This is a genomic window from Streptomyces sp. NPDC005808, assembly GCF_042871385.1.
Classification (GTDB): domain Bacteria; phylum Actinomycetota; class Actinomycetes; order Streptomycetales; family Streptomycetaceae; genus Streptomyces.
Genome location: NZ_JBIAIK010000002.1, coordinates 625,958 through 741,300 on the forward strand (window position 1 = coordinate 625,958; position 115,343 = coordinate 741,300).

Genomic DNA, 115,343 nt, shown 5'->3' on the forward strand with positions numbered 1-115,343 from the left:
CCGGCGAGTACATCGGCGTCACCCTGATCGAGGGCGCGGCCGCCGACGAGCTGGCCGACGCCCTGAAGACGGTGTGGGAGACCGACCCGCAGCAGTTCTACGAGCACGGCTACCAGGAGCTCGTCAACCGCGGCTTCCAGATCGACGTCGCGCCGATCGGGGACGTCCCGTGGGTCGAGATCGACAACCACGACGACCTCGCCAAGGGACGGGAGATCGCGTGCCAGTACTGACGAGGCTCATCCCCTCGCCGGTCGTCGTCGACATCCGTTCCGGTGCCCTGGACGACCTGGCGGGCGTACTGTCCGACGAGCGGATCTCGCACTCGGGGAAGCTTGCCGTCGCGGTGAGCGGCGGCTCAGGGGCCAAGCTGCGCGAACGGATCGCCCCGGATCTGCCCGGCGCCACCTGGTACGAGGTCGGCGGCGGCACCCTCGACGACGCGATCGAGCTGGCCGGCGCCATGAAGGCCGGGCACTACGACGCGGTCGTGGGCCTGGGCGGCGGCAAGATCATCGACTGCGCGAAGTTCGCCGCCGCACGCGTCGGCCTCCCCCTGGTCGCGGTGCCCACGAACCTGGCGCACGACGGCCTGTGCTCGCCCGTCGCGACGCTCGACAACGACGCCGGGCGCGGCTCGTACGGTGTGCCGAACCCCATCGCGGTCGTCATCGACCTCGATGTGATCCGGGAGGCACCTGCCCGCTTCGTGCGCTCCGGTATCGGCGACGCCGTCTCCAACATCTCCGCGATCGCGGACTGGGAACTGGCGAATCGTGTCAACGGCGAGAGGATCGACGGCCTCGCCGCAGCGATGGCACGCCAGGCCGGTGAGGCCGTGCTGCGCCACCCCGGGGGCATCGGCGACAACAGCTTCCTCCAGGTGCTCGCCGAGGCCCTGGTCCTCAGCGGTGTCGCCATGTCGGTGTCGGGCGACTCACGCCCCTCCTCCGGCGCCTGTCACGAGATCAACCACGCCTTCGACCTCCTCTTCCCCAAGCGGGCGGCGAGCCACGGCGAGCAGTGCGGCCTCGGCGCGGCCTTCGCGATGTATCTGCGCGGGGCGCACGAGGAGTCGGCGTACATGGGCGAGGTGCTCCACCGGCACGGGCTGCCGGTGACACCGGAGGAGATCGGCTTCACCGTCGACGAGTTCTGCCAGGTCGTGGAGTTCGCTCCGCAGACCAGGCCCGGCCGCTACACGATCCTCGAACACCTAGACCTGAAAACCCACCAGATCAAGGACATCTACGCCGACTATGCCAAGGCCATCAGTAGCTGAACTCCGCCCCGTCGTTCACCCCGAAGGGGTGAAGGACCGGCGCAGCGGTGAGCACTGGGCGGGACGCCTGTACATGCGAGAGATCTCGCTGCGGGTGGACCCGTTCCTGGTCAACTCCAGGATCACGCCCAACCAGCTCACCCATCTGATGGTCGTCGCCGGTGTCCTCGCCGGTGCCGCGCTGCTCGTGCCGGGCCTGACCGGGGCCCTGCTCGGCGCGATCCTGATCCAGCTCTACCTGCTGCTCGACTGCGTCGACGGCGAGATAGCCCGCTGGCGCAGGCAGACCTCGATCACCGGCGTCTACCTGGACCGCATCGGCCACTACCTGTCGGAGGCGGCCCTCCTCGTGGGCTTCGGCCTGCGCGGCGCGGACCTGTGGGACGGCTCCGAGAGCCCCGAGTGGCTGTGGGCCTTCGTGGGCACTTTGGCCGCGCTCGGCGCGATCCTGATCAAGGCCGAGACCGACCTGGTCGACGTGGCGCGGGCCCGCAGCGGCCTGCCGTCGGTCAAGGACGAGGCGTCCACGCCGCGCTCCCCGGGACTCGCCCTGGCCCGCCGGGCGGCCGCGGCCCTGAAGTTCCACCGGCTGGTCGGCGGAGTCGAGGCCAGCCTCTTCATCCTCTTCGTCGCGGTCCTCGACCTGGTGGGCGGCGACCTCTTCTGGACCCGCCTCGGCATCGCACTGCTGGCCGGCATCGCGATCCTGCAGACCCTGCTGCACCTCGTGTCCGTCCTCGCCTCCAGCAGGCTGAAGTGAGCGCGGCGATGGAGGAGGGCGAGGTGACGCAGGCACGCGCGGCGATGAGTGTCGGCGCGGTCGTCATCACCATGGGCAACCGTCCCGAGGAACTCCGGGCCCTGCTCGACTCGGTCGCCAAGCAGGACGGCGACGAGGTCCAGGTGGTCGTGGTCGGCAACGGCTCGCCCCTGCCCGTCGTCCCCGAAGGCATACGTACGGTCGAACTGCCCGAGAACCTCGGCATACCCGGCGGCCGAAACGTCGGCATAGAGGCGTTCGGCCCCGGCGGCAGCGACGTCGACATACTCCTCTTCCTGGACGACGACGGCCTCCTCGCCCGCCACGACACCGCCGAAATGTGCCGCCAGGCCTTCACGGCCGACCCGCGGCTCGGCATCATCAGCTTCCGCATCGCCGACCCGAAGACGGGCGTGACCCAGCGCCGCCACGTCCCGCGGCTGCGGGCCTCCGACCCGATGCGCAACTCCCGGGTCACCACTTTCCTCGGCGGCGCCAACGCCATCCGTACGAAGGTCTTCGCCGAAGTCGGCGAACTCCCGGACGAGTTCTTCTACGCACATGAGGAGACCGACCTGGCATGGCGGGCTCTCGACGCGGGCTGGATGATCGACTACCGGTCCGACATGGTGCTGAGCCACCCCACGACCGAGCCCTCGCGGCACGCGGTCTACCACCGCATGGTGGCCCGCAACCGCGTCTGGCTCGCGCGCCGCAACCTCCCCGCCCCCCTCGTCCCGGTCTACCTGGGCGTGTGGATGCTCCTGACCCTGGCCCGCCGCCCGTCGAGGCCCGCCCTGCGGGCCTGGTTCGGCGGGTTCCGCGAAGGCTGGACAAGCCCGTGCGGTCCCAGGCGTCCCATGAAGTGGCGTACGGTGTGGCGGCTGACCCGACTGGGCCGACCTCCTGTCATCTGACAAGCTCATTTCTGAGAGCATTCGTGGCCGTACCCAGGTCCCTGGCTCATGCCTACGCCCGACCAGGCTGTGCGCATCTTGAAGACGAAAGTTTCCACTTGTGAGTGAGACAACGCATGACGGCGGAGTCGCGGTGAGCGAACGACCGTCGCCCGATGACGGGCTCTCCGCGACCGAGTTGGCCGCCAAGTACGGGCTCGCGGTCAGCGGTGCCCGGCCGGGGCTCGCCGAGTACGTGCGGCAGCTGTGGGGCAGACGCCACTTCATCATCGCTTTTTCGCAGGCGAGACTGACCGCCCAGTACAGCCAGGCGAAGCTGGGCCAGCTCTGGCAGGTCGTGACGCCGCTGCTCAACGCGTTCGTGTACTTCCTGATCTTCGGCCTGATCCTGCAGGCCGACCGCGGCATGTCGATCGACGTGTACATCCCCTTCCTGGTGACGGGTGTCTTCACCTTCACCTTCACCCAGAGCTCGGTGATGTCGGGCGTCAGGGCGATCTCCGGCAACCTCGGGCTGGTCCGCGCGCTGCACTTCCCACGCGCCGCGCTGCCCATCTCGTTCTCGCTGCAGCAGCTCCAACAGCTGCTGTTCTCGATGATCGTGCTGTTCGCCGTGGCGATCGGCTTCGGCAGCTACCCGAGCCCCTCGTGGCTGCTGATCCTCCCGGTCCTCGCACTGCAGTTCCTCTTCAACATGGGCCTCGCGCTGATCATGGCGCGGCTGGGTTCCAAGACCCCGGACCTGGCGCAGCTCATGCCGTTCGTCATGCGTACCTGGATGTACGCGTCCGGCGTCATGTACTCCATCCCCGTGATGCTCGCCGACAAGCCGCGCTGGATCGCCGACATCCTGCAGTGGAACCCCGCCGCGATCTACATGGACCTGATGCGCTTCGCACTCATCGACTCCTACGGCTCCGAGAACCTGCCCCCGCACGTCTGGGCGGTCGCGGGCGGCTGGGCCGTCCTCGTCGCGCTCGGCGGGTTCGTGTACTTCTGGAAGGCGGAAGAGAGGTACGGACGTGGCTGAGCAGCGCACCGACTCCCACATCCCCACCGTCATCGCCGACGAGCTGCACATCGTCTACCGCGTCAACGGCGCCAAGACCGGAAAGGGCAGCGCCACCTCCGCGCTCAGCCGCATCCTCAAGCGCGGCGAGGAACGCGGCGTACGCAAGGTGCACGCCGTCCGGGGCGTCTCCTTCACCGCCTACCGGGGCGAGGCGGTCGGCCTGATCGGCTCGAACGGCTCCGGCAAGTCCACTCTCCTGCGCGCCATCGCCGGACTGCTGCCCGCGGAGCAGGGCAAGGTCTACACCGACGGCCAGCCCTCCCTGCTCGGCGTCAACGCCGCCCTCATGAACGACCTGACGGGTGAGCGGAACGTCATTCTGGGCGGACTCGCGATGGGCATGACCCGCGAGCAGATCAAGGAGCGCTACGAGGAGATCGTCGACTTCTCGGGCATCAACGAGAAGGGTGACTTCATCACCCTCCCGATGCGCACCTACTCGTCCGGCATGGCGGCCCGCCTGCGCTTCTCCATCGCGGCCGCCAAGGACCACGACGTCCTGATGATCGACGAGGCCCTGGCCACCGGTGACCGCAAGTTCCAGAAGCGCTCCGAGCAGCGCATCAGGGAGCTGCGCCAGAGCGCCGGCACGGTGTTTCTGGTCAGTCACAACAACAAGTCGATCCGCGACACCTGCGACCGCGTGCTCTGGCTGGAGCGCGGTGAGCTGCGGATGGACGGCCCCACCGAAGAGGTCCTCAAGGAATACGAGAAGTTCACCGGCAAGTAGCCCATTTCGCCCAGTGCCCCGCCGGAACCCTTCGGCGGGGCACTGCGTCTGCAAAGGAAACGCCAACTCCTGGCGTGCTTAGGAATCTTGACGCCAATCGGTGTGTTGTTGTGATGTGCAGGACACCCAGACGGACTGTGCCGCGTTGTACAACGTAAGCTGTACCGGTGCTGATTCGCGGCAAGTAGGGCGATAATGCGCGCACCCGGCACGGCTGCGCCGCGCGGACGTATGCGCGGCGTGTCCGAAATGGGCACCATTGGGTGAGCAGTGTAGAACGGGAGATGTGACGGCAATGGCTACGGAAACTCTCCAGCTCCGCCAAGCGTGGGCCGTTGCCGCGCCGGGCGGCGAGCGGTGACCGAAGCCGGGACGGCGCGCACCGGTGACCCGGAGCGCGACACCCTCGACAAGGCCGCGGACGAGAACTTCCCCGTGGCACCCTTCTTCCTGCCCAAGGCATGGCGCGACGACCTGATGGCCGTGTACGGCTTCGCCCGCCTCGTCGACGACATCGGTGACGGCGACCTGGCCCCGGGCGGCGCTGACGCCCGCCTGCTGGGCGTGCCGCCCACCCAGGCCGAGGACCGACCGGCCCTCCTCGACGCCTTCGAGGCCGACCTGCACCGCGTGTTCGGCTCGACCCCGCGCCACCCGCTGCTGCGTCGCCTCCAGCCCACCGTCCGGCGCGCCGGCCTCACTCCCGAGCCCTTTCTCGGCCTGATCGCGGCGAACCGCCAGGACCAGTTGGTCACGCGGTACGAGACCTACGACGATCTCCTCGCCTACTGCGAGCTCTCCGCCAATCCCGTCGGCCGACTCGTCCTGGCCGTCACGGGCACCGAGACCCCCGAGCGCGTCCGCCGCTCCGACGCGGTGTGCACGGCGCTGCAGATCGTCGAACACCTCCAGGACGTCGCCGAGGATCTCGGCCGCGACCGTATCTATCTCCCCGCCGAGGACATGAAGCGCTTCCATGTCCAGGAAGCGGATCTGGCCCTGCCCACGGCAGGCGCATCGGTGCGTGCACTGGTTGCATACGAAGCAGAACGCGCCCGGAACCTCCTGAATGAAGGCACCCCCCTCGTGGGTAGCGTCCACGGCAGGCTGAAGCTGCTGCTCGCGGGGTTCGTCGCGGGGGGAAGGGCGGCGATCCGTGCGATCGCCGCCGCCGAATACGACGTACTTCCCGGCCCGCCGAAGCCCGGCAAGCTCCAATTGCTGCGCGAGGTGGGAGTGACCCTGCGAGGAAAGGGGTGATCCGGACCGTGGAGTCGGACCAGCACGTGCCCGCACCGGTACTCGCCGCTTACAGCTACTGCGAAGCAGTGACGAGTCAGCAGGCGCGTAACTTCGCGTACGGCATCAGACTTCTGCCGACATCAAAGCGCCGCGCGATGTCGGCGCTCTACGCGTTCTCACGGCGCGTGGACGACATCGGCGACGGAGCGCTCCCGACCGACGTGAAGACGTCCAGGCTGGAGGACACCCGGGCACTGCTCGCCCGGGTCCGCGACGGATCCGTCGGCGAGGACGACACCGACCCGGTCGCGGTCGCCCTCAGCCATACCGCCGAGCACTTCCCGGTCCCCCTCGGAGGCCTCGACGAACTCATCGACGGCGTCCTCATGGACGTACGCGGTGAGACGTACGAAACGTGGGACGACCTGAAGGTCTACTGCCGGTGTGTGGCCGGCGCGATCGGGCGGCTCTCGCTCGGCGTGTTCGGTACGGAGCCTGGGGCGCGCGGAGCCGAGCGCGCGCCGGAGTATGCCGACACACTCGGGCTCGCACTCCAGCTCACCAACATCCTGCGGGACGTGCGTGAGGACGCCGAGGGCGGGAGGACCTATCTCCCCGCGGACGACCTCGCCAAGTTCGGCTGCTCGGCCGGGTTCAACGGGCCGACGCCGCCGCCCGGCTCCGACTTCGCGGGCCTCGTGCACTTCGAAGTGCGTCGGGCCCGCGCTCTGTTCGCCGAGGGCTACGGACTGCTGCCCATGCTTGACCGGCGCAGCGGCGCCTGCGTCGCGGCCATGGCCGGCATCTACCGGCGCCTCCTCGACCGCATCGAGCGCGAGCCGGAGGCCGTGCTGCGCGGCCGCGTCTCGCTGCCGGGCCGCGAGAAGGCGTACGTCGCCGTGCGCGGCCTCTCGGGACTCGACGCCAGGCACGTATCCCGCCGGACCGTCAGGAGGCGCGCCTGATGGACAATTTGGGCCAAGGTGATTCCAATGGCGAAAAGTGGCACGCAACCCTCCGCAGCCGCGGGGCGTCCCTGACTTCAATGGCCTGCCGCGCACCGTTCGATCTTCGCGTTACGGCCCAGGGGGAGAGTGCACGATGAGTGATGTCACGCAGCCCGCGGACACCGCGGACCGCCCGGGCACGGCAGCCGCAGTGGTGGTCGGCGGAGGGCTCGCCGGGATCACCGCCGCGCTGGCACTCGCCGACGCCGGGGTGCGCGTGACGCTGCTCGAAGGCCGGCCGAGGCTCGGCGGGCTCGCCTTCTCCTTCCAGCGCGGCGACCTCACCGTGGACAACGGTCAGCATGTGTATCTGCGGTGCTGCACCGCCTACCGATGGTTCCTCGACCGCGTCGAGGGAGCCTCGCTGGCCCCGCTGCAGGATCGTCTCGACGTGCCCGTTCTCGACGCCGAGGCGAAACCGGGGCGGCGGCTCGGCAGAATCGGCCGCACCGCGTTGCCCGTACCACTACATCTGGCGAAAAGCCTCGCCACGTATCCACATCTGTCGCTCGCCGAACGCGCCAAAGTCGGGCGTGCCGCCTTGGCGCTCAAGGGGCTCGATCTCGCCGATCCGGCGCTCGACGCGCAGAACTTCGGCAGCTGGCTGGCCGCGCACGGTCAGTCGGAGCGTGCCGTCGAGGCACTGTGGGACCTGGTGGGGGTCGCCACCCTCAACGCGGTGGCCAAAGACTCCTCGCTCGGGCTCGCCGCGATGGTGTTCAAGACCGGTCTGCTGTCCGACCCGGGCGCGGCCGACATCGGCTGGGCGCGCGTCCCCCTGGGCGAACTGCACGACACTCTGGCCCGCAAGGCGCTCGACTCCGCGGGCGTGCGTACCGAAGTCCGGACACGCGTCACCTCCATCTCCCCCAATGGGAACGGACGCTGGAGGGTTCAGGTTCCCGGCGAGACGCTGGAGGCCGACACGGTCGTCCTCGCCGTACCGCATCGCGAAGCGCACGATCTGCTGCCCGCGGGTGCGCTCGACGCCCCGGAGCGGCTTCTCGACATCGGCACGGCGCCGATCCTCAACGTCCATGTCGTCTACGACCGCAAAGTGCTCACGCGGCCGTTCTTCGCGGCGCTCGGCTCCCCGGTGCAGTGGGTCTTCGACCGCACCGAGGCCTCCGGGCTGAGGGAGGGGCAGTACCTGGCCCTCTCGCAGTCGGCCGCGCAGGACGAGATCGACGAGCCGGTGTCCGTACTGCGCGAGCGCTATCTGCCGGAGCTGGAGCGGCTGTTGCCCGGTGCGCGCGGTGCGCGGGTGACGGACTTCTTCGTGACCCGGGAGCGTACGGCGACGTTCGCTCCCACCCCAGGCGTCGGGCGGCTGCGGCCCGGCGCTCGCACCAAGGCTCCCGGTCTGTATCTGGCCGGAGCGTGGACCGCCACAGGGTGGCCCGCGACCATGGAGAGTGCGGTCCGCAGCGGTGTCAGTGCGGCGCAAGCCGCGCTGGGCGCCCTGGGCCGGCCTCGCGATCACCTCTTCGAAGCAGAGGAGGCAGCCTGATGCTCGATCAGCGCGCGGCCGACCCCCGCACCCCCGGTACCGCAACAAGAGGAGAGACTGTGCCCACTGTGCCCCCGGCCGAAACGGCTGCCGACGCGGTGGACGTGACCGCGCTCCTGGAGCGCGGCCGGACCCTGGCCACACCGGTGCTGCGGGCGGCCGTGGACCGCCTGGCGCCGCCCATGGACACTGTCGCGGCCTACCACTTCGGCTGGATCGACGCCGAGGGAAACCCCGCGGACGGCGACGGCGGCAAGGCCGTGCGCCCCGCGCTCGCCGTCCTGTCCGCGCAGGCCGCCGGTGCAGCTCCCGAAGTAGGCGTGCCGGGCGCGGTCTCCGTCGAACTGGTCCACAACTTCTCGCTGTTGCACGACGACCTGATGGACGGCGACGAACAGCGCCGGCACCGCGACACCGTCTGGAAGGTGCACGGCCCCGCCCAGGCGATCCTCGTCGGCGACGCCCTGTTCGCACTGGCCAACGAGGTGCTGCTGGAGCTCGGCACGCCCGAGGCGGGCCGCGCCACCCGGCGCCTGACCGCCGCCACCCGCGCCCTCATCGATGGCCAGGCCCAGGACATCTCCTACGAGCACCGCGAGCGGGTCACCGTCGAGGAGTGCCTGGAGATGGAGGGCAACAAGACGGGCGCTCTGCTCGCCTGCGCCTGTTCCATCGGCGCGGTGCTCGGCGGCGCGGACGACCACATGGCCGACACCCTGGAGAAGTACGGCTACCACCTCGGCCTCGCCTTCCAGGCCGTCGACGACCTCCTCGGCATCTGGGGCGACCCGGAGTCCACCGGGAAGCAGACCTGGAGCGATCTGCGCCAGCGCAAGAAGTCCCTGCCGGTGGTGGCCGCGCTCGCCGCGGGCGGCCCGGCCTCCGAGCGGCTCGGTGAACTGCTCGCCGCCGACGCCAAGGCCAGTGACTTCCAGAACTTCTCCGAGGAGGAGTTCGCCGTGCGAGCCGCGCTCATCGAGGAGGCCGGCGGCCGCGACTGGACCGCCGAGGAGGCGCGTCGCCAGCACGCGATCGCCGTCCAGGCCCTCGACACGATCCACATGCCGGAACAGGTGCGGGCCCAGTTCGTGGAGCTCGCCGACTTCGTCGTCGTACGGAAGAGATGATCAGTATCGGTCGAATAAACCTCGCGTAGTCGCCGGCCGGTGCCGCGGGAGAACGCGCACCGGCCGACGGCGGACCCACAGCAGAGACATGCCACTGCACGAAGGGGAAGCCATGACAGCGACGACCGACGGAAGTACCGGGGCCATGCCGCCCCGCACTGCCTCGGCCAGCGAAACCGCAGAGACGACAACTCCCGGGGCGGCCGGGACAGTCGAGACCCGAGACGCCGCCACGCGCGCGATAGAGCGTGCCACCGACTTCCTGCTCTCCCGGCAGGACGCCCAGGGCTGGTGGAAGGGCGACCTCGAGACGAACGTCACGATGGACGCCGAAGACCTGCTCCTGCGGCAGTTCCTGGGCATCCTCGACGAGACGACCACCCGCGCCGCCGGCCTCTTCATCCGCGGCGAGCAGCGCGACGACGGCACTTGGGCCACGTTCTACGGCGGCCCCGGTGAACTCTCCACCACCATCGAGGCGTACGTCGCCCTGCGGCTGGCCGGGGACGGCCCGGGCGAGCCGCACATGGCGAAGGCCTCCGCGTGGATCCGCGAGCGGGGCGGTATCGCCTCGGCCCGTGTCTTCACCCGGATCTGGCTCGCCCTGTTCGGCTGGTGGAAGTGGGACGACCTGCCCGAACTCCCGCCCGAGCTCATCTACTTCCCGAAGTGGATGCCGCTCAACATCTACGACTTCGGGTGCTGGGCGCGGCAGACGATCGTGCCCCTCACCATCGTCTCGGCGAAGCGTCCGGTGCGGCCCGCACCGTTCCCGCTCGACGAGCTGCACACCGACGCCCGCAATCCCAACCCGGTCAAGCCCCTTGCGCCGGTGGCGAGTTGGGACGGCCTTTTCGAACGCCTCGACAAGGCTCTGCACCAGTACCGCAAGGTCGCGCCGAGGCGGCTGCGCAGAGCAGCGATGAACACGGCAGGGCGCTGGATCATCGAGCGGCAGGAGAACGACGGCTGCTGGGGAGGCATCCAGCCGCCGGCCGTGTACTCGGTCATCGCACTCCACCTGCTCGGCTACGACCTCCAACACCCGGTCATTCGCGCCGGCTTGGAGTCGCTGGACCGTTTCGCCATCTGGCGGGAGGACGGCGCCCGGATGATCGAGGCCTGCCAGTCACCGGTGTGGGACACCTGTCTGGCCACGATCGCGCTCGCCGACGCGGGCGTACCCGCCGACCATCCGCAGCTGGTGAAGGCCGCCGACTGGATGCTGGGGGAGGAGATCGTCCGGCCCGGCGACTGGTCGGTCAAACGGCCCCATCTTCCGCCGGGCGGCTGGGCGTTCGAGTTCCACAACGACAACTACCCCGACATCGACGACACCGCCGAGGTCGTCCTCGCGCTGCGCCGGGTCAAGCACCACGACCCGGAGCGCCTGGAGAACGCCATCGGGCGCGGCGTGCGCTGGAACCTCGGTATGCAGTCGAAGAACGGTGCCTGGGGCGCCTTCGACGTCGACAACACCAGTGCCTTCCCCAACCGGCTGCCGTTCTGCGACTTCGGCGAGGTCATCGACCCGCCGTCCGCCGACGTCACCGCGCATGTCGTCGAGATGCTCGCCTTCGAGGGGCTCTCGAACGATCCGCGCACCCGCCGGGGAATCGAGTGGCTGCTCGCCGAACAGGAGGCGAACGGCTCCTGGTTCGGGCGCTGGGGCGTCAACTACGTATACGGCACAGGGTCGGTGGTGCCCGCGCTGGTCGCCGCCGGACTGCCCGGCTCGCACCCGGCGATCCGCCGGGCCGTGGCCTGGCTGGAGACCGTACAGAACGACGACGGGGGCTGGGGCGAGGATCTGCGCTCCTACCACGACGTCCCCGAGTGGAGCGGCCGCGGTGCTTCGACGGCCTCCCAGACCGGTTGGGCGCTGCTCGCACTGCTCGCGGCGGGGGAGCGCGACTCCAAGGCCGCCGAGCGCGGAGTCGCCTGGCTCGCGGAGACCCAGCTGCCGGACGGCTCCTGGGACGAGCCGTACTTCACCGGCACCGGGTTCCCGTGGGACTTCTCGATCAACTACCACCTCTACCGCCAGGTCTTCCCCCTCACCGCGCTCGGCCGGTACGTCCACGGCGAGCCCTTCGCCGCGGTCAAGGGGGGTCGATGAGTACGAAGCCCGAACCGGCCTCGCTGCTCATCGCCTGCGCGCTCGGCATCGAGCGCCTCGCGCTGCGCAGCGGCGACCGGGGCGGCGCCGACGGACCCGTCACCGTGCTGCGTACGGGCATGGGTCCCAAGGCCGCCGAGCGGGCGGTCACCCGGATCCTCGCGGACCCGGAGCTGCGCGAGGCGGCCGTCCTGGCCACGGGGTTCTGTGCGGGGCTCGCCCCTGGCATGCACCCCGGGGACCTGGTCGTCGCCGAGGAAACCCGGGACGCGCACGGCAGCACGCCGTGCGTGGGCACCGAACTACTGGTCAAGGAACTGGTGCGTGCCGTGCCCGGCCGCACCGTCCACACGGGGCCGCTCGCGGGCTCCGATCACGTCGTCCGCGGTCATGAACGGTCGGCTCTGCTCGCGACCGGCGCGGTCGCGGTCGACATGGAATCGGCGTCCACGCTCCAGAGCGCCGTGCGCACGGGCGTGCGCCCGGTTGCGGCCGTACGGGTGGTCGTGGACGCTCCAGAACATGAACTCGTCCGAATCGGTACGGTGCGCGGTGGAATATCGGCTTTCCGTGTTCTTCGTGCCGTCCTTCCCGCTTTTTATGAATGGCACCGTTCTTTGCTGCTCCCCCGGAGGTGAGCCAGATGGCCATGCCGCTTCGGCAGTCCATGAAGGTCGCTGCATACCTGTTTGAACAGAAGCTCAGGAAGCGGGACAAGTTCGCGCTGATCGTCGAGCTGGAACCGCTCTTCGCGTGCAACCTCGCATGTGAGGGCTGCGGCAAGATCCAGCACCCCGCCGGGGTGCTGAAGCAGCGGATGCCCGTGGCGCAGGCCGTGGGCGCGGTGCTCGAGTCGGGTGCGCCGATGGTGTCCATCGCCGGCGGTGAGCCGCTGATGCATCCTCAGATCGACGAGATCGTGCGGCAGTTGGTGGCCAAGAAGAAGTTCGTCTTCCTGTGCACCAACGCGATGCTGCTGCGCAAGAAGTTGGACAAGTTCAAGCCCTCGCCGTACTTCGCGTGGGCCGTGCACATCGACGGGCTGCGTGAGCGGCACGACGAGTCCGTCGCCAAGGAAGGCGTCTTCGACGAGGCCGTCGAGGCCATCAAGGAGGCCAAGCGCCGCGGCTTCCGGGTCACCACCAACTCGACGTTCTTCAACACCGACACCCCGCAGACCATCATCGAGGTCCTCAACTTCCTCAACGACGACCTCAAGGTCGACGAGATGATGCTCTCGCCCGCCTACGCCTACGAGAAGGCCCCCGACCAGGAGCACTTCCTCGGCGTCCAGCAGACCCGGGAGCTCTTCAAGAAGGCCTTCGCGGGCGGCAACCGGCGCCGCTGGCGCCTCAACCACAGCCCGCTCTTCCTGGACTTCCTGGAAGGCAAGGTCGACTTCCCGTGCACGGCCTGGGCGATCCCGAGCTACTCGCTCTTCGGCTGGCAGAAACCCTGCTATCTGATGAGCGACGGGTACGTACAGACGTACAAGCAGCTGCTGGAGGAGACCGACTGGGACTCCTACGGCCGCGGCAAGGACGACCGGTGTGCCAACTGCATGGCGCACTGCGGCTACGAGCCGACGGCCGTCCTCGCCACCATGAGCTCCCTCAAGGAGTCCATCCGCGCCTCCCGTGAGACGTTCACGGAAAGCCGCGTGTGACGACATGACCGCCATTTCCTTGGGCCTCCCCGAGGTGCCGGTCCGACCGATCGCGGAGCGCCGCCTCTCGCGGCAGATCCAGGTCGGACCGGTGGCGGTCGGGGGCGGAGCGCCGGTGTCGGTGCAGTCGATGACGACGACGCGTACGTCGGACATCGGCGCCACCCTGCAGCAGATCGCGGAACTCACCGCGTCCGGCTGCCAGATCGTCCGCGTCGCCTGTCCCACACAGGACGACGCGGACGCCCTCGCGACCATCGCCAGGAAGTCGCAGATCCCGGTGATCGCGGACATCCACTTCCAGCCGAAGTACGTGTTCGCGGCCATCGACGCCGGGTGCGCGGCGGTCCGGGTGAACCCGGGCAACATCAAGCAGTTCGACGACAAGGTGCGGGAGATCGCGCGGGCGGCCTCCGCCGCGGGCACCCCGATCCGAATCGGCGTCAACGCCGGGTCGCTCGACCAGCGACTGCTGAAGAAATACGGCAAGGCGACGCCCGAGGCGCTCGTCGAGTCGGCTCTGTGGGAGGCGTCGCTCTTCGAGGAGCACGGGTTCCGGGACATCAAGATCTCGGTGAAGCACAACGACCCCGTGGTCATGGTCAACGCGTACCGGCAGCTGGCCGCACAGTGCGACTACCCGCTGCATCTCGGGGTGACGGAGGCAGGGCCGGCGTTCCAGGGGACCATCAAGTCGGCTGTCGCCTTCGGGGCGTTGCTCAGCGAGGGTATCGGGGACACCATCCGGGTGTCCCTGAGCGCGCCGCCCGCCGAGGAGTGCAAGGTCGGCATGCAGATCCTGGAGTCGCTCGGGCTGCGGGAGCGGCGCCTGGAGATCGTCTCGTGCCCGTCCTGCGGTCGCGCCCAGGTCGACGTGTACAAGCTGGCCGACGAGGTCACGGCCGGCCTGGAGGGGATGGAGGTCCCGTTGCGCGTCGCGGTCATGGGCTGCGTCGTCAACGGCCCCGGAGAGGCGCGGGAGGCGGACCTGGGGGTCGCCTCCGGCAACGGCAAGGGACAGATCTTCGTCAAGGGCGAGGTCATCAAGACCGTGCCCGAGTCGAAGATCGTGGAGACCCTCATCGAAGAGGCGATGAAGATCGCCGAGCAGATGGAGAACGACGGCGTCGCCTCCGGCGAACCGGCCGTCACCGTGAGTTGATCAGCACGGACCGAGAGGGGGCCCGAGCGTGACGATTCTGGAGAACATCCGGGGACCACGCGACCTGAAGGCGCTGTCCGAGGCGGAGGTCGGTGAACTGGCCGACGAGATCCGGGAGTTCCTGGTGCACGCGGTCGCGAGGACCGGCGGTCATCTCGGGCCCAATCTGGGGGTGGTGGAACTCTCCATCGCGCTCCACCGGGCCTTCGAGTCGCCCGTCGACCGCATCCTGTGGGACACCGGCCATCAGAGTTACGTACACAAACTGCTGACGGGACGTCAGGACTTCTCCAAGCTGCGCGGAAAGGGCGGCCTGTCCGGCTACCCCTCGCGTGAGGAGTCCGAGCACGACATCATCGAGAACAGCCACGCCTCCACGGCGCTCGGCTGGGCGGACGGTCTTGCCAAGGCCCGCCAGGTGCAGGGCGAGAAGGGGCACGTCGTCGCGGTCATCGGCGACGGCGCGCTCACCGGGGGCATGGCGTGGGAGGCACTGAACAACATCGCCGCCGCCAAGGACCGGCCGCTGATCATCGTCGTCAACGACAACGAGCGCTCGTACTCGCCGACCATCGGCGGTCTCGCCAATCACCTGGCGACCCTGCGGACGACGGACAGCTATGAGCAGATCCTCGCCTGGGGCAAGGAGGTGCTCCTGCGCACGCCGGTCATCGGGAACACCGTCTACGAGTCGCTGCACGGGGCGAAGAAGGGGTTCAAGGACGCCTTCGCGCCGCAGGGCATGTTCGAGGATCTCGGGCTCAAGTACGTCGGGCCGATCGACGGGCACGACGTGGGGGCCGTGGAGTCCGCGCTGCGGCGTGCGAAACGCTTCCACGGGCCGGTGCTGATCCACTGCCTGACCGAGAAGGGGCGCGGTTATGAGCCCGCGATCGCGCACGAGGAGGACCACTTCCACACCGTCGGCGTGATGGACCCGCTCACCTGCGAGCCCCTCGCCCCCTCCAACGGGCCCTCCTGGACCTCGGTGTTCGGCGACGAGATCGTCAGGATCGGGGCGGAACGCGAGGACGTCGTGGCGATCACGGCGGCCATGCTGCATCCGGTGGGGCTCGGCAAGTTCGCCGAGAAGTTCCCCGACCGGGTGTGGGACGTCGGCATCGCCGAGCAGCACGCCGCGGTGTCCGCGGCCGGGCTCGCCACCGGCGGACTGCATCCCGTCGTCGCCGTCTACGCCACCTTCCTCAACCGCGCGTTCGACCAGCTCCTGATGGATGTGGCCCTGCACCGCTGCGGTGTCACCTTCGTGCTTGACCGGGCCGGCGTCACCGGCGTGGACGGCGCCTCGCACAACGGCATGTGGGACATGTCCATCCTCCAGGTCGTGCCGGGGCTCAGGATCGCCGCGCCGCGCGACGCCGACCAGTTGCGGGCACAGCTGCGGGAGGCGGTCGCCGTCGACGACGCACCGACGGTGATCCGGTTCCCGAAGGAGTCGGTGGGGCCGGCGATCCCCGCGGTCGACCACGTGGGCGGGATGGACGTCCTGCACCGGGGGGACCGGCCGTCGGTGCTCCTGGTGGCCGTCGGTGTCATGGCGCCGGTCTGCCTCCAGGCCGCCGAACTGCTTGAAGCCCGCGGTATCGGCTGCACCGTCGTGGACCCGCGCTGGGTCAAGCCGGTCGACCCCTCCATGCCGGGGCTCGCCGCCGAGCACCGGATGGTGGCCGTCGTCGAGGACAACAGCCGGGCGTCCGGGGTCGGCGCGGCGGTAGCGCTGGCGTTCGGGGACGCGGAAGTCGACGTACCCGTACGGCGATTCGGCATTCCGGAGCAGTTCCTCGCGCACGCCAAGCGCGGTGAGGTGCTGGCCGACATAGGTCTCACACCGGTGGAGATCGCCGGGCGGATCAGCGCCGGTCTGGCAGTCAAGGACGAACTGTCCAAGGAGAAACAGGAATGACCATGCCTTCAAAGAAGGCGCCTTCCGAGGAGACCTCCTCCTCGGGGAAGCCCCCTTTCGCGCAGTCTTCTTCCGAAGAGCCTTCTTCCGGAGAGCCTTCATCCGGGAAGTCGTTGTCCGGGAAGTCGAACTCGGAGAAGTCGCTCTCCGCCGAGCCTGAATTCGACCTCGGCGCGCTGCTCGCCGAACGCGGGGCCGAGCGCTACGAGCTGCACACCAAATACCTCAACCACCAGCTCCCGCGCATGCTGCACACCATCGGCTTCGACAAGGTGTACGAGCGGGCCGAGGGTGCGCACTTCTGGGACGCGGACGGGGCGGACTACCTGGACATGCTCGCCGGGTTCGGGGTGATGGGCCTGGGCCGCCACCACCCCGTGGTCCGCAAGGCACTGCACGACGTCCTCGACGCCTCGCTCGCCGACCTCACACGCTTCGACTGCCAACCGCTGCCCGGGCTGCTCGCGGAGCGACTGCTCGTCCACAGCCCGCACCTGGACAGGGTGTTCTTCGGCAACAGCGGTACGGAGGCTGTCGAGACGGCGCTGAAGTTCGCCCGGTACGCGACCGGAAAACCGCGGATCCTCTACTGCCCGCACGCCTTCCACGGGCTGACCACCGGGTCGCTGTCCGTGAACGGCGAGGACGGTTTCCGCGACGGCTTCGCGCCCCTGCTCCCCGACACGGCCGTCCCGCTCGGTGATCTCGACGCCCTGGCAAGGGAGTTGAAGAAGGGCGACGTCGCCGCACTCATCGTCGAACCCATCCAGGGCAAGGGGGTGCACGAGACACCGCCCGGATACCTGCGTGCCGCCCAGGAGTTGCTGCACAAGCACAAGGCACTGCTCATCGTCGACGAGGTGCAGACGGGCCTTGGGCGGACCGGGGACTTCTACGCCTATCAGCACGAGGAGGGTGTGGAGCCGGACCTGGTGTGTGTGGCCAAGGCGCTGTCCGGCGGCTATGTGCCGGTCGGCGCCACGCTGGGCAAGGACTGGATCTTCAAGAAGGTCTACTCGTCGATCGACCGCGTACTTGTGCACTCGGCGAGCTTCGGGTCGAACGCGCAGGCCATGGCGGCGGGCCTTGCCGTGCTCTCGGTCATGGAGAACGAGCAGATCGTCGCCAACGCCCGTGCCACGGGGGAGCAGTTGAAGTCCCGGCTCGCGGCGCTCGTGGACAAGTACGAGCTGCTGAGTGACGTACGCGGCCGGGGGCTGATGATCGGCATCGAGTTCGGGCGGCCCAAGTCGCTGAAGCTGCGCGGTCGTTGGACGATGTTGCAGGCCGCCCGCAAGGGGTTGTTCGCGCAGATGGTGGTCGTGCCGCTGTTGCAACGGCACCGAATCCTCACCCAGGTCTCCGGCGATCACCTGGAGGTGATCAAGCTGATCCCGCCGTTGGTCATCGACGAGCGGGACGTGGACCGCTTCGTGGATGCCTTCACAGCCGTGATGGACGACGCGCACGGCGGAGGCGGGCTGATGTGGGACTTCGGAAAGACCCTGGTGAAGCAGGCGGTGGCGAACCGCTGAAAGAGCCGGCGGTGGTGAACCGGTGAGGGGGGTCGGCGGTGGTGAACTGGTGAGGGTGTGGACGTGCCGAGCCGCCGAGACTGGGGAGAGCCGGGCTCTTGGGGTTTTGCCTCTGGGGCAAGAAGGTTGCCTCAGAGGTAAAGCTCGGGCTCAATGGAGGCATGAGCACCGCCGAGGGTATGAATCCTTCCCCGCAGGGAACCGCTGACGATCTGCACGTCGTCGCGCCTCAGCTCCGTGCGCTGCGCCGTCGTGAATCCCTCACGCTGGAGGCCGCGGCCCGTGCCGCCGGGCTCTCGCCCGCCCACCTCTCGCGCCTGGAGACCGGGCAGCGCCAACCCTCACTGCCGATGCTGCTCGCACTCGCGCGTATCTACGGTACGACTGTCTCCGGGCTGCTCGGCGAGACGGTACCCGGGCGGGACGCCGTGGTACACGCCGCCGACATGGAGCCGACCGCGGCGGGCGGCTGGACCTACTGGCAGGCCGGCGGCTCGGGCCGCGGGATGCAGGCCCTGCGCGTGCACGTCCCGTACGGCTCGCAGGGCGACATCGTGCGCGTCCACCCCGGTGAGGAGTGGCTCCACGTCCTGAGGGGGCGACTGCGGCTGCGCCTCGGTGACAGCGCACATGTGCTCGCCCCGGGCGACAGCGCGCACTTCGACTCGCTGACCCCGCACCGCATCGCCGCCGCCGACCGGGACGGCGCCGAGCTGCTCTTCGTACACACCCTGCTGCAGAGCCCCACCGCCGCGCTGTGCCTCGGCCCGGCGACGCAGCACCCGCCCCTGGGAGAGACACCATGACCGAACCCACGGAATCCGGCCGGCGCCGGTCCATGGACGACAAGCTTCCCCGTGCGCTCTGGGTACGGCTGATCATCTACGTCGCCGTCGGCCACCTCTTCGCGGCCTTCGTCTACCTGCTGTTCACGCTGGGCGCGCAGAACCAGTAGGCGCTCGTCGGCCGGAACAGGGTGACCTGTGGGTGTCAGTCGAGGAGCCGCTCGCGCAGTCTGTTCCGCAGCTCCGGGGTGACCCCCAGCCCCTTCTCCAGGTAGGCGTCGACGCTGCCCCAGGTCTCCTCGATCGTCTCGAAGGCCGCGGTCAGGTACTCGGCGCGCGCGTCGAACAGCGGGCTGAGCAGCTCCATGACCTCCGGGGAGTACGCCGACGCGGAGGAGCTGCTGCGGTGGACCTTGTAGCGACGGTGCGTGGCGTTCGACTCCAGGTAGTCGGCCACGATGGCCTCGCGCTCGACGCCGACGGCGAGGAGTGTCACGGCTATGGAGAGGCCGGCGCGGTCCTTGCCGGCGGCGCAGTGCATCAGCGCGGGCACACTGTCCTCGGCGAGCGAGTGCAGCACCTTGGAGTGCTCGGCGGTGCGCTCCTTGATGATGGCGCGGTAGGAGTTGATCATCCGATTCGCCGCCTTGCCGTCCGCGAGGAGCGCGCGCAGCTGCTCAAGATCGCCGTCGCGGACCATCTTCCAGAACTCGGAGCCGTCGGCCGGGTCGGTCAGCGGCAGATTCACGTTCCGCACGCCCGGCAGCTCGACGTCCGGCCCCTCCAGCTCCTGGTCCGCGGCGTTGCGGAAGTCGAAGATCGTGTGGAGGCCGAGGGAGGCGAGGAAAGCGGCGTCGTCCGCTGTGGCATGCGCGAGATGTCCGCTGCGGAACAGCACCCCGTACTTCACCCGGCGGCCGTCCACGGTGGGCAGGCCGCCCACGTCCCGGAAGTTGCGCACAGCGGTCAGCTCGGGTTCGGTCGACGGGACCTGCTGCGTCACGGGGGCTCCTCCCGGTCAGCCGTCGGCGCTGCTCGGCGTCGCCCGCCGACGGACGTTGCGCTCTCGACGATACGACATGGATTCCTGGGGCAATGAGTTGTCCACAGGCGTTGTCTTCGCAGGTGCGGGGCCGTCACCTCCGGGCTGCCGGGCGCGCCACGGTGTCAGTGTTTACTCACGTCTGTCCGTATCTGCGGAGGATTGATGGCGGCGGCCGGGGTGGACGGCGATGCGGTAGTTATCCAACCGCGTCACATCTGGCTGTTCTGTCCGAATTAGCTGTTTAATTACAACTGGCCCTGGAATGAGGCGTCCTGGGCGGGCGTGCGTGAGCAGCGTCATATCCGTGACGATGTGTTGCCGCACCTCTTTGTCAACCCACCGGAATTCCCTGGTGATTTGACAGGCGGGAAAAGTCCTCTGTCGACAGAGGGTGACGGTAATTCCGGCGTGGATCAAGGGCGGCGCATCCACAGAAAACCCACATGCTTGTCGATGCGGTCTCATCTCGCTTACGTTCGCCCTCAATCCGGACGGACGCCCAATCCTGCCGCCGCCCGGAATCCGCACACTCACCCGTATGTGGCAGGAGCGGGGGACCCACAGGTACGACGCCTGTTCCGGTCTCCGGAACGGCTAGGGGTATAGCCGCGCAGCAGCGCGGCCGGGCATCTCCAGTCCGCACCCGACAGCTCACCTCGCAGGCGCCGGAGAGGAATTCGTCATGCCCGCGAAGGGTAAGCACCGCCGTCCCAAGTCCCAGCGTTTCACGCGCTCGATTGCCGTGGCCGGAACGGGTGGCGCCGCGCTCGCGCTGCCGCTCATGGGAGCCACCGGGGCCCATGCCGCGACCTCGGCTTCCACGCCTTCCACTGTTTCCGCGGCTTCGGGAAAGGTTGCCACCGCTGCCACGGCTTCGGCCTCAGCTTCGGGAAAGGCCGCCACTTCGGCTTCCGCCGCTGCCGGGAAGACCGCGGCGAAGACCTACTCGGTAAGAGCAGGTGACTCCCTCTCGAAGATCGCCGACGAACAGAGCGTCAGCGGCGGCTGGAAGAAGCTGTACTCGGACAACCGCGAGGCCGTCGGCAAGGACCCCGCGCTGATCCATCCGGGACTGAAGCTGACGATCGGCAAGAAGGCCGCCACGTCGAGCGGCACGACCAAGTCGTCCGGCGAGGCGTCCAAGTCGTCGAAGTCCTCGAAGGCGTCCGACTCGTCCGCCAAGACGGCGGCAGAGCCCACGGCCAAGGCTGACGACACCGCGGCCTCGAGCAGCAGTTCCGGCTACACGCTTCCGGTCGAGGGCGCGACCATCGGCACCGGCTACAAGGTCGCCGGCAGCATGTGGTCCAGCGGCTACCACACGGGCGTGGACTTCGTGGTCCCGACCGGTACCACCATCAAGTCCGTCGCCGCGGGCACCGTCGTCTCCGCGGGCTGGGGCGGCGCCTACGGCAACCAGGTCGTCATCCAGCACGCCGACGGCCAGTACTCGCAGTACGCCCACCTCTCGTCCCTCTCCGTCTCGGCCGGCCAGACCGTGACCGAGGGGCAGCAGCTCGGTCTCTCCGGGGCGACCGGCAACGTCACCGGACCGCACCTGCACTTCGAGATCCGCACCACGCCGGACTACGGCTCGGACGTGGACCCGGTCGCGTACCTGCGCTCGCACGGTGTCACCGTCGGCTGACGAAACTCGCTCGAGCCGAAGGCCGGACCCCACGATCCCCGGGGTCCGGCCTTCGGCGTTCCGTCATCAGGATGCCGCGTTCTCGGGCGCCCGCGTCCAGCCGTGGCGGCTGTTCAACTCCCCCTGGTGGGCCCTTATTCCGAGCTTGACCCAGACTTTATGAGTGGCTTATGTCACCACCCGTCAACCCTAAAATACGGTCGCGTAGGTCACACTCGAAGGTGAATCATGGGTCGATGTGGCAGACGATTCGAAGAGTGGCAACAGATCAGTGATCGGGTCGTACGTAGCGGTGGGGGACAGCTTCACCGAGGGCGTCGGCGACCCCGGGCCTGACGGGGCCTTTGTCGGTTGGGCGGACCGGTTCGCGGTACTGCTCGCGGACCGGCGCCCCGAGGGCGACTTCACCTACACCAATCTCGCCGTCCGCGGCAAACTGCTCGACCAGATCGTCGAGCACCAGCTCTCGCGGGCGAAGGAGCTCGCACCGGACCTGGTCTCCTTCTGTGCGGGCGGCAACGACATCATCCGGCCCGGCGTCGACCCCGACGAAGTCGCGGAGCGCTTCGAGCGCGCGGTCGCCGGCCTCACCTCCGCCGTCGGCACCGTCCTGGTGACGACCGGCTTCGACACCCGTGGCGTGCCTGTGCTGAAACACATGCGCGGCAAGATCGCCACGTACAACGGACACATCCGGGCCATCGCCGACCGGTACGGCTGCCCCGTCCTGGACCTGTGGTCCCTGAAGACGATTCAGGACCGCCGCGCCTGGGACGGCGACCGCCTCCACCTGTCACCCGAGGGCCATACCCGCGTCGCGCTCCGGGCCGGCCAGGTCCTCGGCCTCGAAGTACCGGCCGACCCGGACCAGCCGTGGCCGCCGCTCCCGCCGCGCGGCACGCTCGAGGTCCGGCGCGACAACATCCACTGGGCGCGCGAATACCTGGTCCCGTGGATCGGGCGGCGGTTGCGCGGCGAGTCCTCCGGGGATCATGTGGCGGCCAAGGGGACGCTCTCGCCGGACGACATCAGGACATGGATCGACGCGGTGGCCTGAGCGGGCTGAGGCGCCGCGGTTCCACAGAGGGGTGACTCGGCGTCGGTGAGGGGTGGTTCGCGGTGCCGCGAACCACCCCTCGTTCACGCCTCTCAGCGCACCGCCCCCGTCAACGCCTCCCGCTCGAGGCCGAGTTCGCGCGCGAGTGCGTCGTCCACCCACTCGTGGGTCCGAGCCCGCGACACCGCACCCTCGTAGGCGGTCATCTGCACGGCGAGCCCGTCGAGCAGTGCTGTCAGCCGAAGGGCCGTGCCAGTGGGATCCGGGCAGCGGAACTCGCCCGCGGCCACTCCCTCCGCGATCACCTCGATGATCGCGGCCTTCCACTGCTTGTCGAGATGGCAGGTGACCTCTCTGAGCGCGGGTTCGCGCAGGGCGGCCGCCCAGCCCTCGATCCACAGCCGCCACCCCTTGGCCTGCCCGGTCGGCGCGTACCAGCGCACCGCGGCCCGCAGTCGGCGCAGCGCCGAGGTGCGACGGCCGAGCAGCTTGCGCAGATGGGAGAGGTCGTCCTCGGCGGCGTAGGTGAACGCCTCGGCGAGCAGCTTCTCCTTGGTCGAGAAGTGGTACAGAACCAGTGCGTTGCTCACCCCGAGCGCCGAGGCCACATCGGCGATCCGCACCGCCGCCACACCCCGCGCCTCGATCTGCTCGACCGTGGCGCGCAGCAGCTCCTCACGCCGTTCCGCCACGTTCAACCGCACCCTTGCCACGCGGCAACCCTAATCCCTCGCCACAGGGGTGCCGGCCGGTCTTCGAGGTCGCGCCGGGGACGCGGACGGCCCGCCGCGGTCATCCGTACCAGCCGAACCGCTCGGCGATCACCGGCAGTCGGTCGGCGACGATGGCGTGCGCGGCGGCCCGCGGTGTGCTCCCGTCGGCGTCCGCGCGGGCCAGCATCTGGTCGATGAGGGCTCGCATGGAGTGCCGGATGTGGGCCAGGGCCATGTCCGGGTCCGCGCCGATGTCGCCGAACAGCGTCCACCACCACCAGGCGTTCGCGGCGGAGTTGACCACGACGTCCGGCAGGACGGTCACCCCGCGCGCGGCCAGCAGTTCCTCCGCCTCGGCCAGAACGGGCATGTTGGCCGCCTCGACGATCCAGCGTGCGCTGATCAACCGCTGGTTCACGGTGTCGATCGCGTACGAGACCGCCGCGGGTACCAGCACCTCGGCCTCGGCCGACAGCCAGGCGTCACCCGGCAGTTCACGGTCGGCCGGGCGCAGCGCCGAGCGGTCGACGGTCCCGTACGCGTCCCGTGCCGCGAGCAGCGCGTCGACGTCGAGGCCCGCAGGGTTGCCGATCGTGCCCTTGATGTCGGCGACGGCCACTACCGTGAATCCCGCGCGCGTGAGGAAGCGTGCCGTGGCGCCGCCCATGGTGCCGAGCCCCTGCACGGCGACGCGCGTCCCCGCGTACGGCATCCCGGCGCGGTCCAGGGCCGCGAGCACCGACTCGGCGACACCGCAGCCGCCGACCAGCTCGTCGAGCCCGATTCCGTCCACCTCGACGGCGAACGCCTCCGCGAGCCGCCGTCTCGCGGCCTCCTCGTCGTCGAGCAGTGGGTACACGGCCTGGATCGAGGAGACGAGGCCCGCCTCCTCGGCGGCCCGGTCGACCAGGTCCTGGGTGAGACCGAGGTCCTCGCCCGTGGTCCAGAAGCTCTCGATGTACGGGCGCATGGCGCGCAGATAGCGCACCAGAAGTCCGTACGCCGCAGGGTCCTGGGGATCGCAGTCGATGCCGCCCTTGGCGCCGCCGAGCGGGATGTAGCGGCCCTCCGGGTGGTAGTGCAGGGCTTCCTTCATGGTCATGCCGCGGGCGAGCCCGGCCACCTCGTCGAGCGTGCAGCCCTCCCGCATCCGCAGTCCGCCGCTGGCGACACCTCGTACGAGCCGGTCGACCACGAGGAAGCCCTGGTGGCCGGTGACGTGGTCGGTCCAGGTGAGTGTCATGAGGGGGGCGGTCACGGGGTCTCCTCGGGATACGGGATCAGGGGGCCGGCCGACCGGTGCGAGGCCCACCGCCGTGGGGGTGTCGGAGTCCTCGGTACATGGTGTCCCCGAAGGATGCCGGGCGGACGGCGCCGGACGCTCACATTACGTGTACTGAACCACCAGTCAGTACCTGAGCTCCTGGCGACGGAAGCGGACACACCTCCGCCCCAGACCCAGGAAGAAGGGGGCGCTCCGTGGGGTTGAGGAGGTACAGGCCGTACGGTCGCGGACACCGTGCTGTGACATGACCACCCCGGCGCAGTCGGAGGCGGCGACCATAATGGAAGCCTGACTGACTCCACCTGGAGGTACTGTGACCGGTTTCCGTCCCCTGAGCTCCGGGCTCCGCACACTGCGGCCCGCCGCCTTCGGCGCGGATCCGGCGGGTGAACGCCTGGAGCGCATCCGCAGATCGCCGAACTTCGCGGACGGTGTCTTCAAGAACCCGGAGGGTATCCCTCGGCCCGACGGCGCGATGCGCGAGTTCGCGAAGACCTTCTTCAGCAAGGAAGGGCGCACCCAGCGGGCCCCGGCCGGCACTGTACCGGTGCACGCCACGACGCTCGCCGACCTCGCCCGCCCCGCGCCGAGCGGACTGCGGCTCACCTGGATGGGGCACTCCAGTGTGCTCGCCGAGATCGACGGACACCGGGTGCTCTTCGACCCGGTCTGGGGCGAGCGATGCTCCCCGTTCGGCTTCGCCGGACCCAAGAGGCTGCACCCCGTACCGCTGCCGCTGGCCGCGCTCGGACCCGTCGACGTCGTCGTCATCTCGCACGACCACTACGACCACCTCGACCTGCCGACGATCAAGGCCCTGGCCGGCACGGACACGGTGTTCGCGGTGCCGCTCGGTGTCGGCGCCCACCTGGAGCACTGGGGCGTGTCGCCGGACCGGCTGCGCGAGCTGGACTGGAACGAGTCGACGAAGGTCGGCGGCATCTCCCTGACCGCCACCCCCGCCCGCCACTTCTGCGGGCGGGGTCTGCGCAACACCCAGCACACGCTCTGGGCGTCCTGGGCGGTGGCCGGTGTCGAACACCGGATCTACCACAGCGGTGACACGGGCTATTTCGAGGGCTTCAAGGACATCGGCGCCGAGCACGGCCCGTTCGACGCCACGATGATCCAGATCGGCGCGTACAGCGAGTTCTGGCCCGACATCCACATGACGCCCGAGGAGGGCATGCGCGCCCATCTCGATCTTCAGGGTGGGCGACGGGGGCTTGAGGGCGGTCGGCCCGGCGGCGTCATGATGCCGATCCACTGGGCGACGTTCAACCTGGCGGCCCACCCGTGGGCGGAACCCGGCGAGGGGACGGTGTCCGCCGCCGACGCGGTCGGTGCGCGCGTCGCGCTGCCCCGCCCCGGCGAGCCCTTCGAACCGACGGCCGAGACCGTCCCGTCCGAGTCCTGGTGGCGCGCCGTCGCGGTCACACCGGCAGCCGGATGGCCCGCGGTGCAGAAGACCGCGGCCGACACACCGGGTGACGTCATCGCTGGAGCCACGGAGGGCACCGGGGAGCCTGAAACGGTACCCGCGGGCTGAATTCCGCATCACCAGGACTGCGTTTCACATCTACGGCGAGGGCCGGGGAGCACATTGCTCCCCGGCCCTCGCCGCTTGTCGCTGACCGCTTCTGACCAGCTCTGATCGAATCCGAGCTCTGCGGGAACGTGTGTCCGAGGCTGTTATCGGTCTGTCGTACGACGGCTCATACCAGAGCGGGACCCTGCCCGTGGGACTTTGTCAACTGCCCGCCGCACATGATGCGTTGCCGACTACTGTCAGTTGCCGTCGGGCGACGAGGGGTCGAATTCTTCGGCTCTTCTCGACCGGCAACCGCGATGACGCCCGACCGACGCGATGACGCCCGACCGAGTCGAGCAGACCCGCGGGAGCCCCAGTGGATGTCCGACCCGTCTCCGACCCGTCTCCGACCGATCTCCGACCCACCTGCCACCCGTCGCCGACCCGAGTCCCCTACCTCCGACGTACCAGTACAAGGACGCCGATGTCTCACCTTCGTGCACCGGCCGCACGCGCAGACCGCCGTGAGGGCGGACGGCACGGACGGCCGGTCGCCCACACAGCCCCCTCGCTGCCCGAGACCCGCCTACGGCCCCAGCTGCTGCGCCTGGCTGTGCTGCCGCCGACCGCGGTGGCCCTCAGCGCCTGCGCGGCCGTGCTGTTCACCGTCCGCTCCACCGGCGCGCGGCCCGGCCTCGCGCTGTGGGCGGTGCTCGCGGGAGCGCTGGGCGTGGCGCTCGCGGGCATCGTGATCGCCGCTGTGGCCGCCGACCGCGCCGCCACGTCCGTACGGGACCGGATAGGCGCCCTGCGCCGCACCACCGCCCGTACCGAGGGCGACCTGCGCGCCCTCGTCGAGGCACTGCGCCGTGGCGAGAGTCCGCCCGCCCGTAAGGCGCGTCGCCAGCCGCCCGCGGACGCCGACGACTTCGAGCTGCTCGCCGCCGATCTCTCCCGCGCCCACGACGGCGCCATCACGGCCGTCGTGCAGGCCGCGCAGCTCTCCAGCCATGCGGGCAGCGAGCAGAAGGTCGAGGTCTTCGTCAATCTGGCCCGGCGGCTCCAGTCCCTCGTGCACCGCGAGATCTCGATCCTCGACGAGCTGGAGAACGAGATCGAGGACCCGGATCTGCTCAAGGGCCTCTTCCACATCGACCATCTCGCCACCCGCATCCGGCGGCACGCCGAGAACCTCGCCGTGCTCGGCGGCGCCGTCTCGCGCCGCCAGTGGAGCAACCCCGTCTCCATGACGGAGGTGCTGCGGTCCGCGATCGCCGAGGTCGAGCAGTACTCGCGGGTCAAACTGGTGCCCCCGATCGACGGCACGCTGCGCGGACACGCCGTCGCCGACGTCATCCATCTGCTGGCCGAACTCGTCGAGAACGCCACGGTGTTCTCCGCCCCCCACACGCAAGTGCTGCTGCGCGTCAACCTCGTGACCTCCGGGCTCGCCGTCGAGGTCGAGGACCGGGGCCTCGGTATGCCGCTGGGCGAACAGAACAAGATGAACGCGCTGCTCACCGACCCCGACCAGGTCAATGTCGCCAGCCTGCTCCAGGACGGCCGCATCGGGCTGTTCGTGGTCTCGCAGATCGCGCGACGGCACGGCATCCACGTACGGCTGCAGACCAACATCTACGGCGGTGTCCAAGCCGTACTCGTCGTGCCGCAGGCATTGTTGGGCACGGCGCAGGGCGACCCCGCAGGTGTGACCAGGGGCCGGCCCCACGAGACGGAGGCCGGGGGACGACGTCCGGCGCCGGGTCCTGGGGCCACGCAGGCGGCCCCCGCTTCCGCACTGCCCGGGAGCGGTACCGGTTCTCCGTTGCCTCGGCAGGCGCAGCGGGATCAGGCGCCGTGGGGCGCGATGACCGCGGGGAGCGATGGTCCGGCGCCGCTACCCATGCGCGGTACCCGCGTGGAGCGGCCCAATCCGGCCGAGGCCGTCCCCGGCGTCCGTCCCGACGACCGGCACGTCGTGACGGACAACGCGGGGATGGCGCCGACAGCGCGAGTCGGTGCGGTCCGCGGCACCATGGGCAAGCCTCAACTGCCCACGCGGCGCGCTCAGGAACACATCGCACCCCAGTTGCGCGACGGGCCCACACCCCGTCAGGCCACGGAGGATGTCGCCGGGCACGACCCCGGTCTCATGGCGGCGTTCCAGCGCGGGGTCGGGCTTGCGGAATCCACCCATGCCGAATCGGTTCATGCGGAATCGGCGCGGGTGGAGACCTCGGTGACGGAGGCTCGGCCCCTGGGCGGCTCGTCCACGCTGCCGCCGCTGGAGGTCGTACGGGTGGATACGCCGGTGGTGGGTGTGGCTCATATGGGTCACTCCCAGGCGGGTCACTCCCGTGCGGGTGTTCCCGGCGCCTCCCGTACGGAGCAACCGCACATGGAGCAACCGCACATGGAGCGACTCGACGTGGATGCCTCGCACATGGGCAGACCGCATAGGGGCCGATCGCATATGGACGAGCCGCACATGGACGAGCCGCACATGGATGGGGTGGCCCGAGTCGACGGTGTGACGTCGAGGGGCGTCGCCCCCATGGGCGTACGGCCGATGGATGCACCTTCGGCGGCCGGACCGCAGGCGGCAGGCTTGTCCGGGTCGCCCATCGGCGCGGCGTACATAGCCGAGGTGCACACGGCTCATGAGTCGGCGCCCCACGAGGTGCAGGGGGCGCGTGACGCCGCACCCGCGCCCGCGCCCGGCCAGGACTTCACCACCCGGCACGACGGGAGCGCACCGGCCGGATGACCAGTGGCTACTCCACCTTCACCCCGATCTTCACCCCCACCCCCACCCCCACCTCCACCCCCTCCGCTCTCGCAGACCTGCGTACCTCAAGGAGTCGATCCACCATGGCGAGCGATGCGCCGACCGGCCATGTATCCGATCTCGACTGGCTGATGAGCGGCCTCGTGCAGCGCGTGCCGCACACCACGAGCGCGGTGCTCCTGTCCTCCGACGGACTCGTGAAGTCGGTCCACGGCCTCGACACGGACAGCGCCGACCACATGGCCGCACTGGCCTCTGGCCTCTACTCCCTGGGCCGCAGCGCGGGCGTGCGCTTCGGCGACGGCGGCGACGTACGTCAGGTCGTCGTCGAACTCGACTCGACCCTGCTGTTCGTCTCCACCGCCGGATCCGGCACCTGTCTCGCCGTACTGGCCGGGCGTGACGCCGACGCGGCGGTGCTCGGCTACGAGATGGCGATGCTGGTCAAGAGCGTCCGGCCGTATCTGATGACCGCACCCCGGCAGCCCGCGGCCGAACCCTCTGCGATGAGGCCTTGAGGGTGGCCGCGGCCGGTGACGGGCCCTGGCTCGACGACGCGGCAGGCCGGCTGGTGCGCCCCTACACGGTCAGCAACGGCCGGACCCGGCCCACCACCGAGCTCGACCTCCTGTCGCAGGTGATGGCAACCGGCGCCACCCCTCTCGGCTACCTCGGGCCCGAGCACACGCTGGCACTCGAACTGTGCCGGGCCCCCATCTCGGTCGCGGAGATCGCCGCGCACCTGAAGCTGCCGGCGGCGGTCACCAAGGTGCTGCTGTCCGACCTCGTCGACTGCGGGGCGCTGACGGCGAAGCCCCCCGTGTTCGACCACAACCCCACTGACCAGTCTCTTCTGGAGGCAGTGCTCGATGGACTACGACGACAGCTCTGACCCATTCCCCACCGCGCTGAAGATCCTGGTGGCGGGAGGGTTCGGGGTGGGCAAGACGACCTTCGTCGGCGCGGTGAGCGAGATCGCGCCGCTCAGTACGGAGGAGCTGCTCACCACGGTCAGTGCCGCCACCGACAGTCTCGACGGTGTCGAGAACAAGGTGGAGACGACCGTGGCAATGGACTTCGGCCGTATCACTCTCGATCCGGAACACGTGCTGTACCTGTTCGGTACGCCCGGGCAGGAGCGGTTCTGGTTCATGTGGGACGAGCTCTCCGAGGGGGCGCTCGGCGCGGTGATCCTCGCCGACACGCGCCGTCTGGAGGACTGCTTCGCGGCCGTCGACTTCTTCGAACAGCGCGGACTCGGCTTCATCGTCGCGGTCAACGAGTTCGACGGCTCCTACCGTTACGACCCCGAGGAGGTGCGCGCGGCCATCGACCTCGACCCCGAGATCCCCATCGTGTGCTGCGACGCCCGGATCTCCAGCTCGGGCGTGCAGACCCTGCTTGTACTGGTACGGCATCTCCTCGCTCACGCGCCCGCGCACTCACCGAGTCACGGAGCCCATACGTGACGCCCGCCTGTCCCCGGTCATGTGGCCCGCACCTGACGCCCGCCTGTCCCCGGTCATGTGGCCCGCACCTGACGCCCGCCTGCACCGGGTCATGTGACCCGCACCTGACGTCCGTACGACCGAGCAACGGAGCTCGTGTATGACGCATGCCCCAAGTCGTGGAGTCCGTATATGAGTTACGAGCCCCGGCGTCCTGCCGGGCGTCTGCTGCTGACCCCGGAGGACAAGGACGCTCCCGCACGGGTGCGGCGGTTGCGCCGACTAGGCCTGGGGGAGCGCGCGGAGCCCGCCTTCGACGCCTTCGCGGACAGGCTGGCCGAGGTCGCCGCCGTGCCGTACTCGATGGTCAACTTCATCGATGAGCACCGGCAGTTCTTCGCGGGCCTGCACACCCCGGACGGCAGTGGCCTGGGCGCCGGCGGCTCTGGTGACCGGCTGATCGCGCTTGCCACCGCGGCGGACGGCTCGGCACGCGGCGTGGGCCGCTGTCTGACGCGCGAGTACGGCTTCTGCCCCCATGTGGTGGTCCGACGTAAGGCGCTCGTCCTGGAGGACGTCTGCGACTACCCGCGGTTCGCCGGGAACCCCGTCGTCGACGAGATCGGTGTCCGTTCCTACCTCGGCGCCCCGCTGATCGACCACACGGGCATCGTTCTCGGCACGCTCTGCGCGGTCGACACAGAGCCGCGCGCCTGGGGGAGAGCGGGGCTGGAGACCATCAAGTCGATGGCGGCGGAGCTGGTGGAGCAGATCGAACTCCGGGAGAGCGGTCTGTTGCTGGAGGAGTGAAGCGCGGGATGCGTGAAGCAGAGCTGTGGCCGCGCTTAAGAAATCCTCGATGGACCAGGGAGCCGTAGTACGGCAGATTTCGAGGGGATTTCACCCCTCTCCCCGGCACGGGCCCGCCGTTTCGGCGTGCCCTCCTCCGGGACCTCACCCACAGGAGCCGTAGCGTGAAGGCGCTGGTCAAGGAGAAGGCGGAGCCCGGACTCTGGCTCGTGGACGTTCCGGAGCCGCAGGCCGGCCCCGGCGACGTACTGATCAAGGTCCTCAGGACGGGGATCTGCGGTACCGATCTGCACATCCGGTCCTGGGACGGCTGGGCGCAACAGGCAATCCGGACGCCGCTGGTGCTTGGACACGAGTTCGTCGGCGAGGTGGTCGAGACCGGTCGCGACGTCGCCGACATCAAGGTCGGTGACCGGGTCAGCGGCGAGGGCCACCTGGTGTGCGGCAAGTGCCGAAACTGTCTGGCCGGCCGGCGCCACCTCTGCCGTGCAACGGTCGGCCTGGGCGTCGGCCGCGACGGCGCGTTCGCCGAGTACGTGGTCCTGCCCGCCGCGAATGTGTGGGTGCACCGCGTCCCCGTCGACCTCGACATCGCCGCGATCTTCGACCCGTTCGGCAACGCCGTCCACACGGCCCTCTCCTTCCCGCTGGTCGGCGAGGACGTGTTGATCACCGGCGCCGGACCCATCGGCCTGATGGCCGCCGCGGTGGCCCGGCACGCTGGTGCCCGCAACGTCGTCGTCACCGACGTCAGCGAGGAGCGACTCGAGCTCGCCCGCAAGATCGGCGCCAGCCTCGCCCTCAACGTCTCGGACGCGACGATCGCCGACGGCCAGCGCACGCTGGGGCTGCGCGAGGGCTTCGACATCGGCCTGGAGATGTCGGGGCGTCCGGAGGCGATGCGCGACATGATCGCCAACATGACGCACGGCGGCCGGATCGCCATGCTCGGCCTGCCCGCCGAGGAGTTCCCGGTCGACTGGTCCCGGATCGTCACCTCCATGATCACGATCAAGGGCATCTACGGCCGTGAGATGTTCGAGACCTGGTACGCGATGTCGGTCCTCCTCGAAGGCGGCCTCGACCTCGCTCCTGTGATCACCGGCCGGTACGGCCACCGCGATCACGAGGCGGCCTTCGCCGATGCGGCGAGCGGCCGCGGCGGCAAGGTCATTCTCGACTGGACCGTGTAAGTCACCTGCATCTCTAGGAGCTTTCCGATGTTCGACTCCGTGCGCGACGACCTGCGCGCCACACTCGACGAGATCCGCGCCGCGGGCCTCCACAAGCCCGAGCGCGTCATCGGCACCCCGCAGTCGGCGACCGTGAGCGTCACGGGGGGCGGGCGCCCCGGCGAGGTCCTCAACTTCTGCGCCAACAACTACCTCGGCCTCGCCGACCACCCCGAGGTCGTCGCAGCCGCCCACGCGGCCCTCGACCGCTGGGGCTACGGCATGGCGTCCGTGCGCTTCATCTGCGGTACGCAGGAGGTGCACAAGGAACTGGAGCAGCGGCTGTCCGCATTCCTCGGGCAGGAGGACACGATCCTCTACTCCTCCTGCTTCGACGCGAACGGCGGCGTCTTCGAGACCCTCCTCGGCGCCGAGGACGCGGTCATCTCCGACGCCCTCAACCACGCCTCGATCATCGACGGCATCCGCCTCTCCAAGGCGCGCCGCTTCCGGTACGCCAACCGCGATCTGGCGGACCTGGAGCAGCAGTTGAAGGAGGCGAGCGGTGCCCGACGCAGGCTGATCGTCACGGACGGTGTCTTCTCCATGGACGGGTACGTGGCTCCGCTGCGCGAGATCTGCGACCTCGCCGACCGCTACGACGCCATGGTCATGGTCGACGACTCGCACGCCGTCGGCTTCGTCGGCCCCGGTGGCCGCGGCACTCCCGAACTGCACGGCGTCATGGACCGTGTCGACATCATCACCGGCACCCTCGGCAAGGCGCTCGGCGGAGCCTCCGGCGGTTACGTCGCCGCCCGCGCCGAGATCGTCGCACTGCTGCGCCAGCGCTCGCGCCCGTATCTCTTCTCGAACACGCTCGCTCCGGTGATCGCCGCCGCCTCCCTCAAGGTGCTCGACCTGCTGGAGTCGGCGGACGACCTGCGGATCCGGCTCGCCGAGAACACCGCACTGTTCCGCCGCCGGATGACCGAGGAGGGTTTCGACATCCTCCCCGGCGACCACGCGATCGCCCCCGTCATGATCGGCGACGCGGCGAGGGCGGGGCGCCTGGCGGAACTCCTCCTGGAGCGCGGTGTGTACGTCATCGGCTTCTCGTTCCCTGTCGTCCCGCAGGGACAGGCGCGAATCCGGGTGCAGCTGTCCGCCGGGCACTCGACGGCGGACGTGAACCGGGCGGTGGACGCGTTTGTGGCCGCTCGCGCGGAGCTGGACGCCTGAGCGAGAGCCGCTCACCCGCTCTCCCGCTCGCTTCGTCCCGTTCGGTCGTTCCACTTCGGCCGACCTTTTCGCCCGACCTTTTCGCCTGACCTTTTCGCCCGACCTGAGAGAATCGGTCGCATGATCGAAGCGCGGCGGCTCCACATCCTTCGTGCGGTGGCCGACCACCGCACGGTGACGGCTGCAGCCGCCGCGCTCTATCTCACGCCCTCGGCCGTCTCCCAGCAGCTGTCCGCCCTGGAGCAGGAGACGGGTCATCGACTGGTGGAACGGGGCGCGAAGGGCGTACGGCTGACTCCGGCCGGTGAGATCCTGCTCAGTCACACCAACACGGTCCTCGCCCAGCTCGAGCGGGCCGAGGCGGAACTCGCCGCCTACAGCTCGGGCGCGGCCGGCACGGTCACGGTCGCCGCCTTCGCCACAGGCATCGCCCTGGTCGTCGCCCCCGCGGTGGCCCTCCTCGCCGCGTCGGCGCCCGGCATCCGTATCCGCGTCCAGGACGCCGAGGGCGACGCCAGCCTGCCGATGGTCCTCGACCGGCAGGTCGATGTCGCCGTCGCCGTCGAGTACCGAGGGGCCCCGCGGGCGGACGACCCCCGCCTGACGCACGTACCGCTGTACGCCGAGCCCTTCGACGCGGTGGTCCCGGTCGGCCATCGCCTCGCCGATGTGGACGAGGTGCCGCTCGCCGAGCTGGCCAAGGACACGTGGATCGGCCCGTACCCCGGCAATCCCTGCCATGAGGTCGTGGTCCTCGCCTGCGAGAGCGCCGGCTTCCAGCCCCGCCTCGAACACTCCTCGGACGACTTCCGCGCGGTGGTGGCCCTGGCCTCGGCCGACGCGGGGGTGGCTCTCGTACCGCGCTCGGCGCTGCGCGGCATGGACCTCACCGGCGTGGTCGTCCGCCCCGTCGACGGGGTGGCGCCGACGCGTCGGGTCTTCGCCGCCGTACGGCGGGGAGCGGAGGGGCATCCGCTGATCCGGCCGGTGCTGGACGCGCTCAGGATGGCTGCCGAGGGATAGGGCGGGCTGGTGCCGGTTGAGTCGCCCGCCGCACTGAGGTGCCTCGCTGAGGTGCCGCACTCAGGCGCCTCAGCGAGGGGCTCACGGAGGCGCTCTCCCGGAGGAGGCCCCTGGCCTTGAGGCGCGGGTCAGCCCTGCGTCTGTGCAGTCGCGACCCGGATTCGGTGCGTTCAGGGCGTCCTCGGTCAGGGCGTCCTCGGCCGCCGTCCGCCGCAGGAGGGAAGGCGGGACGCTGATCCAAAGCGACGACGGGATGGTGATCGGCGCGAAGGAGCGAAGGCGCGAAGGCGCGAAGGCGCGACGACGGGACGGTGATCGGCGCGAAGGCGCGAAGGCGCGAAGGCGGTGCCGTGCGACGGCGGTACCGCGTGACCATGTGACGGCGTGACGGCGTGACGGCGTGACGGTGTGACGGAGGCCTGGCACGGAGGGGCGACGGCCGGACGGTGGCCCGGCCGCGGTTGTCGGTGCCATTGGTTACGGTGCCTCTCATGCCGGATGCCGAAGACGTACGCCGTATTGCCCTCTCCCTGCCGGACACGACGGAGAAGGTCGCGTGGAGCATGCCGACGTTCCGGGTCGCGGGAAAGATGTTCGCCACGTTGCCCGAGGCCGAGACCTCCATCGCCGTGCGCTGCCCGAAGGAGGAGCGGGACGAGCTTGCCAGGGCCGAGCCCGCGAAGTTCTGGATCGCCGACCACGAGGCGGGCTTCGCCTGGGTCCGTGTCCGTCTTGCGGCCCTGGAGGACGACGACGAGCTCCGCGACATCCTCGCCGATTCCTGGCGCCAGGCGGCCCCGACCCGACTGCTCGATTCCTACCCGAAGTTGGGCCTGCCGTCCGTCGACTGAAACGGCCGAGGCGTTGTCAGTGCGCCGTGGCATGATCCGGAGGAGGGAGTGGGAAGCGGGGGCTCTGTGGGGGAATCGCAGGGGATCGGGCAGCGGGGGAGGGGAAGCAGGATGGGCGGGAAAGCACCGGCCTGGCAGGTCACGGCGCGGAGCGAGGCCCACGGCAGTGGGCGTGGTCGGGGCGAGGACCCTGGCCGCCGCGACCCGGCCGCCGAGCGCGCCCAGCGGTCTGTCTGGTCAAGGGACTTCGCCCTGTTCTTCGTCGCGCGAGCCCTCGCCCGCCTCGGCGACACCATCCTGCCGGTGGCCCTGGCCGCGGGACTGCTCCAGTACGGCTACGGGGTGGGCGCGGTCGGCCTGGCGATGGCCGCCTCGGCCGCCCCCTTCGCCGGGCTGGTCATCTTCGGCGGGGTCATCGCCGACCGGTTCAGCACGCGCAAGCTGATGATCGGCGCCGACCTGGTGCGACTGGTCACCCAGGCCCTCACGGCCGGGCTCTTCTTCGCCGGCCACGTGGTCCTCTGGCAGATCTGTCTGATCGGCGCGGTCAACGGCGTGGCGGGCGCGGTCTTCCAGCCCGGCGTCGCCAGTACGGTGCCGCGCCTCGCCACGGACGTACAGGGGGCCAACGGCGCGATACGGATCGCCGAATCGGCCGCTCAGCTCGCGGGCCCCGCCCTTGCCGGGCTGCTGGTCGCGTTCGCCTCGGCCGGAGCGGTCTTCGCGGCCCACGCGAGCACATACGCGCTGAGCGCCCTGTGCCTGCTGCTGCTCCGGCTGCCACCGGCCGAGCCTGGAAGCCACGTGCGCCACGGCAGCACCTTCAGGGCCGAACTCGTTGAGGGATGGCGGGAGTTCAGGGCCCGGACCTGGCTCTGGGGAGTCATCGTCATCTGGTGCGTGTACATGATCTTCTGCTGGGGTCCGACGGTCCCCCTGGTGGCGACGGAGGTGGTCCAGCAGTACGGCCCGCGCGCCTACGGCCTGGTCAACTCGGCCCTCGGCGCGGGCACCGTCATAGGGGGACTGATCGCGCTGCGGCTGCGTCCCCGCCGCATGCTGCGGGTCGGTTCGGTGGCTCTCTTCGCCTTCGCCTGTTTCCCGGCGTCCGTCGGGGCGGGGCTCGGCATCGCGGCCATGTCGGCCGGAGCGGTCATAGCGGGGGCGGGTCTGTCGGTGTGGGGAGTGATGTGGGCGACCAGTGTGCAGACGCAGGTCGCGCCCGACGTCCTCAACCGCATCCACGCGTACGACGTCGCGGGCTCCTTGGCGATGATGCCCGTCGGACAGGCCCTGGCGGGACCGGCCGCGACGGTGCTCGGCGCGGACAACGTCCTCCTCGTCGCCGGTGTCATGACCCTTGTCGCCGCGACGGCCCTGCTGTCGGTGCCCGCGATACGTGACCTGGTGCGCGTCGACACCCCGGCCTCCGCTCCCGCCGCGCGACCGCCTTCGACCGGGGCGATACCGGCACCTGCGCGAGGAGATCAGCGCTGAGGTGTGCGCTGGCAGGAGCAGGAGCAGGAGCAGGAGCAGGGGCAGGGGCAGGGGTGCTCAGTCGGGGACGCGCATGCGGCCTGCCGCGGTGGTTGCCGATCGTCCGCGGATGCGTGCTCCCGGGGCCGTCGGCCCTCGCGTGGACGCATGTCCTCGGGTCGTGCCATTGGCTTCATAGGGATGCTTGCCCCCGGGGTGCCGCGCGCCTTACGAGGGCGCCGCCCCTGAATGCCCCGGCCCCACGCGGTTACTTGCTCTGGCCCGCCGACCGCCTTACATGCATGCCCCGGTGTGCCCCTGCCCCACGGGGACGCTCATCTCATCGTCGCGGTGTCACAGCTTCAGGCTTCAGACGCCGACGCCGGCCCCCAGAAAGTCGCCGATCCGCTTCCGCAGCGACCCCGCGTCGAGACCGTGTGCGGCCAGGTGCTCGTCGATCCGCCCGTAGCGGCGCAGTTCGCGGCGGCCCACGCCGAGCCCGAGGACGCGGTGTCGCACGTCGGCGAGTGCGTCGGACGCGGCGGCAGTGGATGTGCCGGCCAGGTAGGGCTCGACGAGGACGACGTCGGTGCCTGCCGCCTCCGTCGCCCGGCGTAGTGCGGGCTTGTCGAAGGGGCGGACAGTCGTCGCGTACAGGACGCTGACGTCGAGCCCCTCGGTGGCGGCGAGCGTGGCGTCGAGCATCGGGCCGACGGCGACGACCACCCCGGAATGCCCTTCGCGGACGCTGACGAGGTGTGCCCCGTCGACCGGCAGCCCCTGCGCGTTGGCCTGCACGGACAAGCGCACGTACACCTTGTCGTCCCCGGCGGCGACCGCCTGGCGCAGCAGGGTCTCGGCCTCGTCCGGGTGGCCGGGCACGTGCACGGTCCAGCCGTCGAGGGTGTCGAGCAGGGCCACATCACCGGGCGACATGTGGGTGTACCCGCCCGCGGGCCAGTCGAAGGACGCGGACGCGCTGACCAGCACGGCGCCCGCGCCCTGGTGCCCGAGGTCGAGCTTGACCTGCTCGAAGGGCCGCTCGACGAGGAAACTGGCGAAGGTGTGCACCACGGGCCGCAGCCCGGTCAGCGCCAGGCCCGCAGCCGCTCCGACGAGGAGCTGCTCGCGAATGCCGACGTTGATCACGCGCTCGGGGTGTCTGCGCCCAGCCGCCTCGAAGCCGTCCGCGCCGATCTCGGCGAGGACGACGGCGACGCGTGGATCCGCGTCGAGGAGCTGGGAGACGACGGGGGCGAAACGGTCACGCATGGTGTCCACGGGATTTCGTGTCCTTTCGGGGTGCTTGCGAGGAAACCGGGCCGCAACCCGCCTCAGGCGGACTTCGGCTCGACCTGGGCGACGACGACTCGGGGGCGGCCCGGATGAGGGGCGGTGAAGGCGGCGTACAGCGCCTCGTGGTCACGGCCGTCGACGGTCGTAGCGGACCAGCCGGCCGCCACGAACCGCGCGGCGATACCGCCGGGCCGGGCGTGACTGGCGGAGGAGTTGTCGATCACGACCGTGTGCAGCCGTTCCAGACCGGCCGGTCCGGCGTACGCGATCGCTTCGTGGTTGCTGCCTTCGTCCAGCTCCGCGTCGCCGGTCAGCACCCATACGCGCGGCTCGTCGAGTCCCTGCGCCCGCAGGCCCAGCGCCATGCCGACGGCGATCGGCAGCCCGTGCCCCAGCGACCCGCTGCCGATCTCGGCACCCGGGACCAGCAGCCGGTCCGGGTGGTGCCCGAGGGGCGAGTCGTACGAACCGAACCCTGGCAGCCACGCGACGGGCAGGAAGCCCCTGGCCGCCAGCACCGCGTAGTACGCCATCGGTCCATGCCCCTTGGACAACAGGAACCGGTCCCGCTCCGGATCGTCCATCCGTTCGGGCCCCACCCGCAGCACCCTGTCGTACAGCACCCACAGCGCGTCCAAGGTGGATGTCGCCGCAGGACCGTGCTTCTCATCGCCGGTCATCAGCCCCATCAACCGGGGCAGATCGGCGTACGCGTAACCCTGTTCCGCTCTAATCGTCATGCGGAACACCCTGCAACCTCAACTAAACTTCAGGTCAACCCCGCTCTGAGTCTCCGACGGCCCCCTGGAAACGAGGGCGCGATCACCAGCGCGAGTGCGGTATTGTTTCGATGCACGTTCGGCCAGGGGAAACCCCAGGTCAGGCGGGCATCGGGACGTGGCGCAGCTTGGTAGCGCACTTGACTGGGGGTCAAGGGGTCGCAGGTTCAAATCCTGTCGTCCCGACTTTTGAAGTCGCAGGTCAGAGGCCGTTTTCTCAGCGATGAGAAGGCGGTCTTTGTCGTGTCTGCGGGGATGGTGGTCGCAGTGTGATCGCGGGCCGGGTGCCGGGCCGGTTCGCGGTGGTTCGGGAGCGGGGTGGGGTGGGGGAGCGGAGCCGGTCAAGGGCTTCGCGGAGCCGCCTGACGTGGTCGCGTGGTGATCGCACTCGCTCCAGCAGGGCTTGGCGGCCGGCGTTCTGCTCGGCCCGGGTGAGGCTCTGTTGGATGGTGTCGACGGCTTCGCGGGCGGCCTGTTGGGTGAGGTGGCTGTAGAGGTTGGCCGTGGTGGACAGGGTGGAGTGGCGCAGGGCCTTGGAGGCGACGGTGAGCGGGACGCCGGCAGTGATGGTGAGGGTGGCGGCCAGGTGGCGCAGGTCGTGAACGGTCACCCGGGGGACACCAGCTTCTTCGGACTGGTGCCGGAGCCGGTCGAGGACAGCGCTGGGCCGCAGCGGTCGGCCGTCGGGCCTGCAGAAGACCAGTCCCGTGAAGGGGGCACTCGGGTTGCTGTGGGCGCGGGCCGTTGAGCGGGCCCGGTGTTGGAGGGCGGCGGCGACTCGGGGGATATGGCCACCCAGTTCCTGCTGGAGCGGATCTTGGGTGTGGTGAAGGGTTGGACGGACGACCATGAGCGCGAGGCCCGACGCTATTTCGCGGATGTCGAAGTGGTGGTGTGGACACCGGGTCTGAATCGGGGACGTCCGATCTCCTTCTACCCGCTTCCCGACTTCGGTCCCGTCCTTGACGAGGACGACTTCCCCCGTCTGGTCAGGTCGATCGTGACCTCGGTCCTCGGAGAGCGCGTCGAGCCCGATCAGCCGCCGATGCAGTTCCTCCACTATGCCGCGGCCGCCTTCGCCGCGAGCTCGGTGAACCGGGACTGCCAGGCCGTACGGACCGGCAGCGGGAGGAACAGGTCGGCTCACACCTGCCGCAGAAGCGGGCCGTTGCGGGGATGTGGTTGGTGCCGGCCAGGTCGGCAACGCGCTGGTCGTGCCGCAGGTGGGCTAGGACGATCACGGCGATCTGCCCGCGGTTCAGCTGCTGCTCAGCCTGATGAATCGGCACCCGCTGACTCGATTCCGTCGCATGAAGCACTGAATCAACAGACAACCGTTACTTCTGGTTTGCTTCTCGGTCCTCTGGCGCGCCACGACACCTGCCTAGCTTCATTGGTCGGACCAGCAGACCAATTTACGAACGAGAGCGAGAGAGCGCATGGACAGCCACTCGACGGACAACTCGACGAATCGGCGCAGATTCCTGGCCGGCGGCGCCGCAATCGCCGGCACCGTGACGGCGTCGGTATTGGGCTCGCCGGCCGTCGCCGCGGAATCCGGGCCCGCCCAGTCCACCGCGGACAGCGGGCCGCTGCGGCTGACTCACGGCGTGGTGACCGGCGATGTCACCTCGACCAGCGCGATGGTCTGGGCGCGCGGCAGCCGCGAGGGCTCGATGCATGTGCTGTACGGGTCCGATGAGACGCAGGTCGCCGTCCAGAAGGGCCTCCAGAGCGAGACCGTGACGCTGACCGCGGAGCGGGACTTCATCGGGCAGGTGACGTTGCCTGACCTGGAGCCGGGCACCCGGTACTTCTATATGGTCCGGCTGGAGGGCGAGAACACCACGGTCAGACGACCGATCGCGACCTTCGTCACGGCGCCGGAGAAGGACGACAAGAGCGACGTCCACTTCGTCTGGAGCGGTGACACGGGCTCGGGCTTCCAGAACCCGACGCCGTACCCCACGTTCGCCTCGATGCTCGCCGAGAACCCGGAATTCTTCATCTTCAACGGCGACACCATCTACGGCGACGTCGCCACCGCGGCCAGCGGCCGGGCCACCAGCCGCGAGATGTACTGGGCGAAGTACAAGGAGATGCGGGAGGACCCTTACCTCCAGACGCTCGCCTCCCGGGTCCCGTTCATCGTCAACTGGGACGACCACGAAGTGACGAACGGCTTCCGCGGCCCCTCGGAGCCTCTGATGCCGATCGGCCGCGAGGCCTTCCACGACTACTGGCCCATCTCCTCCGGTCCGGAGCAGATCTACCGGTCCATACGCTGGGGGCGGGAGTTGGAGGTGTTCGTGGTGGACGGCAGGCAGTACGCCTCGCCACTGGACGCTCCCGACGGCCCGGACAAGATCCTGTTCGGCGCTGAGCAGCGCAAGTGGCTGGTCGACTCCATGCGCCGCTCCAAAGCCACCTGGAAGGTGATCGTCACCTCCAGCCCGATTTCCATCATCCGCTCCGCGCCTCCGGTGGACGACTACGTCGCCTACGAGCACGAGTTCGGCCTGCTGATGGACGAGTTTCAGAAGATCAAGGCGAAGAACGTCGTCTGGCTCACCGCCGACGTGCACTGGGCACAGGCCATCGAGTACCCGCGCTACGGCATGTGGGAGTTCGTGGGCTGCCCGATCGGCTCCAGCCAGCGCACCAAGGCCGAGCCGCTCTCGCCCACCTTCGGCCCCGAGGAGCGGTTCCTCGCCCTGAACGGCCGCTACTACGGCAGCGTCAGCATCAGCTCCCGCAAGAAGACCATGACTGTCGACCTCAAGCGGCAGTCCGGTGAGTCCATCTACAGCGTGGAGATCCCGGCCCGCTGAGCCCTGGGTGGGACCGGCCCGGTCAGACGACCCGTAGTCACCACTCGCCGGTCCCACCCGCACGGCCTCCGCTGGGTCGTCGAAAGATCCTTTGCCCGGCTCCTGCGCAGCCGACGCCAGGCCATCAGGTGCTGCCCTGTTCCTTGGCCAGGGAGTCGGTGTCGGCCTTGACGACGTACACCTCCCAGGGCTCCTGGCCGGGGCCGTGGACCCAGACCTTGTCCTGGAGGGCGTAGCAGCAGGTGGTGTCGTCCTCCACTTCGGTGGCCAGGCCGGCTTGTCCCAGGCGGGTGTTGGCTGCATGGACCGCTTCGCTGCTGTCGACCTCGACGCCGAGGTGGTCCAGACGCGTTTCCTCGCCCGCGGCGCCCTCGATCAGGACGAGCTTGAGCGGCGGCTCGGCGATGGCGAAGTTGGCGTACCCGTCGCGGAGTTTGGCGGGCTCGGTGCCGAAGAGCTTCGTGTAGAAGGCGATGGACGCGGCGAGGTCGGGGACGCGGAGGGCGAGCTGTACGCGGGACGACATGGCGAACCTCCTTGGGTGGGTGGGGGAGTTCAGCAGCCGCCGGAGGCGGTGACCGGGGCGCCGATGCCGATCTGGAGGGTGGCGGGGGCCGCGCAGCATCCGCCGCCGTCGCCGCTCTGCACTACGTCGGGGTCGTCGAACAGGCCGGCGCCGCCGCAGACCCCGGTCTCCGGCAGGGTCAGTTCGACGCGCTCGGCGGCCTCCCGGTCTCCGGCGATGGCCGCGGCGATGGAGCGGACCTGCTCGAAGCCGGTCATCGCGAGGAAGGTGGGCGCGCGGCCGTAGGACTTCATCCCGACCAGGTAGACGCCCTGTTCCGGGTGGGACAGTTCGTTCACGCCGTGCGGGTAGACGGTGCCGCAGGAGTGGACGTTGGGGTCGATGAGCGGGGCGAGGGCGGTCGGGGCCTGGAGGCGTTCGTCGAGGGCGAGGCGGAGTTCGGAGAGGAAGGAGAGGTCCGGGCGGAGGCCGGTCAGGACGATGACCTCGTCGACCGGGTCGAGATGGCGGCCGTCCTCGTCGACCAGCACCAGGCGGTCGTCGGCGTCGCGCTCGACGGACTCGGTGCGGAAGCCGGTGGCCGCACTCGCGTATCCGCTCTCGACGGCGGCCTTGGCGCGCAGGCCGAGAGCGCCACGGGCGGGCAGTTCGTCGGCCTCGCCGCCGCCGTACGTGGAGCCGGTGATCCCGCGACGCAGGATCCACACCGCGTGCGTGCCGGGCTCGTTCTTGGCCAGGTCCGCGAGGTGGGCCAGGGCGGTGAAGGCGGAGGCGCCGGAGCCGACGACCGCGGTGCTCCTGCCCGCGTAACGAGCGCGTACGGCGGGGTCGGTGAGGTCGGGGACGCGGTAGGAGATACGGTCGGCCGCCGCCTTCTCTCCGAGGGCGGGCAGCCCGTTGGCACCCAAAGGGCTGGGGGTGGACCAGGTGCCGGAGGCGTCGATGACGGCGCGGGCGGTGATCCGCTCCTCGTGGCCGTCCGCGGTCAGGATGTGCACGGTGAACGGCTGCTCGTCACGACCCGCGTCCACGATCCGGTCGCGCCCCGCGCGGGCCACGCCGGTCACGGTCACGCCGTAGCGGACCTTGTCGCCGAGGACATCGGCGAGCGGCTGCAGGTACTGCACAGCCCAGTCGCCCCCAGTGGGGTAGGCGGCGCCGTCGGGGCGGACCCAGCCGGTCGGGGCGAGCAGCTTCTCGGCGGCGGGGTCGGTGACCTCGGCCCACGGGGAGAACAGGCGCACGTGCGCCCAGCCACGTACGGCATGGCCGGCCGACGGCCCCGCTTCCAGCACCAGCGGTTCGATGTCCCGCTCGATGAGATGGGCGGCGGCAGCCAGGCCGATGGGGCCGGCTCCGATGACCACGACCGGCAGCTGGTCGGTGGTGCGCACGCCGTCAATGAGCACAGCCACGATGTTCCCCTTTGCTTCGACGTCCTTTGCTTCGACGTCTGTCGATGTCTTACGGGGCCCAGCATGACACCTGTATTGATAGGCGTCAACATAGACATTCGTCGAATCAGGGGAAAGGAGTGCGGAGCGGATCGATGTGGTGGTGATCGGGGGTGGTGAGTCGGGGCTTACGGCGGCCTCCGGCTTGCGCGGCGCCTGCCGACTCGCCTCGCTCGCGGCCGAGTTGTTCGCCCTGGCCCGCTTGGTTCGACATGTGTCAACATAGATGCATGTCGAATACGAAGGTGCTGCCGCTGCTCGAACCCTCGGCATCCGAGTCCGTGGCAGCGTGCTGCCCGCCGCTGACCGAGCGCCCGTTCTCCGCGCAGGAGGCCGAGACGGCCGCGCGGATGTTCAAGGCGCTGGGCGATCCGGTGCGGCTGCGGCTTTTCTCCGCGGTCGCCTCGCACGAGGGCGGCGAGGCATGCGTGTGCGACATCTCCGACGTGGGCGTCTCCCAGCCGACGGTGTCCCACCACTTGAAGAAGCTCAAGGAGGCGGGTCTGCTGACGTCCGAGCGGCGCGGTACCTGGGTGTACTACCGAGTGGACCCCTCGGTACTGGCGGCCATGGGCAAGCTGCTGACCATCGCGCCGGCCGCTGCCTGATCAGCCCCCGGGAAACCGCGCAGCCCGGTTGGCTTGGAGCTGTTGTGTGAGGCCGCCGACGCCCAGAAAGTGGCCGAGTGGATCACCACGGTGATCCACAATGTTCGGGAGCCGCTGTCGCTGCCGCCGCCGGCGGACGCCGCGGTTCGTCCTGGGGCTACCTGCCGTCTGCCCGTCTGCCCGTCTGCCGTTTGCCCGCCTGCCCGCCTTCCGCCCTGCCTCCGCGTCCGCGGGGAATGGGCAGGCCGCTACTGCAGTGCGCGGACCGCGGCCGTGAACACCGGGGGCATCCGGGAGGCTGCGGGGACGATGAGGCGGGCGGTGGCGGGGCGGCGGCTCGCGGCCAGCAGTGCGCCGGTCAGCAGCCGGTGGCGTCGGGTCAGCCGGACCCAGGCGCGCTCGTACTCCTTCGGTCGCCCGGCGGCCAGGCAGCGGACGGCGGCCCCGGCCGTCGCCAGCGCGAGGGCGATGCCCTCGCCGGTGAGGGCGTCCAGGTAGCCCGCGGCGTCGCCGACGAGCAGGACACGGCCGGCGGTTCTGCGCCGCACCCGCTGCAGCAGCGGCCCGGCGCCGCGAACCTCCGTCGCGGCCGGACCCTCCAGCGACGCGGCGAGAGCCGGGAAACCGGCCAGGTGCTCGTCGTATCCGCGACGGCTGCGGCTGAGGACCGCGACGCCCACCAAGTCGTCGCCGACCGGTGTCACATAGGCCTCACCGTGCCCGGACCAGTGGACCTCCACGAAGTCCGTCCACGGCTCGACGCGGAAGTGCCGGCGCAGTCCGTAGCGGCCATGGGCGATGCCCGGCAACTCCAGCCCCAGGCCGCGGCGCACAGGGGAGTGCAGGCCGTCGGCGGCGATCAACCACCGGGCCGTGGTGCCCGCGGCGGTGACGGTGTCCGCGCTCTGGTGCACCCCGCCGACCTTGCCCGGCAGCATCCGCACACCCAGGTCGAGGGCGCGCCGGTGCAGCGCGGAGTGCAGCGTCGTACGGCGGATCCCCAGCCCGCCGTGGCCGTGGAAAGGCGCTTCGGCGCGGGCGGCGCCGTCCACGTAACGGATGCCGCGCAGTTCGCGGCCGGTGACCTCGACACCCAGTGCTTTCAGCGCGGTGACACCGCCGGGCATGACGCCTTCTCCGCAGGCCTTGTCCACGGGCCCGGTCCGGGGTTCGACGACGACGGTCTCCAGGCCGGCGAGCGCGGCGTGAATGGCGGCGGCCAGCCCGGCGGGCCCGCCACCGGCCACCAGGACGTCGATCACGCCGGAGTGGGCGAGGTCGACGTGGTCGACGTGGTCGCGGCGGCCAGTGCCCGGTTCTCGCAACGGATGCGCACGGTGAGGAGGGCGGCGTTGAGGACCGTGAACACGGCCGCGGTGACCCAGGCCGTGTGGACCAGCGGCAGGGCCACGCCCTCGGCGACGACGGCCACATAGTTCGGATGCCGCAGCCACCGCCACCGGTAGGGGCCGCCCGTCACCAGTGGCAGGCCGGGCACGACGATCACCCGGGTGTTCCAACGGGGCCCCAGGGTACGGATGCACCACCACCGCAGTGCCTGGGCACCCACCAGCACGGCCAGCATCGGCCAGGCCAGGGCGGGGAGGAAGGGCCGGCCGGCCAGCCACACCTCGGCCAGGCAGCCGGCCAGCAGACCGGTGTGCAGGACGACCATCGCCGGGTAGTGACCCTGCCCGGTCTCGGTCGCGCCCCGGGCAGTGCTCCACCGTTCGTTGCGGCGGGCGACCAGGAGTTCGGCGACGCGCTCGCCGGCGACGGCGGCAACCAGCAGTCCGTACCAGATCATGTGTCCACTGTCCCTCGTGTCCTTCGTGTCCTTCGTGTCCCTCGTGTCCCTCGTGTCCTTCTGCGGTCCGAACTACCAGCGCAGCAGGACGAGTTCGCAGGCGAATCCGGGCCCCATCGCCAGCAGCAGACCCGGCGTGCCCGGCGGCGGGCGGCGGCCGGCCAGGGTGTCGCGCAGTACGTGGAGCACCGATGACGAGGAGAGGTTGCCCACGTCGGCCAGATGACGCCAGGTCACCTCCAGGGCGTCGGCAGGAAGGCCGAGGGCCTCGGTGACGGCATGAAGAACCTTGGGGCCGCCGGGGTGGCACACCCACGCGGTCACGTCCTTCGGCTTGATCCCGTGGTCGCCGAGGAACCCCTCGACGTCATCGGCGAGGTAACGGCGCACCACATCGGGGACCCGCGGGTCGAGGACGACCTTGAAACCGGTGTCCCCGATGTCCCAGCCCATGACGCGCCCGGTGTCCGGATACAGGTGGCTGCGGGAGTCCACGATCGTCGGACCGGCGATCGTGTCCGGGCGGCCCGGGCGGCCTGGGCGGTCCGCGCCGACCGCGACGACCGCGGCGGCGCCGTCGCCGAACAGCCCCGTGGCGACCAGGTTGGCCATCGAGGCGTCGTTGCGCTGGAAGGTGAGCGAGCACAGTTCGACCGACAGCAGCACCGCCACCTGGTCGGGCCGGCCAAGCAGGTAGTCGTGTATCCGGGCCAGTCCGGCCGCGCCACCCGCACAGCCCAGCCCGAACAGGGGCAGCCGTTTGACGTCCGGCCGCAGTCCTAGGCGGCCGACCAGCCGTGCGTCGATCGAGGGGGTGGCGATGCCGGTGACAGAGGTGAAGATCAGCAGGTCCACGTCGGCCGCGGTCAGGCCGGCGGCGTGCAAGGCGCCCCGGACGGCCTGGGCACCAAGGTCGGTGGCGGCGGCGATGAAGACATCGTTCGAGGCGCCGAATCCATCCAGTTCGCCGTACCGATCGAGCGGCAGCGTCATATGGCGCGAGGTGACCTTCGTACTGCGGTGCAGGCGGTCCAGGACCCGGCGGTCGGTGTCCTCGGGCAGGCAGGTGCGGGCCACCATGTCCGTGATCTCATGCTGCGCGCGACGATGCGGTGCGAGGGCACCGTGGACAGCTGCGATCCGGGTCATACGGTTCCCGTCTGGGCTCCTGCAGGGGGCTGACTTGCTCTGCACGTGTTCCCCGGTCCGGCATTTCGACACCCTTGATCGCCCGTCCGGCGGCTCGCCCCGGCGGCTCGCCCCGGCGGCTCGCCCCGGCGGCTCGCCCCGGCGGCTCGCCCCGGCGGCTCGCCCCGGGGGCGCGGTGCGCCGGGCGGGCCGGTCCGGGCGCCTACGATCGGCGGGTGGGCACTTCCGAGCAGTCGACGGCCGATGGCCCGCCAGCGAGTTGGGCCGGCCGGGTGGCCGGCCTGGCGGGCTCGTGCCATCCCGGGCCTGTCGTCGCGGTCACCGTCTTGATGTCCGCGCTGGCCGTCACCGCCGGCCAGAGCGCCGCGCGTTGTGTGCTGACCGGCGCCGCCGTGCTGACCGGGCAGCTGTCCGTCGGCTGGTGCAACGACGCGTTCGACGCGCGCCGGGACATCGCCGCGGGCCGCCGCGGCAAACCCGTCGTGGACGGCACGGTCCGTGTCGCGGACGTGTGGATTGCCGCGTACGCCGCTCTGGTGCTGTGCGTGCCCCTGTCGTTCGCCTGCGGGCTGTGGGCGGGCACCGTTCACCTGGCCGGAGTGGCCGCGGCGTGGGCGTACAACCTACGACTCAAGGCGACAGCGTGGTCGTGGGCGCCTTATGCGGTGGGTTTCGCGGGCCTCCCGGCGTTCGTCGCGTTGGGGCTGCCGGGGCACCCGTGGCCGGCCTGGTGGGTCGTCACCGCCGGGGCGTTGCTGGGCGTCGGATCCCATCTGGGTGACGTGTTGCCGGACATCCGCGGGGATCTGGCGACGGGCGTACGGGGATGGCCGCACCGGCTGGGCCCGGACGGTGCGCGCCTGCTGCTGCCGGTGCCGCTGGTGGCCGCGTCCGCGGTTCTGGTGCTGGGGCCCGCCGAGGCACCTGGCGGGTGGGGAACGGCGGCGCTCGTGGTGACCGTCGTGATCGCGGTCGCGGGGACGGTGCTGGGACGCCGCTGGGAGCGGTTGGCGTTCGCGGCAGCGGTTGCCGTGGCGGTGGTGGATGTGGCGTTGCTGCTGGTGGGGGGCACCGGGATCGCCTGATCCCGTGCGAGCGGGACCTGCGGGTGCTACAGCTGCTCGCTGATGTCGTCGGCGTCTTCGGCGGCGCACTCGTGGGCCGCGTCGTGCACGAGGAACTCGCCGGCGTGCCACGGCGCTGAAACAGCGGGCCCAGCGGAGACGACCGACTGGCGACCGATGACCGAGCCGACGCGCGGCCCGCTCCGCTCCGCTACGGCCCTGGCTCATCGCCTGCCGCGCATCAATTCCCCGGCCAGGGGCACTGGAGAGCAGTGGACGCGTACCTCGCGCCCACGCCATGGGGAGGACGTCATGACCTCGTCTCACACACAAGGGCATGGCCGGGCCGCGAAGTCCGCGGCCCGCGCCACCCAGAACGAAACGCTGACTGCCGCGGGACGGGCGGGATTTGTCGCACGGGGCGTGGTGTACATCCTTGTCGGCACACTTGCCATTCAGATCGCCCTCGGCAGCGGCGAAGAGTCGGCTGACCGGCAGGGCGCACTGGCCCAGGTGGCGGAACAGCCGTTCGGGAAGGTGATGCTGTGGGCGATGGCGGTCGGCTTCGGCGGCATGGCGTTGTGGCGGGGGTCCCGCGCTGTCCTTGGCAGGGGGCCTCGACGCAAGGCCGGCTCGCGAGCCCTTGACGGCGGACGGGCGGTCTTCTACGCGGCCATCTGCTGGGCCACGGCGGAGTACGCCGGCGGGGGCGGGCAGGGCTCCAGCGGCAACTCGCAGTCGCAGGGCTGGACGGCCTCGGTGCTCGAATTGCCGTACGGCCAAGTGCTGGTGGGTGCCGGCGGCTGTCTGCTGATCGGCATCGGTGCGGTGCTCGCCGTCCGGGCAGCCATGCGACGATTCCTGCGGCAGCTCGACACCGGCGCCATGAGCCACCGTACGAAGCAGGTCGTCACCGGTCTCGGCGTGGGCGGCGGTGTGTCACGCGGCGTGGTGTTCGCCGCGGCGGGGATCTTCATCCTGGTCGCAGCGATCCGCTTCGACCCGGACGAGGCGAAGGGCGTGGACGCGACGCTCCGCAGCTTCACACAGACGCCGATGGGGCCATGGCTCCTGATCGCCGTGGCGAGCGGGCTGATCCTCTTCGGCGTCTTCTCCTTCGCCTCGGCGCGCTGGCGCCGTCTGTGAACGGCGACCTGAGCCGGACCTGCCGGACGACTGGTACCGGTTGACGGACTTCATGTTCCGCACGCGGATGCCGGGCGGTGGGTCCGCGCCGGCCGCGCCGAGGTCCGGAAGGTGCTCGTAGTCGTCCGGTACCGGACATTTCGGCAAGCGGCTGACGGAAACGAACGCCGGGGTGCCTGGTTGCGGGAATTCATCGCGTGCCGTCGGGTGTGAGTTCATACGCCGATCTGGAAAATCGGGATGCCGTTTGTCAGGCCCATTATTTTCCAATAGTGGCTTTCCGAACACGGCTCTTCCCGTGCAGCCCGCCCGGCCAATGGAATCGCACCCGGACTCTTGACGCGAAATTATGTGCCTTGTTAACTGAACATGACAATCCCATCCCACTTTCGCCATACGGGAATTCGCGCGCTTCAGTCCGCCGAAAGGGTGTTCATGGTGATGAGAATCCTGCGGTCCTTACCGCCAATGGTGCTCCTCGCGGGGCTGCTGGCCGGCGGAACCGCCACTGAGGCGCTCGCCTCGACGACGGACGCCGCGTTCAACCAGGCGAGCGGTGCGCTGAACGTCGACCACGCGAGCTATCTGGCCAAGCACGACATCGTCTACAACAGGCCCAACACCAATGCCTCGTACGGTCTCCCGGTGGGCAACGGCCGTACCGGCGCGATGGCTTGGAGCCAGAACGGCCTGACGATGCAGACGTCCGGAGTCGACCTGTCCGAGCAGTCCGCGTACGCGGCGGGGCTGGTGAACCTCACGACGAGCCCGGCGATGGACACCGGGTATTCCACGTACCAGCAGCGTTTGTCGCTGTACGACGGCACGTTGGTGACCAAGTACGACGCCAACCGGACCGTGACCGTCATGGGATCGCCCAACTCGGAGGTGATGGGCATCCATGTGGACGACTCGCGCAGCGGGGTGTCCAGCGTGTCGTTCAACCTGAGCATGTGGGACCCGGCCACCGTCACCAACATCGCCGACGTGCCCGATCTGAACACCTGGAAGACGATCTCCACCTTCGCCGACGCGAGCGTCGCCGGGCTGAGCCGCGGTCAGGCGGATCCGAACGGATTCGGCTACACGCTGGCGGCCACCGTCGAGGGCGCCGCGTTCACCACGCAGGTGGTCGACTCACGGACGGTTCGGGTGACCATCTCCCCCACCTCCAGCTACACGATCTGGTTCACGGCCGCGAGCCGGATCAACGCCCCGAACCACGACTCGGTGGCCCAGGCCCGAAGTCAGCTCAGCTCGGTCAAGTCCACCGGCTACAACACCACGTTGACCAATTACAAGAACTGGTGGCACGCCTTCTGGGCCAAGTCGTTCGTGCAGTACTCGGGCCTTTCCGGTGACGCCGACTACCTGGAGAACGTCTACTACCTGTCCACCTACATGATCGCGGCGGGTGGTTTCGGCAACTACCCGTCCCATTTCATCAACGGCGTCTTCCGCGCCACACAGGACAACAGCAAGTGGAGCAACGCCTATTGGTACTGGAACCAGAGAGACGTCTATCTGTCGTTCTTCGCCTCCAACCACACCGACCTCATCGACCGGCACAACAACCTGTACAGCCGGAACTACGCCGCGCTGAAGGCGTACACCCAGACCCGGTACGGCGTGGACGGTCTGTGGGTGCCGGAGACCATGGGCTGGGACGGCAACGCGCGCGGCACGATCAACAGCGACTACACCAAGAACGTCCTGTCCACCGGCTATGAAGCCGCCTACAGCATGTACACGCGCTACCGGTACACCAACGACGCCGACTACCTCCGGAACGTGGCCTATCCGTTCATGCGGGAGACCGCCAAGTTCTACTCGGCCATGCTGACCCGCGACGCCACCACAGGCCTCTACCACATGGCCAACTCCAACTCCCACGAGACGTACTGGAACGTCCAGGACGCGATCACCGACCTGGCCGCCGTACGCAGCATGTTCCCGCTGGCGATCCAGGTCAGTCAGCAACTCGGCGTCGACGCGGGGCTGCGTTCGACCTGGCAGAACGTGCTCGACAACCTGACTCCGTACGTCGTCTCGGGAGGTGCCTACCAGCCGCACCAGCCGCCCATCTCCCAGACCAGGAACAACGAGAACGTCTCGGCCGAGCTGATCTGGCCCTACGACCTGACGGGCATCGGCTACCCCGACTACCAGACGGCGGTCAACACCTGGAACCAGCGGCCCTTCCCCTACGGCAACGTGTGGTCCAACGACGCCGTCCAGGCCGCCCGGCTGGGCCTGGGCGACCAGGCCTACCAGGGCATGAAGACCATGCTGCAGAAGTACCAGAACTACCCCAACGGCATGACCAACAACACCAACGGCGTCTTCGAGTACCTCGGCGTGCACCTGACGGCGCTCAACGAGTCGCTGCTGCAGAGCTACAACGGCAAGATCCGGGTGTTCCCGGCCGTGCCCGGCGACTCGTCCTTCGTCGGCAAGTTCACGCTGCTGGCCAAGGACGGCTTCCAGGTCAGTTCCGAGCGTGAGGCGGGCGAGGTCAAGTACGTCGGGGTGAAGAGCCTCCACGGCAAGCAGGCCACGGTCGTCAACCCGTGGAGCGGCCAGCAGGTGCAGGTCCGTCGGGTGTCGGACGGCGCGATCCTCACCACGAGCTCCAGCGCCGAGATCACCTTCGCCACGGCCGCGAACACGGTCTACGTGGTCGAGCGCACCGCCAAGCCGCTCTCCTCGTACACCTCGACCCGGCTGACCGGCACCGCCAACCAGGACGCGAAGACCCTCAGCGGCACCGCGTCCACCCTGGGCCTGCGGACCGCGACAGCCCCGGCCGGCACGGTCAGCCTGCTCTCGCGCGCCAACTACCTGTACGTCTCCGCCGCTGATGCGGGCGCCTCTCCCCTGATCGCCAACCGGACGGCCGCAGGCACCGCGGAGGCGTTCGACCGGGTGGATCTGGGCAACGGGAACATCGCCCTCAAGTCGCGGGCGAACGGCAAGTACGTCACCGCCGAGAACGCCGGCGCCGAACCACTGATCGCCAACCGCGATGCCATCGGCCCCTGGGAGACCTTCCAGGAGATCAGGAACTCCAACGGCACGATCAGCCTCAAAGCGCAGGCGAACGGCATGTACGTCTGTGCCGACAACACCGGAGCCGCCCCACTGATCGCTAATCGCACCGCGATCGGGAACTGGGAGTCGTTCGACCTCATCACCAACTGAATCTCACGCCCTTACGACCGAACGGCGGGCCACGCGCCCGCCGTTCGCCGTTCGCCGTTTCTGGGATGACCACAGGCGCACTCATGCGCCACAAACTCCGAAGGGCGCCCGGTCCCGGCAGTGCCGGGACCGGGCGCCTCCTCGGAACGCCTCTGGCTGAAGGGCCCCTTCTCAGTCGCGCAGCACGGTCTGGAAGCGGTCCACCCAGTACGCGGTGCGGTCCAGGTAGGCCGTCTGCGCCGCCTCGCCGGTCAGGCCGTAGGCGCCGTCATAGGTCTGGTAGCCCTGGCCCGCGGGCGGGGTGGAGTCGGCCGGTTCGATCGAACTCCCTTCGTGCCATTCGTTGAAGGACGTGACCGACACCCAGGTCGGCGAGCCGCCGATCGCAGGGTCGAGGGCGTTGGACCACTGCCGGTCGTACGCAGCCCCGTCGGCCCGCTCGACGGTGGGTGTCGTGTTGCCCGGCACCGCGCGGTCATCGAGGTAACCGGGAGCGACGGACGGTGCCCAGATCAGGTTGTTCGCGCGGGCGTAGTCGCCGGCCTGCTTCCAGCCGGGAGCAGTGGCGCCCGCGATGCCGTCGTAGGTGTAGAGGCCGGAGAAGTGCGCGATCTTGGTGGTGTCGGTGGTCTGCGCGAGCACGATGCTGGTGCCCGTGACCTGGTCGAGCGCCGTCCAGTCCGTGATGCGCAGGCTCTGGAAGACGTAGTACGCCCCCTTGTCACCGTGCTCGGCCGAGCGGTAGAAGGCCGGATGGCTGCCGTAGGTGCTGTTGATGTACTGGATGTCCGCGACGGTCGAGGCAGCGGTGCGGCCGGAGTACGGCTCCAGGTGCCAGGCCACCTTGACGCCTTCCTTCTGCGCCGCGTCGAGCACGCCCTGGGCGAGCTGGTTCTCGTAACTTCCCTGGCCCCACCAGCTGTAGACGATGACACCGGCGCCGGACTGGGCGACCCACTTCATGTGCTGGGCGACGGCGCCCGCGTAGTCGCCGGAGTCGTATGCGCCGAGTGCCGGGTAGAAGTCGGCGCCGATGTCCTCGGGCGGTGTGCGGCCGCCCTGCTGCCAGTGCCGCCAACTGCCGTTGACGGCCGGGCTGCCGTACCAGGGGTAGTAGAAGAGGTGCACGTCCGGGGACAGGTCGGTGGATGCGGGCGGCTCCGTGCCGAGGGTGAAGGTGTCGATGTCGAAGAGGGCTCCGCTTCCGCCGGTGAATCTCAGGAAGAGCGGACCGGTGGCGGTGCCGGTCAGTGTCGTCGAGACCGTTGTGAAGGTCTCCCAGCCGCCGGTCACCGGGACGGTCACCGAGCCGAGGAGGGTGCCGGTGGCCGAGCCGGAGCGGATCTCGATGGTGCCGCCCGCGCCCGCCGAGGAGACCTTGGCGGTGAAGGACGAGGCGCCCGCGGTGGGCACGGAGGCGTACCCGGCCCAGTCACCGTTGTCGATGTGGCCCAGGGTCTGGCCGCCGCTGGCCGGTGCGTGGCCCGCGGCCTGGACGCCGGAGCCCGACGTGTAGGACTCGGCCTCGACGGGTGCGTTACTGGGCGCCGCGGAGCAGTCGGCCGCGACCTGGCCGGCCGTGTAGCGCACGGCGCCGAGCAGCAGGGAACGGAAGGCCGGGTCGCTGTAGGACTCGATCGTGTGGCCGAGGCCGGTGTAGAAGGAGCGGCCCGCCCCCTGGCTGTGGCACCAGGTGATGGGGTGGTCGGCGCCCATCAAGCCGCCGGTGTAGGTGGTTTCGTCCAGGGTCTGCAGGACGCGGACATCGGGGCGCGGATTCGTGCGGTAGTTGTACAACTCGTCGGTACGCGTCCAGGTGGCGCTCAGGTGCGCGGTCGCAGGATGGCTGCGGTCCTCGCTCTTGACCGTGGCCTGCTGGATCGCTGGGTGGCTCTGGAAGTAGGCGCCGACGAGCCGGCCGTAGTAGGGCCAGTCGTACTCGGTGTCGGCGGCCGCGTGCACGCCGAAGTAGCCGCCGCCGGAGTCGACATAGGTCTCGAAGGCGGTCTGCTGGGCGGCGTTGAGGACGTCGCCGGTGGTGTTGAGGAAGACGACCGCCTCGTAGCCGGACAGGTTGGCGGTGGTGAAGGCGGCGGCGTCCTCGGTGGCGGTGACGGTGAAGTCGTTCTGCTCGCCCAGGGTTTGCAGGGCGCTGATGCCGGCCGGGATCGCGTCGTGCCGGAATCCGGCGGTCTTGGAGAACACCAGGACGTCGAAGGGCGCCGCCTGCTGGTCGGGGACTGCCTGCGCCTGGGCGACGGGTGTCACCAGGGCACAGGTCAGCGCGAGGGCGAGGGCCGCGGGGCTGCGCCGCAGCCGCCGTATCAGGGTGCGCATGTCATTGCCCCTTCACTGTCAGGGTGGTGAGGGCGAAGGTGTCGATGTCGAAGAGGTATCCGCTGCCTCCGGTGAAGGTGAGGAACAGCGGCCCGGTTCCGGTGCCGTTGAGGGTGGTGTTCACGGTGGTGAAGGTTTCCCAGCCGCCGGTCACCGGCACGGTCACCGAGCCGAGCAGGGTGCCGGTCGCCGAGCCGGAGCGGATCTGGACCGTGCCGCCCGCGCCGGCGGAGGACACCTTCGCGGAGAAGGTCGAGGCACCCGCGGTGGAGACGTCGGCGTACCCGGCCCAGTCGCCGTTGTGTATGTGTCCGAGGGTCTTGCCTCCGCTGGCCGGCGCGTGGTTGGCGACCTGCACGCCCGAGGCGGAGGTGTAGGCCTCGCCTTCCCCGGTGGTGGTGGAAGAGGTGGTCAGGGTGAAGGCGTCGACGTTGAAGAGGTTGCCCTGGCCGGTGGGGCCCCGGAAGACGAGGAACAACTCGGTGGTGCCCGCGGGACGGCCGGACAGGTTGGCCGAGACGTCCGTGTAGGCGTCCCAGGCGCCGGTCACCGGCACTGTCAACGTGCCGAGCAGGGTTCCGGTCGTGGAGCCCGCGCGTACCTCGATCGTGCCGCCGGCTCCGGCCGAGGCGACGCGGGCGCTCAGCCGGGTGGCGTCGGCCAGGGCGTACGGCTTGAAGGAGATCCAGTCGCCGCTGTCGGTGAAGCCGATCGCTTTGCCGCCCTCCGCGGTGGCCTGTGCGACGACCTGGTTGCCGGACTGTGCGGTGAAGTGCTCGGCCTGGCGATGACGGGGCTGCAGGGTGCGCACGGAGTGCGTGGTCAGACCGCCGGTGTCGGTGTACTCCGCGTCGAAGACGCCGTAGAGGTTGGCGGCGCTGTCGTGTTCGCCGTCGGCGGGGACGGTGAGGGAGCCGCTGCAACCGGTGGTGGAGGTGATGGCATGGGTGTGGCTGTCGTGGCCGAGGAGATAGGTGAGCTTCACCTTGGAGCAGTCGACCGTGCCGTCCTCGGGGTCGCTGACCTGGATCCTGAAGGGGACGGTGTCACCGAAGGAGAACAGCTGCCCGTCCAGGGGCTGTTGCAGCGTGACCGTCGGTGCGGTGTTGCCCGCGGTCACCACCAGGCTGGCGCTACCGGTGAGACCCTCGGGGTCCTTGACGGTGAGGGTCGGGTGGTATGTGCCCTTGGTGGTGTACGTGTGACTGGGGTTGGCCTGGGTGGACGTCGAACCGTCACCGAAGTCCCAGGAGTAGGTGAGCTGTTGACCCTCCGGGTCGGAGCTGCCCTGCGAGGAGAACTGGACGCTCAGGGGCAGTGCGCCGGAGGTCCTGTCGGCGGACGCCTGCGCGACCGGGTTGCGGTTGCTGCCCGCGATGTACTCGATGCGGTACAGGCCTTGGTTGTCGCTGCCGGTGCCGTAGTCGAGGACGTACAGAGCGCCGTCGGGTCCGAAGTCGCTGTCGATGACCTGGGTGCCGTCCCATGGGACGTCCTCGATCGTGCCGTACGAACCGTCGCCCTTGACCTCGATGGCCTTGATCCACTGCCGTCCGTACTCGGCGGCGAAGAACTTGCCGTCGAGGGACTGCGGGAACTTGACCGAGGAGTTCAGGTTCGGGTCGTAGCGGTAGACATCGCCGCCCATGGGCGACTCGGAGCCGGTGCCGAACTCGGGAGGCGAGCCGTCGAGTCCGTACTTGATCCAACTCGGCTTCGCCGGGGGCAGTTGGGCCTGGCCGGTGTTGCGGAAGGAGTCATTGACCGGTCCGCCCGCGCAGTCGTACCTGGCGCCGGAGGGGCCGCTCGGGAAGGTGTACTCGTTGTACGTCTCACCGGTGGTGTTCGTGCCCGTGCAGTACGGCCAGCCGAAGTTGCCGGGCTCGGTGACGCGGTCGAACTCGACCTGGCCGCCCGGGCCGCGGGTCGCGTCGGTGGTGCCCGCGTCGGGACCGTAGTCGCCGAGGTAGACGACTCCGGTGGCGCGGTCGACGGACATCCGGAACGGGTTGCGGAAGCCCATCGCGTAGATCTCGGGGCGGGTGTTCGCGGTGCCGGGTGCGAAGAGGTTGCCGGCCGGGACGGTGTAGCCGCCGTCGGCGGTCGGCTTGATACGGAGCAGCTTGCCGCGCAGGTCGTTGGTGTTGCCGGAACTGCGCTGCGCGTCGAACTGCGGGTTGCGGTCGGTGCGTTCGTCGATCGGCGCGTAGCCGGAGGAGTCGAACGGGTTGGTGTCGTCGCCCGTGGTCAGGTAGAGGTTTCCGGCCGCGTCGAAGTCGATGTCGCCGCCGACATGGCAGCACTGGCCGCGGTCGTTGGCGACCTCCAGGACGACTTTCTCGCTGGCCGTGTCGAGGGTGCCGTCCGCATTCACAGTGAACCGAGACAGGTTCAGGTGCCCCTTCCAGGGCTCGAAGTCGGCGGCGGTTCCGGTGGTGGGGGCATCGCCCGCGGGGGTGCTGAGTTTGGGGGAGTAGTACACGTAGACGTACCGGTTGGTGGCGAATCCGGGGTCGGCCGCGATGCCCTGCAGGCCCTCCTCGTCATGGGTGTAGACGTCCAGCTTGGCGGCCTGCTTGGTGTTGCCCGCGGCGTCGGTGTAGCGGATCGTGCCGTCCCGCGCGGTGTGCAGGACGGACCGGTCGGGCAGCACGGTCAGCGACATCGGCTCGCCCGTCTCGGCTGCTCCCGAGGCGAGTTGTACCTGCTGGTAGTCGGCCGGCGGGAGATCCGCCGGTAAGGCCGTGGCCGTGGGCGCCGCCGTGGCGGCTCCGGCCAGGATGAGCGCGAGCGCAGTGAGCATTCTCAGCCCTGCGCGAGGGCGCCGAAACATGGGGGGTTTCCTTCCTGACGTGCGGGTTGTCAGGCATGGGCGCGCGTCGGCCGCGCTTGCCGAGTGCATCAGCCGTACTGGATGCGAAACCGGAGGCAGCAATCAGCAATTGCGTGCTGCAATGCGATATTTGCAGCAATCTGCAGATGTTTTGCATGTTCGCGAAGGCCGGTGAATTTGTCAAGCGCCTGTCAAAACTCCGTCCCGTATGTCCATCTTCTGGACTTACGGACCTCAAGTGGCGGGCTGTGCGCGGCCGTCGCGGGGGTGATCAACCGTTTTATCCCGTCGTCCCGGTGCCTCGTGGCACTGTAGGGCGCACGCCTCTTGACGTAAATAAAAGCGATGGATTTCCATAAGGGATGACCCGAAGCCGAATGTGCGGACGGCGGCCGGCCCGGCTCCGCCGAGGTCTTACGGACCCGTGACATGACAGGCGCGGTGCTGCCTCATGGCGTCCCCGTGGTCCTAGCCTTCCGCACATGCGAGTACTGGTCACCGGCGCAGCCGGGTTCATCGGGTCCCATGTCGTCGAGTCGCTGATCGCGCGGGGGCACGACCCGGTCGGGTTCGACCTGCTCGACGGCTCGGACGTGCGCGATGCGGGCGCGGTCGCGTCCGCCCTGCCGGGCGTGGACGCCGTGTGCCACCAAGCGGCGATGGTCGGGTTGGGGAAGGGTTTCGGCGACGCCGCCCGGTACGTGTCACACAACGACCTCGGTACGGCGGTGCTGCTGGCCGCGATGGCTGAGGCGGGGGTACGGCGGCTGGTGCTCGCGGGATCGATGGTGGTGTACGGCGAGGGTTCGTACGCGTGTGAGTGGCACGGGACGGTGAGACCCGGGCCCCGGGCCGTCTCCGATCTGGACGCGGGGCGTTTCGAGCCCCGGTGCCCGCGCTGCGGTGAGGAGTTGACGCCCGGGCTGGTCGGTGAGGACGCTCCGGTCGACCCGCGGAACGTGTACGCGACGACCAAGCTGGCCCAGGAACACCTGGCGGCGGCGTGGGCGCGGTCCACGGGCGGTTCGGCGGTGTCGTTGCGCTACCACAACGTGTACGGACCCGGGATGCCGCGCGACACCCCCTACGCGGGTGTCGCCTCCTTCTTCCGGTCCGCGCTCGCCCGGGGCGAGGCTCCGCGGGTCTTCGAGGACGGCGGCCAGCGACGGGACTTCGTGCACGTACGGGATGTCGCGGCGGCCAACGTGGCGGTGCTGGAGGCCGAGCCACGGGAGGGCGCGTCGACCGCGTACAACACCGGGAGCGGGGAGCCGCACACTGTCGGCGAGATGGCGCGTGCTCTGGCCTTGGCGTACGGCGGGCCCGAACCCGTTGTGACCGGGGAGTACCGGCTCGGCGACGTGCGCCACATCACGGCCGACTCGTCACGGCTGCGGGCCGAGCTGGGCTGGAAGCCCGAGGTCGGGTTCACGGAGGGAATGCGGGAGTTCGCGACGGCGAAGCTGCGAGGGGAGTAGGGCCAATGCCAGTGACTTAACGCGGCGTTCGGGCTCTGAACTGCGGAATCGTCGCTGGCTATGACGTCCGGCAGCTGTTAGGTCACTGGCATTGGGAGTAGGGCCTGTCCGGCGGCACAGGTCGCAGGAGCTCGGCGGCGCCTCGTCGGCGCAGACCGGCGTGCCGAGCCCCCGTCTCCGGCGTGACTCGCCGGGCAAGTCCTGGCACCTCGCAGAGCGCCCCCGCTCATGCCTCGGCCGTGGGGAGCGTGACCTCGAAGCGGCAGCCGCCGGGGACGTTGTGGACGGTGGCCTGTCCCCGGTGGGCCTCCACGATGCCCCGGACGATCGCGAGGCCGAGCCCCGCGCCCGCGGGAGGCGTCCGCGCGTGCGTGCCGCGCCAGCCCGTGTCGAAGACACGCGGGAGGTCTTCCTCCGGGATGCCCCCGCAGCCATCGGTGACGGACAGTACGACACCCTCGTCCGACCGCCGGGCCGCGACCGCGACCGTGCCGTCGGCGGGTGTCCGCCGGATCGCGTTGACCAGCAGATTGCCCAGGACGCGGCTCATCTCCTTGCCGTCCACCTCGATGGGCACCGGTTCGATCCGGTCGCCGACCAGCCGTACACCAAGTTCGCGGGCGAGCGGGTCCGCTCCCGCGAGAGCGTCGCCGACCAGGTCGTACAGCGACATCCGGGAGAGCGAGAGGGCGAGGGTTCCGGCGTGTATACGGGACAGCTCGAACAGGTCGCCGACCATGTCGTTGAGGCGCTCGACCTCGGTGCGGATCTGGCGGAGGTAGCGGTCCGGGTCGGCCGCGACGCCGTCCTCCAGGGCTTCCGACATCGCGCGCAGCCCGGCGAGCGGGGTGCGCAGGTCGTGGGAGATCCACGCCACGAGTTCGCGGCGCGAGGTCTCCAGGGCGCGCTCGCGGGTGCGGGATTCGGCGAGCCTGGTGCTGGTGGCCGCCAACTCCCGGCTCAACGCTGTGAGTTCGGCGGTGGCGGGGCCCTCGGGGGCCGCGAAGTCGCCGTCGTCGCCGAAGGAGCGGGCGGCGAGGGTGAGCGCCCGGCTGCGGGAGACGACCCAGCGGCCGAGGAGGAGAGCGGTCGCCAGGGACACCACGGCCGCCATCGCGACGACCGTCGTCACCACGGTCAGATCGTGCGAGGACAGGAACATCGCCCATGCCACGGCCAGCGTCCCGGCGAGCATCGCGGTGACGGCCACGACGGCCACGACAGCCAGGGACGCGGTCAGCGACCGCCGCCGGATCAGCCAGAGCGCACCGGCGCCGAGCACCCCGGCCGCGGCGGCACCGAGAAAGGCGAAGAGGGCGATGAGCAGCATGTCGTGCATGGTCAGGCCGTCTCTTCGAGGAGTGTGGTCTCGTGCATGGTCAGGCCGTCTCTTCGCGGGATCCGGTGTCGTGCATCGTCAGGCCGTCCCTTCGCCGGGCGTGGCGTCGAAGCGGTAGCCGACGCCCCACACCGTCTGGATCAGCCGTGGCCTCGCCGGGTCGTCCTCGACCTTGCCCCGAAGCCGGCGTACGTGGACGGTGACCGTCGACAGGTCCCCGAAGTCCCACCCCCAGACCTCGCGCATCAGGTCCTCCCGGCTGCAGGCCCGCCCGGAGTGCCGGAGGAAGAAGGCGAGGAGGTCGAACTCGCGGATGGTGAGGGCGAGTTCGGCACCGTTCTTGGTGGCGCGGCGGGCAGCCGGGTCGACGGTGAGACCGGCCGCGTGGAGGGGGCGAGCGCCGGTGGCAGGCCGGGCGCGGCGCAGGACCGACTCCACCCGGAGCACCAGCTCCCGAGGGCTGAACGGCTTTGTGACGTAGTCGTCGGCGCCGACCTCCAGGCCCAGGATCCGGTCGTCCTCGTCACCGCGGGCGGTGAGCATGATCACGGGCACAGGACCGTGTGCCCGCAACCGCCGGCACACCTCAAGACCGTCCATCCCCGGCAGCATCAGGTCCAGTACCACCATGTCCGGCCAGTGCGCGGCGGCCCGGGCGAGCGCGGTGGGCCCGTCCGCGGCCCGGTCCACGACGTACCCCGCCCGGTCGAGGTAGCCGGAGACGACCTCGGCGACGGTCGGATCGTCGTCGACGACGAGAACGCGCGTCGTGGCCCCGGCTCCGCCCGGGGCCGTCTCCCCCTGCCTGCTCGGCACACGCCCGGTGGCTGGGGATTCGTACGGCTGCTGCATGCGTCCAGCCTCCCACCGGCTTCGGCCCCGTGCCGCCGGCGCGGCCCGACGTCCGTGTTTCGTAAGGAGGCAAAGTCCGATATGCCCTTTTCGAGTTCGTAGGGTGAAGCCGTGACTGCAAATCCCCCCTTTCCCGCGACGGAGCCGGAAGTCGACGTGGTCCTTCCCTGCCTGAACGAGGCCGCCGCCCTGCCCTGGGTTCTCGCCCGCATCCCGCCGGGATGGCGCGCGCTGGTCGTGGACAACGGGTCCACGGACGGCTCCGCGGAACTGGCCCGCAGCCTCGGCGCGACCGTGGTGCGAGAGGCGCGCCGCGGGTTCGGCGCCGCCTGCCATGCCGGACTGACCGCCGCCACCGCGGAGTTCGTGTGCTTCTGCGACTGCGACGCCTCGCTCGACCCGGCCCTGCTCGTCCCCTTCGTACGGGAGGTACGGGACGGCGAGGCGGACCTCGTCCTCGGGCGGCGCCGCCCGCACGGCCGGAACGCCTGGCCCGCGCACGCCCGGGCGGGCAACCTCGCGCTGGCCCGGATGATGCGCCGCCGCACGGGGCTGGATCTCCACGACCTCGGCCCGCTCCGTGCGGCCCGCCGCGCGCCGCTGCTCGATCTCGCCCTCACGGACCGCCGAAGCGGCTATCCGCTCCAGATGGTCGTCCGTGCCGCCGACGCAGGCTGGCGCGTCACCGAGCACGACGTGCCGTACCTGCCACGCACCGGCGCCTCCAAGGTCACCGGCACCTGGCGCGGCACCTGGCAGGCGGTACGGGACATGCGCCGCGTGCTGGCCGAACCACCGGCGCCCGCCCAGGCGTCCGCCCCCTCTCCAGGAGGAACCGCCCAGTGAGCACCCTGCTCGTCATCGCCAAGGAGCCGCGACCGGGACGGGTGAAGACCCGGCTCACGCCGCCGTTCACGCCCCGTGCAGCGGCGCTGCTCGCCGAGGCGGCCCTCGTGGACACCCTGCGTACGGTGGCGGCGACGCCCGCGCGGCGCCGCGTACTGGTGCTCGACGGCACGCCCGGCCGGTGGCTGCCGCCCGGCTTCGACGTCGTACCGCAGTGCGCGGGAGGTCTGGACGAGCGGCTTGCCGCCGCTTTCGCGGGCTGCGACGGGCCCACGCTGCTCATCGGCATGGACACGCCCCAGGTGACGCCCGACCTCCTCACCGTGGACTTCGCCGACTGCGACGCCTACTTCGGACCCGCCGAGGACGGCGGCTTCTGGGCGCTGGGGCTCGCCGCTCCCGACCCCGAACTGCTCCGCGGCGTACCGATGTCGACGCCGGTCACAGGCGCCGTACAGCGGGACCGCCTGACATCCGCGGGCCTGCGCGTACGCGATCTGCCCCGGCTCCGGGACGTGGACACCGCGGCCGACGCGGAGGCGGTCGCGGCGCTGGCGCCGCAGGGCTCCTTCGCCGCGGAGCTGGCCCGTGTCCGGGCGGTGAGCCGCCGATGAGCGCAGGATCTGAAGCCGCCGGGCGGCTTTCCCCGCCCCAGCCGCCCGCCTCCGGATGGCCCCGCTCCAAGCCTGAACGGTCTCGGCCTCATATGCCGGCCACGCCGGTGAGCCCTTCCGCACCCTGGTCGGCCGACCCGTACTCCGACGCACTCCGTACCGGCCGGGGCCCCCTCTACCTCCGTCGCCCCGACGGCTGGTTGCTCCCCCTCGACGTCGAGCGCTGGTGCGCACGTGCCGACGCGGCCGATCTGGAGGCTCTGCGGCGCTGCGAAGGCGCCGTGCTCGACGTGGGGTGCGGGCCGGGACGGCTCGTCGCCGAACTCGCGGCGCTCGGCAGGCCCGCGCTCGGCATCGACGTCAGCGAGGCCGCCGTCGCTCACACGGTGCGGTTGGGAGGGCAGGCGTTGCGCCGGTCCGTGTTCGAGCAACTCCCCGGTGAGGGCCGCTGGGACACGGCTCTCCTCATCGACGGCAACGTCGGTATCGGCGGGGACCCGGCCGCCCTGCTCCGCCGGATGTCCCAACTCCTCGCACCCGGAGGCCTGTTGATCGTCGAGGCCGTGCCGGACATGGACGTCGACGAACGCGTCCACGTCCATGTCGTCCGCGTCGCAGATACCCACGGCGCCGTCGGCCCGGCCTTCCCGTGGGCCCGCCTCGGCACGGCGGCTCTGCTGAGGCGGGCGGTGCGCGCGGGCTGGCAGGTGGACGGTCAGTGGGAGGCGGGCGGTCGTTCCTTCGTCGCCCTGCGCAACCGCAGCACCAGCAGCGCCGCGGAGCCGCCGAACAGCGCGGCCGTGATCAACAGCCAGCGGGTGAGGAACCCGTCGCCGGACAGGGAGGTCGCGGACCGGTAGTGGTCCGCCACCCGCCCGCTGATCAGCGGAAACCACACCAGCAGCAGGAGGCCGGAGAGCGCCGCCGGTACCCGGACGAAGACCGTCCACCCCCGGCGGCCGACCGTGCCCAGCACGCGGGAGAGAGCCAGGTCCGCCCCTGCGTACAGCGGCAGCAGCACCAGGTCGTGCACCACCGCCGCACCCACGAACCACAGGGCCACCCCGAACCAGTCGCCCGCGAGCAGCCGCACCCCCGCGTAACCGGCGAGCGCGAACGAGCAGGCGAGCAGCAGGAGTTGCAGCGGACTGCCGATGGCGGCGGTCCTGAACGGTCGTCGCATGACACGTCTCCTTACAGGTCACCGAAGGTCATCCGGGCCACCCACTTGGTGTTGAGCACACCGGGTGCCGCGGGGACGATGATCCGCGCCGGGTACCCGTGGTCGGGGGTGAGCGGCGCGCCGTTGACGAACAGGGCGAGCAAGGAATCCGGGTCACTCACCTGGTTGTCACGCAGGGCCGCCCGGCGGAACGCACCGTGTAGCTGGAGCGACTCCACCAGGACGTCGGGCGCCCGGTCATAGCCCACGAGCCGGGCCAGGTCCCGCAACCGCACCCCTCGCCACCTCTGGTCGGAAGTCGACCAGCCCTCTACACAGGCGATGGGCAACGCGGCGCTGTGCAAAGGTAGTTGGAGCAGTTCGGTCCGGCTCAGGCGGACCGTCCGGCCGCGTCCCTCGACAACCAGCTGCCAGGCCTCCGCGCTCGTCTCCGCCGTGCTGATCCCGCGCGACCGGGCCGTCTTGTTGATCTGGAACGCGCCGGGCCCGGAACCCGGTTCGGGGCCGCCGTGCGGCGCCAGCAGGGCCGTCTCCCGCAGCGGCCCGTCGAAACTCTGGCCCGCCGTCGTGGCGAACAGCAGCAGTGATCCGCCGCCGACGAAGCCGAGGGCGCCGCGTCGCGAGACGGTGGGCTCGGCCGGATCCGGGGACACCAACTCCTCGTCCCCCGCCGGGCGTTCATCTCGCAGGTGGCGCAGATTACGTGCGGCTGTCGGCATCTTCAGCACCGCGTGCGTGACGAACGCCGCGAAGAACACCCAGGCGCCGTAGAAGTGCAACGTGTAGAAGGAGCCGGGGAAGAGGTAGTCGAGCTGGACGTTCAGCACGCCCGTGATGAACTCGAACAGGGCGCCTCCGACCAGCAGAAGCAGTGAGATCCGCTCCAGCGCGTGCGCGAGCGACCGGGCCGGCGGCAGCGCGAACAGCTTCGGCACCACCGACCACAGCTTCGCCAGCAGTACGGGGATCAAGGTGATGCCGAGCGTGACGTGGACGCCCTGCGTCAGCCGGTACAGCCAGTGCGGGCCGGTCGGCCAGGAGAAGAGATAGAAGCCGAGCAGACCCTTGTCCGGGGTCATGTCGTTCACCCCGGACAGCCCCGGGTTGTAGGCGGCGTACGACAGGAGACCCGTCACGAACAGCACCGTGATGCCGCCGAGCAGCACGAGGCCCAGCACGGAGGTGAACCAGGGGCCGCGCAGTGGACTGCGCCAGAAAGCGGGGGAGGAAGGGGACCGTGGCATGCCTCGACCGTAGGCGCGGGACAGCCCACGGAGGGGTCCGCGAACCATGACGAAACTCTGACGTTCGCCCTGTTGGAGGCCGCGGAGACCGGACCCCGCCCTAACGTGCTGGTGTGAACCGCGATCTTCTCCGTGACCTGTCCGCGGCCCTGGCCGCCGCCTTGCTCGTGCTGGCCGCCGCGCTGGTCGGCACCGCCATCGAGCACCGCGACGGAACGCTCCACGTCGGCTGGCCGCCGCTGTTCTCCCGGTGGGATCCGCACGTCGGCCCCGGTACCCCGGCCGCGATCGTGGTGGCCGTCGCGGTCGTCGCCTACGGCCCGCTCGTCGCCGCCCGACTGCCCTGGCGCGCGCTGCTGCTGAGCATCTGGGGAACCGGCATGGCGTGGACGTTCTCCCTCGCCCTCGTCGACGGCTGGCAGCGCGGGATCGCCCAGCGGCTGACGACCAGGTACGAGTACCTCCAGGTCATCGACCGCTTCCACGACATCCCGCACGCACTGCGGGACTTCACGCACCACATCGTGATCGGGACTCCCGACCCCTGGCCCCCGCACGTCGCCGGGCACCCCCCGGCGGCCACGCTCACCTTCGTCCTCCTCGACCGGATCGGACTCGGGGGCGGGGCCTGGGCGGGCGTCTGGTGCATCACCGTCGGGGCGACGGCGGCGGTCGCGGTGCTCGTCACCGTACGAGCCCTCTCCGGGGAGGCCCTCGCCCGCCGCGCCGCGCCCTTCCTCGTCCTGGCCCCGGCCGCCGTCTGGATGGGCACGTCCGCGGACGGTTACTTCGCCGCGGTCGCCGCCTGGGCCCTCGCGTTCCTCGCCCTCGCGGTCACCGGACACCGGCCGCGGGCGACCGGCCTCGCCGCCGGGCTCCTCCTCGGCCTCACCCTGTATCTCTCGTACGGGCTGACACTGATCGCCGTGATTGCGGCTGCCGTCCTGCTGCTCGGTACGCGGCGCCTGCGTCCCCTCCCGTACGTGGTCGCCGGGGTCCTCGTCGTCCCGCTCGCGTTCACCCTCGCCGGCTTCGACTGGTGGGAGGCGTACCGCCTGCTGGTGACCCGCTACTACCAAGGGGCCGGTGGCATCCGGCCGTACGGCTACTGGGTGTGGGCGAACCTCGCGTGCACGGTGCTGATCGCGGGCCCGGCGACGGTGGCGGGCCTGCGGCGGGCCGGCGCGGCGCCGGTACGCAAGGACATCCGCGCCCGCCTGCGCACACCCGCGCCCGAATCCCGCCTCGCCCTGCTCGTCCTCGCCGCCCTGCTCGCGCTCCTCATCGCCGACCTCTCGGGCATGAGCAAGGCGGAGACGGAACGCATCTGGCTGCCGTTCGTGATGTGGCTGCTTGCGGCCTGCGCCTTCCTCACCCGTCCCCGCGCCTGGCTGACCGCACAGGCCGCTCTGGCCCTGCTCCTCAACCACCTGCTCCTGACCGGCTGGTGAGGCGAGAGCGGCCCGCGCGGCTCCGAGTGCGGGCGTGCCGTTGGCTCTGAGGTGCCGGTGGCTGACGTCCTGCTGGCCGATGTCCCGCCGGCCGAGAAAAACGCTTGGACTCCGCAGTCGGCGGCACAGGACAATTCGAGTCCTGCCTGCCCGTACTCGCACATCGGCGTCGCCGAGAGCCGCGCGGAGGCTCCGTCTTCGTGCCCCGTCCGTCGGGGACCGGTCCGAGCGAGGTTGGGATGGGAACGACTGAATCGCGCGGGGCTTTACCGGGCAAGGGCTCGGTACTCCTCGCGCTTCGTTATTACGGACGGGAGTTGGCCCGGCTCCGGCGGCTGACGGTGCCCGCGATGCTGCTGCCGGCGCTCGGCAACATCGGCATCAACTACATCGCGCCGCTGGTCATCGCGAAGCTCGTCGGTGAAATCGCCGACGACGCCGATATCGCCATCGGCACGACACTGCCCTACGTCCTTGCCTTCGGGGGTGTCCTGCTGCTCGCGGAGACGCTCTGGCGCATCGGCCTGCACTGCCTGAACCGCGTCGACGCCCTCGGCATCGAGCACCTGTATGTGATCGGCATGGACGAACTGTTCGCCAAGGACGCCGCGTTCTTCCACGACAACTTCGCCGGGTCGCTGACCAAGCGGGTGCTGAGCTTCGCCTCCCGCTTCGAGGACTTCGTCGACACGATGGCGTTCCAGGTCGTGGGCAGTTTCGTACCGCTGGCGTTCGGCTCGGTGGTGCTGTGGCTCTACGAACCGCTGCTCGTCGTAGGGCTGTTGGTGATGATCGCGCTGACGGCACTGTGCGTGGTGCCCCTCATCCGCCGCCGCCAGGCACTGGTCGACCAACGTGAGGAGGCGATCGCCCGGGTGTCGGGGCACGTCGCCGACAGTCTGATGAACATGGACACCGTCCGGGCGTTCGCCGCGGAGGAGCGCGAGGCTGCCGAGCACCGGTCACGCGTCGCGGTGTCGCGGCGGCTCACGCTGAGGTCGTGGGACTACGGCAACCTGCGCATCGACACACTGGTCGCGCCGATGTCCGTGCTGACCAACGCGCTGGGCCTGCTGCTCGCGGTCGCGCTCAGCGGGGGCGGCAACGGCGTCGAGTCGGTCGTGGTCGCTTTCATGTACTACACCAACGCGACCCGGATCATGTTCGAGTTCAATCAGATCTACCGTCGCGTGGAGAGCTCGATGACGGAGGCCGGTCAGTTCACCGAACTGCTGCTGACGCCGCCGACCGTGCTCGACCCGGCAGCGCCGGAGCCGCTGCGGTCCCGGGCCGCAGACGTCCGTTTCGAAGGAGTGACCTTCGCCCACGCGGGCGCGGAACCGCTCTTCGAGGGACTCGACCTGACCGTGCCCAGCGGAGCGAAGATCGGTCTCGTCGGCCGGTCCGGCGGAGGCAAGACCACGCTTGCCAGGCTGCTGCTGCGGATGACGGACATCCACGGCGGCCGGATCCTGATCGGGGGGCAGGACATCAGCAGGCTGCGCCAGGCAGACCTGCGGGGCCTGACCGCCTACGTGCCGCAGGACCCGGCGATGTTCCACCGCTCGCTGCGGGACAACATCGCGTTCGCCCGGCCGGACGCCACCGACGCCGAGATCCGCCGCGCGGCCGAGGCGGCACACGTCACGGAGTTCGCCGATGTGCTGCCGAAAGGCTTCGACACCATGGTGGGCGAGCGAGGTGTGAAGCTGTCCGGCGGGCAGCGCCAGCGGGTCGCGCTCGCCAGGGCGATCCTGCGCGACGCGCCGATCCTGCTGCTCGACGAGGCGACCAGCGCCCTGGACTCCGAGAGCGAGGTCCTCGTCCAGGAGGCGCTGTGGCGGCTCATGGAGGGCCGGACGGCGCTCGTGGTGGCTCACCGGCTGAGCACGGTCGCCAACATGGACCAGCTCGTCGTCCTCGACCGCGGACGGATCGTCGAGCAGGGCACCCACCAGGAGCTGCTTGTCTCGGAAGGCGCCTACGCGAAGCTGTGGCAGCACCAGTCGGGCGGCTTCCTCGACGACAGCCCTGTGCGGGCGGACCTGCGCTGAAGCCGCGCCTGCGGGCTCACTCCACGCTGGCCGTGGCCCGAAGGGCCGCGGTCAGGACAGGCAGCCGACGTGCGCGAGGGCCTGCTTGAGGAGGACTCCCTGTCCGCCCGGCATCTCGTTCTGGACCACCGGCGAGGAAGCCTCCTGGGGGCTGAACCAGACCAGGTCGAGAGCGTCCTGCCGGGGACGGCAGTCGCCGGCCACCGGCACGATATAGGCGAGCGACACCGCGTGCTGGCGGGGATCGTGGAAGGGCGTGGTCCCCTGCGTCGGGAAGTACTCCGCGACGGTGAAGGGCTGCGGGGAGGCCGGGACCCGGGGCAGGGCCACCGGGCCGAGGTCCTTCTCCAGATGGCGCATCAGGGCGTCCCGGACCCGCTCGTGGTGCAGCACCCGGCCGGAGACGAGGGCACGGCTCACCGTCCCGTCCGGGCCGATGCGCAGCAGCAGTCCGATGCTGGTCACCTCGCCGTTGTCGTCGACGCGCACCGGCACGGCCTCGACGTAGAGGATCGGCATACGTGCGCGCGCCAGCTCGAGGTCGTCGGGACTCAGCCAGCCGGGCGTGGTTTCGGTCGTGTCAGCCATTCGTTGATCGTACTTTCCATGGCCCCGCTTGGTGCGCGCCGCTCCAGGTCAGACCCTCCAGGTCGACCGTGACTCGTACCACTTCCGAGCCATGGAGCGGGGTCCTTCGAGCCGCGCGCACCTGTATGCGAAGGGGGCGTCAGGACGACTGGCGTACGAACCGCGCGGTGAGGGTGACGAGGGTCAGCGGCTTGATCATGTTGGCCTGGCTCCAGGTCATGCCGAACTCCTTGCGGTCCACCGGGAGTTCGGCGGTGAGGGTGACGGCGTCCGCCGAGATCTCGGCGGCTTCCGCGGTGAAGGAGAGTGTGCGGCTCACACCGCGCACGGTCAGCTCACCGGTGACCTGGGCGGTGCCGTCGCCGGACGGCGTGACACCGGTGGCGGTGAAGACGAGCGAGGGGTGCTTGTCGACGTCGAAGAAGTCCGCGGAGCGCAGATGCACGTCACGCTTGGTGTTCTTGGTGTCCAGGGAGGCGGCGTCGATCGTGATGCTGCCGTGGGCACCGCCCCCGGCGAGCACCTCGCCCTCGCCGCTGACCTTGGTGAAGACGCCCTTGACGTTGACGAGTCCCCAGATCGTCCTGTTCTGGATGCGGACCGACGTGCCGGCCGGGTCGAGCGTCCAGCGGCCGGGACCGACCTCCGTGAGCGAACCGGAGGAATGGGAGTTCGAGGTGGTGTCGGACATGATCGGTCGGGCCCTTCGAGAGTGATGTTCGGGGGAATCCGCGTGATCCAGGGGCCGGAACCCGTACCTCGTTCACGCGCGGAAGATTGAAGACTCAATATGTCGTCAGCTATTAGGTAGTTAGCGAGATAATAGCTGGGCGGGGTATCCTCGGCAAGCGGGTCGGGACGGTGGATCGGTGGACGGGAGCGAATGCATGGGGGAGACCCAGCAAGCTGCGGGGCGGGTCGAGTGGCCTGCCTCGATGGAGTGCCCCAGTGCCGGCGCGACCGGGTCGCCGAGCGCCGAGGAGGCGGAACTGCTCCAGCGCTGGAACTCCCTGGCGACCGGATTCCGGGAACTGTCGGACCAACTCCTCGGTGACGCGCAGCGCGAGATCGGTCTGCCGCCGTCGTTGCTCGAAGTGCTGTGTTTCCTGGCCACCACTGCGGAGCAGGCGGCCCCGATGCGACTGGTCGCCCAGACGCTCGGGTTCTCCACCGCCGGGACGACCGGAGTCGTCGACAAGCTGGCCGACGCCGGACTCGTCGAGCGCCGGCCGTCGACCTCGGACCGCAGGGTGACGTACGCCGCGCTCACACCGCAGGGCCGCGAGACCGCCACCGCCGCGGCCAGGGTGTTCGCCGACTCGGTGCGCCGCCGCGTCGTGGAACCGCTGGGCGACGAAGGCTTCGCGTCGTTCGCGGGTGCCTTCGTCCGACTGGGACTCGCGGACGATCCGTGTGCCGGAGGAGAGGCGGCGGGGGGCGCCTGACCTCGGGCCCCCGGACGACTGGTCGCGCACCGCAATCACGTCACGGCGATCGACCGGGTGTCACGGAGGCCGGCGCCCGTGCCCGAGAGCGGGCGGGCTGACAGTCGTGCGGTGCCGGTCCGCCAGCGCCCCAGGGGCCAATGGGCGAGACGGTCCTTACGCAAAGAGATACGTGGGCATAACATCGGTCCCCGCATGAACACGATGACGCTCTGGCACATATCTGTCTGGGAGTTCGCAGCGCTCGCCGCCGCGGCCCTGCTCGTCGGTTTCTCGAAAACCGCCGTCAGCGGGGCCAACACGGTCAGCCTGGCGATCTTCGCCGCCGTGCTGCCCGCGCGCGCCTCGACGGGGGTGCTGCTGCCCATCCTCATCGCTGGGGACGTACTGGCGGTGCTCACCTACCGGCGCCATGCCCACTGGCCCACGCTCTGGCGGCTCTTCCCGGCGGTCGCCGTGGGAGTCGTCCTCGGCACGCTCTTCCTGGTGTGGGCCGACGACGGGGTCGTACGCACCTCGATCGGCGCGATCCTGCTGATGATGGCGGCGGTCACCCTGTGGCGCAGGCGGGCCGCCAAGAAGGACGAGGAACCCGAATCGGTGGCGACGCAGACGGGCCGGATCAAGGCCCGTTCCTACGGCGTGCTCGGCGGATTCACCACGATGGTCGCCAACGCGGGCGGCCCCGTGATGTCCATGTACCTCCTGTCGGCGGGCTTCCGGAAGCTCGGCTTCCTGGGCACCGCCGCCTTCTTCTTCCTGATCGTCAATGTGTCGAAGGTGCCGTTCAGCGTGGGCCTTGGCCTGATCGACGGGAACTCGCTGCTCCTGGACGCGGCGCTGGTGGTCTTCGTGCTGCCGGGGGCGGTCCTCGGCAAGTGGGCCGTGAGCCGGATCAACCAGCGGCTCTTCGAGCGACTGGTGATCGGGGCGACGGTGGTGGGCGGAGCGCAGCTGCTGCTGCGCTGACCGTACGCTCGACCCCATGTCCCCCCACGTCCTGGTCCTCGGCGGTACCACCGAGGCACGAGAACTCGCCGGCCTACTGGCGGCGTGCCCCGGAGTGCGGGTGACCACGTCCCTGGCGGGGCGCGTGTCCCGGCCCGGCGCGCTCGACGGAGAAGTGCGGATCGGGGGATTCGGCGGGGCGGACGGTCTGGCCCGGTGGCTGCGCGAGCATCGTGTGGACGCGGTGGTGGACGCGACGCACCCCTTCGCGACGGGCATCACGGCGAACGCTGCTCGGGCTGCGGCGGCGACCGGCGTTCCGGCTGTGGCGCTGCGCCGCCCCGGCTGGCGCCCCGGCCCCGGCGATCGCTGGCACTCGGTGGCCTCCCTGGGCGAAGCCGCCGCGCTGCTCCCGGAGTTGGGCCGCCGGGTCTTCCTCACCACGGGCCGCCTGGGCCTCGCGGCCTTCGCGGAGCTGCCCGAACTCCATTTCCTCGTCCGTTCGGTCGAGCCGCCCGAGCCTCCGCTTCCCCCGGACGCGGAGGTGCTGCTGGCGCGCGGTCCGTTCACGGTGGACGGCGAGAAAATCCTGCTGCGGGAGCATCGCATCGACGTCCTGGTGACCAAGGACAGCGGGGGAGAGGCGACGGCGGGGAAACTCGCGGCCGCACGTGACCTGGGGCTGCCGGTGGTTCTCGTACGCCGCCCGCCCCTTCCGGACGGCGTCAGCGCGGTCCCGGACGTCTCGTCGGCCCTCGCCCGACTGGACCTCGGCGCGAGCTGACGGGCGCGCCAGCTGGGTGCCCGACCGGACCTCGGCGCGAGCTGACGGGCGCGTCAGCTGGGTGCGTCAGCCGGTTGCGGCGGAGGCGGGCTGGAGCTGCCGGCCGGGCGGCCATCCATTGGTCAGGTCCTCGACCAGCAGGCGCTTGGCGATGGAGTCGACGGCGGCGCGCAGGTCCTCGCCCGACGGGCGGCCGATGTCCTGCTCCACACGCTGGGCGAGCCAGGTGCCCCACGCCCTGCCGATGAGCTGCGCCTCCCGCTCGCCCGCCGCGGTGTGCGAGAAGAGTGAACCGTCGCGGGTGAGGTAGCCCTCCTCGACCATACGGTCGAAGACCGGCACCAGAACCTCCGGAGGCAGCCGGCGCCGGGCGGCGATCAGCCCGAGACTCGCATGGCCGACCAACCGGGTGAACAGCTCCACCTGCATCACGGCCCACGCCCCGGCCACATCGAGGCGGGTGTCGGAATCGGTGACGATACGGCGCGCGGTGTCGAGCTCCGTACCGCCGATGATCTTTCCGACCGAGGCTTCCAGGACCCGCTGCGAGTCGGCGCTGGAGGGGGACGCGAAGCCCTCACCCATGTCGGTCGAGCCCATTCGCGCGCTGTCACGCAACTGCACCTGCTTGAGGAACAGGGCCACGAAGAAGCCGAGGACCGCTACCGGGACCGTCCAGAGGAAGACGGTCTGGAGCGTGTCGGCGTACGCCCTGACGAGGGGTTCGGCCGCCGCCGACGGCAGTCTGTTCAGCGCTTCCGGGCTCTGCGAGGCCTGGGCGATCGCGGCCGGATCCGCCGCGCCGGTGCGGGTGGCCTCCGCGACCCCGTCGGTCAGGTTCGGCTTCAGAGAGTTGGTGTAGATCGTGCCGAAGACGGCTGTCCCGAAAGAGCTGCCCAGCGTACGGAAGAACGTGACGCCGGAGGTCGCGGTGCCGAGGTCGGCGTAGAGCACGGTGTTCTGCACGGCGATGGTCAGCACCTGCATGGACAGCCCGATCCCGGTGCCCAGCACGAACATGTACAGCGACTCCAGCCAGGCGCTGGAGTCCGGGCCCATCAGCGAGAGCAGATAGAGCCCCACCGCCATCACCAGTGAGCCGGCGATGGGGAAGATCCGGTACCGGCCGGTCCTGCTGACCACGTTGCCGCTGAAGACGGAAGCGATGAGCAGGCCGATGACCATGGGCAGCGTACGGACGCCGGAGACCGTGGCCGAGTCGCCGTCGACGTACTGCAGATAGGTCGGCAGGAACGTCATCGCACCGAGCATCGCGAAGCCCACGATGAAGCTGAGGATCGAGCAGACCGTGAAGACGGGGTTGGCGAACAGGCGCATCGGCAGGGTCGGCTGGGCAGCGCGGGTCTCGGCCCAGCAGAACAGGCCGAGCGCGATCACACCGCCCACGAACAGGCCGATGATCGTGCCCGAGCCCCACGCGTACTCGTTGCCGCCCCAACTGGTCGCCAGGATCAGTGCGCTGGCACCGATCGCGACGAACGCGATGCCCAGATAGTCGATGACGGGGCGGACCGCCGACTTCACGACGGGAATGGTGCGGGCCGCGGCGATGACGACGACGATCGCGATCGGCACGTTGACGTAGAAGGCCCAGCGCCAGGTCAGATGGTCCGTGAACAGACCGCCGAGCAGCGGTCCGATGACGGTGGCGACGCCGAAGACGGCACCGATCGCGCCCTGGTACTTGCCACGCTCCCGAAGCGGGATGACATCCGCGATCAAGGCCATGGCGGTGACCATCAGACCCCCCGCACCGACGCCCTGGACCGCGCGCCAGAGGATGAGCATCGTCATGTTCGGCGAGAGGCCGCACAGGAAGGAACCGGTGATGAAGATGATCGCCGAGGCCTGGAAGACCACCTTGCGGCCGAACAGGTCACCGAACTTGCCGACCAGGACTGTGGCGACGGTCTCCGCCAGCAGGTACGCCGTCACCACCCACGACATGTGCGCCGCGCCGCCGAGATCCGACACGATCGTCGGCAGGGCGGTGCCCACGATCGTCTGGTCCAGGGCCGCGAGAAGCATGCCCAGCATGATCGTCACGAAGACGACATTGCGGCGCCGCTTGTCCAGCACCGGCGGTGCGGGCGTCTCCGCGGCGGGCGGCACGGTTTCCTCGGTGGTCGTCACATTCGTCACTTTCACACCGGAGTGATCCAGGTGCATGCGGGACGACCCGCCCGGCGTACAGGCCCCGCAGCTGCCGAACGTGCTACCCCTTCGGGTGCCTGCGCAGCAGGTAAGTGTCCATGATCCATCCCTTGCGCTCGCGGGCCTCGGCGCGCAGCCGCTCGATACGGGGGCCCGCCTCGGCTATGGGGCCCGAGGCGAGGATTTCGTCGGGAGTGCCTATGTAGGCGCCCCAGTAGATGTCGATGTCCTCGTCGGCGTACTGCCGGAAGGCCTGGTGGGCGTCGAGCATGACGACCACGTCGTCGACGCCGTCCGGGAAGCCCTCCGCGAGGCGGCGGCCGGTGGTGATCTGAACGGGCCGGGCGACCCGGTTGAGGCCCGTCCGGTGCCGGGCGACGAGCGCGGACACACTGCTGATGCCGGGCACCACGTCGTACGTGAACGACACCCCGCCCCGCTCCAGGATCTCCTCCAGGATCCCGAGCGTGCTGTCGTACAACGACGGGTCGCCCCACACCAGGAAGGCGCCGCTCTCCTCCTCGCCCAGCTCCTCGGAGATCAGGCGCTGGTAGATCTCGGCCCGGGCGCTGCGCCAGTCTCCGACCGCCGGCGAGTACGCCGAGCCCCCGGCGGTCCGGTCGCGGTCCGGGTCGCGCGCCTCGACCAGCCGGTACGTCCCCTCGGGTATGTGCGCGTCGAGAATGTCGCGGCGCAGCTGGACGAGGTCGGCCTTCACCTCGCCCTTGTCCAGGATGAAGAACACGTCGGTGTCCCTCAGCGCCTTGACCGCCTGAAGCGTGAGCTGGTCGGGGTCACCCGCCCCGATCCCGATGACATGAATCTTTCGCACACCCAGAGTCTGCCGCACACCACCGACAGTGGATCCACCGCACCGGGGGAGGGAGGGCGCTCGGCTTCGTCACGGCCGGCGTCCGCGCAGCCGCGGCGCCCAGGCCGTCGCGCTGATCGCCGTACCGTCCCGCTCCACGGCTCCCGCCAACTCCCTTGCCCAGGAGCCCAGCTCCGCGAGCACCATCCCGTAAGGACGTGCCCGGCCGGTCCCCGCAGCCCACTCCTCCACCGCCCCGGCACCGCGCCGCAGCAGCCGGGCACCGCCCGTCGTATTGCCCCTCGCCGCGTGCGTGAGCCCCACCGCGAGCTGGGCCAGTCCCCGCCACAGCGCACGCTCCTCCTCGGGCCCGGCCTTCCAGGCGTCCTCGAACACCTCGTGCGCGTGGAACGGTTTACCCCCGTCCAGCAGCGCCTGCGCCTCGGCGACGGTCTCCTCGGGGCTGCGTACGAGACCCTCGGGCTGCCGCTCCACCCCGTCCGCGCCGTACGGCAGTGGCCGCCCCAGACCGTCACGCGGCCGGGCATTGCGCGCCCGCCCGTGCGGGTCCCGGTCCCGCCCGCCGTCCTGCCGAACCTCAGATGCCCCGCTCATACCCCGATTGTCGCGCGCTCGCGCCATTAACGGAGCAGCCCTTGGGTGGGGTAAAGTTCTGTTCGCACGATCACGCGGTTCACCGCTGGTCGGACGCATCGGGACGTGGCGCAGCTTGGTAGCGCACTTGACTGGGGGTCAAGGGGTCGCAGGTTCAAATCCTGTCGTCCCGACGGTGCGAAGGGTCTTCGCAGGCGAGAGCCTGCGGGGGCCCTTTTCGTGTGCCGTTTCCGGTCGTCGGGGTGGGCATGGGCCCCACCGGTTGGTCCGGAGACGGACACGGCCTGACCGTCGGGCCGCAGAACTGCCGCCTCCGTTGCCCGCGGCGGCGATGGCCGAGAGGCCGTCGGCCGCGCCTTGGAGCCCCCGTCGCCGGAAGCGTCCGCTTCGAACGCCGCCTGTTCCGGGCGGTGTTCGCGATCGCTGGTCAAGGTGGGCATGGGCGCCTTCTCGACACGCCGCGGCCCGAGTCGTGTCACCGGTGACCCACGCGTCGCACCGGCCGCGTCACCAGGCACGAGAGGAAGATCACGCCAGGTGACGCGGTCTTGGCCATGCACGCGACACACGGTACCGTCGGTCCGTTATCGACGACGGCGAGACGGAAGCCGGTGAGAATCCGGCACGGTCGCGCCACTGTAAATGGGACGCCCCTTGGGGCGCACCCGGAGTCAGACCCGTGGCCGTCGTCATGTGCACCACCGAGATGGGACGCGAACTCCCAGAGGAGGTCCTGCCATGGCGCAGCATGTCGCCCAGCCGACAACCACCCCCGTCATCCCGGCCAAGCTGCCGCTCAAGGACATCGCCCCCTGGGCGGTCTTCTTCGGCATCCTGATGCTGGTCCTGTTGTACTTCGTCGGCGCTGAGCAGGGCGCCACCTCCGTCGTCTCCGGCGAGGAAGTCCACGAGTGGGTGCACGACGCCCGCCACCTCCTCGGCTTCCCCTGCCACTGACGAAGGACGCCGCGCGCCTGATGAACTCCGCAACAGTAAGAAACCTTCTCGTGCGGGGCATGCTCGCCGGCCTCGGCGCCGGTGTGCTCGCCCTGATCGTCGCCTACTTCCTCGGTGAGCCGAGCGTCGACAGCGCGATCAGCTTCGAGGAAGCCCATGCCTCGGGCCACGACCACGGCCACGAGGTGGAACTCGTTTCCCGCAGCCTCCAGTCCACTGCCGGCCTCGCCACCGGTGTGCTGATCTACGGGGTGGCCTTCGGCGGCATCGCCGCCCTCGCCTTCTGCTTCGCGCTCGGCCGCGTGGGCCGGTTCAGTGCGCGGGCGACGGCGCTGCTCCTGTCGGGGGCCGCGCTGCTCGCGGTGTACGTCGTGCCGTTCCTCAAGTACCCGGCCAACCCGCCCGCCGTCGGCAACGGCGACACCATCGGCAAGCGGACCACCCTCTACCTGCTGATGATGGTGCTCAGCGTGCTCCTCGTCGTCGCCGCCACCATCCTGGGCAAGTGGCTCGCCCCGAAGGCGGGCACCTGGTACGCCACCGTCTCGGCGGTGGCCGCCTTCGCCGTGGCGATCGGACTGGCGTACGCGTTCCTGCCCGTCGTCCAAGAGGTGCCGGCCGACTTCCCGGCCACCGTGCTGTGGCGCTTCCGCGTCTCGGCGCTTGCCATCCAGATCACCCTGTGGGGCGGCTTCGGCCTGGTGTTCGGCGAACTGGCCGAGCGGTTGCTCCATCCCAAACCTGCGCAGGCCGCAGCGGGACGGCCGGTAGCCGCCGCCAACTGACCTGACCCGTCACACGAGCCAGGGCCCACGGAATCCTCCGTGGGCCCTCTCGCGTTTTCGGCTGTCGACCAACTCCGCTGCGGGATCCGCGGACAGATCCTCATCGCAGGGGGTTGGTTCAGGAGCCTTTGCCGCCGAAGGCCCCGAGAATACGTTCGGCCGCGAGTGTGGCCGTCAACTCGCCCTCCCTGACCTGCTGTTCGAGGGCAGGTGTGAGGGCTCGTACGGCCGGATCGGCGTGCAGACGGCCCAGGAGTTCGTCGCGGACCATCGTCCAGGTCCAGTCGACCTGCTGGTCACGGCGTTTGGCGGCGAGCCGGCCGGTCGAGTCGAGGAGTGTGCGGTGCTGTTCGAGGCGGTCCCAGACCGTGTCCAGACCGGCAGACTCGCGGGCGCTGCAGCTCAGCACGGGAGGCGCCCAGGCCCCGTCCTTGCCGTGCATGAGCCGGAGCGCGCCCGCCAACTCCCGTGCGGCAGCCTGCGCGTCGCGTTCGTGCGGTCCGTCCGCCTTGTTGACGGCGATCACGTCGGCGAGTTCCAGGACGCCCTTCTTGATGCCCTGGAGCTGGTCGCCGGTGCGGGCGAGGGTCAGCAGGAGGAAGGAGTCGACCATGTTCGCGACGGCCGTCTCGGACTGGCCGACGCCGACCGTCTCCACCAGCACCACGTCGTAGCCCGCGGCTTCCATCACCACGATCGACTCGCGTGTCGCTTTGGCGACCCCACCGAGTGTGCCGGCGGTGGGGGAGGGCCGGATGAAGGCCGCGGGGTCGACGGCCAGGCGTTCCATCCTCGTCTTGTCGCCCAGGATCGAACCGCCCGTACGGCTGGAGGACGGGTCCACCGCCAGCACCGCCACCCGGTGACCGAGCGCGGTCAGCATCGTGCCGAAGGCGTCGATGAACGTCGACTTGCCCACGCCCGGTACTCCACTGACGCCGATCCGCCGGGCCCGGCCGCTGTGCGGGAGCAGCTCGGTCAGCAACTCCTGGGCCAGGGCCCGGTGCCCGGGCCGGGTGGACTCGACGAGGGTGACGGCGCGCGCGACGAGCGCGCGCTTCCCGTCGAGTACGCCCTTGACGTAGGTGTCGAGTTCGATCACAGGTCGTGCCCGAGGTCGGCAGAGAGCCGCTGGACGAGGTCGTACGCCGCGTCGGGGATCACCGTCCCGGGCGGGAACACGGCGGCCGCTCCCATCTCCAGCAGGGTCGGCACGTCCTGAGGAGGGATCACCCCGCCCACGACGATCATGATGTCCTCGCGGCCCTCCGCCGCCAGCTCCTCCCGCAGCGCCGGTACGAGGGTGAGATGGCCGGCGGCCAGTGAGGACACCCCGACGATGTGCACGTCCGCCTCGACGGCCTGGCGGGCCACCTCGCCCGGGGTCTGGAACAGCGGGCCGACGTCCACGTCGAAGCCGAGGTCGGCGAAGGCGGTGGCGATCACCTTCTGCCCGCGGTCGTGACCGTCCTGGCCCATCTTGGCGACCAGGATGCGCGGGCGGCGGCCCTCGGCCTCCCCGAAAGCGTCCACGAGCGTGCGTGTGCGGTCCACGGACGGGGACTCGCCGGCTTCGTTGCGGTACACACCGGAGATCGTACGGATCTGGCCCGCGTGCCGCCCGTACACCTTCTCCAGGGCGTCGGAGATCTCCCCGACGGTGGCCTTGGCACGGGCCGCGTTCACCGCCAGCTCCAGCAGGTTCCCCTCGCCGCCGGCCGCCCGGGTCAACGCGTCCAACGAGTCCTGGCAGACCCGCTCGTCGCGCTCCGCCCGCAGCCGCCGCAACTTCTCGATCTGCTGAGTCCGTACGGAGGAGTTGTCGACCTTGAGGACATCGATCTTCTCGTCCGTCTCCACCCGGTACTTGTTGACGCCGATGACCGGCTGGCGCCCCGAGTCGATCCGGGCCTGGGTGCGGGCCGCGGCCTCCTCGATGCGCAGCTTGGGGATGCCCGCGTCGATGGCCTTGGCCATGCCGCCGGCCGCCTCGACCTCCTCGATGTGCTGCCAGGCCCGGCGCGCGAGGTCGTACGTCAGCTTCTCCACGTACGCGCTGCCGCCCCAGGGGTCGATCACCCGGGTCGTGCCCGACTCCTGCTGGATCAGCAGCTGCGTGTTGCGGGCGATGCGCGCCGAGAAGTCGGTGGGCAGGGCGAGTGCCTCGTCCAGCGCGTTGGTGTGCAGCGACTGGGTGTGGCCCTGGGTGGCCGCCATCGCCTCCACGCACGTACGCGTGACGTTGTTGAACACGTCCTGCGCCGTCAGCGACCAGCCGGAGGTCTGCGAATGGGTGCGCAAGGACAGGGACTTGGGGTTCTGCGGGTCGAACTGCCTGACCAGCTTCGCCCACAGCAGGCGCGCCGCCCGCATCTTGGCGATCTCCATGAAGAAGTTCATGCCGATCGCCCAGAAGAAGGACAGCCGAGGCGCGAACGCGTCCACATCCAGGCCGACTTCGCGCCCCGCCCGGATGTACTCCACACCGTCCGCGAGCGTGTACGCCAGCTCCAGGTCGGCCGTCGCGCCCGCCTCCTGGATGTGATAGCCGGAGATCGAGATGGAGTTGTAGCGCGGCATCCGCTGCGAGGTGAAGGCGAAGATGTCGGAGATGATCCGCATCGACGGCTTCGGCGGATAGATGTACGTGTTGCGGACCATGAACTCTTTGAGGATGTCGTTCTGGATGGTCCCGGCCAACTTCTCGGGCGGTACGCCCTGTTCCTCGGCCGCCACGATGTAGAGGGCGAGTACGGGGAGCACGGCGCCGTTCATCGTCATCGATACGGTCATCCTGTCCAGCGGGATGCCGTCGAAGAGCTGGCGCATGTCGTAGATGGAGTCGATGGCGACGCCCGCCATGCCGACGTCGCCCGTCACGCGCGGGTGGTCGCTGTCGTAGCCGCGGTGAGTGGGCAGGTCGAAGGCGACCGACAGACCCTTCTGACCCGCCGCCAGGTTGCGCCGGTAGAAGGCGTTGGACTCCTCGGCCGTGGAGAATCCCGCGTACTGGCGGATCGTCCAGGGCTGGTTGACGTACATCGTCGGGTACGGCCCGCGCAGGAACGGGGCCATGCCCGGATACGTGTCCAGGAAGTCCAGGCCCTCCAGGTCACGGCCGGTGTACAGCGGCTTGACCGCGATGCCTTCCGGCGTCTCCCAGAACGCCTCGTCGCCACCGAGCGCCTTGCGCCACTCGTCCGTGCCGCCGTCGGCGGTGGGCGTCCCCAGTTCGATTCCGGAGAAGTCGGGGATTCCCATCAGGACACTCCCATGCGGTCGAGGGTGGCGGAGAGCACGGCGACGGCGTCGCAGCCCGTGAAGACGTACGCGTCGACATCTGTGTACTGCCCGGGACGGCCGGCCAGGAACACATGCCGGGCGCCCGCGGCCCTGAGCGCCTGGGCCGTGCTCCCGGCCTTCTCCTCGTAGAGCGCGTCGCTGGAGCACAGACAGACCTCGGTGGCGCCGCTGTCCTCGAACGCGCCCTCCGAGACCGCCTCGATTCCGCCGGCCTGGAACAGGTTGGCGGCGAAAGCCGTGCGAGCGGTGTGGGCCGCGGCGGGCCCGATGGCCGCCAGATACACCCGCGGCCGGGTTCCGGTGGCGGCGAGGTGGGCGTCCGAGCGGGCGCGCAGAACTTCGTATGCCTCGTCGCGTCGCACTCGCGGAAGTCCGCCGGTCGGCGGCTCGGGAGCGGGCTCGCGCTCCACGAGACGCTCGGCGAGATTCGGGAACTCGCTGACGCCGGTGATGGGTTCGCGCCGCTTGGCCAGCTTCGCGCTGCGCGCCGCCCAGGTGGTCGCGAGGTCCTGGCCGAGGCGGCCCGAGCGCAGGGCGGTCGCCTGGCCGCCCGTGCGCTCGATCCCCTGGAAGAACTCCCAGCCCGCGTGGGCGAGTTCGTCCGTCAGCCGTTCCACGTACCAGGAGCCACCCGCCGGGTCGATCACCCGCGCCAGATGCGACTCCTCGACCAGGATCGTCGAGGTGTTGCGGGCGATGCGGCGCGCGAACGCGTCCGGCAGGCCCAACGCGTGATCGAAGGGCAGCACCGTGACGGCGTCGGCGCCGCCGACCCCGGCGGCGAGTGTGGCGACGGTCGTGCGCAGCATGTTCACCCACGGGTCGCGGCGCGACATCATCACCGGCGAGGTCACCGCGTGCTGTACCTGAGCGCCCGCGCCCGGCGCTCCGCACGCCTCGGCGACCCGGGCCCACAGCCGTCGGGCCGCGCGGAGCTTGGCGATGGTCAGGAACTGGTCGGCGGTGGCCGCGTACCGGAAGGCCAGCTGGCCACAGGCCTGTTCGACGGTCAGCCCCGCCTCGGTCAGCGCTCGCAGATACGCGACACCCGTCGCAAGGGAGATGCCCAGCTCCTGCCCGGCCGAGCCGCCGGCCTCGTGGTACGGCAGGGCATCCACGGTCAACGCCCGCAGTCCCGGATACTCCTCGGCGCACAGTCGCGCGAGACCGGCGACCGGCGCGAATTCCAACGCTTCACCCGTACGGGCCTCGTGGCCCAGCGGGTCCGCGCCGAGACTGCCGCGCGCCGCGTCTTTGGCGACGCCTCGCTCCTCGTACAGCCGCAGCAACTCGCGCGCCGCGGACTCGACTTCACGTCCCGCGTCGAGGGCGACGGGCGCCAGGTCGAGGTAGACGCCGTCGAGTGTGCGGCCGAGGGAGGACACGGGGATCCCGTTCTCGCCGACGACCAGCCAGAGTGAGGTGACGCCGTTCTCCAGGTCCCCGAGCACCGCTGTGCTGTCGGGCGACGAGTGCTGTTGCCGTACGTCCCAGCCGCCGGCCGTGCTTCCCTCGGGCCGACCGCCTCGTACGAAGGGGGTGAATCCCGGAAATCCGGGATCCGGAGCCTCGTCGTGCGTCGTGTACAGGGGCCGGGTGGTGAGGCCGTCCTCCAGTGGGGTGGACAGCGCGGCTTCGGCCGCGGCGCCCGAGACGTCCTTGCCCGACTTGCGCAGCACGCCTTCCACGAGACTCTGCCACTGCTCATGGGATGCGGAGGGGAACTCGGCGGCGAGCGATAGCCCGTCGTTGGGCAGGACTGTCATGCTCGGATGCTAGGTCAGATCGCTTGAGAGGGAGCAGAGGACAAGGCTGTGACCTTGCCCTCGCCTGATCTGTGACCCCGGTCTCATCGACCATGACCGGTGCGGCGACGGCCGGAAACGTCCCCGTGTCCGGCCATCTCACCTCGCACGGCCGTGCTCCGCAGGTGCGCCGGCACGGCCCACCACTGGTCCGGGCGGTCCACCACCACGGCGTTCGGACCCGTCTCCAGGAACCGGTCGAGGCGCAGGAGGTACGCGGCGATGCCCGCCGCGCCCTGCATCCACGTCGTGCCGGGCGGCAGCAGGGGCGGGTCCTGACGGTGTTCGAGGAAACGCCAGCGGACGCCTGCCGTGTCCCTGACGGCTCGCTCCACCAGCGCGTCGCCCATCGTGCGCGCTGCCCTCGCGTAGGTGTCCGCGCGCGCTGTTCCCTCGCAGGCCTGCGCCGCGTCCAGCAGGATGTCTCCCACCCCCGCCGTTCCGCAGCAGCGGCCGTCGTTGTCCCAGAAGCCGGGGCGCAGGCGCTGCGGGACTCCCGAGCCGAGGATCGAGGTCAGGCAGCGGTGCCGCAGCTCGTCGACCCCGTGTCCCGCCACCTCGCTCACGCCCGCGTGCGACAGGGCCGAGAACAGGTGAGAGGTGCCCGCCGGACCGTGGCACCAGGTGTACGTCACCGGTTCCACCTCCCGCTTGGACGGCGGGATGGTGTGCGGGACGATGAAGCCGCCGTCCTGCAACGAGCCCACGGACAGGACGTGTCGGGCTCCCAGTACGGCGGCCTCGACGAAGTCCTCCCGGCCGAGCGCCGCACCCGCCGTCGCCAGCGCCGACGCCACCCCGGCAGTGCCGTGCGAGTAGTTCGGCGCCCGCGACTGCGTGCTCGCCCCGATACCCCAGTCCAGTCCCGCCTCCGTACGGTCCGCCACCCGCAGCAGGGCCTCGCAGCCCGTCGTCGCGATCCCCTCCGCGAACTCACCGCCCGCCCAGACCGCCGTCAGCACCACTCCCGCGGTGCCCATGATGATGTCGTTCAGGGGTGCGTCCGAACCCGGTTCGAACTCGACTGTCGTCTTCCAGCCTTCGGGTGTCGCCAGGGCGGAAAGCCGTCGCAGCGCGACCGCTTCCCTGCCGGGGTCCAGCAGCTTCAGCGCCAGGACATCGCCCGCCAGCCCGACGTACAGCGAAGGTTCCGTCGTGTCCTGCTCCCGGGCCGACAGCCTGGCCACGATTCCCGCGGCCAGACTCCGCTCCCTCTCGCTCAGCTCCCGGTACCGCGCGATCTCCGCCAGCACGGGGGCCAGGCCCGCGATGCCCGAGTACAAGGTGTCGCGGTCCTCCGTCGGTCCCTCGTCCTTGGCATCGTCCGGCACCGTCTCCGGCAGCCAGGGCCCCTCGCCGTCCCGCACCTGGTCCAGTACCCACGACCAGGCCGCCTCGCCCAGCTCCCGATATCCGCCGCTCACCGTCACCCCGCCACGCTACCTGTGGGGTCTCCGCCGGGTTTCATCGGTCAGTGTCGGCACGGCGTACGGAAGTCGGCGCGACATGTCCAGCACGATCCCGCACATTGATCTGGCGAGCTCAGCGCCGGGCGAGGCGGCTCGCAGGTGCTACGCGGCTACCTGGCACGGTCGTCGCGGGACGCGGGGGAGGGTCTGTCAGCCCGTCTCGGGAGTGGACGGCACGTCCGCCACTTCGGTACTGCGGGACGCCAACAGGGTGGAGAGCTCGCGCAGTTCCGCCTCCGCGCGTCCGACCGGTACGCCGGCCGCGGTCAGCGCTGCGATCGCCGTAGCCGTGCCGTCGTCCTGCCAGGCACCGGAGTTGACGCTCTCCAGCAGTGAAAGGGACAGCGCCTCCAAGGCCGAACTCAGCACGGGCGCCGGGACGTTGCTGTGGAAGGCGCCGTACGACTGGCCGCGTTCCAGGATCGCGGTGACCGTCTCACGGGCGGGGGCAAGTACCTCGGACACGCGTTCCGCTCCCAGGTCGCGTCGAGCCAGCCCGATCAGCATCCGGTAGCGGTCGCCGACCGGCCAGATCGCCAGGACGAATCTGGCCAGGGCACGCTCGGGTGGGTCGGTCGGCGTGCCCGCACGCTCGACCGCCTCGCGCAGGGACTGCGACACCTCTTCCGCCACCGCCTCCAGGAGGGCGGGGCGTCCAGGGAAGTGCCCGAAGACTGTACGCCGCACCACGCCCGTGGCCTGAGCGATCTCCTCGATCGTGGCGTCCGGGTTCTTGCCCAGCTCCTGTTGCGCCACGGCCAGGATGCGCTCGCGGTTGGCGCGGGCGTTGCGTCTCCTGGGCTCGGGAGCGGCGGTCATGGCCATGGCGGAACCTCGATGGTCGGTGCGTGCCCGGGCGGACGGATTCCGCAGGCACATGATCAGTCACTCGCAATTCTGCGCATCACCGGGCAATCGAGCAATCCGCTGCCCGGCCCCGTCCCCGGGGCTTTGGGCCGTCGGGGGGCGCCTGCCTGACGTCCCCGGCCCGCAGGGCCCGCTTGCCCGGGCGGCCCCAGTCGTTCCCTAGGCCTCTTTGGGCGCTCCCCGGCGCCCTCGAAGGTGGCCGGCAGTCCCCCGGCCGTCAGGCGTCGCTCTCCGACGATCCGTCCATCCTGAAGGTGACGTCCCGGCCCGACAGTCTCGCGGTGAGGCCCGACGAGTTCGTGGAGATGCTGTCCAGGGTCAGTCCGTGCGGGATGTTCCGCAGGGGGACCGGCTTGGCGAAGATGTCGTTGATCAACTGCCTCGCGGGGTCGGGCAGGTGATCCGAACCGATGCGCACATCCTCGAAGGCGATGCTGGTGGGCCCTCCCTTGGCGACCCTCGCGCTGACCTGGAACTGCCCCAGCAGCGGCGCCTCCACGGTCGCGACGACCCGCCCGGGGGCGGTACCTGCCTTCACCTCGATGCCCAGCGCGTCGGAGATGTCCCGGTAGGTGACGAGCGCCGTCGCTGTCGTGGAGTCGGCCTGAGCGGTGTCCGCGTCCGAGTTCCGCTTGAGGTTCGTCATGTGGACGTCCAGCTCCGCCACGGCGATCGGGTTCGCCGAGTCCGCCGGGATGTGCTGCGCGGAGATGTCGACGCGGTCGAGAGTTCCGCCGGCCAGCTGGGTGATGACGGGACGATCTCGTATCCGGACCTGTGCCGTGGCGCCGGTCGCGTCCTCGAAGGCCTGGGCAGTTCGCCATTCGGTGAACTTGAGTGCTGTGAAATCGGCGCCGACGGTCAACAGTGGGATGGCCGCGAGCACGGGGAGGATGACGCGGCGTCGCCGCCAGAACTGCCGCGGGCGGCGGGCTGTGTCTGTACTGGGCATGGGTGGCGTCCCCCCGCGTTGTAGCGCACGTACTTGCCAGTGACTGAGCAAGTTAGCTTGATGCTCGCTTATGTGTAAATAGGTGCTGCGCGCTGGTGGTCGGTCGGCCGCGGCCCGGCGGTGGAGTGGGTGCCCACCGGGCCGCGGCCTTCACGTCGACCGGCTTGTGCAGCCGGTGCGACTCCGGGACCCTACGGCCTCCCCAGGCGTCGGGTCCCGGTGCGCGCCCGTCCCCACCGGCGCGCGTTCCGGTTGCACGGTCATGCGCTGTGCGTGTCATGTCGCCGGAACATGTCGCCATAGTTGCACGGCAATGAGCAAGAAGCTAATCTGCACATCACTGAGCAAGTAAGTGCTTTTGAGCTATGAAGGAAGCTGGCATGCGTCTCTTTGTGTCGACCCCTGTCGACCGCACGGCGGGCCGACTTTCCCGAGCCGAGGCTCCTGCGGCGACGGGCTGACGGTCCCCAGTCAGGACTCCCGTGGCGCCGGGTCGGCGTTCCCCCGGATGGCCTCCCCTCCTCGCGGTGGGCCGATGGCGAGCCGACAGTGGGCGGAGAGCGCGGATCCGGGCTCTCCGCCCATCGGTCACTGCGCGCAACGGTCGAGCCCCTCGGCCTTCGGCGCAGGCTGGTCCTTCACGTCCGGGAGCAAGCGTGTCCGTCTATCTGTTCCGCCTGGCCCGATGGGCGTTCCGGCGCCGCCGACTCGTCCTCGCCCTGTGGATCCTGGCTGCCGGAACCGCGATCACCCTCTCGGTCGTCGGCGGAGGCAAGACCGACGACACCTTCACGGTCCCCGGGACCGAGTCGCAGCGCGCCACCAACCTCCTCAAGGAGAAGCTGCCCGCGCTGAGCGGCGGCCAGACGCAGATCGTGTTCGCGACCCACGGCGACACCAAGGTCACCGACTCCTCCTACAAAGCAGGCATCGAGGCCTCGGTCGACGCGCTGCAGAAGGTGCCGCAAGTAGGCCTGGTCACCGACCCGTTCGCGTCGAAGGCGATCTCCAAGAACGGCAATGTCGCCCTGGGGTCGGTGCAGTACGACGCCCAGCCGACCGACGTGAAGGAATCGACCCTGGACGCGGTCGAGGCCGCCGTCGTCCCGGCGCGGAACGCGGGCGTGGACGTCGAGTACTCCGGAAGTGTCTACCCGGGCTGGAACCAGACGATCTCGGAACTGCCCGAACTCATCGGCCTGTTGGTCGCCTTCGTGATCCTTACGATCACGTTCGGCGCCTTCGTCGCCGCCGGGCTGCCGATCCTCACCGCCGTCATCGGCATCGTCGTCACCCTCATGAGCGTCTCCGCCCTGGCGTCGGTCATGACGATCGCCTCGACCTCGACGACCGTGGCCACGATGCTCGGACTGTCCTGCGGCATCGACTACGGCCTGTTCATCCTGGCCCGGCACCGCAACAACCTGCTCACCGGCATGAGCATCGAGGACTCGGTCGCCCTGGCCGCCGGCACGGCGGGCAGCTCGGTCGTCTTCGCCGCGCTCACCGTGATGATCGCGCTGTGCGGGCTCGCCGTGGTCGGCATTCCGTTCCTGACCGTGATGGGTTTCGCCGCGGCGGGAGCCGTACTGATCGCCCTGCTCATCGCCCTGACGCTGATGCCCGCCATGCTGGGCTTCGCCGGGAACAAGGTGGCGAGATTCATCAGTACGCCGCTTCGCCAGGGGCACCACGAGAGCGTCGCCCAGATCGCTGCCAACGAACCGGAGCGCACCTTCGGGGCCGGCTGGGCGCGGTTCGTGGTGCGTTGGCGGGTGCCACTGCTGATCGGCGGGATCGCCTTCCTCGTGGTGCTCGCGCTGCCCGCCACCAGGATGGACCTCGGACTGCCGGGCGCATCGTCGAAGCCGAAGAGCGACACCTCGCGCAAGGCCTACGACCTCACCACGGCCAACTTCGGCGCCGGCTTCAACGGTCCGCTCCTGGTGGTCGCCGACGGTGTCCCGAACGACTCGGCGGCCACCCCCATCACCGACCGGCTGGCCAAGATTCCCGGCGTCGTGGCCGCCGCGCCGATGGCGGTGGACAACGGAGTCGCCGTCATCCGGGTGACCCCGAGCACCGGTCCCAACGACGACGCCACCACCGACCTCGTGAACGGAATCCGCGACGACCGGGCCGAGATCGCCGGTGACTCCGGGGCCCAGATCCTGGTCGGCGGCACCACCGCCTCCAACATCGACGTGTCGAGCAAACTCTCCTCGGCGCTGCCCGTCTTCCTGGTCGTCGTGGTCGGTCTGGCGTTCATTCTGCTGACGATCGCGTTCCGCACCATTCTCGTGCCGATCAAGTCGATCATCGGGTTCCTGCTGTCGGTGGCCGCCGCCTTCGGCGCGCAGGTCGCGATGTTCCAATGGGGCTGGGGGCAGCACCTGTTCGGTATCACGCCCAGTCAGACCATCAGCTTCCTGCCCCTTCTGATGCTCGCGATCATCTTCGGACTCTCCAGCGACTACGAGGTGTTCGTCGTCTCCCGCATCAAGGAGGACTTCACCAAGAACGGCGAGGCCGTCAGGGCGGTGGAGCGCGGCACCGGTCTGTCCGCACGTGTGGTGACCGCCGCCGCACTGATCATGTTCAGCATCTTCGTGGCTTTCATGTTCACCGACGACCCGACCGTCAAGGCCATCGGCTTCAGTTTCGCCGTCGGCGTGCTCCTCGACGCGTTCGTGGTCCGGCTCACCCTGGTGCCCGCCATCATGGCGATCATCGGCGCGAAGATCTGGTACCACCCGAAGTGGTTCTCCACCTACATCCCCGACCTCGACATCGAGGGGGACCGCCTCCAGCGCGGGTTCGAGGGGCTCGGCCCCGACCGGCCCTCGGACGAGCGGAGGGCCCAGGCCTAGCGCCACGTCTCGAGTCCGGCGACGACGCCGACAGCAGCACCGGCCGCGACAGACAGTGTCTGTCGCGGCTCTGCTGTGCCCTCATCAACAACAGTGAGCAACTATCTCTGCACAGACTGTGGACTCAACAACATCGCCATGCAAATCTGCAATAACTGAACGCAAAAACTCGATTCTCGCTCTCTTGTGAGTCTTCCGCGTCCCACGTGACGACACCGCTCAAGGGCAGGAGAACCATGACCAGACACCGTTGGAGAGGCCGCCTGCTGGCCGCTCTGCTGACCACCGCGCTGGCCCTCATAGGGCTCCCGGCGCTGACCACGACCGCGACCGCGGCCGGCGGCCCCAACCTCGCCGCAGGCAAGACCGGCACCGCGAGCAGCTCCAATTCCGGCCACGGCGCCGCCAGCATCACGGACGGCAACGCCACTACGTACTGGGAGAGTTCGGGATCGAGCTTCCCCCAGTGGGCACAGACGGACCTCGGCACCAGCGTCCGCGTGGACGAGGTGGTCCTGAAGCTCCCCGGCTCCTGGGAGAGCCGCAACCAGACGCTCGCCGTGCAGGGCAGCGCCGACGGCACCAGCTTCGAGACCATCAAGACCTCGGCGTCGTACGCCTTCACGCCGAGCGCGGCGAACACGGTCACCATCTCGTTCCCGGCCACCCAGACCCGCTTCGTGCGCGTCAACATCACCGCGAACACCGGATGGGCGGCCGCGCAGCTCTCCGAACTCGAAGTCCACGGCGCGACGGACACCTCCGGAAACCTGGCCGCCGGCAAGCAGTTCACCGCGAGCAGCTCCACACAGACGTACATCGCGGCGAACGCGGGCGACGGCAACCGGGCCAGCTACTGGGAGAGCAGCAACAACGCACTCCCGCAGTGGGTCCAGGTCGACCTCGGCGCATCCGTACGCGTCGACCGCGTGACGCTGCGGCTGCCGACCAACTGGGGTGCGCGCACACAGACCCTCAAGCTCCAGGGCAGCACCACCGGTTCGGACTTCAGCGACCTCACCGCGTCGCAGGCGCTCGCCTTCAACGCGGCGAACGACCAGTCGCAGACCCTGAGTTTCAACGCCACCACCACGCGCTACGTCCGGATTCTCGTCACCGCCAACACGGGTCAACCCGCGGGCCAACTGGCGGAGTTGGAGGTGTACGGGCCGACCACCGGTGACACCCAGGCGCCCACCGCGCCCACCGCGCTGGCCTACACCCAGCCCGCCACCGGGCAGATCAGGCTGACGTGGACGGCGTCCACCGACAACGTCGGCGTCACCGGCTACGACGTCTACGCCAACGGCGTGCTGCGCGCCTCGGTGGCCGGTACCGCCACGACCTACACCGACACCCAGCCCGCCTCGGCGACCGTCGCCTACTACGTGCGGGCCAAGGACGCGGCGGGCAACCAGTCCGCGAACAGCAACACGGTCACCCGCACCGGGGAATCGGGCGACACCCAGGCCCCGACCGCACCCGCCGGCCTGGCCTTCACCGAGGCCACCAGCGGTCAGGTCAAGCTCACCTGGCAGGCGTCCACCGACAACGTGGCGGTCACCGGCTACGACGTCTACGCCAACGGCACCCTGCGTCAGAGCGTCGCCGGCACCGTCACGACGTACACGGACACCCAGCCCGCCTCGACCACGGTGACGTACTACGTGCGGGCCAAGGACGCGGCGGGCAACCAGTCCGCCAACAGCAGCACCGTCACCCGTAACGGTTCCACGACCGACGACGCGAACCTCGCCGTCGGCAAGGCGATCACGGCGTCGTCCTCCGTCTTCACGTTCGTCGCCGCGAACGCCAACGACGACAAGACCAGCACGTACTGGGAGGGCGGTGCGGGCTACCCGAACAGCCTGACCGTGAAGCTCGGTGCGAACGCCGACGTCAACACCGTTGTCCTGAAGCTGAGTCCGGACGCAGCATGGGCCACGCGGACCCAGCGGATCCAGGTGCTCGGCCGGGAGCAGAACGCCACCGCGTTCACCAGCCTGGTCGCCGCGCAGGACTACACCTTCAACCCGGCGACCGCGAACACGGTACGGATCCCTGTCACGGGCCGCATCGCGGACGTCCAGCTGGTGTTCACCGCCAACTCGGGTGCGCCCGCCGGGCAGGTCGCCGAGTTCCAGGTTCTCGGCACTCCCGCGCCGAACCCGGATCTCCAGGTCACGGGCATCACCTCGGCCCCGGCCAGTCCCGTCGAGTCGGACGCCGTGAAGCTGACGGCGACCGTGCGCAACGCGGGCACGGAAGCGTCGGCCGCCACCGACGTCCAGTTCCAGCTGGGCGGCACCAAGGTCGGCACCGCGGCCGTCGGCGCACTCGCGGTCGGCGCCTCGGCGACGGTCACCGCCGACATCGGCGCTCGTGACGCCGGCACCTACCAGGTCGGCGCGAGTGCCGACCCGGACAACAAGGTCATCGAGCAGAACGAGGCCAACAACTCCTACACCAGCCCCACCGCCCTTGTCGTCAGGCCGGTGTCCAGTTCCGACCTGGTGGCCTCACCCGTCAGCTGGTCGCCCAGCTCGCCAGGCGAGGGCGACACGGTCACCTTCTCCGTCGCCCTGAAGAACCAGGGCACGGTGGCCAGCGCCGCCGGCAGCCACGGCATCACCCTCACCGTGCTCGACGCCTCCGGCGCGACGGTGAAGACCCTCACCGGCGCCCACAGCGGCGCGATCGCGGCGGGCGCCACCGCCGCCGCGGTGAACCTGGGCACCTGGACCGCGGGCAACGGCAAGTTCACCGTGAAGACGGTGATCGACCCCGACGCCAACGAACTCGAGGTAAAGCGCGCCAACAACACCAGCAGTCAGTCGCTGTTCGTCGGCCGCGGCGCAAGCATGCCGTTCGACAACTACGAGGCCGAGGACGGCACCGTGGGCGGCGGCGCCCAGACAGTCGGACCCAACCGCACCGTCGGCGACATCGCCGGCGAGGCCTCGGGCCGCAAGGCAGTCACCCTCAACAACACCGGCAACTACGTGGAATGGACCACCAAGGCCAGCACCAACTCCCTGGTGACCCGCTTCTCCATCCCGGACTCCGCGGCCGGCGGTGGCATCAACTCCACGCTGAACGTCTACGTCAACGGCACGTTCCTCAAGGCCATCGACCTGACGTCCAAGTACGCCTGGCTGTACGGGGCGGAGGCCGGCCCCGGCAACTCGCCGAGCTCGGGCGCGCCGCGGCACATCTACGACGAGGCGAACCTGCTGCTCGGCCAGACCGTCCCGGCCGGCAGCAAGATCCGGCTCCAGAAGGACGCCGCGAACTCCTCCACGTACGCGATCGACTTCGTGAGCCTGGAGCAGGTGTCGGCGACCCCCAACCCGGACCCGGCGACGTACGTCGTGCCGACCGGATTCGCACACCAGGACGTGCAGAACGCGCTCGACAAGGTGCGCATGGACACCACGGGTACGCTGGTCGGCGTCTATCTGCCTGCCGGTGACTACGAGACGTCGAGCAAGTTCCAGGTGTACGGCAAGGCGGTCAAGGTCGTCGGCGCCGGGCCTTGGTTCACGCGCTTCCGCGCGCCGTCCTCGCAGACGAACACCGACATCGGATTCCGGGCGGACGGGACGGCGAAGGGGTCGTCGTTCGCGAACTTCGCGTACTTCGGCAACTACACGTCCCGCATCGACGGTCCGGGCAAGGTGTTCGACTTCTCCAACGTCTCCGACATCACCATCGACAACATCTGGAACGAACACATGGTGTGCCTCTACTGGGGCGCCAACACCGACAACATCACCATCAAGAACTCGCGGATCCGCGACATGTTCGCCGACGGTGTCAACATGACCAACGGCAGCACGGACAACCACGTCGTCAACAACGAGGCGCGGGCCACCGGCGACGACAGCTTCGCGCTGTTCTCCGCGATCGACGCGGGCGGGGCGGACGAGAAGAACAACCTCTACGAGAACCTCACGTCGATCCTGACCTGGCGCGCGGCGGGCATCGCCGTCTACGGCGGCTACGACAACACCTTCCGCAACATCCACATCGCCGACACCCTGGTCTACTCCGGCATCACCGTCAGTTCGCTGGACTTCGGCTACCCGATGAACGGCTTCGGCACGCTGCCGACGACGCTGGAGAACATCTCGATCGTCCGCGCGGGCGGCCATTTCTGGGGAGCGCAGACCTTCCCCGGCATCTGGATGTTCTCCGCGTCGAAGGTCTTCCAGGGGATCCGCGTCAACAACGTCGACATCGTCGATCCGACGTACAGCGGCATCATGTTCCAGACCAACTACGTGGGAGGACAGCCCCAGTTCCCGATCAAGGACACCATCCTCACGGACGTGACGATCTCCGGCGCGCGCAAGAGCGGCGACGCCTACGACGCGAAGTCCGGGTTCGGCCTGTGGGCCAACGAGATGCCGGAGGCCGGCCAGGGGCCCGCCGTCGGTGAAGTCACCTTCCACAACCTGAAGTTGAGCGACAACGCGCTGGACGTGAAGAACACGACGTCCACGTTCAAGATCAACCTGTTGCCCTAGCGCACTGTGTGCGCCGAGGGTCCGGCATGACCGGGTGGCGGGGCTCCCAAGCCCCGCCACCCGGGCCGTTCACCAGGCGACGGGCAGACAGTGGCTCGCCGAGGCGCTGAGGCGCTGAGCGGCTTCTCGGCGAGCGACGTGCGCACCACGGCAGCCGTCATCGACCGGATCGTCGATGCCTATCGCCAACCTTGACGCAACCTTCGAGAGGCCGTCGGACCGGAACGGCGGTTGCCCGAGAGTGACTTCGGCGCGCCGACGACCGTATACAGACCGTTGAAGGCGTTGCAAAGATCTTCCTCAGGGGCCTTGACACGGGTTCACCATGGCAAACACCCTGTTGCCCGGCCGAAGTTAGGAACGTTTCCTAATCATCGGCTCCAGTTGGCCCCCCATGGCCATGCCCCCCACATCCCCGGAGTCGTCCCCATGCGAGAGTCCCGTGCGGAATCCCTTTCCCACCCCGCCGGCAGCCACAGGCGGCGCACCCGCCGTGCGCTGACCGTCTCCGCGGTGGCGGCCGCGGCAGTGGGCGGGCTTGCCTTCGCGACGCTGCCGGGGTCCGCCTCGGCCGCCACCGCCGTCCGCACGGTCAGTGTCTCCACCGCCGCGCAGCTCACCGCGGCGCTGGCCGACGCCAAGGCCGGCGACACCATTCAGCTCGCCGACGGCGTGTACGAAGGGCAGTTCAAGGCCACCGCCGACGGCACCTCGTCCTCCGCGATCACGCTGACCGGAAGCAGCAAGGCCGTGCTGAAGTCCAACGGCGGCAACGGCTACGGTCTGTGGCTCAGCTCCGCGCCCTACTGGAAGGTCACGGGAATCACCGTCGACGACTCCGTCAAGGGCATCGTGCTGGACGCCTCCCCGTACGTCACCCTCACCGACGTGCACGTCCACGACATCGGCTACGAAGCTGTCCACTTCCGCTCGGGCAGTGACCACGGCATCATCCAGAACTCCAACATCCATGACGTCGGCACCACCCAGCCCTCGTACGGCGAAGGTGTCTACATCGGCTCCGCGAACAGCAACTGGGACCAGTACGCCGGCCCCACCGGCGTGGACGCCTCCGACTACGTCCAGGTCCTCAACAACAAGATCGGCCCCAATGTCGCCGCCGAAGGCATCGACATCAAGGAAGGCACCAAGGGCGGCACGATCCGTGGCAACACCCTCGACGGAACCGGCGAGAAGAACCAGAACTCCGGCGACTCCACGATCGACGTCAAGGGCGACAACTACGTCATCGACGCGAACACCGTGTCCACCCCGTATACGGACGGTTTCCAGGTCCACAACGTCTACGACCCCTACGGCTGCGGCAACAAGTTCACCAACAACAAGTTCACCCTCGGCTCCGCGCCCGGCTACGGCATCAACGTCACCGACAACAGCGGCTGCGCCACCAAGAACACCGTCGCGTCCTCCAACACCTCCAGCGGCGGCAAGGGCCTGACGAACATCACCCTCACCGGGTGACACCACCCCTGCCGCCGTGTCGGTGTCGGTGCCGGTACCGGCGTCAGCGAGCGGCGGCTCGCGCGGCCTCGAAGCGGGCCACCCACTGGGCGGTCCGGTCCAGATAGACCGTCTCGGCGCGTGCGCCCCGCCGTCCGTAGGCACCCTCGTAGGAGAGGTAGTCGAGGGTGCCCGGCGTACGCGCCGTCGCCGGTTCGATCTGGGTGCCCTCGTGCCACTCGTTGAACGAGGTGATGCTCACCCAGTCCGGCGGGGCGTCACCGTGGCCGCTCTCCAGCGCGTACTCCCACACCAGGTCGTAGGTGCGGCCGTCGGCGCGGTCCAGGGTCGGGCTCGTGTTGCCGGGGACCGCCCGGTCGTCCAGGTAGCCGGGGCCGAGCGACGGCGACCACACCATGCCGCGCTCGGCGCAGAACGCGGCCACCCCGGTCCAGTCGGGGCGGTTGGCGGTCGCGATGGCGTCGTAGGTGTAGACGCCGCCGAAGTCGCCGATGCGGGACAGATCCCAGGTCTGCGCCATGACGATCGCGATGTCGTCGACCTCGTGCAGCGCCGACCAGTCGACGGTGAGCAGGCTGTTGAACACGTAGTACGCGCACCGGTCGCCGTACTGTGCGGCGCGGTGGAAGGCGGGGTGATCGCCGTAGAGGCCGGTCAGATAGCGGATGTCCGCGACGACCGACGCGGCGTCCCGGCCCTTGTACGGCTCGATGTGCCAGGCGACCTGGATCCCCGCGGCGGCGGCCGCGTCCAGGACGACGGGCGCCATCCGGTCCTCGTAACTGCCCTGCCCCCACCAGCTGCTGACCAGCACACCGGTGCCGGCCCGTCGCAGCCAGCGCATGTGCCGGGCGACCGCCCCGTGCAGGTCGCCGGAGTCGTAGGCGCCGAGCACCGGGAAGTAGTTGGCGCTGATGTTGTCGGGCGGGGTCAGATCGCCCTGCTGCCAGTGCCGCCACTCGCCGTTCACCTTCGGGGATCCGTACCAGGGGTAGTAGAAGATGTGCGCGTTCGCGGAGACGCCCTTGGGCCGTACGGAGGCCGCGGCGGTGGGTGCCGTACCGGCGGCGAGCGCGGCGGCCCCGACGGCCGCTCCGCCCGCGAGTAACCCTCTTCGGGACAGGGAGCCGGGGTACTGGGGAACGTTCATTTCACTCTCCTTGGTTGCCGGGCCGGCCGTACCGCGGGACGAACCCGAGCAGTTCGGTGCAGGCCGTCGTGTCGAACAGGGAGGTGCGGCCGGGCAGCGACGAGAAGGTCGGCACGCCCGGGTGATAGCGGTCCATCAACTCCGCCGAGGGAAGGGGGGAGGAGGTGTCGGCGGCGGCGACGTTGAGCACGTGGCATCCCGTGAAGTCCGCGCGCAACGCCTGGTGGACCACGGCTGCCGCGTCCCGCGTGTGCAGCCAGCCCCACAGGTCGTGGCGGTGGGCGCCCGGGTCCGCGGCGACCTCGGCGAGCTGGTCGCGCAGCCGCTGCCCGCTGCCGGTGAACGGGAAGCGCAGGCAGACGATGTCGGTGCCCCAACGGCGGTGCGTGCTGCGGGCGGTCTCCTCAAGGACGGCCTTCGACAGGCCGTAGGGATCGCGGACGAGCGAGGGGTGTTCCTCGTCCAGCGGCACATAGAGAGGCGAAACCGGGACGGGTGACCAGGCGAGCCCGACGGCCGCCATGCTGGAGGCGGCCACGATCCGGCGGACGCCCGCGCGGCCCGCCTCGTCGAGCACGCGGTGCGCGGTCAGGCAGTTGGTGGCGAACAGAGCACTGGGATCGTCCGTGTTCGGGTGCGGAATCGCCCCCAGATGGACGACCGCCTCCACCCCGTCGACCGCCTTGCGTACCAGGTCGGGATCCTGGAGGTCCCCGATGTGCACGCGCTCGGCGAGCGGCGCCTCGAACGGTACGACGTCGGTGGCCACGACGTCGTACGAGGCCGCGAACAGCCTGGTCAGGACGTGCTGCCCGATGTGGCCCGCGGCACCGGTGACCAGGACGCGCATCAGCCCTTCACCGCCCCGACCAGCCCGTTGACGAAGTACCGCTGGAGACTGAGGAAGAGCAGGATCACCGGGATGACGACGATCAGGGCGCCCGCCATCAGGTTGTTGTAGTGCGGCACGTTCTCCGCGGACAGTGTCTGCAGACCGAGGGGAAGCGTGTAGGTCGACGGGTCGTTCAGGGACACGCGGGTGAGCAGGAACTCGTTCCAGGTCGGGATGGCGGTGAGCAACGCCACCGTGATCAGGGCGGGTTGGGCGAGCGGCAGATACACCCTGGTGAAGATCCGCAGCTCGCTCGCGCCGTCCACCCGGGCGGAGTCCCGCAGTTCTCCGGGCACCGCCAGGAACGCGCCGGTCATGAGCAGGATCGACAGCGGGGCGCCGCCGTTGACGAACGGCAGGACGAGTCCCCAGTGCGTGCCGAGGATGCCCAGCTTGTTCTCCAGGAGCACGATCGGCAGCATCACCGTGATCCCCGGCACGAACAGCAGGGAGATGAAGAGCTTCTGCAGGAATCCGCGTCCCGGGAAACGAAGGACCGCGAACGCGTATCCGGCGGCCGCGTAGATCACCAGCGTGAGGACCACGGTGTACCCGGTCACCAGCAGGCTGTTCAGGAAGAAGTCGAAGAAGTGCAGCTCGTTCCAGGTGTCGGTGAGCGTCTGGAACGTCGGGTTGTCGGGGATGAGATGCCCGCCGCGTACGACCTCGATCTGGTCCTTGAAGGCGGCCGACACCATCCACAGGAACGGATAGACGCTGACCAGGCCGTACGCGGCGAGCAGCACGCCCACGACCGTGCGGGCCACGACCTTGCGGGCGCCACCTGGTGTACGGCGACCGGAGCGGGCCGGAGCGATCGTCGTCATGTCTTGCTCCGCAGTGCTCGAAGGTTGATCAGGGCCAGGACGAGGGCGGCGGCGAAGAGGATCCAGCCGAGCGCGCTGGCCAGCCCCAGCGTGGGCGAGAGGTTCTTCAGGAACGCCAGGCGGTACGCCTCCAGGCCGAGGACGTTCGTGTGGTCGCCCGGTCCGCCGTAGGTCATGACCAGAAAGGTCTGGAAGCCCTGCAGGGACTCGCGCAGGTTCAGGAGCATCACGATCGCCGTGATGGGACGCACCAGCGGCCAGACGACGGACAGGTTGGTACGCCACCAGCCCGCGCCGTCCAGCTGGGCGGCCTCCAGGACACTGCGGTCGATGCCCTGAAGTCCGGTGAGATACAGGAGCATCGCGACCGGGACGTGCCCCCAGACCGTCACGACGATCATCGTCGGCATGGCGGTCGACGGATTGCCGAGCCAGCCCTGCGGCTGCTCCAGCGAGCCCAGGCCGACGCTGCCGAGCAGGGAGTTGACCGCGCCGTCCGGTTGCAGGATGTACTGCCAGGCGAAGAAGACGGCGATGCCGCTGGTGACGTACGGCAGGAAGTACACGGACCGCAGCACGGACTGGAACCGCTTGACCTGGTTGAGCAGCACGGCCAGCGGAAACGACACCAGGACCGTCAGGGCGGGCGCGGCGAGCATTACCCAGAGGGTGTTGAGCGCGGCGTGCCGCACCCGGGGAGCGTAGACCGGGTCGCGCCACAGCAGATCGGCGTAGTTGTCGAGGCCGACCCAGGTCCAGTTCGGTGAGAAGCCGTTCCAGGTGGCGAAGGACAGCGCGAAGCCGTAGCCCACCGTGTAGAGGCCCATCACCGCGAAGAGCACCACCGCCGGGGCGACGAACAGATACCCGGAGACGGCTTCGTACCCGCGCCAACGGCGGGGCGCCGGGGGAGCGGCCGCCGGCTTCACCGGGCGGTCACCCGTGCGCTCCACCGCCTTCGGCGCGGTTCGCCGGGGAGCAGTGGTCACTGGCCCGCCGCTTTCCAGTACGACTGGTTGAGACTCCTGAGCTTCTGACCGGTCTCCTCGACCGAGGTCTGCTTGAGCGGTGTCAGGTCGGCGAGGATCGCGCCGGCGTCGTCCTGCTCGTACCCGATCGGTTGGTACGCGTCGTTGCGCGTGGGGTCGTACGTCGTCTCGGGCGTGCCCTTGAAGCTGTCGACCATCGCGCTGAGCGTGGGGCCGAGGATCTTGGCCGATTCCGCGCCGAGTTCGGTGGCGGGCAGGTCCAGTGAGTCCTTGGCGAACTGCGTGGCGACGTCCTGCTGGGAGAGGAACTCCATCCACTTCTTCGCGTTCTCGGGCTGATCGCTCGTCGAGGTCACGCTGAGGCCGGTCAGGGCGAGCGGACCGAGCGCCCGGTCCGGCACGGCGCCGTCCGCGGGGGCGGGCAGACCGAAGGCGAGCACGTCGTCGGGGCTCATGCCGTTCTGCTTGAGGAACGCGAGCGTGAACGTACCGCCCACGGCGAAGGCGGACTTGCCCTGGGCGAACGCCTGGTCCGCCTGATCGATCGTCAGGGTCTGGGACCCGGGCATCCAGTACGGGGTCAACTCGTCGTACATCGAGAGGACTTTGACGCCGTTCGGCGAAGCGAAGTCGCCACTGGTGTCCTTCGCCCACAGATTCTCGTAGGCCTCCCGCCCCAACTGGGCGTATGCCAGCGGCTGTAGCACCCAGGTCAGTCCCGTTGCCTGGACCTTCAGCCCCAGCGAAAGCCCGCCGTTCTTCGAGTCCTTGGCCTTGGTCGCCTTGAGCGCGGCGAGGAACTCCCCCCAGTTCGCGGGGGCCTTGGTGATGCCGGCATCGGCCAGCATCTTCTTGTTGGCGTAGACGATGCCGAAGGTGCCGACGGAGAGGGGCACGCTGTAGCGGGCGCCCTTCTCGATGCCGTGGTCCTTGGCCTCCTTGTTCACGGAGTTCTGGTACCGCAGCTCGGTGACGAGCCCGGACTCCTTGACGGCTTGCTGCATACGCCCGGACCAGTCGCCGCTGAAGTCGTCCTTGAGGTCCGACACGATCCCGGCGGCGCCCAGGACCCGGTCCTCGCCGTCCGAGTGCACTTCGAGCACATCCGGCAGGTCACCGGTCTTCGCCGCGCTCTGGACCTTGGTCGTGTAGGCGTCGTCGGGGGTGTAGGCCTCGACGCTGACCGAGATGCCGGTCTCCTTCTCGAACTCCTCGGCGGCGGTGCGCAGCGCGCTCACATGGGACTGCTTGAACGTCCACATCTCCAGCGAGTCGGAGTCCCCCGAACCGGAGGAGCCGCCACAGGCGGTGAGGGAGGTGAGCGAGAGCGCCGTGGCCACGGCCGCCACGACAAGCCGGGCTTTTCGTGCAACAGGTATCCGCATGGGCCCCTACCTAGGGTGGTCTACCGTTCAGAAGGCCGAATGACGTTGGAGTGACTGAACTTAGAGTCGTAGTGATATAGCGTCAAGACGCATGCTGCGATGAGGTGTTCACCGGTCAGCCGAGGGGCGCCGGGGCGGGGAGGCGGAAACCAGTGGAATCGGTGACAGCGACAGCGCGCGGGCGCAAGGTCGAAGAGGTCAAGTCCGCCGCTCGGGTGCTCGAAGTGCTCGAACTCCTGGGGCAGGACGGCGCCAGGCTCTCGCTCGCCGAGATGGCGAGCGCCATGTCGGTGCCCAAGAGCAGCCTGCACGCGATTCTGCGCACGATGCAGGCGCGCCGCTGGGTGGACGTCGACGCCTCCGGCACCCGCTACAGCCTGGGTCTCAAGGCACTGCTGACCGGCACCGCCTACCTGGAGGGCGACGACGTCACGAGCCTCGCGGGTCCCGTCCTCGATGCCCTCGCCGAGGAGACGGGGGAGGCCGTCCACCTCGGCAGGCTCGACGGCACGAACATCGTCTACCTGGCCAAACGCGAGTCCCGGCACGCCCTGCGGATGTACTCGGCGGTGGGGCGCAGACTTCCCGCGCACGCCACCGCCCTGGGCAAGGCGGTGCTCTGTCAGTACGACCCGGCCGAGGTGCAGCGCCGGCTCGACTGGCCACTGGAGCGGCTGACGCCGGACACCGTCGTCGAGCCGGACGCCCTGCTCGGCCAGCTCGCCCGGACGCGCCTGCGCGGCTGGGCCGTGGACGACGGCGAGAACGCGGTGGACATCCGGTGCGTGGCCGTCGCGCTCGGGGTGGCCCCGGACGGCGGCGACGCGATCAGCTGCTCGGCGCCCCGCAGCAGGATGGACGACGCGCGCATGGAGGAGGTGGCGCAGGCCGTGACCGAGGCGGCGCACTCCCTGCGGACTCTGCTGAAGCGGATCGGGCAGCGCTGAGAGGTCCTTTGCGCCCCGGGGATGGCGTTCCGGCCACCTCGATGTCATATTTGGCAGGCCCGTTGACAAACCCAGTGGGCGCTTCGTACGTTCGGATGGTAGTACGTCATTCTGCTATCTGTACGCGGGAGTTTGCATGGCTCAGCCTGGTGCCCGCACGCCCGTCCTTGCTCCCGTGCTCGCCCCGGCCCCCTGGGTCGAGGAACGCGGCGCGAAGATCCGCATCACTGCCGTCCGCACGTTCCTGACCGCCCCGCACGGCTGCCCCCACCTCGTCGTGCGCGTCGAGACCAACGAGCCGGGGCTCTACGGCCTCGGCTGCGCCAGCGATCCGCAGCGCACCCTCGCCGTCCGCGCGGTCCTCGACGAGTACCTCGCCCCGCTGCTCATCGGACGGGATCCCGACGACATCGAGGACATCCATCGGCTGCTCCTCAACAGTGCCTACTGGCGAGGTGGTTCGGTCACCGGGAACGCCCTCGGCGGTGTCGACGTCGCCCTCTGGGACCTCAAGGCCAAACGCCTCGGGGCGCCCCTGTACTCGCTGTTCGGCGGCCGGGTACGCAGCGGCGCCGAGGCCTACACGCACGTCGACGGCGCCGACGAGCGGGAGATCGCCGACCAGGTGGCCGCGGCCCGGGAGCGCGGGTACCGGCACGTCCGCGTCCAGATCGCCGTACCCGGCGCGGACACGTACGGCACCGGGGGAGCGGCCGTCGACCCGGCCGCCGTACGGGCCCGGCGCGTCCCCTGGGACTCGGCCGCGTACCTGAGAACCGTCCCGAGGATCCTCATCCGGGTGCGCGAACTCGTCGGCGACGAGGTCGAGTTGCTGCACGACGTGCACGAACGGCTCGATCCGCGGCAGGCGCGGGACTTCCTCCGGCGCGTCGAGGACGCGGGCCTCTACTTCGTCGAGGACCTCCTCTCGCCCGAGGACTCCGGGCACTTCGCGCGCTTGCACGCGGCGTCCCCGGTACCCCTTGCCGTCGGCGAACTCTTCAGCGACAGCGCCCAGTTCACCGCACTCCTCGGCGGGCCCGACATCGACTTCGCGAGGCTGCGCGTCCCGACGCTCGGCGGACTCACCCCCGCGCGCAAGATCGCCGCGCTGTGCGAGCTGCAAGGCGTACGGCTCGCCCCGCACGGACCGGCCGACGTCAGCCCCGTCGCCCAGGCGGCGACCCTCGCCCTGGACGTCTCCAGTCACGCCTTCGCAGTGCAGGAGGCGGCGACTTTCGGACCCGCTGTCGCCGAGGTCTTCCCCGGCACCGTCCTCGCACGCGACGGTCTTCTCGTACCGCCCGAAGTCCCCGGCCACGGCGTCGACTTCGACGAGGTGGCGGCCCGCCGCCATCCCGTGCCGGAACCGCTGGAACACGACCGCTGGGCCCTGCTGCGCAACACCGACGGGAGCGTACAACGACCGTGACAGACGCACTGCGACGAGTACCCGCGAACAACGCACCGCGACGAGTACTCGTCGTCCGGCGCGGCTGGGAAGGCCACCGGCCGATCATCACGCTCGAGCCCGACGAGGAGCGGGACCGGGCCGTCGTCACGCCCGCCGTGTGGACCAGGAAGCGGGGCGCGGGCCGGGTGTTCGTGTCCACCGTCGGACACAAGCCGGACGACTTCGACGTGCCCGAGGTGCGGGCGCTCACCGAGAGGGGGCTGTTGTGGGCGAGCCGCTGAGGATCGGCATGGTCGGCGCGGGCAAGATCAGCGGGGCCTACCTGGAGACGCTGGCCCGCCTCGACAGCGTACGGCTCACCGCCGTCACCGACCTCGACCTCGACCGGGCGAAGGAGGCGGCTTCCCGGGCATCCGGCGACGTGCGGGTCGCCGCTTCCGTCGTCGACCTCGTGACCTGGGACGACGTGGACGCCGTCCTCAACCTCACGATCCCCGCGGCCCATGCCGGAGTCGCCCTCGTCGCCCTGTCGATGGGCAAACACGTCTACGGCGAGAAACCCCTGGCGGCGACCCGCGAGGAGGCCGAGTCGGTGCTCGGCGCCGCCCGGGCCGGCGGACTGCGTGTGGGCTGCGCGCCCGACACCGTCCTGGGCACCGGCACCCAGACCGCCCGCAAGGCCGTCGACGACGGACTCATCGGCAGGCCGGTCGCGGCCACCGCGTTCATGGCCTCGGCGGGCCCCGAACCCTGGCACCCCGACCCCGAGTTCTACTACCGGCCGGGCGGCGGACCCCTTCTCGACATGGGCCCCTACTACCTCTCGGCACTCGTGCACCTGCTCGGCCCTGTCGTACGCGTCACCGGCGCCTCGTCCCGGCCCCGCGCCGAACGCGAGATCGGCAGCGGCCCCCGGGCGGGAACCCGCTTCCCGGTGGAGGTCGACACCCACATCACCGGCGTCCTGGAACACGCCGACGGCGCTCTGTCCACTCTCGTCATGAGCTTCGACGTCCGCGCCGCCCGGCTGCCCCGAATAGAGGTCCACGGCACCGAGGGCTCGCTCTCCGTCCCCGACCCCAACAATTTCGAGGGCCTCGTCGAACTCCACCGCGGCGGCGGCTGGGAACCCCTGCCCGTCCTGGCCGGATACCCGGCAGCCGGACGTGGCACGGGACTTGGCGACCTCGCCGAGGCGATCACCTCGGGGCGTCCGCATCGCGCGTCGGCCGAACTCGCCCAGCACGTACTGGACGTGATGCTGACCCTGCTGGACGCCGCCCGCGGCGGCAGGTCCCTGCCGGTGAACACCACGTGCGAGCGGCCCGAGCGCGTGGAGCAGTAACTCCCGACCGAAGGCGGCAGGCTCTCCTGCCGCCTTCAGACGCGCTCGGAATGTCAGCCCAATTAATTGACGTGAACGTCCTTTCCTGGAGCTGAATTCCCCTGACAATTCCTCTCAGCCACGTTGCGATCTGCGAGAAGAAGGAACGAGTGAGAGGCGTTGACTTGATAACACACATGGTTTTACATGGCGGTTACTGGCTGGACAGGAAGGGCTTCCGATGCATGACCGGAGAAAGTCCGGCGACGAGCGCATAGCCGAATTCCTCAGCGAACGGCTCCGCCCCGCCCTGTATCCGCAGCGGTTGCCCATGGACATCGGCGCCTGGCACATTCCCGGAGAACCGGTGCCCGTGAGTGTCGCGCTGCGCGCCGACTACGCCCCGTTCACGGTGGGAGAGCCCTGGGGCAGCCCGTGGTCGACGACCTGGTTCCGCGTCGGCGCGAACGTTCCGGCGCGGTGGGCGGGCCGCCGCGTCGAAGCCCTCATCGACCTCGGCGGCGACCGCGGCCCCGCCGGCGGCTGCCAGGCCGAAGCCCTCGTCCACGACGAACACGGCATCCCGCTGCACGGTCTGCACACGCACACCTGCGCCGTCCCCGTCACGGCCTCGGCCCGGGGCGGCGAACCCGTCCGCCTCCTCCTCGAAGCCGCCGCCAACCCGACCATCGACGCGGCCACCGGCAGCGGACTCCACTACGGCGACCCGGTCACCGCCGGTGACGCGCCCCTGTACCGGTTCCGGCGCGCCGACCTCGCCGTACGCGACGACGACGTATGGCACCTGCTGCACGACATGGAGACCCTCGACGGTCTCATGCGCGCCCTGCCCGCCGAACTCCCGCGCCGCCACCGGATACGGACTGCCCTGGAGCAGGCGGTCGACGCCGTCGACCCCGACGCCGTCGCCCGCACCGCCGCGGCGGCACGCCGAGTCCTCGCGCCGGTACTCGCGGAAGGCGCCCACACGTCGGAGCAGGTGTTCGCGGGCGTCGGGTACGCCCCTCTCGGCTTCGGGGGCCTGTGGCCGCTGCGCGAGACGGCCCGTGGCTGTGCCCGCACCTTCAGCACGCTGGTCACCCTCGCCGAGGAGTACCCGGAACTCGTCGTCGGGGCCTCCTCGGCCCAGCACTACGCCTGGATGCGGGATCAGCAGCCGCACGTCTTCGAGCGGCTGCGCAAGGCCGTCGCCGACGGCAACTGGATACCCGTGGGCGGCACCTGGGTCGAGCCGGACGTCGAACTGGCGGGCGGCGAAGCCCTGGTACGCCAGTTCGTCCTCGGCCGCCGCTTCTTCCGCGACGAACTCGGTGCGGACAGCGAAGGCGCCTGGCTGCCCGGAGCGAGGGGAGCCTCGGCCGCCTTCCCGCAGGTCGCCGCCCTCGCGGGCGCCCGCTGGCTCCTCGCGAGGCGCCCTGCCGCCGGATACCCCGCGTCGCCGACCCACCACACCTTCCGCTGGGAGGGCATCGACGGCACCACGCTGTACACCCACCTCGCACCCGACAGCGCGGCGCTCACCAGTGCCGAAACCGACTTCGCCGACACGGGGTCGGCCACCACACGCTCCCTGCTGCCTCTCGGCCGGGCCACCGAGGGACCCGGCCGCGACACCCTGGAGCGAGCCCGCAGGCTCGCCGACCTGGCCGGGTCACCGCGAGTCGCCATGCGCCACCCCGCGCAGTTCTTCCGGGAGGCGCGGGAGGAATACCCGCGCCCGCCCGTCCGGCGGGGCGGACTCGACCTCGCGGCGCACCGCGGTACGTACTCCGGCCAGGCCCGCACCAAGCGCGGCAACCGCCGAAGCGAAGTCCTGCTGCACGAGGCGGAACTGTGGTCGGCGACCGCCGCCGTGCGCCACGGCGTTCCCTACCCGTACGACGAACTCGACGCCCTGTGGCGGCGCGTACTGCTCCAGCAGAGCCAGAGCATCCTGTCGGGCAGCTCCATCGCCTGGGTCCACGAGGACACCGAACACGAGCACCGCGATCTGCACCGCCGGCTCACCCGCCTGGTGCGCCGCGCGGTCGGGGAACCCGACGGCGCCGTCGTCTGGAACGCCGCGCCGCACCCCCGCCGCGAGGTCGTCACCCTCGACGCGGGAACCGGCCAGCCGTCCGACACGGCTCAGGTCCTGCCCGACGGGCGGCTCGCGGTACTCGCCGACGCACCCGCTCTCGGCGCCGGGCTCACCGGCCTTCCTCTCGACCGCACCCCACGCGTGACCGCTCACACCACGGTCGATGGCCAACAGGTCCTGGACAACGGGCTGTTGAGGGTGCGCGTGGACGCGTCAGGTCTCGTCCGCTCGGCCGTCGACCTCGCCACCGGACGGGACGCCCTCGCCCCCGATGGCGCGGGCAACCTCCTCCAACTCCTGCGCGGCGAACAGGGCCAGGACCTGCTCGGCGCCGACCGAATCGAACTGCTTGCGCGCGGGCCCCTGTTGGCGACCGTGCGCGTCCGACGCGGCACCGGACGCTCGACGTTCGTCCAGGACCTGACGCTGACCGCCGGAAGCCACGCCCTGACGGTGGACACCGAAGTCGACTGGCGCGAGCGGGACACCGTCCTCAAACTGGCCTGGCCGCTCGACGTGCATGCCGAACTCGGCCACGCCGACGTGCAGTTCGGGCACGTCGCCCGTCCCACGCACGAGAGCGCCGACGGGAGTTCCCCGGAGTTCGCCGCCCACCGCTGGATCCACGTGGCGGAGCACCGCTGGGGTGTGGCCCTGGCCACCGACTCCACCTACGGCCACGACGTCAGCCGGCACACCCGCGACGGCGGCGGCACCACCACCGTCGTACGGCACACGCTGCTGCACCCGACGAACGGCGCCGACCCGTACGCCGACCGGGGCCTCCACCGCTTCCGGCACACCCTGCGCCCCGGTGCCACCCTCGGTGACGCCATCACCGAGGGATACGCCGTCAACCTCCCGCTCCGCCCGGGCCCGGCCACCGGCGCGCAGCCGCCGCTCGTCCGCGTCGACCACCCCGATGTCGTCGTGGAGACGGTGAAACTGGCCGACGACCGCAGCGGCGACGTCGTCGTACGGCTCTACGAAGCACGCGGCGGACGAACCCACGCCGTGCTCTGCGCGGACTTCGCCGTCGAGGGGGTCCATGAGACGGACCTCCTGGAGGAACACCCCACAGCCCGCACCCATCGGCACGGCCGTGTCCCGCTGACCCTGAGACCGTTCCAGATCCGCACGCTGCGGCTCCGACGAGCAGGGCAACGCCAGGAGGACAGCGACGGTGACTGAGCCACACCCCGATTTGGGCCTCGCGCCCGAAGCCCTTGCCGTGCTGCGCGGTTGGGCCGCCGGCGAAGGTCCGCTCGCCACCCGCGCCCATGTCGTCCTGCTCGCCTCCCAGGGACTCCGCGACGCCGACATCGCCCGCCGTCTCGGCGTGTCACGGCAGACCGTCGGGAGCTGGCGCCACCGCTGGCACAGTGCGGGACTGCCCGGCCTGCGCCAGCGCCCGCGCACCGGCAGGCCCGCAACGGTCGACGAGGCCGAGGTCATCACCCGAGCCCTGCTGGCACCCGGCGGCAGCGGCGCCAGCAGGGCCATCGCCCGCGAACTCGGCCTCTCCCACGCGACGGTGGCCTCGATCCGCCGCCGTTGGCGACTCCCGCCCGACGAGTCACCCGCTCCGTACGTACCGACCAGGCCACCCCTGCCCGGGGCGGACATCTGGGTCATGGGCCTTTACGTCGATCAGTTGCGCGCCGTCCTCCTCGCGGGGACCCGGCCCCAGGCACCGCGGGCCGTCCCTGCCGCGACGGTGATCGGCGAGGACGTCCTGGAGAGCGTGGACCGGGCGCTGTGCACGCTCCGTGCGGCGACCACCGCTTCCGAAGCGGATCCCGGCGGCGACGGCGACCGGACGTTGCTCGCGTATCTGACCGCCGCGGCCGAGCACCACCCGGACATCACGCTGCACTCCATCGTGCTGTGGGAGAACGAAGGCTCCCGGCCCACTCAGGAGCACCGCCCGGCCCACTGGCCCGTCACCTTCCACGACCTCCCGGCCAGAACCACCTGGCGCGGCTTCCTGCGCGCCATGATCGCGCTCGACAGCACCAGCCATCCCGAGTCCTCCAGGCGCGTGTACCTCGACCTCGTCGCCGCCCTGCGACGGACCACACACCGACCGCCCGCGGAATCCGTCCACTGGCTTCGCGAGAACGTCGCCGAACACCTGCGCGGCGCGCCCCATCGGGGCGAACTCCCCACCCACCCGGCCTCGTTCAGCGGCGTCAACCAGATCGACCTGGGCTCCTTCAACGAGTGCGTGGTCATCGAGTCCGTACGTCTCTCCGGCAGCATCACCCGCGGCGAGATAGCCCACCGCACGGGTCTCACCCAGCAGTCGGTCTCCCGGATCGCCCGCTCGCTCCTGGACCGCGGCGTCCTCGTCGAGGACGCCCAGCGGCGGGCGACCTCGGGCAAGCCGCGGACCCCGGTCAGGCTCTGCGGCACCGCCGCGCACGCCCTCGGCCTGCACATCGACCCCGAACTGCTCACCGCCGTCGTCATCGACCTCGACGGCGCGATCGTCTGTACCTGTACGAGACCGGTGAGCGCCGACATCGACCCCGGCGAGTTCGTCGCCCAGGTCGTCGCGCTGGGCCACGAAGCCCTGGAGAAGGCGCAGGGCGCCGTACGTGAGGACAGTCTGCTCGGTGTGGGCGTGGCCGTGCCGGGGCCGGTGGACATCGCGTCCGGCACCGTGCTCAACCCGCCGCTCATGACGGCCTGGGACGACCTGCCGCTGCTGTACCTCCTCAAGGACCACTTCCCGTGCCGGGTGCTCATCGAGAAGGACTCACTCGCGGCGGCGGCGGGGGAGCGGTGGATCGGACGTGACCGCAGGGCCCGGGACTTCGCCTACCTGTATCTGGGGACGGGCGTCGGTTCCGGGCTGTACCTCAACGGCGACCTCTACCGCGGAGTGAGCGCCAACGCGGGCGAGTTCGGGCAGCTGTGCGCGATCGCCCTGGGGCGGATGGCGGGCGACGGCCGTCCGGAGCTGCTGCCGGAGTGCAACCCACCGGTCTCCGTGCCGGACTTCGCCGCCCGGCTCGGTCTGCGGGTGCCCGGTGACGGTGGCAGCACCGCCGCCTACCGAGCCGTGGGACGGGCGGCAGCCGCCGGCGACCCCGCCGCGGTCAGCGCGGTACGGGAGGTGGCACGGGCGGTCGGCGGCGGCGCCCTCGGGCTCGTCGACCTGCTCGACATCGACCTGATCGTGCTCGGCGGCCCGTTCTTCACCGATGACGTCGCGGAGTTCTACCTCGACGAGATCGGCCGCACCGTCAACGAGTTCCCCACCGCGCGCCGGCTGCGCCGCGTCGAGGTGGAACGCTCCGTGCTCAGCGCGGAGGCCGCCGCGGTGGGGGCGGCCTCCACGCTGTTTCATGCCGCGTTCACCCCCCGGCTGCGGGGCCGGGACCGCGTCTGAGGCTCCTGGTCACAGGCCGGGGGGGGCGTAGGCCGGCGGACCGATTTCTTCTCACAGGGTCGGCGGTGTGGGCCGCGTGGCCGTCAGGCCGATCTCCTTCTTCAGCATGCGGCCGCCGTCCCGCGTCAGCCGCAGGTAGTAGTCCGCGGAACAGGGCGTGCCGTCCTCGTCCAGCGCCCAGAGGCCCGAACCGGCGGGTACGGAGGCGCCGGTCTCGGCGGTCTTGGCGATCTGGTTGCCCTCGTTGAACTCGTCGTACATCGAGATGTAGATGCCCTGCGCGCCGACGCGGACCATGTTGTAGAACTGCCGCCACATGAAGTCGCCGTGGGCGCGATGGCGCTCCTGGAGGTCGCCCGGCATCACGCACGGCTGGTAGTCGATGCCATGGGCGTTGCAGTCCGCCTGGTCAGGTGTGTTGACGCTGGTGAAGAACTGGTCGGACTGGGCGGCGCTGGAGATCCGTCCCACCATCCACGGCGAGATCATGTTGAACGCGTGGTACACGTCCGAGAAACCGGCGCGTGAGTCCTCGATGCCGGTGCGCCAGTGCGTGGGCACGCCTCCGATGACGTAACAGCCCTGCGCCTTGAACCAGTTGACGACGTCCAGACAGGGAGCGGGCTCGAAGGGGCGTCCCGAGTCGTTGAAGCCGAAGCCCCAAATACACACGACCGGCTTCCCGTTCTGCCGTGCGTAGGCAGTCGACGACGTATGCGCCTTCATCTTCGACGTCCAGTCCTCCTTGATCTGGGACTGCATGGACGTCCAGCCCGTGACGTCGTACATGATGTAGAACTTGCGGCCGTTGGCCTCCGCGGCCTGCCGTACCTTCTGCGCCATCGCGTCCCGTGTCGGACCTTCCGAGCCGAACGGGTTGAAACGCTGCAGTGCGGCGGTGTCGATCGCGTTCTCGCGCATCCAACGGAAGTGTGTATCGACCGTCTGCTGGTCCCACGACGTGAACAGGGTCGCGGCCGCGCCGTTGTTCAGGTTGGGGTACCCGGTGGCGAATCCGCGGCTGTACTCGCGCATGTCGGGCCACGACTTGATGGTGGTGTTGGACAACGACGGCGGACGGCTCATGTCCTGGCTCCAGTGCCACCAGCCGTTGATCGGGGCACCGTCGCCTGTACAGGCGAACCAGCCCTGATAGCCGACGGATATCTTGCCGACGACATCGCCCGGTGGGCTCGCGGCCGGTGCGGCGACCGCCTGCTGGAATGCGCCTGTGCCGACTCCCGCCGTGGCGGCGAGCGCGGTACCGAGAAGGGTTCGTCTTGTGATGCTCACGGAGAATTCCTCCTTGTGGGGGTTCCCCGAAAGTAGGGGAATTCCGTGCTCTGTCACAAGCCGCGGGACGTGAATGTATCGAGGGGTCCCGGCATTTGATATGTCAGGCCTTTTATTTTCCGATTTCCGATTCCGCCGAATTGTGAAGCGGCCTCAGAACGGTTTGTTCGGCCACGAACCATGATGTACGCCGACCCCGGGACCGTCACCCAGGTGCTCGTTCACACGTCCGGCGGCTTCCGAGGGTGCCGAGGAGTTGCTGTCGGCGGCGCTGCGACGGATCCTCGGACATGCCGACGGGACCAGGGGAGTGGAATGAGCACCGAACGCACGACCGATCGCACGGCCCGTCTCTCTGGAGAGGTCACCGATCGCACGGCCCATCTCACCGGAGAGGTCGTCGACAGCTTTCAGCGGACCGCCGACCCCCGGCTGCACGAGCTGCTGACCGCGCTCACCCGCCACCTCCACGACTTCGTCCGCGAGACGGAGCCGACGATGCAGGAGTGGGAGCGGGCCATCGGGTTCCTCACCGCGACCGGGCAGATGTCCAGCGACACCCGGCAGGAGTTCATCCTCCTGTCGGACGTGCTCGGCATCTCGATGCTCGTGGAGACCATCAACGGCCACCGCGATCCGGGCGCGACCGAGTCGACCGTCCTCGGCCCCTTTCACATGACCCAGTCGCCGGTCCGTGAACTCGGCGCGAACATCGACCTGGTGGGCAGCGGCGAGCCGTGCGTGGTGAGGGGCAGGGTGCTGTCGGCGGACGGCACCCCGCTGCCCGGCGCCGTCCTGGACGTCTGGCAGGCCGACCCCGAGGGCTTCTACGACGTGCAGCGGCCGGACATCCAGCCCGCGGGCAACGGGCGGGGGCTCTTCACCGCGGACGCCGAGGGCCGCTTCTGGTTCCGCACCTGTCTGCCGAGCCCGTACCCGATCCCGACGGACGGCCCGGTCGGCGAGCTCCTGAAAGCGACCGACCGCCATCCCTACCGCCCCGCCCACATCCACTTCATCGCTTCGGCCGCGGGCCACGCCCCGGTCACCACGCACATCTTCGTGGCAGGCAGTGCCTACCTCGACTCCGACGCGGTGTTCGCCGTCAAGGAGAGCCTGGTCCAGGACTTCGCCGAGACCGACGACCCGTCCCTGGCACGGGAGTTCGGCGTCGCGAACCCCTTCCGATACACGCACTTCGACCTCGTACTGGAGACGGCATGACCACCGCGCTCGACTTCTCCTACGAGAGCCGAGCCCGCGCGGGTCGTCTTCCGGCCCGGCGCGGCGGTCTCCGCGACACCGGGTGAGGTCGCGCGGCTCGGGCTGCACCGGGTGCTCGTGGTCTGTGGAAGCCGGGGCTCAGCGGTCGGGCGGGCGGTCGCCGACGCGCTGGGCGACTCCTGCGCCGGGCTGCACGCCGAGGCCCGCATGCACGTACCCGTCGAGGTAGCCGACCGGGCCGTCGAGGTGGCGCGGGCCCTCGGCGCCGACGGCTGTGTCGCGGTCGGCGGCGGATCGTCGATCGGCCTCGGGAAGGCGATCGCGCTGCGCACCGGACTGCCGCTGGTCGCCGTGCCCTCCACCTACTCCGGCTCCGAGATGACCTCCGTCTGGGGCCTCACCGAGCACGGCGCCAAACGCACCGGACGCGACCCCGTCGTCCAGCCCCGCTCCGTCGTCTACGACCCCGAACTCACCCTCGGGCTACCCGTCCCCCTCACCGTCACCAGCGGCGTCAACGCACTCGCGCACGCCGCCGAATCCCTTTACGCGCCCGATGCCTCACCCCTCGTCTCCCTCATGGCCGAGGAGGGCGTACGGGCGATGGCCGGGGCCCTCCCCCAGGTGGCCGCCGCCCCCGGCGACCTCGACGCGCGCGGCCGAGCCCTCTACGGGGCCTGGCTCTGCGGAGCCTGTCTGGGCGCCACCACCATGGGTCTGCATCACAAGCTTTGCCATGTGCTCGGCGGCACCTTCGGCCTGCCGCACGCCGAGACCCACACGGTGGTCCTGCCGTACGTCCTCGCGTACAACGCGCCTGCCACCCCCGAAGCGATCGCCGCCCTGTCCCGAGCCCTGGGCACCGACGACGTCCCCCGCGCCCTCCACGACCTGGCCGGCAACCTCGGAGCCCCCCGCTCACTCGCCGAACTCGGCCTGAAGGAGGCCGACTTGGCGGTCGCCGCCGCGCAGGCCACGACAACGGCGTACCCCAACCCCCGCCGGGTCACCGCGAGCGGCGTACTCGGCCTGCTGACTGCGGCGTTCGAAGGCAGGGAGCCGCGGGGCGACGCCGCCTAGGCCTGTCTGACAATTCCCGTCGTCGAGCCCTCCGACTGATTGGTCGGCCCGGATTGGTTGACCTTTCATCACTCGGACACCTCCTGACTCTGGCGTTTTCGCCGGCACGCCGGAAAAATGAGCGGAGCATGCCAACATGACCGCCCCAACTGCCCCCACATGGCGGTCTATCAGGAGGACTCAGTGAAGAGAAACTCGCGCATCGGCAAGGTCTCCCTCATCTTCGGCAGCGCCGTAGCGTTGGTCGTTGCCTTTCCCGGCATCGCCCTCGCCGACCCGCCGTCGGCCCTGCCGGCCAACGCGAACGGCCAGGAGCAGACGTTCCAGCCGGCCTACGACTACGACACGGACGGCTGCTACCCGACCCCGGCCATCGGTCCCGACGGGACGATAAACCCCGGCCTCAACCCGACCGGGGCGCTCAACGGCTCGTGCCGCGACTCATGGGACCTGGACAACACCAACGGGTACTCGCGGGAGAAGTGCAACAACGGCTGGTGCGCGATCATTTACGGCCTCTACTTCGAGAAGGACCAGGCGGTGGCCGGCAGCAGCCTCGGCGGGCACCGCAACGACTGGGAACACGTCGTGGTGTGGGTGCAGGACAACGTTGCCAAGTACGTCTCCACCTCCGCCCACGGTGATTTCAACACCTACAGCAGTGACCAGATCACCTGGGACGGAACGCACCCCAAGATCGTCTACCACAAGGACGGAGTCAGCACGCACTGCTTCCGCCCGGCGACCTCCGCCGACGAGCCGCCGGAGAACCACCAGCAGACCTGGCAGTACCCCCGCCTGGTCGGCTGGGACGGCTACCCCGCGGGTCTGCGCGACAAGCTGACCGCGTACGACTTCGGCAGTGCCGTCTTCGGTCTCAAGGACGGCAACTTCAACTACCACCTCGATCTGGCGAAGCCTGACGGGATCGCGTTCGACCCCAACGCCTGATGAACTGAACCCGGGGGGCGCCCAGCGCGTCATCGCTCCCCGGCTTCAGCCCCGTAACCCTCCCCTGCGCGACGGGACGGTGACCGCCCGTGCGAGTCCGGCCACTCGCGTGAGGTACGGTTTACCTGCGTGAACACGGGGGTGACTCCGAGTTGAACGCATCGGGACGTGGCGCAGCTTGGTAGCGCACTTGACTGGGGGTCAAGGGGTCGCAGGTTCAAATCCTGTCGTCCCGACTGGAGACAGTCGCAGGTCAGGGCCGGTTTCGGAGACATCCGAAACCGGCCCTCGGCCATTGTTGGGGACCACTTGCTGCTTATTGTTGAACACGCAGCTTCCCGCGTTGCTCCCGTGTACTCCGCGGTGGTGCAATTCCTTGCGGAGCTTGAGCAGGGCGCGACTGAGGGCGCTTTTCACCGTGCCGGTAGAGACCGCTGCGAGCTGCGCGGTTTCGTGCGTGCTTTGCTCGCTGAGGTAGCGCAGGGCCACGATGCGCCGCTGCTGCTCCGGCAGCAGCGCGAGAACCTCAAGCAGCAGCCGGCGGTTCACCCCGAGAGGTCCGTACTGTCGTGGACGCCGATGACCGGTACCTGCGCGCTGGCGGTCTCTTCCAACTTGCGGGCGCGTGATGCTTCGGTGGAACTGTCGTGTGCCGGGAGGGGAATGAAAACCCGGTCACCAGCAACGACTTCACGTCGATCGATGTCTTCTGCGCCCTGGACGTCGGCAAGTCCGAATCCGACAGCAGCCGGCTGATCCGCCCTGCCAGTCACACGAACTTGTGGCGGGAGATGCGAGCTAGCAGGTGTTCGAGAGGGCCCTGGGTGCGCCAGGCTCGCCAGACGACTGCGAAGACTAGGCCGGCTGCGGCGAACCAGGCGTAGACATGCAGTCCGCGCACGTGTTCGGGGATGAAGTAGAGCGCGAGGGCGTGCATCGCGTACAGAGTCAGTGCCATCGTGCCG

93 protein-coding genes, 3 tRNA genes, 2 pseudogenes and 2 riboswitches (2 of these 100 running past the window's edge) are annotated in these 115,343 nt (G+C 69.9%); of the genes and pseudogenes, 63 read left to right on the top strand and 35 right to left on the bottom strand.

Translation table 11 applies throughout. The annotated features are described in order from the left end of the window. The 19 genes from ACFYPC_RS06355 to ACFYPC_RS06445 form a co-directional block, all read left to right on the top strand. A protein-coding gene (locus ACFYPC_RS06355) for a sugar phosphate nucleotidyltransferase (protein WP_388671607.1) crosses the window boundary here: on the top strand, window positions 1-233 show its 3' portion. The gene continues 520 nt to the left of window position 1, outside the view; 233 of the gene's 753 nt are visible here — the last part of the coding sequence; the start codon falls outside the window, past its left edge; it ends in the stop codon at window positions 231-233. After that, on the top strand, window positions 221-1,282 hold the full coding sequence (locus tag ACFYPC_RS06360) for an iron-containing alcohol dehydrogenase family protein (RefSeq protein WP_388671610.1): 1,062 nt from the start codon (window positions 221-223) through the stop codon (window positions 1,280-1,282). The genes ACFYPC_RS06355 and ACFYPC_RS06360 overlap by 13 nt, the downstream gene beginning before the upstream one ends. Next, a complete protein-coding gene (locus ACFYPC_RS06365; protein ID WP_388671613.1) occupies window positions 1,260-2,042 on the top strand; it encodes a CDP-alcohol phosphatidyltransferase family protein in 783 nt (260 codons plus the stop codon). Before ACFYPC_RS06360 ends, ACFYPC_RS06365 begins: the two co-directional genes overlap by 23 nt. A gap of 44 nt (window positions 2,043-2,086) precedes the next feature. Further along, window positions 2,087-2,959, top strand: coding sequence for a glycosyltransferase family 2 protein (locus ACFYPC_RS06370; RefSeq protein WP_388672044.1), 873 nt, complete (start codon window positions 2,087-2,089; stop codon window positions 2,957-2,959). Between the two features lie 100 nt (window positions 2,960-3,059). Further along, window positions 3,060-3,989: an ABC transporter permease gene (locus ACFYPC_RS06375; RefSeq protein WP_388671616.1), complete on the top strand. Its 930-nt coding sequence runs from the start codon at window positions 3,060-3,062 to the stop codon at window positions 3,987-3,989. Then, window positions 3,982-4,761: an ABC transporter ATP-binding protein gene (locus ACFYPC_RS06380; protein WP_388671619.1), complete on the top strand. Its 780-nt coding sequence runs from the start codon at window positions 3,982-3,984 to the stop codon at window positions 4,759-4,761. Before ACFYPC_RS06375 ends, ACFYPC_RS06380 begins: the two co-directional genes overlap by 8 nt. 357 nt (window positions 4,762-5,118) lie before the next feature. Continuing rightward, on the top strand, window positions 5,119-6,021 hold the full coding sequence (hpnC, locus tag ACFYPC_RS06385) for a squalene synthase HpnC (protein ID WP_388671622.1): 903 nt from the start codon (window positions 5,119-5,121) through the stop codon (window positions 6,019-6,021). Next, window positions 6,018-6,968 carry a presqualene diphosphate synthase HpnD gene (hpnD, locus tag ACFYPC_RS06390; RefSeq protein WP_388671625.1) on the top strand — a complete coding sequence of 317 codons (951 nt, stop codon included), beginning with the start codon at window positions 6,018-6,020 and terminating at the stop codon, window positions 6,966-6,968. The genes hpnC and hpnD overlap by 4 nt, the downstream gene beginning before the upstream one ends. Then, complete coding sequence (locus ACFYPC_RS06395; RefSeq protein ID WP_388671628.1) at window positions 6,968-7,108, top strand: DUF6380 family protein; 141 nt, start codon at window positions 6,968-6,970, stop codon at window positions 7,106-7,108. Before hpnD ends, ACFYPC_RS06395 begins: the two co-directional genes overlap by 1 nt. Next, window positions 7,105-8,520 carry a hydroxysqualene dehydroxylase HpnE gene (gene hpnE, locus ACFYPC_RS06400; RefSeq protein ID WP_388671631.1) on the top strand — a complete coding sequence of 472 codons (1,416 nt, stop codon included), beginning with the start codon at window positions 7,105-7,107 and terminating at the stop codon, window positions 8,518-8,520. The genes ACFYPC_RS06395 and hpnE overlap by 4 nt, the downstream gene beginning before the upstream one ends. Next, a complete protein-coding gene (locus ACFYPC_RS06405; RefSeq protein ID WP_388671634.1) occupies window positions 8,520-9,647 on the top strand; it encodes a polyprenyl synthetase family protein in 1,128 nt (375 codons plus the stop codon). Before hpnE ends, ACFYPC_RS06405 begins: the two co-directional genes overlap by 1 nt. Window positions 9,648-9,759: 112 nt before the next feature. Then, window positions 9,760-11,766, top strand: coding sequence for a squalene--hopene cyclase (gene shc, locus ACFYPC_RS06410; protein ID WP_388671637.1), 2,007 nt, complete (start codon window positions 9,760-9,762; stop codon window positions 11,764-11,766). Beyond that, window positions 11,763-12,404 (top strand): 1-hydroxy-2-methyl-2-butenyl 4-diphosphate reductase, encoded by a 642-nt coding sequence (locus ACFYPC_RS06415; RefSeq protein ID WP_388671640.1) that lies wholly within the window; start codon window positions 11,763-11,765, stop codon window positions 12,402-12,404. Before shc ends, ACFYPC_RS06415 begins: the two co-directional genes overlap by 4 nt. Window positions 12,405-12,409: 5 nt before the next feature. Beyond that, complete coding sequence (hpnH, locus tag ACFYPC_RS06420) at window positions 12,410-13,432, top strand: adenosyl-hopene transferase HpnH (protein WP_388671643.1); 1,023 nt, start codon at window positions 12,410-12,412, stop codon at window positions 13,430-13,432. A gap of 4 nt (window positions 13,433-13,436) precedes the next feature. After that, window positions 13,437-14,594 (top strand): flavodoxin-dependent (E)-4-hydroxy-3-methylbut-2-enyl-diphosphate synthase, encoded by a 1,158-nt coding sequence (gene ispG, locus ACFYPC_RS06425; protein WP_388671646.1) that lies wholly within the window; start codon window positions 13,437-13,439, stop codon window positions 14,592-14,594. 28 nt (window positions 14,595-14,622) lie between these two features. Next, window positions 14,623-16,518, top strand: a complete 1,896-nt coding sequence (gene dxs, locus ACFYPC_RS06430; RefSeq protein WP_388671649.1) for a 1-deoxy-D-xylulose-5-phosphate synthase — start codon at window positions 14,623-14,625, stop codon at window positions 16,516-16,518. Next, entirely contained in the window at window positions 16,515-18,053 is a 1,539-nt protein-coding gene (locus ACFYPC_RS06435) for an aspartate aminotransferase family protein (protein WP_388671652.1), read from the top strand. Before dxs ends, ACFYPC_RS06435 begins: the two co-directional genes overlap by 4 nt. A gap of 161 nt (window positions 18,054-18,214) precedes the next feature. After that, window positions 18,215-18,859, top strand: coding sequence for a helix-turn-helix domain-containing protein (locus ACFYPC_RS06440; protein WP_388671655.1), 645 nt, complete (start codon window positions 18,215-18,217; stop codon window positions 18,857-18,859). Window positions 18,860-18,891: 32 nt separating this feature from the next. After that, entirely contained in the window at window positions 18,892-19,008 is a 117-nt protein-coding gene (locus ACFYPC_RS06445; RefSeq protein WP_384393498.1) for a DUF6126 family protein, read from the top strand. 35 nt (window positions 19,009-19,043) lie between these two features. On the opposite strand, the gene ACFYPC_RS06450 is transcribed toward ACFYPC_RS06445, so the two are convergent. Then, complete coding sequence (locus tag ACFYPC_RS06450) at window positions 19,044-19,841, bottom strand: tyrosine-protein phosphatase (protein WP_388671658.1); 798 nt, start codon at window positions 19,839-19,841, stop codon at window positions 19,044-19,046. A 544-nt stretch (window positions 19,842-20,385) separates the two neighbouring features. Further along, window positions 20,386-20,561, top strand: a riboswitch (cyclic di-AMP (ydaO/yuaA leader). Between the two features lie 4 nt (window positions 20,562-20,565). Between ACFYPC_RS06450 and ACFYPC_RS06455 the strand changes: the two genes are divergently transcribed. Both ACFYPC_RS06455 and ACFYPC_RS06460 read left to right on the top strand, forming a co-directional pair. Next, the gene (locus ACFYPC_RS06455) at window positions 20,566-21,531 is read left to right on the top strand and encodes a peptidoglycan DD-metalloendopeptidase family protein (protein ID WP_388671661.1); all 966 of its coding nucleotides are present in this window, start codon (window positions 20,566-20,568) and stop codon (window positions 21,529-21,531) included. Between the two features lie 271 nt (window positions 21,532-21,802). Beyond that, the gene (locus ACFYPC_RS06460; RefSeq protein WP_388672048.1) at window positions 21,803-22,588 is read left to right on the top strand and encodes an SGNH/GDSL hydrolase family protein; all 786 of its coding nucleotides are present in this window, start codon (window positions 21,803-21,805) and stop codon (window positions 22,586-22,588) included. Between the two features lie 92 nt (window positions 22,589-22,680). Here the strand turns inward: ACFYPC_RS06460 and ACFYPC_RS06465 are convergent, their stop codons facing one another. Together ACFYPC_RS06465 and ACFYPC_RS06470 are read right to left on the bottom strand one after the other, a co-directional pair. Then, window positions 22,681-23,301, bottom strand: a complete 621-nt coding sequence (locus ACFYPC_RS06465) for a TetR/AcrR family transcriptional regulator (RefSeq protein WP_388671664.1) — start codon at window positions 23,299-23,301, stop codon at window positions 22,681-22,683. Between the two features lie 79 nt (window positions 23,302-23,380). Next, window positions 23,381-24,559 (bottom strand): Glu/Leu/Phe/Val dehydrogenase dimerization domain-containing protein, encoded by a 1,179-nt coding sequence (locus ACFYPC_RS06470; RefSeq protein WP_388671667.1) that lies wholly within the window; start codon window positions 24,557-24,559, stop codon window positions 23,381-23,383. A gap of 340 nt (window positions 24,560-24,899) precedes the next feature. Between ACFYPC_RS06470 and ACFYPC_RS06475 the strand changes: the two genes are divergently transcribed. From ACFYPC_RS06475 to ACFYPC_RS06525, 11 genes are all read left to right on the top strand, one after another. Next, window positions 24,900-26,135: an MBL fold metallo-hydrolase gene (locus ACFYPC_RS06475; protein WP_388671670.1), complete on the top strand. Its 1,236-nt coding sequence runs from the start codon at window positions 24,900-24,902 to the stop codon at window positions 26,133-26,135. A 466-nt stretch (window positions 26,136-26,601) separates the two neighbouring features. Then, window positions 26,602-28,884, top strand: coding sequence for an ATP-binding protein (locus tag ACFYPC_RS06480; RefSeq protein WP_388671672.1), 2,283 nt, complete (start codon window positions 26,602-26,604; stop codon window positions 28,882-28,884). A 104-nt stretch (window positions 28,885-28,988) separates the two neighbouring features. After that, window positions 28,989-29,423 carry a roadblock/LC7 domain-containing protein gene (locus tag ACFYPC_RS06485; protein ID WP_388671675.1) on the top strand — a complete coding sequence of 145 codons (435 nt, stop codon included), beginning with the start codon at window positions 28,989-28,991 and terminating at the stop codon, window positions 29,421-29,423. A gap of 2 nt (window positions 29,424-29,425) precedes the next feature. Beyond that, the gene (locus ACFYPC_RS06490) at window positions 29,426-29,797 is read left to right on the top strand and encodes a DUF742 domain-containing protein (RefSeq protein WP_388672051.1); all 372 of its coding nucleotides are present in this window, start codon (window positions 29,426-29,428) and stop codon (window positions 29,795-29,797) included. After that, the gene (locus tag ACFYPC_RS06495) at window positions 29,775-30,374 is read left to right on the top strand and encodes an ATP/GTP-binding protein (RefSeq protein ID WP_388671678.1); all 600 of its coding nucleotides are present in this window, start codon (window positions 29,775-29,777) and stop codon (window positions 30,372-30,374) included. The genes ACFYPC_RS06490 and ACFYPC_RS06495 overlap by 23 nt, the downstream gene beginning before the upstream one ends. A 171-nt stretch (window positions 30,375-30,545) precedes the next feature. After that, entirely contained in the window at window positions 30,546-31,163 is a 618-nt protein-coding gene (locus tag ACFYPC_RS06500; protein WP_388671681.1) for a GAF domain-containing protein, read from the top strand. Window positions 31,164-31,327: 164 nt separating this feature from the next. Beyond that, the gene (gene tdh, locus ACFYPC_RS06505) at window positions 31,328-32,356 is read left to right on the top strand and encodes an L-threonine 3-dehydrogenase (RefSeq protein WP_388671684.1); all 1,029 of its coding nucleotides are present in this window, start codon (window positions 31,328-31,330) and stop codon (window positions 32,354-32,356) included. A gap of 27 nt (window positions 32,357-32,383) precedes the next feature. Then, window positions 32,384-33,577 carry a glycine C-acetyltransferase gene (locus ACFYPC_RS06510; protein WP_388671687.1) on the top strand — a complete coding sequence of 398 codons (1,194 nt, stop codon included), beginning with the start codon at window positions 32,384-32,386 and terminating at the stop codon, window positions 33,575-33,577. 120 nt (window positions 33,578-33,697) lie between these two features. Beyond that, window positions 33,698-34,600 (top strand): LysR family transcriptional regulator, encoded by a 903-nt coding sequence (locus ACFYPC_RS06515; RefSeq protein WP_388671690.1) that lies wholly within the window; start codon window positions 33,698-33,700, stop codon window positions 34,598-34,600. A 491-nt stretch (window positions 34,601-35,091) separates the two neighbouring features. Continuing rightward, window positions 35,092-35,451 carry an MmcQ/YjbR family DNA-binding protein gene (locus tag ACFYPC_RS06520; RefSeq protein ID WP_388671693.1) on the top strand — a complete coding sequence of 120 codons (360 nt, stop codon included), beginning with the start codon at window positions 35,092-35,094 and terminating at the stop codon, window positions 35,449-35,451. Window positions 35,452-35,562: 111 nt separating this feature from the next. Continuing rightward, window positions 35,563-36,948, top strand: coding sequence for an MFS transporter (locus tag ACFYPC_RS06525; RefSeq protein WP_388671696.1), 1,386 nt, complete (start codon window positions 35,563-35,565; stop codon window positions 36,946-36,948). A gap of 348 nt (window positions 36,949-37,296) precedes the next feature. Here ACFYPC_RS06525 and ACFYPC_RS06530 read toward each other — a convergent pair whose 3' ends face one another. Then, the gene (locus ACFYPC_RS06530; RefSeq protein ID WP_388671699.1) at window positions 37,297-38,208 is read right to left on the bottom strand and encodes a transketolase family protein; all 912 of its coding nucleotides are present in this window, start codon (window positions 38,206-38,208) and stop codon (window positions 37,297-37,299) included. A gap of 53 nt (window positions 38,209-38,261) precedes the next feature. Next, window positions 38,262-38,963, bottom strand: coding sequence for a transketolase (locus ACFYPC_RS06535; RefSeq protein WP_388671702.1), 702 nt, complete (start codon window positions 38,961-38,963; stop codon window positions 38,262-38,264). A 151-nt stretch (window positions 38,964-39,114) separates the two neighbouring features. Here ACFYPC_RS06535 and ACFYPC_RS06540 point away from each other — a divergent pair. After that, window positions 39,115-39,188: transfer RNA gene (locus tag ACFYPC_RS06540), tRNA-Pro, on the top strand. Window positions 39,189-39,219: 31 nt separating this feature from the next. On the opposite strand, the gene ACFYPC_RS06545 is transcribed toward ACFYPC_RS06540, so the two are convergent. Continuing rightward, window positions 39,220-39,852 carry a tyrosine-type recombinase/integrase gene (locus tag ACFYPC_RS06545; protein ID WP_388671705.1) on the bottom strand — a complete coding sequence of 211 codons (633 nt, stop codon included), beginning with the start codon at window positions 39,850-39,852 and terminating at the stop codon, window positions 39,220-39,222. A 589-nt stretch (window positions 39,853-40,441) separates the two neighbouring features. Here ACFYPC_RS06545 and ACFYPC_RS06550 point away from each other — a divergent pair. Beyond that, window positions 40,442-41,833: an alkaline phosphatase D family protein gene (locus tag ACFYPC_RS06550; RefSeq protein ID WP_388671708.1), complete on the top strand. Its 1,392-nt coding sequence runs from the start codon at window positions 40,442-40,444 to the stop codon at window positions 41,831-41,833. Between the two features lie 124 nt (window positions 41,834-41,957). Here ACFYPC_RS06550 and ACFYPC_RS06555 read toward each other — a convergent pair whose 3' ends face one another. Both ACFYPC_RS06555 and ACFYPC_RS06560 read right to left on the bottom strand, forming a co-directional pair. Further along, window positions 41,958-42,359, bottom strand: coding sequence for an ArsI/CadI family heavy metal resistance metalloenzyme (locus tag ACFYPC_RS06555; RefSeq protein ID WP_388671711.1), 402 nt, complete (start codon window positions 42,357-42,359; stop codon window positions 41,958-41,960). A 29-nt stretch (window positions 42,360-42,388) separates the two neighbouring features. Next, entirely contained in the window at window positions 42,389-43,774 is a 1,386-nt protein-coding gene (locus ACFYPC_RS06560) for an NAD(P)-binding domain-containing protein (RefSeq protein WP_388671714.1), read from the bottom strand. Between the two features lie 269 nt (window positions 43,775-44,043). Here ACFYPC_RS06560 and ACFYPC_RS06565 point away from each other — a divergent pair, with 269 nt between their 5' ends. Then, window positions 44,044-44,421: an ArsR/SmtB family transcription factor gene (locus tag ACFYPC_RS06565; protein ID WP_388671716.1), complete on the top strand. Its 378-nt coding sequence runs from the start codon at window positions 44,044-44,046 to the stop codon at window positions 44,419-44,421. 248 nt (window positions 44,422-44,669) lie between these two features. Here ACFYPC_RS06565 and ACFYPC_RS06570 read toward each other — a convergent pair whose 3' ends face one another. The 3 genes from ACFYPC_RS06570 to ACFYPC_RS06580 all read right to left on the bottom strand — a co-directional run bounded on the left by ACFYPC_RS06570 (window position 44,670) and on the right by ACFYPC_RS06580 (window position 47,377). After that, the gene (locus ACFYPC_RS06570) at window positions 44,670-45,683 is read right to left on the bottom strand and encodes an NAD(P)/FAD-dependent oxidoreductase (protein ID WP_388672054.1); all 1,014 of its coding nucleotides are present in this window, start codon (window positions 45,681-45,683) and stop codon (window positions 44,670-44,672) included. Then, a complete protein-coding gene (locus ACFYPC_RS06575) occupies window positions 45,680-46,228 on the bottom strand; it encodes an isoprenylcysteine carboxyl methyltransferase family protein (protein WP_388671719.1) in 549 nt (182 codons plus the stop codon). Before ACFYPC_RS06575 ends, ACFYPC_RS06570 begins: the two co-directional genes overlap by 4 nt. 72 nt (window positions 46,229-46,300) lie before the next feature. Further along, the gene (locus tag ACFYPC_RS06580) at window positions 46,301-47,377 is read right to left on the bottom strand and encodes a type III polyketide synthase (protein WP_388671722.1); all 1,077 of its coding nucleotides are present in this window, start codon (window positions 47,375-47,377) and stop codon (window positions 46,301-46,303) included. A gap of 215 nt (window positions 47,378-47,592) precedes the next feature. On the opposite strand from ACFYPC_RS06580, the gene ACFYPC_RS06585 reads away from it, so the two are divergent. The 3 genes from ACFYPC_RS06585 (at window position 47,593) to ACFYPC_RS06595 (ending at window position 52,788) form a co-directional block, all read left to right on the top strand. After that, window positions 47,593-48,462, top strand: a complete 870-nt coding sequence (locus ACFYPC_RS06585; protein ID WP_388671725.1) for a UbiA family prenyltransferase — start codon at window positions 47,593-47,595, stop codon at window positions 48,460-48,462. A gap of 291 nt (window positions 48,463-48,753) precedes the next feature. Then, window positions 48,754-49,587 (top strand): DUF1206 domain-containing protein, encoded by an 834-nt coding sequence (locus ACFYPC_RS06590; RefSeq protein ID WP_388671728.1) that lies wholly within the window; start codon window positions 48,754-48,756, stop codon window positions 49,585-49,587. Between the two features lie 468 nt (window positions 49,588-50,055). Further along, a complete protein-coding gene (locus ACFYPC_RS06595; RefSeq protein ID WP_388671731.1) occupies window positions 50,056-52,788 on the top strand; it encodes a carbohydrate-binding protein in 2,733 nt (910 codons plus the stop codon). Between the two features lie 171 nt (window positions 52,789-52,959). Here ACFYPC_RS06595 and ACFYPC_RS06600 read toward each other — a convergent pair whose 3' ends face one another. Both ACFYPC_RS06600 and ACFYPC_RS06605 read right to left on the bottom strand, forming a co-directional pair. Further along, window positions 52,960-55,125 carry a ThuA domain-containing protein gene (locus ACFYPC_RS06600; protein ID WP_388671734.1) on the bottom strand — a complete coding sequence of 722 codons (2,166 nt, stop codon included), beginning with the start codon at window positions 55,123-55,125 and terminating at the stop codon, window positions 52,960-52,962. Between the two features lies 1 nt (window position 55,126). Beyond that, window positions 55,127-57,958 (bottom strand): carbohydrate-binding protein, encoded by a 2,832-nt coding sequence (locus ACFYPC_RS06605; protein WP_388671737.1) that lies wholly within the window; start codon window positions 57,956-57,958, stop codon window positions 55,127-55,129. 482 nt (window positions 57,959-58,440) lie between these two features. On the opposite strand from ACFYPC_RS06605, the gene ACFYPC_RS06610 reads away from it, so the two are divergent. Next, window positions 58,441-59,436, top strand: a complete 996-nt coding sequence (locus ACFYPC_RS06610; protein WP_388671740.1) for an NAD-dependent epimerase/dehydratase family protein — start codon at window positions 58,441-58,443, stop codon at window positions 59,434-59,436. Between the two features lie 226 nt (window positions 59,437-59,662). On the opposite strand, the gene ACFYPC_RS06615 is transcribed toward ACFYPC_RS06610, so the two are convergent. After that, entirely contained in the window at window positions 59,663-60,775 is a 1,113-nt protein-coding gene (locus ACFYPC_RS06615; protein ID WP_388671743.1) for a sensor histidine kinase, read from the bottom strand. Between the two features lie 78 nt (window positions 60,776-60,853). Continuing rightward, the gene (locus ACFYPC_RS06620) at window positions 60,854-61,627 is read right to left on the bottom strand and encodes a response regulator transcription factor (RefSeq protein WP_388671746.1); all 774 of its coding nucleotides are present in this window, start codon (window positions 61,625-61,627) and stop codon (window positions 60,854-60,856) included. A 111-nt stretch (window positions 61,628-61,738) separates the two neighbouring features. On the opposite strand from ACFYPC_RS06620, the gene ACFYPC_RS06625 reads away from it, so the two are divergent. The 3 genes from ACFYPC_RS06625 (at window position 61,739) to ACFYPC_RS06635 (ending at window position 63,947) form a co-directional block, all read left to right on the top strand. Then, window positions 61,739-62,473 carry a glycosyltransferase family 2 protein gene (locus ACFYPC_RS06625; RefSeq protein WP_388671749.1) on the top strand — a complete coding sequence of 245 codons (735 nt, stop codon included), beginning with the start codon at window positions 61,739-61,741 and terminating at the stop codon, window positions 62,471-62,473. Beyond that, window positions 62,470-63,087, top strand: coding sequence for a DUF2064 domain-containing protein (locus tag ACFYPC_RS06630; protein WP_388671752.1), 618 nt, complete (start codon window positions 62,470-62,472; stop codon window positions 63,085-63,087). Before ACFYPC_RS06625 ends, ACFYPC_RS06630 begins: the two co-directional genes overlap by 4 nt. A 92-nt stretch (window positions 63,088-63,179) precedes the next feature. Continuing rightward, window positions 63,180-63,947 carry a class I SAM-dependent methyltransferase gene (locus tag ACFYPC_RS06635; RefSeq protein ID WP_388671755.1) on the top strand — a complete coding sequence of 256 codons (768 nt, stop codon included), beginning with the start codon at window positions 63,180-63,182 and terminating at the stop codon, window positions 63,945-63,947. A 334-nt stretch (window positions 63,948-64,281) separates the two neighbouring features. On the opposite strand, the gene ACFYPC_RS06640 is transcribed toward ACFYPC_RS06635, so the two are convergent. Beyond that, entirely contained in the window at window positions 64,282-65,514 is a 1,233-nt protein-coding gene (locus tag ACFYPC_RS06640; protein WP_388671758.1) for a molybdopterin-dependent oxidoreductase, read from the bottom strand. Window positions 65,515-65,627: 113 nt separating this feature from the next. Between ACFYPC_RS06640 and ACFYPC_RS06645 the strand changes: the two genes are divergently transcribed. Then, entirely contained in the window at window positions 65,628-66,965 is a 1,338-nt protein-coding gene (locus ACFYPC_RS06645; RefSeq protein ID WP_388671761.1) for a hypothetical protein, read from the top strand. Window positions 66,966-67,204: 239 nt separating this feature from the next. Further along, on the top strand, window positions 67,205-69,019 hold the full coding sequence (locus tag ACFYPC_RS06650) for an ABC transporter ATP-binding protein (RefSeq protein WP_388671764.1): 1,815 nt from the start codon (window positions 67,205-67,207) through the stop codon (window positions 69,017-69,019). 51 nt (window positions 69,020-69,070) lie between these two features. Here ACFYPC_RS06650 and ACFYPC_RS06655 read toward each other — a convergent pair whose 3' ends face one another. Together ACFYPC_RS06655 and ACFYPC_RS06660 are read right to left on the bottom strand one after the other, a co-directional pair. After that, entirely contained in the window at window positions 69,071-69,607 is a 537-nt protein-coding gene (locus ACFYPC_RS06655; RefSeq protein ID WP_388671767.1) for an NUDIX hydrolase family protein, read from the bottom strand. Window positions 69,608-69,746: 139 nt separating this feature from the next. After that, entirely contained in the window at window positions 69,747-70,298 is a 552-nt protein-coding gene (locus ACFYPC_RS06660; protein ID WP_388671770.1) for a YceI family protein, read from the bottom strand. Between the two features lie 196 nt (window positions 70,299-70,494). Here ACFYPC_RS06660 and ACFYPC_RS06665 point away from each other — a divergent pair, with 196 nt between their 5' ends. The 3 genes from ACFYPC_RS06665 (at window position 70,495) to ACFYPC_RS06675 (ending at window position 72,784) form a co-directional block, all read left to right on the top strand. Beyond that, window positions 70,495-71,052 carry a MarR family winged helix-turn-helix transcriptional regulator gene (locus tag ACFYPC_RS06665; RefSeq protein WP_388671773.1) on the top strand — a complete coding sequence of 186 codons (558 nt, stop codon included), beginning with the start codon at window positions 70,495-70,497 and terminating at the stop codon, window positions 71,050-71,052. A 195-nt stretch (window positions 71,053-71,247) separates the two neighbouring features. Beyond that, entirely contained in the window at window positions 71,248-72,021 is a 774-nt protein-coding gene (locus ACFYPC_RS06670; RefSeq protein WP_388671776.1) for a sulfite exporter TauE/SafE family protein, read from the top strand. Between the two features lie 16 nt (window positions 72,022-72,037). Continuing rightward, complete coding sequence (locus tag ACFYPC_RS06675) at window positions 72,038-72,784, top strand: cobalt-precorrin-6A reductase (RefSeq protein ID WP_388671779.1); 747 nt, start codon at window positions 72,038-72,040, stop codon at window positions 72,782-72,784. A gap of 66 nt (window positions 72,785-72,850) precedes the next feature. On the opposite strand, the gene ACFYPC_RS06680 is transcribed toward ACFYPC_RS06675, so the two are convergent. The 3 genes from ACFYPC_RS06680 to ACFYPC_RS06690 form a co-directional block, all read right to left on the bottom strand. Next, window positions 72,851-74,938 carry an MDR family MFS transporter gene (locus ACFYPC_RS06680; protein ID WP_388671782.1) on the bottom strand — a complete coding sequence of 696 codons (2,088 nt, stop codon included), beginning with the start codon at window positions 74,936-74,938 and terminating at the stop codon, window positions 72,851-72,853. An 82-nt stretch (window positions 74,939-75,020) separates the two neighbouring features. Continuing rightward, window positions 75,021-75,791 carry a precorrin-6A synthase (deacetylating) gene (gene cobF / locus ACFYPC_RS06685; RefSeq protein WP_388671785.1) on the bottom strand — a complete coding sequence of 257 codons (771 nt, stop codon included), beginning with the start codon at window positions 75,789-75,791 and terminating at the stop codon, window positions 75,021-75,023. A gap of 69 nt (window positions 75,792-75,860) precedes the next feature. Further along, window positions 75,861-76,385, bottom strand: a complete 525-nt coding sequence (locus ACFYPC_RS06690; RefSeq protein ID WP_388671789.1) for a DUF309 domain-containing protein — start codon at window positions 76,383-76,385, stop codon at window positions 75,861-75,863. A gap of 99 nt (window positions 76,386-76,484) precedes the next feature. Between ACFYPC_RS06690 and ACFYPC_RS06695 the strand changes: the two genes are divergently transcribed. The 3 genes from ACFYPC_RS06695 (at window position 76,485) to ACFYPC_RS06705 (ending at window position 78,127) form a co-directional block, all read left to right on the top strand. After that, window positions 76,485-76,558 (top strand) — tRNA-Pro (locus ACFYPC_RS06695). Window positions 76,559-76,945: 387 nt separating this feature from the next. Then, a riboswitch (cobalamin riboswitch) is annotated at window positions 76,946-77,088 on the top strand. Window positions 77,089-77,123: 35 nt separating this feature from the next. Further along, a complete protein-coding gene (locus ACFYPC_RS06700; protein WP_388671792.1) occupies window positions 77,124-77,342 on the top strand; it encodes a CbtB-domain containing protein in 219 nt (72 codons plus the stop codon). 20 nt (window positions 77,343-77,362) lie between these two features. Beyond that, window positions 77,363-78,127, top strand: coding sequence for a CbtA family protein (locus tag ACFYPC_RS06705; protein WP_388671795.1), 765 nt, complete (start codon window positions 77,363-77,365; stop codon window positions 78,125-78,127). A 118-nt stretch (window positions 78,128-78,245) separates the two neighbouring features. Here the strand turns inward: ACFYPC_RS06705 and meaB are convergent, their stop codons facing one another. The 6 genes from meaB to ACFYPC_RS06735 form a co-directional block, all read right to left on the bottom strand. Then, window positions 78,246-79,229, bottom strand: a complete 984-nt coding sequence (meaB, locus tag ACFYPC_RS06710) for a methylmalonyl Co-A mutase-associated GTPase MeaB (RefSeq protein WP_388671799.1) — start codon at window positions 79,227-79,229, stop codon at window positions 78,246-78,248. Continuing rightward, window positions 79,226-81,388: a methylmalonyl-CoA mutase gene (gene scpA / locus ACFYPC_RS06715; protein WP_388671802.1), complete on the bottom strand. Its 2,163-nt coding sequence runs from the start codon at window positions 81,386-81,388 to the stop codon at window positions 79,226-79,228. Before scpA ends, meaB begins: the two co-directional genes overlap by 4 nt. Further along, window positions 81,388-83,196, bottom strand: a complete 1,809-nt coding sequence (locus ACFYPC_RS06720; RefSeq protein ID WP_388671805.1) for a methylmalonyl-CoA mutase family protein — start codon at window positions 83,194-83,196, stop codon at window positions 81,388-81,390. The genes scpA and ACFYPC_RS06720 overlap by 1 nt, the downstream gene beginning before the upstream one ends. Before the next feature lie 83 nt (window positions 83,197-83,279). Further along, window positions 83,280-84,665 (bottom strand): lanthionine synthetase LanC family protein, encoded by a 1,386-nt coding sequence (locus ACFYPC_RS06725; RefSeq protein WP_388671808.1) that lies wholly within the window; start codon window positions 84,663-84,665, stop codon window positions 83,280-83,282. 189 nt (window positions 84,666-84,854) lie between these two features. Beyond that, window positions 84,855-85,529 (bottom strand): TetR/AcrR family transcriptional regulator, encoded by a 675-nt coding sequence (locus tag ACFYPC_RS06730; protein ID WP_388671811.1) that lies wholly within the window; start codon window positions 85,527-85,529, stop codon window positions 84,855-84,857. 259 nt (window positions 85,530-85,788) lie between these two features. Then, window positions 85,789-86,523, bottom strand: coding sequence for a DUF2993 domain-containing protein (locus ACFYPC_RS06735; protein ID WP_388671813.1), 735 nt, complete (start codon window positions 86,521-86,523; stop codon window positions 85,789-85,791). Between the two features lie 656 nt (window positions 86,524-87,179). Here ACFYPC_RS06735 and ACFYPC_RS06740 point away from each other — a divergent pair. The 3 genes from ACFYPC_RS06740 (at window position 87,180) to ACFYPC_RS06750 (ending at window position 95,404) form a co-directional block, all read left to right on the top strand. After that, window positions 87,180-89,393 carry an MMPL family transporter gene (locus tag ACFYPC_RS06740; protein WP_388671816.1) on the top strand — a complete coding sequence of 738 codons (2,214 nt, stop codon included), beginning with the start codon at window positions 87,180-87,182 and terminating at the stop codon, window positions 89,391-89,393. Window positions 89,394-89,629: 236 nt separating this feature from the next. Continuing rightward, window positions 89,630-93,922, top strand: a complete 4,293-nt coding sequence (locus ACFYPC_RS06745; RefSeq protein WP_388671819.1) for a discoidin domain-containing protein — start codon at window positions 89,630-89,632, stop codon at window positions 93,920-93,922. Window positions 93,923-94,351: 429 nt separating this feature from the next. Next, window positions 94,352-95,404 (top strand): sheath polysaccharide-degrading enzyme, encoded by a 1,053-nt coding sequence (locus ACFYPC_RS06750; RefSeq protein WP_388671822.1) that lies wholly within the window; start codon window positions 94,352-94,354, stop codon window positions 95,402-95,404. Between the two features lie 43 nt (window positions 95,405-95,447). Here the strand turns inward: ACFYPC_RS06750 and ACFYPC_RS06755 are convergent, their stop codons facing one another. From ACFYPC_RS06755 to ACFYPC_RS06775, 5 genes are read right to left on the bottom strand one after another with little or no spacing between them, the layout of a single operon-like run. Continuing rightward, a complete protein-coding gene (locus ACFYPC_RS06755; RefSeq protein WP_388671825.1) occupies window positions 95,448-96,554 on the bottom strand; it encodes a glycoside hydrolase family 99 protein in 1,107 nt (368 codons plus the stop codon). A 1-nt stretch (window position 96,555) separates the two neighbouring features. Continuing rightward, window positions 96,556-97,404 carry an NAD-dependent epimerase/dehydratase family protein gene (locus ACFYPC_RS06760; protein WP_388671828.1) on the bottom strand — a complete coding sequence of 283 codons (849 nt, stop codon included), beginning with the start codon at window positions 97,402-97,404 and terminating at the stop codon, window positions 96,556-96,558. Further along, window positions 97,404-98,273: a carbohydrate ABC transporter permease gene (locus tag ACFYPC_RS06765; protein WP_388671831.1), complete on the bottom strand. Its 870-nt coding sequence runs from the start codon at window positions 98,271-98,273 to the stop codon at window positions 97,404-97,406. The genes ACFYPC_RS06760 and ACFYPC_RS06765 overlap by 1 nt, the downstream gene beginning before the upstream one ends. Beyond that, complete coding sequence (locus tag ACFYPC_RS06770; protein ID WP_388671834.1) at window positions 98,270-99,262, bottom strand: carbohydrate ABC transporter permease; 993 nt, start codon at window positions 99,260-99,262, stop codon at window positions 98,270-98,272. The genes ACFYPC_RS06765 and ACFYPC_RS06770 overlap by 4 nt, the downstream gene beginning before the upstream one ends. After that, window positions 99,259-100,647, bottom strand: coding sequence for an ABC transporter substrate-binding protein (locus ACFYPC_RS06775; RefSeq protein WP_388671837.1), 1,389 nt, complete (start codon window positions 100,645-100,647; stop codon window positions 99,259-99,261). The genes ACFYPC_RS06770 and ACFYPC_RS06775 overlap by 4 nt, the downstream gene beginning before the upstream one ends. A 161-nt stretch (window positions 100,648-100,808) precedes the next feature. Here ACFYPC_RS06775 and ACFYPC_RS06780 point away from each other — a divergent pair, with 161 nt between their 5' ends. From ACFYPC_RS06780 to ACFYPC_RS06805, 6 genes and pseudogenes are all read left to right on the top strand, one after another. Next, window positions 100,809-101,594: an IclR family transcriptional regulator gene (locus ACFYPC_RS06780; RefSeq protein ID WP_388671840.1), complete on the top strand. Its 786-nt coding sequence runs from the start codon at window positions 100,809-100,811 to the stop codon at window positions 101,592-101,594. A 136-nt stretch (window positions 101,595-101,730) separates the two neighbouring features. Then, complete coding sequence (locus ACFYPC_RS06785) at window positions 101,731-103,026, top strand: enolase C-terminal domain-like protein (RefSeq protein WP_388671843.1); 1,296 nt, start codon at window positions 101,731-101,733, stop codon at window positions 103,024-103,026. A 104-nt stretch (window positions 103,027-103,130) separates the two neighbouring features. After that, window positions 103,131-103,289: pseudogene (locus tag ACFYPC_RS06790) on the top strand (ThuA domain-containing protein); the annotation flags it as partial. Beyond that, window positions 103,274-104,353 carry a Gfo/Idh/MocA family protein gene (locus ACFYPC_RS06795; protein WP_388671846.1) on the top strand — a complete coding sequence of 360 codons (1,080 nt, stop codon included), beginning with the start codon at window positions 103,274-103,276 and terminating at the stop codon, window positions 104,351-104,353. The pseudogene ACFYPC_RS06790 and the gene ACFYPC_RS06795, both read left to right, overlap by 16 nt. A 220-nt stretch (window positions 104,354-104,573) precedes the next feature. Beyond that, entirely contained in the window at window positions 104,574-107,624 is a 3,051-nt protein-coding gene (locus tag ACFYPC_RS06800; protein ID WP_388671849.1) for an alpha-mannosidase, read from the top strand. Beyond that, window positions 107,617-109,830, top strand: coding sequence for an ROK family protein (locus tag ACFYPC_RS06805; protein WP_388671852.1), 2,214 nt, complete (start codon window positions 107,617-107,619; stop codon window positions 109,828-109,830). The genes ACFYPC_RS06800 and ACFYPC_RS06805 overlap by 8 nt, the downstream gene beginning before the upstream one ends. Window positions 109,831-109,881: 51 nt before the next feature. On the opposite strand, the gene ACFYPC_RS06810 is transcribed toward ACFYPC_RS06805, so the two are convergent. Continuing rightward, window positions 109,882-111,123, bottom strand: a complete 1,242-nt coding sequence (locus ACFYPC_RS06810; protein WP_388671855.1) for a glycoside hydrolase family 71/99-like protein — start codon at window positions 111,121-111,123, stop codon at window positions 109,882-109,884. A 315-nt stretch (window positions 111,124-111,438) separates the two neighbouring features. Here ACFYPC_RS06810 and ACFYPC_RS06815 point away from each other — a divergent pair, with 315 nt between their 5' ends. From ACFYPC_RS06815 to ACFYPC_RS06830, 4 genes and pseudogenes are all read left to right on the top strand, one after another. Beyond that, complete coding sequence (locus ACFYPC_RS06815; protein ID WP_388671858.1) at window positions 111,439-112,347, top strand: intradiol ring-cleavage dioxygenase; 909 nt, start codon at window positions 111,439-111,441, stop codon at window positions 112,345-112,347. After that, window positions 112,344-113,427, top strand: a pseudogene (locus ACFYPC_RS06820) (maleylacetate reductase). Before ACFYPC_RS06815 ends, ACFYPC_RS06820 begins: the two are co-directional and overlap by 4 nt. A 183-nt stretch (window positions 113,428-113,610) precedes the next feature. Beyond that, entirely contained in the window at window positions 113,611-114,378 is a 768-nt protein-coding gene (locus tag ACFYPC_RS06825; protein ID WP_388671861.1) for an NPP1 family protein, read from the top strand. 162 nt (window positions 114,379-114,540) lie between these two features. After that, a tRNA-Pro gene (locus ACFYPC_RS06830) sits at window positions 114,541-114,614 on the top strand. Here ACFYPC_RS06830 and ACFYPC_RS06835 read toward each other — a convergent pair. Together ACFYPC_RS06835 and ACFYPC_RS06840 are read right to left on the bottom strand one after the other, a co-directional pair. Continuing rightward, on the bottom strand, window positions 114,580-114,927 hold the full coding sequence (locus tag ACFYPC_RS06835; protein WP_388671864.1) for an RNA polymerase sigma factor: 348 nt from the start codon (window positions 114,925-114,927) through the stop codon (window positions 114,580-114,582). The genes ACFYPC_RS06830 and ACFYPC_RS06835 overlap by 35 nt on opposite strands. Before the next feature lie 220 nt (window positions 114,928-115,147). Further along, window positions 115,148-115,343, bottom strand: partial view of a heparan-alpha-glucosaminide N-acetyltransferase domain-containing protein gene (locus tag ACFYPC_RS06840; protein WP_388671867.1) — the final stretch only. 1,046 nt of this gene lie beyond the right edge of the window; the window shows 196 of its 1,242 coding nt (coding positions 1,047-1,242); the start codon falls outside the window, past its right edge; its stop codon occupies window positions 115,148-115,150.

Bases quoted from the DNA above. Each gene is read 5' to 3' on its own strand.
- ACFYPC_RS06365 (WP_388671613.1), top strand. From the start codon at position 1,260: ATGCCAAGGCCATCAGTAGCTGAACTCCGCCCCGTCGTTCACCCCGAA.
- ACFYPC_RS06370 (WP_388672044.1), top strand. From the start codon at position 2,087: ATGAGTGTCGGCGCGGTCGTCATCACCATGGGCAACCGTCCCGAGGAA.
- ACFYPC_RS06395 (WP_388671628.1), top strand. From the start codon at position 6,968: ATGGACAATTTGGGCCAAGGTGATTCCAATGGCGAAAAGTGGCACGCA.
- hpnE (WP_388671631.1), top strand. From the start codon at position 7,105: ATGAGTGATGTCACGCAGCCCGCGGACACCGCGGACCGCCCGGGCACG.
- ACFYPC_RS06405 (WP_388671634.1), top strand. From the start codon at position 8,520: ATGCTCGATCAGCGCGCGGCCGACCCCCGCACCCCCGGTACCGCAACA.
- shc (WP_388671637.1), top strand. From the start codon at position 9,760: ATGACAGCGACGACCGACGGAAGTACCGGGGCCATGCCGCCCCGCACT.
- ACFYPC_RS06415 (WP_388671640.1), top strand. From the start codon at position 11,763: ATGAGTACGAAGCCCGAACCGGCCTCGCTGCTCATCGCCTGCGCGCTC.
- hpnH (WP_388671643.1), top strand. From the start codon at position 12,410: ATGGCCATGCCGCTTCGGCAGTCCATGAAGGTCGCTGCATACCTGTTT.
- ispG (WP_388671646.1), top strand. From the start codon at position 13,437: ATGACCGCCATTTCCTTGGGCCTCCCCGAGGTGCCGGTCCGACCGATC.
- ACFYPC_RS06435 (WP_388671652.1), top strand. From the start codon at position 16,515: ATGACCATGCCTTCAAAGAAGGCGCCTTCCGAGGAGACCTCCTCCTCG.
- ACFYPC_RS06440 (WP_388671655.1), top strand. From the start codon at position 18,215: ATGAGCACCGCCGAGGGTATGAATCCTTCCCCGCAGGGAACCGCTGAC.
- ACFYPC_RS06445 (WP_384393498.1), top strand. From the start codon at position 18,892: ATGGACGACAAGCTTCCCCGTGCGCTCTGGGTACGGCTGATCATCTAC.
- ACFYPC_RS06455 (WP_388671661.1), top strand. From the start codon at position 20,566: ATGCCCGCGAAGGGTAAGCACCGCCGTCCCAAGTCCCAGCGTTTCACG.
- ACFYPC_RS06480 (WP_388671672.1), top strand. From the start codon at position 26,602: ATGTCTCACCTTCGTGCACCGGCCGCACGCGCAGACCGCCGTGAGGGC.
- ACFYPC_RS06485 (WP_388671675.1), top strand. From the start codon at position 28,989: ATGGCGAGCGATGCGCCGACCGGCCATGTATCCGATCTCGACTGGCTG.
- ACFYPC_RS06495 (WP_388671678.1), top strand. From the start codon at position 29,775: ATGGACTACGACGACAGCTCTGACCCATTCCCCACCGCGCTGAAGATC.
- ACFYPC_RS06500 (WP_388671681.1), top strand. From the start codon at position 30,546: ATGAGTTACGAGCCCCGGCGTCCTGCCGGGCGTCTGCTGCTGACCCCG.
- ACFYPC_RS06510 (WP_388671687.1), top strand. From the start codon at position 32,384: ATGTTCGACTCCGTGCGCGACGACCTGCGCGCCACACTCGACGAGATC.
- ACFYPC_RS06515 (WP_388671690.1), top strand. From the start codon at position 33,698: ATGATCGAAGCGCGGCGGCTCCACATCCTTCGTGCGGTGGCCGACCAC.
- ACFYPC_RS06520 (WP_388671693.1), top strand. From the start codon at position 35,092: ATGCCGGATGCCGAAGACGTACGCCGTATTGCCCTCTCCCTGCCGGAC.
- ACFYPC_RS06525 (WP_388671696.1), top strand. From the start codon at position 35,563: ATGGGCGGGAAAGCACCGGCCTGGCAGGTCACGGCGCGGAGCGAGGCC.
- ACFYPC_RS06535 (WP_388671702.1), bottom strand. From the start codon at position 38,963: ATGACGATTAGAGCGGAACAGGGTTACGCGTACGCCGATCTGCCCCGG.
- ACFYPC_RS06545 (WP_388671705.1), bottom strand. From the start codon at position 39,852: ATGGTCGTCCGTCCAACCCTTCACCACACCCAAGATCCGCTCCAGCAG.
- ACFYPC_RS06550 (WP_388671708.1), top strand. From the start codon at position 40,442: ATGGACAGCCACTCGACGGACAACTCGACGAATCGGCGCAGATTCCTG.
- ACFYPC_RS06555 (WP_388671711.1), bottom strand. From the start codon at position 42,359: ATGTCGTCCCGCGTACAGCTCGCCCTCCGCGTCCCCGACCTCGCCGCG.
- ACFYPC_RS06565 (WP_388671716.1), top strand. From the start codon at position 44,044: ATGTCGAATACGAAGGTGCTGCCGCTGCTCGAACCCTCGGCATCCGAG.
- ACFYPC_RS06575 (WP_388671719.1), bottom strand. From the start codon at position 46,228: ATGATCTGGTACGGACTGCTGGTTGCCGCCGTCGCCGGCGAGCGCGTC.
- ACFYPC_RS06580 (WP_388671722.1), bottom strand. From the start codon at position 47,377: ATGACCCGGATCGCAGCTGTCCACGGTGCCCTCGCACCGCATCGTCGC.
- ACFYPC_RS06590 (WP_388671728.1), top strand. From the start codon at position 48,754: ATGACCTCGTCTCACACACAAGGGCATGGCCGGGCCGCGAAGTCCGCG.
- ACFYPC_RS06595 (WP_388671731.1), top strand. From the start codon at position 50,056: ATGGTGCTCCTCGCGGGGCTGCTGGCCGGCGGAACCGCCACTGAGGCG.
- ACFYPC_RS06600 (WP_388671734.1), bottom strand. From the start codon at position 55,125: ATGCGCACCCTGATACGGCGGCTGCGGCGCAGCCCCGCGGCCCTCGCC.
- ACFYPC_RS06605 (WP_388671737.1), bottom strand. From the start codon at position 57,958: ATGTTTCGGCGCCCTCGCGCAGGGCTGAGAATGCTCACTGCGCTCGCG.
- ACFYPC_RS06610 (WP_388671740.1), top strand. From the start codon at position 58,441: ATGCGAGTACTGGTCACCGGCGCAGCCGGGTTCATCGGGTCCCATGTC.
- ACFYPC_RS06615 (WP_388671743.1), bottom strand. From the start codon at position 60,775: ATGCACGACATGCTGCTCATCGCCCTCTTCGCCTTTCTCGGTGCCGCC.
- ACFYPC_RS06620 (WP_388671746.1), bottom strand. From the start codon at position 61,627: ATGCAGCAGCCGTACGAATCCCCAGCCACCGGGCGTGTGCCGAGCAGG.
- ACFYPC_RS06635 (WP_388671755.1), top strand. From the start codon at position 63,180: ATGCCGGCCACGCCGGTGAGCCCTTCCGCACCCTGGTCGGCCGACCCG.
- ACFYPC_RS06640 (WP_388671758.1), bottom strand. From the start codon at position 65,514: ATGCCACGGTCCCCTTCCTCCCCCGCTTTCTGGCGCAGTCCACTGCGC.
- ACFYPC_RS06650 (WP_388671764.1), top strand. From the start codon at position 67,205: ATGGGAACGACTGAATCGCGCGGGGCTTTACCGGGCAAGGGCTCGGTA.
- ACFYPC_RS06655 (WP_388671767.1), bottom strand. From the start codon at position 69,607: ATGGCTGACACGACCGAAACCACGCCCGGCTGGCTGAGTCCCGACGAC.
- ACFYPC_RS06660 (WP_388671770.1), bottom strand. From the start codon at position 70,298: ATGTCCGACACCACCTCGAACTCCCATTCCTCCGGTTCGCTCACGGAG.
- ACFYPC_RS06665 (WP_388671773.1), top strand. From the start codon at position 70,495: ATGGGGGAGACCCAGCAAGCTGCGGGGCGGGTCGAGTGGCCTGCCTCG.
- ACFYPC_RS06670 (WP_388671776.1), top strand. From the start codon at position 71,248: ATGAACACGATGACGCTCTGGCACATATCTGTCTGGGAGTTCGCAGCG.
- ACFYPC_RS06675 (WP_388671779.1), top strand. From the start codon at position 72,038: ATGTCCCCCCACGTCCTGGTCCTCGGCGGTACCACCGAGGCACGAGAA.
- ACFYPC_RS06690 (WP_388671789.1), bottom strand. From the start codon at position 76,385: ATGAGCGGGGCATCTGAGGTTCGGCAGGACGGCGGGCGGGACCGGGAC.
- ACFYPC_RS06700 (WP_388671792.1), top strand. From the start codon at position 77,124: ATGGCGCAGCATGTCGCCCAGCCGACAACCACCCCCGTCATCCCGGCC.
- ACFYPC_RS06705 (WP_388671795.1), top strand. From the start codon at position 77,363: ATGAACTCCGCAACAGTAAGAAACCTTCTCGTGCGGGGCATGCTCGCC.
- scpA (WP_388671802.1), bottom strand. From the start codon at position 81,388: ATGGGAATCCCCGACTTCTCCGGAATCGAACTGGGGACGCCCACCGCC.
- ACFYPC_RS06720 (WP_388671805.1), bottom strand. From the start codon at position 83,196: ATGACAGTCCTGCCCAACGACGGGCTATCGCTCGCCGCCGAGTTCCCC.
- ACFYPC_RS06730 (WP_388671811.1), bottom strand. From the start codon at position 85,529: ATGGCCATGACCGCCGCTCCCGAGCCCAGGAGACGCAACGCCCGCGCC.
- ACFYPC_RS06735 (WP_388671813.1), bottom strand. From the start codon at position 86,523: ATGCCCAGTACAGACACAGCCCGCCGCCCGCGGCAGTTCTGGCGGCGA.
- ACFYPC_RS06745 (WP_388671819.1), top strand. From the start codon at position 89,630: ATGACCAGACACCGTTGGAGAGGCCGCCTGCTGGCCGCTCTGCTGACC.
- ACFYPC_RS06750 (WP_388671822.1), top strand. From the start codon at position 94,352: ATGCGAGAGTCCCGTGCGGAATCCCTTTCCCACCCCGCCGGCAGCCAC.
- ACFYPC_RS06755 (WP_388671825.1), bottom strand. From the start codon at position 96,554: ATGAACGTTCCCCAGTACCCCGGCTCCCTGTCCCGAAGAGGGTTACTC.
- ACFYPC_RS06760 (WP_388671828.1), bottom strand. From the start codon at position 97,404: ATGCGCGTCCTGGTCACCGGTGCCGCGGGCCACATCGGGCAGCACGTC.
- ACFYPC_RS06765 (WP_388671831.1), bottom strand. From the start codon at position 98,273: ATGACGACGATCGCTCCGGCCCGCTCCGGTCGCCGTACACCAGGTGGC.
- ACFYPC_RS06775 (WP_388671837.1), bottom strand. From the start codon at position 100,647: ATGCGGATACCTGTTGCACGAAAAGCCCGGCTTGTCGTGGCGGCCGTG.
- ACFYPC_RS06785 (WP_388671843.1), top strand. From the start codon at position 101,731: ATGGCTCAGCCTGGTGCCCGCACGCCCGTCCTTGCTCCCGTGCTCGCC.
- ACFYPC_RS06800 (WP_388671849.1), top strand. From the start codon at position 104,574: ATGCATGACCGGAGAAAGTCCGGCGACGAGCGCATAGCCGAATTCCTC.
- ACFYPC_RS06815 (WP_388671858.1), top strand. From the start codon at position 111,439: ATGAGCACCGAACGCACGACCGATCGCACGGCCCGTCTCTCTGGAGAG.